The organism is Streptomyces fulvoviolaceus, from assembly GCF_000718165.1.
GTDB lineage: Bacteria > Actinomycetota > Actinomycetes > Streptomycetales > Streptomycetaceae > Streptomyces > Streptomyces fulvoviolaceus.
Genome location: NZ_JOEY01000044.1, coordinates 1 through 86,885 on the forward strand (window position 1 = coordinate 1; position 86,885 = coordinate 86,885).

General features: G+C 71.5%; 77 protein-coding genes and 3 pseudogenes. 37 read left to right on the forward strand and 43 right to left on the reverse strand.

What is annotated here, in order from left to right; genetic code table 11:
* The first annotated feature begins 596 nt into the window (after positions 1 to 596).
* Positions 597 to 1,982 (forward strand): MFS transporter, encoded by a 1,386-nt coding sequence (locus tag IG08_RS0138180; protein ID WP_030613934.1) that lies wholly within the window; start codon positions 597 to 599, stop codon positions 1,980 to 1,982.
* 59 nt (positions 1,983 to 2,041) lie between these two features.
* On the opposite strand, the gene IG08_RS0138185 is transcribed toward IG08_RS0138180, so the two are convergent.
* From IG08_RS0138185 to lnt, 4 genes are all read right to left on the reverse strand, one after another.
* On the reverse strand, positions 2,042 to 3,967 hold the full coding sequence (locus IG08_RS0138185) for a helix-turn-helix domain-containing protein (protein ID WP_030613940.1): 1,926 nt from the start codon (positions 3,965 to 3,967) through the stop codon (positions 2,042 to 2,044).
* 76 nt (positions 3,968 to 4,043) lie between these two features.
* Positions 4,044 to 4,844 carry a 3-hydroxybutyrate dehydrogenase gene (locus IG08_RS0138190; protein WP_030613943.1) on the reverse strand — a complete coding sequence of 267 codons (801 nt, stop codon included), beginning with the start codon at positions 4,842 to 4,844 and terminating at the stop codon, positions 4,044 to 4,046.
* Positions 4,845 to 4,898: 54 nt separating this feature from the next.
* Entirely contained in the window at positions 4,899 to 5,378 is a 480-nt protein-coding gene (locus tag IG08_RS0138195; RefSeq protein WP_030613946.1) for an NUDIX hydrolase, read from the reverse strand.
* Positions 5,379 to 5,446: 68 nt separating this feature from the next.
* On the reverse strand, positions 5,447 to 7,060 hold the full coding sequence (gene lnt / locus IG08_RS0138200; RefSeq protein WP_030613949.1) for an apolipoprotein N-acyltransferase: 1,614 nt from the start codon (positions 7,058 to 7,060) through the stop codon (positions 5,447 to 5,449).
* 252 nt (positions 7,061 to 7,312) lie between these two features.
* On the opposite strand from lnt, the gene IG08_RS0138205 reads away from it, so the two are divergent.
* A complete protein-coding gene (locus IG08_RS0138205) occupies positions 7,313 to 8,323 on the forward strand; it encodes an O-antigen ligase family protein (protein WP_043456267.1) in 1,011 nt (336 codons plus the stop codon).
* A 2-nt stretch (positions 8,324 to 8,325) separates the two neighbouring features.
* On the opposite strand, the gene IG08_RS0138210 is transcribed toward IG08_RS0138205, so the two are convergent.
* Together IG08_RS0138210 and IG08_RS0138215 are read right to left on the reverse strand one after the other, a co-directional pair.
* A complete protein-coding gene (locus IG08_RS0138210; RefSeq protein WP_030613953.1) occupies positions 8,326 to 8,871 on the reverse strand; it encodes a hypothetical protein in 546 nt (181 codons plus the stop codon).
* A gap of 121 nt (positions 8,872 to 8,992) precedes the next feature.
* Positions 8,993 to 9,778, reverse strand: coding sequence for a glutamate racemase (locus IG08_RS0138215; RefSeq protein WP_030613955.1), 786 nt, complete (start codon positions 9,776 to 9,778; stop codon positions 8,993 to 8,995).
* A 57-nt stretch (positions 9,779 to 9,835) separates the two neighbouring features.
* On the opposite strand from IG08_RS0138215, the gene IG08_RS0138220 reads away from it, so the two are divergent.
* Positions 9,836 to 11,014, forward strand: coding sequence for a glycosyltransferase (locus IG08_RS0138220; RefSeq protein ID WP_030613957.1), 1,179 nt, complete (start codon positions 9,836 to 9,838; stop codon positions 11,012 to 11,014).
* Between the two features lie 4 nt (positions 11,015 to 11,018).
* Here IG08_RS0138220 and IG08_RS0138225 read toward each other — a convergent pair whose 3' ends face one another.
* Positions 11,019 to 12,260 carry a TerD family protein gene (locus tag IG08_RS0138225; protein WP_030613960.1) on the reverse strand — a complete coding sequence of 414 codons (1,242 nt, stop codon included), beginning with the start codon at positions 12,258 to 12,260 and terminating at the stop codon, positions 11,019 to 11,021.
* 296 nt (positions 12,261 to 12,556) lie between these two features.
* On the opposite strand from IG08_RS0138225, the gene IG08_RS0138230 reads away from it, so the two are divergent.
* From IG08_RS0138230 to IG08_RS0138245, 4 genes are all read left to right on the forward strand, one after another.
* Positions 12,557 to 12,988 (forward strand): DUF6643 family protein, encoded by a 432-nt coding sequence (locus IG08_RS0138230; RefSeq protein WP_030613963.1) that lies wholly within the window; start codon positions 12,557 to 12,559, stop codon positions 12,986 to 12,988.
* A gap of 42 nt (positions 12,989 to 13,030) precedes the next feature.
* A complete protein-coding gene (locus IG08_RS0138235; protein WP_030613966.1) occupies positions 13,031 to 13,855 on the forward strand; it encodes an MOSC domain-containing protein in 825 nt (274 codons plus the stop codon).
* A gap of 181 nt (positions 13,856 to 14,036) precedes the next feature.
* Complete coding sequence (locus IG08_RS0138240) at positions 14,037 to 14,642, forward strand: Rv1733c family protein (protein WP_030613969.1); 606 nt, start codon at positions 14,037 to 14,039, stop codon at positions 14,640 to 14,642.
* A 111-nt stretch (positions 14,643 to 14,753) separates the two neighbouring features.
* Complete coding sequence (locus IG08_RS0138245; protein ID WP_030613971.1) at positions 14,754 to 17,192, forward strand: right-handed parallel beta-helix repeat-containing protein; 2,439 nt, start codon at positions 14,754 to 14,756, stop codon at positions 17,190 to 17,192.
* Here IG08_RS0138245 and IG08_RS0138250 read toward each other — a convergent pair.
* Positions 17,162 to 19,510, reverse strand: a complete 2,349-nt coding sequence (locus tag IG08_RS0138250) for a membrane protein (RefSeq protein WP_030613973.1) — start codon at positions 19,508 to 19,510, stop codon at positions 17,162 to 17,164. The genes IG08_RS0138245 and IG08_RS0138250 overlap by 31 nt on opposite strands.
* Before the next feature lie 290 nt (positions 19,511 to 19,800).
* On the opposite strand from IG08_RS0138250, the gene IG08_RS0138255 reads away from it, so the two are divergent.
* Together IG08_RS0138255 and IG08_RS0138260 are read left to right on the forward strand one after the other, a co-directional pair.
* Positions 19,801 to 20,631, forward strand: a complete 831-nt coding sequence (locus tag IG08_RS0138255) for a DeoR/GlpR family DNA-binding transcription regulator (protein ID WP_030613974.1) — start codon at positions 19,801 to 19,803, stop codon at positions 20,629 to 20,631.
* A gap of 52 nt (positions 20,632 to 20,683) precedes the next feature.
* Positions 20,684 to 21,154, forward strand: coding sequence for an SRPBCC family protein (locus tag IG08_RS0138260; RefSeq protein ID WP_030613976.1), 471 nt, complete (start codon positions 20,684 to 20,686; stop codon positions 21,152 to 21,154).
* 229 nt (positions 21,155 to 21,383) lie between these two features.
* On the opposite strand, the gene cds1 is transcribed toward IG08_RS0138260, so the two are convergent.
* Positions 21,384 to 22,508 carry an L-cysteine desulfhydrase Cds1 gene (gene cds1, locus IG08_RS0138265; protein WP_030613978.1) on the reverse strand — a complete coding sequence of 375 codons (1,125 nt, stop codon included), beginning with the start codon at positions 22,506 to 22,508 and terminating at the stop codon, positions 21,384 to 21,386.
* A 339-nt stretch (positions 22,509 to 22,847) separates the two neighbouring features.
* On the opposite strand from cds1, the gene IG08_RS0138270 reads away from it, so the two are divergent.
* Positions 22,848 to 23,171 (forward strand): hypothetical protein, encoded by a 324-nt coding sequence (locus IG08_RS0138270; RefSeq protein ID WP_030613980.1) that lies wholly within the window; start codon positions 22,848 to 22,850, stop codon positions 23,169 to 23,171.
* 212 nt (positions 23,172 to 23,383) lie between these two features.
* Positions 23,384 to 23,926, forward strand: a complete 543-nt coding sequence (locus IG08_RS0138275; protein ID WP_030613983.1) for an ATP-binding protein — start codon at positions 23,384 to 23,386, stop codon at positions 23,924 to 23,926.
* Positions 23,927 to 24,006: 80 nt separating this feature from the next.
* Here IG08_RS0138275 and IG08_RS0138280 read toward each other — a convergent pair whose 3' ends face one another.
* From IG08_RS0138280 to IG08_RS0138290, 3 genes are read right to left on the reverse strand one after another with little or no spacing between them, the layout of a single operon-like run.
* On the reverse strand, positions 24,007 to 26,568 hold the full coding sequence (locus tag IG08_RS0138280; RefSeq protein WP_030613986.1) for an ABC transporter permease: 2,562 nt from the start codon (positions 26,566 to 26,568) through the stop codon (positions 24,007 to 24,009).
* Positions 26,565 to 27,317 carry an ABC transporter ATP-binding protein gene (locus IG08_RS0138285; protein WP_030613988.1) on the reverse strand — a complete coding sequence of 251 codons (753 nt, stop codon included), beginning with the start codon at positions 27,315 to 27,317 and terminating at the stop codon, positions 26,565 to 26,567. The genes IG08_RS0138280 and IG08_RS0138285 overlap by 4 nt, the downstream gene beginning before the upstream one ends.
* On the reverse strand, positions 27,314 to 27,634 hold the full coding sequence (locus tag IG08_RS0138290; protein ID WP_030613991.1) for an SHOCT domain-containing protein: 321 nt from the start codon (positions 27,632 to 27,634) through the stop codon (positions 27,314 to 27,316). The genes IG08_RS0138285 and IG08_RS0138290 overlap by 4 nt, the downstream gene beginning before the upstream one ends.
* A gap of 177 nt (positions 27,635 to 27,811) precedes the next feature.
* Between IG08_RS0138290 and IG08_RS0138295 the strand changes: the two genes are divergently transcribed.
* The 6 genes and pseudogenes from IG08_RS0138295 to IG08_RS54775 all read left to right on the forward strand — a co-directional run bounded on the left by IG08_RS0138295 (position 27,812) and on the right by IG08_RS54775 (position 30,920).
* Positions 27,812 to 28,369, forward strand: coding sequence for a TetR/AcrR family transcriptional regulator (locus IG08_RS0138295; protein ID WP_234343054.1), 558 nt, complete (start codon positions 27,812 to 27,814; stop codon positions 28,367 to 28,369).
* Positions 28,370 to 28,381: 12 nt separating this feature from the next.
* The gene (locus tag IG08_RS0138300) at positions 28,382 to 28,777 is read left to right on the forward strand and encodes a (R)-mandelonitrile lyase (protein WP_030613997.1); all 396 of its coding nucleotides are present in this window, start codon (positions 28,382 to 28,384) and stop codon (positions 28,775 to 28,777) included.
* A 17-nt stretch (positions 28,778 to 28,794) separates the two neighbouring features.
* Entirely contained in the window at positions 28,795 to 29,379 is a 585-nt protein-coding gene (locus IG08_RS0138305; protein ID WP_030613999.1) for a DUF4865 family protein, read from the forward strand.
* Complete coding sequence (locus IG08_RS0138310; RefSeq protein WP_030614003.1) at positions 29,376 to 30,284, forward strand: phosphotriesterase family protein; 909 nt, start codon at positions 29,376 to 29,378, stop codon at positions 30,282 to 30,284. The genes IG08_RS0138305 and IG08_RS0138310 overlap by 4 nt, the downstream gene beginning before the upstream one ends.
* A 28-nt stretch (positions 30,285 to 30,312) precedes the next feature.
* Entirely contained in the window at positions 30,313 to 30,489 is a 177-nt protein-coding gene (locus tag IG08_RS0138315; protein WP_030614006.1) for a DUF1272 domain-containing protein, read from the forward strand.
* Positions 30,490 to 30,505: 16 nt separating this feature from the next.
* Positions 30,506 to 30,920, forward strand: a pseudogene (locus IG08_RS54775) (tautomerase family protein).
* Positions 30,921 to 30,926: 6 nt separating this feature from the next.
* Here IG08_RS54775 and IG08_RS0138325 read toward each other — a convergent pair.
* Both IG08_RS0138325 and IG08_RS0138330 read right to left on the reverse strand, forming a co-directional pair.
* Positions 30,927 to 31,454, reverse strand: coding sequence for a 3'-5' exonuclease family protein (locus tag IG08_RS0138325; RefSeq protein WP_030614007.1), 528 nt, complete (start codon positions 31,452 to 31,454; stop codon positions 30,927 to 30,929).
* A gap of 34 nt (positions 31,455 to 31,488) precedes the next feature.
* Positions 31,489 to 32,958, reverse strand: coding sequence for a ketol-acid reductoisomerase (locus IG08_RS0138330; protein ID WP_030614010.1), 1,470 nt, complete (start codon positions 32,956 to 32,958; stop codon positions 31,489 to 31,491).
* 88 nt (positions 32,959 to 33,046) lie between these two features.
* Here IG08_RS0138330 and ilvY point away from each other — a divergent pair, with 88 nt between their 5' ends.
* Complete coding sequence (gene ilvY, locus IG08_RS0138335; protein ID WP_030614012.1) at positions 33,047 to 33,895, forward strand: HTH-type transcriptional activator IlvY; 849 nt, start codon at positions 33,047 to 33,049, stop codon at positions 33,893 to 33,895.
* On the opposite strand, the gene IG08_RS0138340 is transcribed toward ilvY, so the two are convergent.
* Together IG08_RS0138340 and IG08_RS62860 are read right to left on the reverse strand one after the other, a co-directional pair.
* Entirely contained in the window at positions 33,889 to 34,341 is a 453-nt protein-coding gene (locus IG08_RS0138340; protein WP_030614014.1) for an RpiB/LacA/LacB family sugar-phosphate isomerase, read from the reverse strand. The two genes, ilvY and IG08_RS0138340, sit on opposite strands and share 7 nt — an antisense overlap.
* Before the next feature lie 23 nt (positions 34,342 to 34,364).
* Positions 34,365 to 34,595 carry a helix-turn-helix domain-containing protein gene (locus IG08_RS62860; protein ID WP_338060177.1) on the reverse strand — a complete coding sequence of 77 codons (231 nt, stop codon included), beginning with the start codon at positions 34,593 to 34,595 and terminating at the stop codon, positions 34,365 to 34,367.
* Here IG08_RS62860 and IG08_RS61740 point away from each other — a divergent pair.
* A complete protein-coding gene (locus tag IG08_RS61740; protein WP_234343055.1) occupies positions 34,485 to 34,802 on the forward strand; it encodes a hypothetical protein in 318 nt (105 codons plus the stop codon). The two genes, IG08_RS62860 and IG08_RS61740, sit on opposite strands and share 111 nt — an antisense overlap.
* On the opposite strand, the gene IG08_RS0138355 is transcribed toward IG08_RS61740, so the two are convergent.
* From IG08_RS0138355 to IG08_RS0138365, 3 genes are read right to left on the reverse strand one after another with little or no spacing between them, the layout of a single operon-like run.
* Positions 34,761 to 35,513, reverse strand: coding sequence for an NUDIX hydrolase (locus IG08_RS0138355; RefSeq protein ID WP_030614018.1), 753 nt, complete (start codon positions 35,511 to 35,513; stop codon positions 34,761 to 34,763). The two genes, IG08_RS61740 and IG08_RS0138355, sit on opposite strands and share 42 nt — an antisense overlap.
* A gap of 16 nt (positions 35,514 to 35,529) precedes the next feature.
* The gene (locus IG08_RS0138360) at positions 35,530 to 36,774 is read right to left on the reverse strand and encodes an ROK family protein (RefSeq protein ID WP_030614019.1); all 1,245 of its coding nucleotides are present in this window, start codon (positions 36,772 to 36,774) and stop codon (positions 35,530 to 35,532) included.
* 36 nt (positions 36,775 to 36,810) lie between these two features.
* Positions 36,811 to 37,452 (reverse strand): alpha-ketoglutarate-dependent dioxygenase AlkB family protein, encoded by a 642-nt coding sequence (locus IG08_RS0138365; protein WP_030614020.1) that lies wholly within the window; start codon positions 37,450 to 37,452, stop codon positions 36,811 to 36,813.
* Between the two features lie 76 nt (positions 37,453 to 37,528).
* Between IG08_RS0138365 and IG08_RS0138370 the strand changes: the two genes are divergently transcribed.
* Positions 37,529 to 38,671 (forward strand): methyltransferase, encoded by a 1,143-nt coding sequence (locus IG08_RS0138370; protein WP_030614021.1) that lies wholly within the window; start codon positions 37,529 to 37,531, stop codon positions 38,669 to 38,671.
* Here IG08_RS0138370 and IG08_RS0138375 read toward each other — a convergent pair.
* Entirely contained in the window at positions 38,661 to 39,524 is an 864-nt protein-coding gene (locus tag IG08_RS0138375; protein WP_030614022.1) for a class II fructose-bisphosphate aldolase, read from the reverse strand. The two genes, IG08_RS0138370 and IG08_RS0138375, sit on opposite strands and share 11 nt — an antisense overlap.
* Positions 39,525 to 39,532: 8 nt before the next feature.
* Complete coding sequence (locus tag IG08_RS0138380) at positions 39,533 to 40,417, reverse strand: SIS domain-containing protein (protein ID WP_030614025.1); 885 nt, start codon at positions 40,415 to 40,417, stop codon at positions 39,533 to 39,535.
* Between the two features lie 125 nt (positions 40,418 to 40,542).
* Between IG08_RS0138380 and IG08_RS0138385 the strand changes: the two genes are divergently transcribed.
* The gene (locus tag IG08_RS0138385) at positions 40,543 to 41,322 is read left to right on the forward strand and encodes a DeoR/GlpR family DNA-binding transcription regulator (RefSeq protein WP_030614027.1); all 780 of its coding nucleotides are present in this window, start codon (positions 40,543 to 40,545) and stop codon (positions 41,320 to 41,322) included.
* Positions 41,323 to 41,338: 16 nt separating this feature from the next.
* On the opposite strand, the gene IG08_RS0138390 is transcribed toward IG08_RS0138385, so the two are convergent.
* Together IG08_RS0138390 and IG08_RS0138395 are read right to left on the reverse strand one after the other, a co-directional pair.
* On the reverse strand, positions 41,339 to 41,944 hold the full coding sequence (locus IG08_RS0138390) for a DJ-1/PfpI family protein (RefSeq protein WP_030614029.1): 606 nt from the start codon (positions 41,942 to 41,944) through the stop codon (positions 41,339 to 41,341).
* 9 nt (positions 41,945 to 41,953) lie between these two features.
* The gene (locus IG08_RS0138395) at positions 41,954 to 42,925 is read right to left on the reverse strand and encodes a GlxA family transcriptional regulator (RefSeq protein WP_030614031.1); all 972 of its coding nucleotides are present in this window, start codon (positions 42,923 to 42,925) and stop codon (positions 41,954 to 41,956) included.
* Between the two features lie 159 nt (positions 42,926 to 43,084).
* Here IG08_RS0138395 and IG08_RS0138400 point away from each other — a divergent pair, with 159 nt between their 5' ends.
* Positions 43,085 to 44,905, forward strand: a complete 1,821-nt coding sequence (locus IG08_RS0138400; protein WP_030614034.1) for a glycoside hydrolase family 15 protein — start codon at positions 43,085 to 43,087, stop codon at positions 44,903 to 44,905.
* A 19-nt stretch (positions 44,906 to 44,924) separates the two neighbouring features.
* Here the strand turns inward: IG08_RS0138400 and IG08_RS0138405 are convergent, their stop codons facing one another.
* Together IG08_RS0138405 and IG08_RS0138410 are read right to left on the reverse strand one after the other, a co-directional pair.
* A complete protein-coding gene (locus IG08_RS0138405; RefSeq protein ID WP_030614037.1) occupies positions 44,925 to 46,586 on the reverse strand; it encodes a carboxylesterase/lipase family protein in 1,662 nt (553 codons plus the stop codon).
* Between the two features lie 52 nt (positions 46,587 to 46,638).
* Positions 46,639 to 48,207 (reverse strand): carboxylesterase/lipase family protein, encoded by a 1,569-nt coding sequence (locus IG08_RS0138410; protein WP_052425024.1) that lies wholly within the window; start codon positions 48,205 to 48,207, stop codon positions 46,639 to 46,641.
* 287 nt (positions 48,208 to 48,494) lie between these two features.
* Between IG08_RS0138410 and IG08_RS0138415 the strand changes: the two genes are divergently transcribed.
* The 3 genes from IG08_RS0138415 to IG08_RS0138425 all read left to right on the forward strand — a co-directional run bounded on the left by IG08_RS0138415 (position 48,495) and on the right by IG08_RS0138425 (position 51,821).
* Entirely contained in the window at positions 48,495 to 49,481 is a 987-nt protein-coding gene (locus IG08_RS0138415) for an iron-siderophore ABC transporter substrate-binding protein (protein ID WP_043456274.1), read from the forward strand.
* Between the two features lie 226 nt (positions 49,482 to 49,707).
* The gene (locus IG08_RS0138420; RefSeq protein WP_052425025.1) at positions 49,708 to 50,760 is read left to right on the forward strand and encodes a FecCD family ABC transporter permease; all 1,053 of its coding nucleotides are present in this window, start codon (positions 49,708 to 49,710) and stop codon (positions 50,758 to 50,760) included.
* Entirely contained in the window at positions 50,757 to 51,821 is a 1,065-nt protein-coding gene (locus IG08_RS0138425) for a FecCD family ABC transporter permease (RefSeq protein WP_234343057.1), read from the forward strand. Before IG08_RS0138420 ends, IG08_RS0138425 begins: the two co-directional genes overlap by 4 nt.
* Before the next feature lie 13 nt (positions 51,822 to 51,834).
* Here the strand turns inward: IG08_RS0138425 and IG08_RS0138430 are convergent, their stop codons facing one another.
* A complete protein-coding gene (locus IG08_RS0138430) occupies positions 51,835 to 52,776 on the reverse strand; it encodes a hypothetical protein (RefSeq protein ID WP_030614048.1) in 942 nt (313 codons plus the stop codon).
* Positions 52,777 to 52,954: 178 nt separating this feature from the next.
* Between IG08_RS0138430 and IG08_RS0138435 the strand changes: the two genes are divergently transcribed.
* Complete coding sequence (locus tag IG08_RS0138435) at positions 52,955 to 55,177, forward strand: heavy metal translocating P-type ATPase (protein WP_030614051.1); 2,223 nt, start codon at positions 52,955 to 52,957, stop codon at positions 55,175 to 55,177.
* Between the two features lie 45 nt (positions 55,178 to 55,222).
* On the opposite strand, the gene IG08_RS0138440 is transcribed toward IG08_RS0138435, so the two are convergent.
* The 6 genes and pseudogenes from IG08_RS0138440 to IG08_RS0138465 form a co-directional block, all read right to left on the reverse strand.
* On the reverse strand, positions 55,223 to 55,675 hold the full coding sequence (locus tag IG08_RS0138440) for a phospholipase (protein WP_030614056.1): 453 nt from the start codon (positions 55,673 to 55,675) through the stop codon (positions 55,223 to 55,225).
* A gap of 105 nt (positions 55,676 to 55,780) precedes the next feature.
* Complete coding sequence (locus IG08_RS54780) at positions 55,781 to 56,173, reverse strand: hypothetical protein (protein WP_338060176.1); 393 nt, start codon at positions 56,171 to 56,173, stop codon at positions 55,781 to 55,783.
* A 206-nt stretch (positions 56,174 to 56,379) separates the two neighbouring features.
* Positions 56,380 to 58,034 (reverse strand): annotated as a pseudogene (locus IG08_RS54785) (nuclease/transposase family protein).
* Positions 58,035 to 58,368: 334 nt separating this feature from the next.
* On the reverse strand, positions 58,369 to 59,121 hold the full coding sequence (locus IG08_RS0138455) for a cupin domain-containing protein (protein WP_030614060.1): 753 nt from the start codon (positions 59,119 to 59,121) through the stop codon (positions 58,369 to 58,371).
* Complete coding sequence (locus tag IG08_RS0138460; protein WP_030614064.1) at positions 59,115 to 60,041, reverse strand: DUF6807 domain-containing protein; 927 nt, start codon at positions 60,039 to 60,041, stop codon at positions 59,115 to 59,117. The genes IG08_RS0138455 and IG08_RS0138460 overlap by 7 nt, the downstream gene beginning before the upstream one ends.
* The gene (locus tag IG08_RS0138465; protein WP_030614067.1) at positions 60,038 to 61,147 is read right to left on the reverse strand and encodes a Gfo/Idh/MocA family protein; all 1,110 of its coding nucleotides are present in this window, start codon (positions 61,145 to 61,147) and stop codon (positions 60,038 to 60,040) included. The genes IG08_RS0138460 and IG08_RS0138465 overlap by 4 nt, the downstream gene beginning before the upstream one ends.
* Before the next feature lie 374 nt (positions 61,148 to 61,521).
* On the opposite strand from IG08_RS0138465, the gene IG08_RS0138475 reads away from it, so the two are divergent.
* Both IG08_RS0138475 and IG08_RS0138480 read left to right on the forward strand, forming a co-directional pair.
* Entirely contained in the window at positions 61,522 to 63,609 is a 2,088-nt protein-coding gene (locus IG08_RS0138475) for a PEP/pyruvate-binding domain-containing protein (protein WP_052425026.1), read from the forward strand.
* Positions 63,606 to 64,532 carry a hypothetical protein gene (locus tag IG08_RS0138480; protein ID WP_234343058.1) on the forward strand — a complete coding sequence of 309 codons (927 nt, stop codon included), beginning with the start codon at positions 63,606 to 63,608 and terminating at the stop codon, positions 64,530 to 64,532. Before IG08_RS0138475 ends, IG08_RS0138480 begins: the two co-directional genes overlap by 4 nt.
* A 231-nt stretch (positions 64,533 to 64,763) precedes the next feature.
* On the opposite strand, the gene IG08_RS0138485 is transcribed toward IG08_RS0138480, so the two are convergent.
* Both IG08_RS0138485 and IG08_RS0138490 read right to left on the reverse strand, forming a co-directional pair.
* Positions 64,764 to 65,420 (reverse strand): response regulator, encoded by a 657-nt coding sequence (locus tag IG08_RS0138485; RefSeq protein ID WP_030614080.1) that lies wholly within the window; start codon positions 65,418 to 65,420, stop codon positions 64,764 to 64,766.
* A 1-nt stretch (position 65,421) separates the two neighbouring features.
* Entirely contained in the window at positions 65,422 to 66,564 is a 1,143-nt protein-coding gene (locus tag IG08_RS0138490) for a sensor histidine kinase (protein ID WP_030614083.1), read from the reverse strand.
* Positions 66,565 to 66,764: 200 nt separating this feature from the next.
* Here IG08_RS0138490 and IG08_RS0138495 point away from each other — a divergent pair, with 200 nt between their 5' ends.
* Both IG08_RS0138495 and IG08_RS0138500 read left to right on the forward strand, forming a co-directional pair.
* A complete protein-coding gene (locus IG08_RS0138495) occupies positions 66,765 to 67,355 on the forward strand; it encodes a hypothetical protein (RefSeq protein ID WP_052425027.1) in 591 nt (196 codons plus the stop codon).
* A 297-nt stretch (positions 67,356 to 67,652) separates the two neighbouring features.
* Positions 67,653 to 68,714: a glycerophosphodiester phosphodiesterase family protein gene (locus tag IG08_RS0138500; protein ID WP_030614092.1), complete on the forward strand. Its 1,062-nt coding sequence runs from the start codon at positions 67,653 to 67,655 to the stop codon at positions 68,712 to 68,714.
* Between the two features lie 21 nt (positions 68,715 to 68,735).
* Here IG08_RS0138500 and IG08_RS0138505 read toward each other — a convergent pair whose 3' ends face one another.
* The 3 genes from IG08_RS0138505 to IG08_RS0138515 all read right to left on the reverse strand — a co-directional run bounded on the left by IG08_RS0138505 (position 68,736) and on the right by IG08_RS0138515 (position 73,092).
* Positions 68,736 to 69,827, reverse strand: coding sequence for an LCP family protein (locus tag IG08_RS0138505; protein WP_315903989.1), 1,092 nt, complete (start codon positions 69,825 to 69,827; stop codon positions 68,736 to 68,738).
* 165 nt (positions 69,828 to 69,992) lie between these two features.
* Complete coding sequence (locus tag IG08_RS0138510) at positions 69,993 to 72,074, reverse strand: bifunctional polysaccharide deacetylase/glycosyltransferase family 2 protein (RefSeq protein WP_030614097.1); 2,082 nt, start codon at positions 72,072 to 72,074, stop codon at positions 69,993 to 69,995.
* A gap of 235 nt (positions 72,075 to 72,309) precedes the next feature.
* The gene (locus IG08_RS0138515; RefSeq protein WP_030614100.1) at positions 72,310 to 73,092 is read right to left on the reverse strand and encodes a class I SAM-dependent methyltransferase; all 783 of its coding nucleotides are present in this window, start codon (positions 73,090 to 73,092) and stop codon (positions 72,310 to 72,312) included.
* 169 nt (positions 73,093 to 73,261) lie between these two features.
* Between IG08_RS0138515 and IG08_RS0138520 the strand changes: the two genes are divergently transcribed.
* The 5 genes from IG08_RS0138520 to IG08_RS0138540 all read left to right on the forward strand — a co-directional run bounded on the left by IG08_RS0138520 (position 73,262) and on the right by IG08_RS0138540 (position 79,205).
* A complete protein-coding gene (locus tag IG08_RS0138520) occupies positions 73,262 to 74,464 on the forward strand; it encodes a sensor histidine kinase (RefSeq protein ID WP_030614104.1) in 1,203 nt (400 codons plus the stop codon).
* Complete coding sequence (locus IG08_RS0138525; protein WP_030614107.1) at positions 74,461 to 75,093, forward strand: response regulator; 633 nt, start codon at positions 74,461 to 74,463, stop codon at positions 75,091 to 75,093. The genes IG08_RS0138520 and IG08_RS0138525 overlap by 4 nt, the downstream gene beginning before the upstream one ends.
* Before the next feature lie 158 nt (positions 75,094 to 75,251).
* Positions 75,252 to 76,376 carry a GNAT family N-acetyltransferase gene (locus tag IG08_RS0138530; protein ID WP_030614110.1) on the forward strand — a complete coding sequence of 375 codons (1,125 nt, stop codon included), beginning with the start codon at positions 75,252 to 75,254 and terminating at the stop codon, positions 76,374 to 76,376.
* Between the two features lie 105 nt (positions 76,377 to 76,481).
* On the forward strand, positions 76,482 to 77,690 hold the full coding sequence (locus IG08_RS0138535) for a DegT/DnrJ/EryC1/StrS family aminotransferase (protein WP_030614113.1): 1,209 nt from the start codon (positions 76,482 to 76,484) through the stop codon (positions 77,688 to 77,690).
* A gap of 54 nt (positions 77,691 to 77,744) precedes the next feature.
* On the forward strand, positions 77,745 to 79,205 hold the full coding sequence (locus IG08_RS0138540) for a glyceraldehyde-3-phosphate dehydrogenase (protein WP_030614116.1): 1,461 nt from the start codon (positions 77,745 to 77,747) through the stop codon (positions 79,203 to 79,205).
* 60 nt (positions 79,206 to 79,265) lie between these two features.
* Here the strand turns inward: IG08_RS0138540 and IG08_RS0138545 are convergent, their stop codons facing one another.
* From IG08_RS0138545 to IG08_RS0138555, 3 genes are all read right to left on the reverse strand, one after another.
* The gene (locus IG08_RS0138545; protein ID WP_106981104.1) at positions 79,266 to 79,814 is read right to left on the reverse strand and encodes a hypothetical protein; all 549 of its coding nucleotides are present in this window, start codon (positions 79,812 to 79,814) and stop codon (positions 79,266 to 79,268) included.
* Between the two features lie 16 nt (positions 79,815 to 79,830).
* Positions 79,831 to 80,484 (reverse strand): class F sortase, encoded by a 654-nt coding sequence (locus IG08_RS0138550; RefSeq protein ID WP_063757813.1) that lies wholly within the window; start codon positions 80,482 to 80,484, stop codon positions 79,831 to 79,833.
* A gap of 191 nt (positions 80,485 to 80,675) precedes the next feature.
* Entirely contained in the window at positions 80,676 to 81,035 is a 360-nt protein-coding gene (locus IG08_RS0138555; protein ID WP_030614125.1) for a hypothetical protein, read from the reverse strand.
* 244 nt (positions 81,036 to 81,279) lie between these two features.
* Here IG08_RS0138555 and IG08_RS0138560 point away from each other — a divergent pair, with 244 nt between their 5' ends.
* A complete protein-coding gene (locus IG08_RS0138560; protein ID WP_030614128.1) occupies positions 81,280 to 83,286 on the forward strand; it encodes a GDSL-type esterase/lipase family protein in 2,007 nt (668 codons plus the stop codon).
* Between the two features lie 318 nt (positions 83,287 to 83,604).
* Here the strand turns inward: IG08_RS0138560 and IG08_RS0138575 are convergent, their stop codons facing one another.
* Entirely contained in the window at positions 83,605 to 85,245 is a 1,641-nt protein-coding gene (locus IG08_RS0138575) for a thiamine pyrophosphate-binding protein (RefSeq protein ID WP_030614131.1), read from the reverse strand.
* Entirely contained in the window at positions 85,242 to 86,030 is a 789-nt protein-coding gene (locus tag IG08_RS0138580; protein WP_030614134.1) for a cyclase family protein, read from the reverse strand. The genes IG08_RS0138575 and IG08_RS0138580 overlap by 4 nt, the downstream gene beginning before the upstream one ends.
* Positions 86,031 to 86,099: 69 nt before the next feature.
* On the opposite strand from IG08_RS0138580, the gene IG08_RS0138585 reads away from it, so the two are divergent.
* Complete coding sequence (locus IG08_RS0138585; protein ID WP_199820982.1) at positions 86,100 to 86,687, forward strand: hypothetical protein; 588 nt, start codon at positions 86,100 to 86,102, stop codon at positions 86,685 to 86,687.
* A 59-nt stretch (positions 86,688 to 86,746) separates the two neighbouring features.
* On the opposite strand, the pseudogene IG08_RS59405 reads toward IG08_RS0138585, so the two are convergent.
* Positions 86,747 to 86,885: pseudogene (locus IG08_RS59405) on the reverse strand (intradiol ring-cleavage dioxygenase); the annotation flags it as partial.

Genomic DNA, 86,885 nt, shown 5'->3' on the forward strand with positions numbered 1-86,885 from the left:
GACGACAGCACCCAGCCGCCCGCCGGGACCCTCCACGCTCACCCACACATGCCAGAACACACTCCCACCCAGCCACACCCCAGCAGTTCTCCACCCCCTGGCCATGGCCATCGGCAATCGCCACACGGCCCGGCGGCACCATCATCCACTCCGACCACGGCATGCAGTTCGGCTCCTGGGCTGTCACCGAACGTGCCCGGTCCTCCGGTTTGCTGCCCTCGATGGGATCGGTCGAGGACTGTGCGGACAACGAGATGATGAAATCGTTCTGGGCCCGCGTTCAGATGGGACTGCTCGACCACGGACGGAGCGCACCGGCCTGGAGCTGTCCCCCCCCCTGTTTGAGTGCCTCGCCCGATCCCCAACGCCACACCTGTCCGCGCAAACTGCTCAGCTCTAGCAACTGACGCGTCCTGGACAGCAGTCATTCCGTCCCTCAACAAGCCCCTGAGCCGCCGCTCCGCGAGCGAGCATGGTGGTCTGACGCATAGCCGTGCCCCGAACTATGTTGTCCCACCACATGTGCGCCTGACCTGCGTGTTTCTACGGTGTGCCGACACGTACCCGTCCCCACCGCACACGAGGAAGTGGCGCACATGGCCTCCGCAGCAACCGCTCCACCGACGCCGAACAACCTGAAGCGCATCGTCGCCGCCAGTCTCATCGGCACCACCATCGAGTGGTACGACTTCTTCCTCTACGGCTCCGCAGCCGCCCTCGTCTTCAACAAGCTGTTCTTCCCGGACTCCGACCCGCTCGTCGGCACACTCCTGTCGTTCCTGACGTACGCCGTCGGATTCGCCGCCCGGCCGCTGGGCGCCCTCGTCTTCGGGCACTACGGCGACCGGCTCGGGCGCAAGAAGCTGCTGGTGCTGAGCCTGCTGCTGATGGGCGGGGCGACCTTCGCGATCGGGCTACTGCCGACGCACGCGACCGTAGGAGCCGCCGCTCCCGTACTGCTGACCGTGCTGCGTCTGGTGCAGGGCTTCGCGCTCGGCGGCGAGTGGGGTGGGGCGGTGCTGCTGGTGTCCGAGCACGGGGACGCGCGGCGGCGCGGCTTCTGGGCCTCGTGGCCGCAGACCGGGGCGCCGGCGGGGCAGTTGCTCGCGACGGGTGTGCTGTCCCTGCTGACGGCCGTCCTGTCGGACACAGCGTTCGTCAACTGGGGCTGGCGGATTCCCTTCCTGCTCTCCGGTGTGCTGGTGATCGTCGGTCTGTGGATACGCCTGTCCGTCGACGAATCGCCCGTGTTCAAGCAGGCGTTGGCGCAGGCGGAGGCCCGCAGGGCGGCCGGCACCTGCGAGGTCGAGAAACTGCCGCTGGTCTCCGTGCTGCGGCACCACTGGCGTGACGTGCTGATCGCGATGGGCGCGCGCATGGCGGAGAACATCAGCTACTACGTCATCACCGCGTTCATCCTCGTCTACGCCACCACGTCGGCCGGTGTCTCCAAGCAGACCGCGCTGAACGCCGTGCTGATCGCGTCGGCCGTGCATTTCGCGGTGATCCCTGGTTGGGGCGCGCTGTCGGACCGCGTCGGCCGCCGTCCCGTGTACCTGCTGGGCGCGGTCGGCATAGGTCTGTGGATGTTCCCGTTCTTCTGGCTCATCGACACCGGCGGCTTCGGCAACCTGATCCTCGCCGTGACCGTCGGGCTGGTGCTGCACGGCGCGATGTACGCACCCCAGGCCGCCTTCTTCTCCGAGATGTTCGCGACCCGGATGCGCTACTCCGGCGCCTCCATCGGCGCCCAGTTCGCCTCGGTCGCGGCGGGCGCGCCCGCACCGCTGATCGCCACCGCGCTGCTGTCCGACTACGGCAGCTCCACCCCGATCGCCCTGTACGTCATCGCCGCGGCCGTCCTCACGGTCGTCGCGGTGGGAGTCGCCAAGGAGACCCGCCACCGCGACCTGGCCGAGGTGGAGCCCGCCGCCGACGCCGAGCCCGCCGCAGCCCGGAAGGCCGACGCGCGTACCGCCTGAGCGACCGCCTGACCGGCCCCCGTACGCCCGCGCGTACGGGGGGTCAGTGCTGCGTCGGGTCAGTGCTGCGCCGGTGCCGACAACAGGTGCAGCCGTAGGGCGAGTTGGATCTCCAGGGCGCGGGCGGGGCTCTGCCAGTCGTCGCCGAGCAGGCGGCCCACGCGCTCCAGGCGCTGGGCGACCGTGTTCACATGGACGTGCAGTTCGTCCTTGGTGCGGGCCGGGCTCATTCCGCAGGCGAAGTACGCGTCGAGGGTGCGCAGCAGATCGGTGCCGCGCCGGTCGTCGTACGCGACGACCTGGCCGATGGTGCGCTCGACGAAGCCCGCGATGTCCCGCTCCCCGGCCAGGAGCAGTCCCAGGAACCCGAAGTCCTCGGCGGCGGCGCCGTTCCCGGAGCGGCCGAGGAGCCGCAGGGCGTCGAGGCAGCGGCGGCCCTCTTCGTAGGCGGCGGCCACCGTGTCGGGGTGGACGGCGAGGTCCTCGACCGGGGCGGAGGCACCGACGGTCACCGCCTCGTGGACGGCGGTGCCGAGCTCCCGTGCGGTTCGGCGGGCCAGGTCGGTGGCGGTGTCGCCGGCGGCGAGGGGCAGCAGCAGGACGGTGCCGCCGTCGCGGGCGGCGGCCAGTCCGTGCCGGGTGGCGGCGAGGTGCGAGGCGGCGGACCACAGGCGCCGACGGGCGGCGGCCTCCTGGTCGGCGTCGGCCGCCGTCCCGTCCAGGCGGGCGGCGAGCACGACATGGGTGGCGTCGAGGTCGGCGTGCAGCCGCGAGGCCCGCTCGCGCAGCAGGCGCGGGTCGCGGTCGCGGGCGTCGAGCAGGTCGTCCAACAGCTCGCCGCGCACGCGCTGTTCGGCCTCGGCGGCGGACCGTCTGGCGAGCAGCAGCAGCGAAGTGACCATCGCTGCGCGTTCCAGGGTGCGTTGGTCGACAGGGTCGAGCCCGGGGTGGCCGCGCAGCACGAGCGCGCCGAGCTGTTCGCCTCCGGCGGCGACCGCGGCGATCCAGTCGTCCTCGTGCCGTACCGCGTGCCCTTCGGTACGGGACACCTCCAGCGCCCCGGCCGGAGCGGCGGCCGCCTCGGCGAACTCGACGGTCCCGTCGAGGATTTCGGAGACAGCGGCCGCCACGTCGTGGACGCCGCCGCCACGCAGCACGAGTTCGGCGAGCCGGTCGTGGACGTCGGAGGCACGCTCGATGACACCGCTGTGGTCGCGGATGATCTCGTTGGCCCGCTCCAGTTCGGTGAGGGCCGAGCGGGTCTCGGCGAGCAGGTTCGCGGTGTCGATGGCGGCCGCGGCCAGCGCGGCGAAGGAGCCGAGCAGCGCGATCTGCTCCCGCTCGAAGACCCGGGCGCGCCGGTCCGCCGCGAAGAGGACCCCGATGACGTGGTGTCCCAGCATCAGGGGCACGCCGAGGATCGCGACCAGGCCCTCGTCCCGGACGCCGGCGTCGATGGCGCGGGTGTGCTGGAAGCGATCGTCCTCGAAGTAGTCGTCGGTGACGTACGGACGGGCCGTCTGGGCGACCAGGCCGCCGAGCCCCTCGCCCATTCCGAGCCGCAGTTGCTGGAAGCGGGCCGCGACCGAGCCCTCGGTGACCCGCATGTAGGTGTCACCGCGCACCGTGTCGTTCAGGCTGAGGTACGCCACGTCCGTGCCCAGCAGTGACCGGGCGCGCTGCACGATGGCCTGCAACACCGCGTCCAGGTCGCGCAGTCCGGCAAGGTCGTGGGCGGTCTCGAAGAGCGCCGACAGCTCGGCCTCCCGCCGGCGCCTGCCCTCCAGCTCCGTGCGTACACGCAGCGCGAGCAGTTTGGCCTGCTCCAGGGCGGCGATCCGCTCGGCCGGCAGTCCCTCGGCGCGGGCGAGCAGCACCGGCTGTTCGTACGTCTCGGCGGCGGCACCCCGGGCCAGCAGCTCGAGGAATGGCACCTCGGCGCTGCTGACGGGGCGCTCGGCGGACTGCACGTGATCGCGGGACATGCTCACAGGATTCCTCATCGCACCGTCACCTCGTCAGCCCTGTGGACAACTCCGCACGCGGCCGGTTCTCAGCCCTTCAGTGCGCCGTCCAGCCCCCGTCGAGCACCAGCGACGTACCGGTCACGAAGGAGGCGTGCGGACTGCACAGGTACGCCACGGCCTCGGCGACCTCCCCCGGCTCGATGAGCCGCTTGACCGCACTGTCCTGCAGCAGCACCTCGGACAGCACGCGCTCCTCGGGGATCCCGTGCGCCCTGGCCTGGTCGGCGATCTGCCGCTCGACCAGTGGGGTGCGCACATAGGCGGGGTTCACACAGTTCGAGGTGACGCCGTGTGGCGCGCCTTCGAGGGCGGCCGTCTTGGACAGTCCCTCCAGGCCGTGTTTGGCGGCCACATAGGCCGACTTGAAGGCGGAGGCGCGCAGACCGTGGACCGAGGACACGTTGACGATCCGCCCCCAGCCCTGCCCGTACATGTGCGGCAGGGCTCCGCGGATCAGCCGGAACGGCGCCTCCAGCATCACGGTGAGCACCGTGTGGAACACGTCGGGCGGGAACTCCTCGATGGGGCGCACCAGTTGGAGCCCGGCGTTGTTGACGAGGACGTCGGTGCCCGCGGCGGCGTGTTCGGCGGCGTCCAGGTCGGTGAGGTCGAGGACGTGCGGCTCGACGGTGCCCGTCAGGCCCCGGGACTCCTCGGCGAGCACCTCCAGCCCCGCGGCGTCGCGGTCGACCGCTCTCACCTTGGCCCCGGCGGCCGCGAGCCGCAGCGCGCAGGCACGGCCGATGCCGCCGGCGGCGCCGGTGACGAGGGCGGTACGGCCGCCGAGGTCGAGTGCGGGGGCGTGGGGTCCCGGAAGGGCGCTGCGAGCGGTCATGCCCCGACCCTAGGCAGCGCCTGTCCGCCACCCCATGTGGTCAGCGCCCATACTTCACTCGGGACTCGTGGGGTCGAACCATGTGGGTGCATCAGACATCGCCATCTTGATCCTCAGCAGACCGAACTCGTTCAGCTGCGGCAGGGCGTCCACCGCGAACCAGCCCACCTCCAGCGACTCGTCGTCGTTGACCCGGGCCTCGCCGCCGACCGCCCGGCACAGCAGCGAGATGTCCATGTACTGGCAGGTGTCGCCGTTGCCGTAGGTGACGGGCTTCAGTGCCTGGACGAGGACGACCCGCTCGACGACGGCCCGCACGCCCGTCTCCTCGTGGATCTCCCGCACGGCACAGGCAGCCGGCTGCTCCCCCGGCTCCGGGATGCCGCCGATCAGCGACCACTTGCCGGTGTCGGAACGGCGGTTGAGCAGCACCCGGCCCGCGTCGTCGAAGACGACCGCGCTGACGCCGGGCAGCCACAGCGGTTCGTGACCGATGGATTCCCGCAGGGTGCGGATGAAATCAGGAGTAGCCATGATCCCGACCCTAACGGGCCGGTTCCACGACTCTCCCGTGCTCCGAGGGACGTACGACCGGCGTACGGCTACGCGTCACCGGCGCGTCGCCCGCGCACTCCGGCGCCGATCGCCCAGCCGAGTGCGCCCGCGGCGACCAGCACCAGAGCGATCTCCGGCAGGATCCCGAGCTTCGTGGCCGGCGTCTCGGACGACCGCAGCGGCACCTTCTGGACCAGTGAGTCGGCCACGAACATGCCGGTCTTCTGCGTGATCTTCCCGTCGGGCATGATGATCGCGCTGACGCCGCTGGTCACCGGCACGGTGACGGTCCGGCTGTGCTCGACGGCGCGGACGCGGGACATGGCGAGCTGCTGGTAGGTCATCTCGCTGCGGTCGAAGGTCGCGTTGTTGCTCGGCACGGAGATCATCTGCGCGCCGTCGGTGACCTCGGAGCGCACGGCCCAGTCGAAGGCGGCCTCGTAGCAGGTGACCAGGCCGACCTTGGCGCCGTCCATGTCGAACACGCCGGGCTTGCTGCCGCGGCTGAAGTCCTGGCTGACCATGGAGGTCCACTGCTTGTTGATCGCGCCGATGAGCGAGCGCAGTGGCAGGTACTCGCCGAACGGCTGGATCTGCCGCTTGTCGTAGGTGTCCGTGGGCCCCTTGACCGGGTCCCACAGGATCTGCTCGTTGTAGAGCTTGCCGTCCCGCTCGACGACGCCGCCGACGGAGATGGGGGCGTCGATCGCCTTGGCCGCCTTGTCGATGACGGCATACGCATCCTCGTAGACGAAGGGGTCGATGTCCGAGGAGTTCTCCGGCCACAGCACGATGTCGGGCTTCGCGACCTTGCCCGCCGCGACCCGGGCGGCCAGCCGCTCGGTCTCGCGCGCGTGGTAGTCGAGCACGGCCCGGCGCTGGGCGTTGAACTCCAGTCCCGCCCGGGGCACGTTGCCCTGGATGACCGCGACCGTCACGGTGCCGTCCTCGGCCTTGTCGCTCACCAGCGTCCGGGCGGCCAGCGCTCCCACCACGGGGACGGCCACGCTCAGCAGGGCGACGGCCGCCGCCGAGCGCCGCACGGCACGGGTACGCCGCCCTTCCACGACCAGGCGCACGACCTCGTACAGACCGAAGCCGCACAGGGCGACCGCGAAGCCGAGGACCGGAGTGCCGCCCACCGCGGCGAGCGGCAGGAAGACGCCGTCGGCCTGTCCGAAGGCGATCTTGCCCCAGGGGAAGCCGCTGAACGGCACACGCGCGCGTGCCGCTTCTCCGGCGATCCACACCGCGGCCGCCCACACCGGCCAGCCGGGCAGCTTGGACACCGCGGCGACACCCACGCCGACCAGCGCGACGAAGATCGCCTCGATCGCGACCAGCGCGAGCCAGGGTCCGGGGCCGACCTCCACGCCGGTCCACACCAGCAGCGGCAGCAGGAAGCCCAGACCGAAGAGGTAGCCGAGACCGAGGCCCGCCTTCCAGCTGCGGCCGCGCAGCACCCAGCCGAAGACGGCGAAGGCCGGAAGGGCCAGCCACCACAGGGTGCGGGGCGGGAAACTGACGTAGAGCAGCACTCCGGAGAGCGCCGCGACGGCGGCCGGGACGAGACGCATGAGCCTGGCGGTCCAGCGCGATGCGGGCGCGGACTGCGGTTCCAGCTGGTCCGAATCGTCCACAGAAGTTGCGGTGACGGTCACTCCGGGAGTGTACGGCGGTTGACCTTGGGGCCGACAGCGCGGTCCAGTCGGTGGCGGTGGGCACGCTCCCGCGGATCCGCCGCGTCGCACTGCGCATCTCAACGCAACTCGTCCACAAATCGCCCATCAGCCGTTACGGTGAGCCAGAGTCTCTGTCGGGGGGACCGGGGTTCGGGGGGCGGGGTGGGTTCCACGGGGGTGACGTCTGCGGCCGGTTCGGAGGACGGCGACAGACGAAACGTTTCTGATGCGATGGGCATGGTGGTGCTCGGGGCCTGTGCCACCTGGTCCCTGATCACCGCGGCCGTGCACGACGGCCGCCCGGAGGGCGTGCTGCTCGCGCTGCTGGCCGTGGCCGCCGGTTATGCCGCCGGCCGGATCTGCGGAGCGCTGCTGCCGGTCGCCGCTCCCTGCGCCGGCGCGCTGACCGGGCTCGGGCTGACGGTGGGCGTCCCCCACCTCGCGCCCGGCCCCGAGTACGTCGCACCGCTGGGTCACGCGGGTGCCACGGCCGCGCTGCTGACGCTGTCCGCCGGTGCCGCGTGCTGCGCGGCCTGGGCCGCGAAGGCCCCGGCGCTGCGGCTCGCGCTGTGTGTACTGGCGGCCGGGATAACGGCGACCGCGGCCGTTCTCGGTTCGACCTCCGGTTTCGTCGCCTGTGTCGCGGTGCTGCTGTGCTCGCTCGCCGCCGGCCGGATGCACCGCCGCGGCGTGGGCATCGCGGGACTGGCCCTGACCGCGGCCTTGGCGACCGGGCTGACCTGGGCGGTGGCCGGCAACGCGGTGCCGGACGGGCTCGCCGCGTCCCTGGAGGGCCAGCTGACGGGGCACCGGATCGACCTGTGGCACGACGCCCTGCACCTGGCGCGCGCGGACGCGGCTCTGGGCGTGGGACCGGGCCGCTTCGGGGAGCTCAGCACAACGGCGTCCCAGTCGCTGCTCCCCGACGGCAAACCGCATTCGGCGCCCCTGCAGCTGGCCGCCGAACAGGGTGTCGTCGGCGTGGTCCTGCTGGCGGCGGCGTTCTGCTGGCTGCTGCACGCACTGTGGCGCTCGTCGCGGCCCACACCGGTCGTCCTCACAGCGGGCGCGGCCCTGACGGTACTGGCGGCGATCGCCGCGGTCGGGAACGCGCTGAGCTTCACCACGGTGTCGGTGGGTGCGGGACTGCTGGCGGGCCTGGCCACGGCACGCCCCCTCGCCGACGAGTCACCGCAGAGGGAGACGGACGTACGCCCGCGCAATGACCGCCTGACTCCGTGAACTCAGCGCACCGGACCTGCGGCGGTGGGCCGCAACCGGTCCCTGATGATGCGTACGGCGGCCTCCGCGTCGTCCACGGTGATCGTGAACGTGTGGCCGTCCCACAGCTGCAGCACCACGCCCTCGCCGCGTCGTACGACGACGGCGGTGCCCTTCTCGGGCCGCCAGCGGTAGCCCCAGCCGCCCCACTGGCGCGGATTGACATGCGCGTCGAACTCGGCGCCGGCGACATGCGACAGGGGGATGCGGCGGCGCGGCACGCCGACGTGGCCGCAGCGCACTTCCAGGGAGTCCGTATCGACCTTCAGGGCGACGTGCACGAACGCGAGGGTGAGGAAGAGGACCAGTAGCCCGGCCGCGATGCAGCCGACGACGGCCATGACGAGCGGGGCGATGCCGGACGTCCACGCCGAGTCGACGGCGAGCTCGATGCCGAGCGCCACGATGGCGGCGCCGCCGAGCGCCAGGAGCCACTGGAACCGGTTGGAGGCACGTCCGGTCCAGACCTCGGGGTGCGAGGCGTGCTCGCCGCGGGGGTGGTCCTTCATGCCTAAGAGATTACTCAGGTTTTGCCGCAGGGATAGCGCGATGCGGAGGGTGACTGGGCCGGGCGGGCGCGCGCCGGACGCGAAACGTCCGCTTTGCCCTCACCCGGCGTACACCGCGGGGTCACCGGGCGGGGGTGACCGCCTGGAGGAGCCGTCCTTCGTCGTAGGCCAGTGCGGGCGCGGGCAGTGCGCCCTCGCGTCCGCTCAGCAGCACCGTGATCGTGCCGTCGGCCGCCGCCCCGGGGGCGGGCTGCTCGCCGAGCCTGCGCAGCGCCTGGGCGGCGACCGCTCCGGCGGAGCCGTGCAGGACGAGCGGCGGACGGCCGGGGCGCTGCACGGCGGCGCGGATGCGCTCGGCGACCAGTTCGTAGTGGGTGCAGCCGAGGACGACGGTCGTCACGTCGTGGGGGGTCAGGGCCGCGGCCGCAGCGACGGCGGCGTCGATCGCGGCCTCGTCCGCGTGTTCCACCGCCTCGGCGAGCCCGTGGCAGGGCACCTCGGTGACCGGCACGCCGTCGGCGAACTCCTCGATGAGCCCGCGTTGGTATGGGCTGCCCGTGGTGGCGGGTGTCGCCCAGATGGCGAAGGGACCGCCGCCGGCCGCGGCGGGCTTGATCGCGGGGACCGTGCCGATGACCGGCAGACCGGGCTCGAGGCGGGCGCGCAGGGCGGTGAGGGAGTTAACGGTGGCGGTGTTGCAGCCGATGATCAGGGCGTCGGGGGCGAGCGCGGCGGCGGCCTCGGCGACGGCGAGGGCACGCTGCGTGACGTCCTCGGGAGTCCGCGGACCCCAGGGCATGCCGTCGGGGTCCAGGGAGAGCACGAGATCGGCGTCGGGCCGCAGGCGCCGTACCGCGGCAGTGGCCGCCAGCAGACCGATTCCGGAGTCCATGAGCGCGATCTTCACCCGGCCACGATAGACGATGAGCCGTTGCGGGCCGGTCCGGTGCGGCAGACTGCGCGCGTGAGCGTCATCGCGTGGACTGCCGCCGTATCACTCGCCGCCTGGCTGTGGCTGCTGCTCTGCCAGGGCTTCTTCTGGCGGACGGACATCAGGCTTCCCGAGCGGCGGGAACCGGACGACTGGCCGTCGGTGTGTGTCGTCGTGCCGGCCCGGGACGAGGCCGCGGTCCTGCCCGCGAGTCTGCCTTCGCTGCTCGCGCAGGACTATCCGGGGCGGGCGGAGGTCTTCCTCGTCGACGACGGCAGTGCGGACGGCACCGGGGAACTGGCGCACGAGCTGGCGCGGCGATACGGCGGGCTGCCGCTGACCGTGTCCTCGCCCGGCGAGCCGCCGGCGGGGTGGGCGGGCAAGCTCTGGGCGGTGCGCCACGGCATCGGCCTGGCACGCGCGCGTGACCCCGAGTACCTGCTGCTGACGGACGCCGACATCGCCCATGAGCCGGAGAGCCTGCGCGAGCTGGTCGCGGCGGCCCGCACCGGGGGCTTCGACGTCGTCTCGCAGATGGCCCGGCTGCGGGTGGAGAGCCTGTGGGAGCGGCTCGTCGTGCCGGCCTTCGTCTACTTCTTCGCGCAGTTGTATCCGTTCCGCCGCATCGGCAGGCGGGGAGCGCGGACGGCGGCCGCGGCGGGCGGCTGTGTGCTGCTGCGAACCGAGGCGGCCGAGCGGGCACGGATCCCGGACGCCATCCGGCACGCCGTCATCGACGACGTGGCCCTCGCGCGGGCCGTCAAGGGCGGTGGCGGCCACATCTGGCTGGGGCTCGCCGAGCGGGTGGACAGCGTGCGTCCGTATCCCCGACTGCACGACCTGTGGCGCATGGTGTCGCGCAGCGCGTACGCGCAGTTGCGGCACAGCCTCCTGCTGCTCCTCGGAACGGTGGCCGGGCTCGCGCTGATCTATCTGGTGCCGCCCGTGGCCATGGTCGCGGGCCTGGCCACGGGGCGTACGGCGGCCGCGGCCCTCGGTGGTCTCGCGTGGCTGGTGATGACGGGGACGTACATCCCGATGCTCCGTTACTACCGGCAGCCGTTGTGGCTCGCTCCCCTGTTGCCGTTCACCGCCTTCCTCTACCTCTTCATGACGGTCGATTCCGCGGTGCAGCACTACAGGGGGCGCGGCGCGGCCTGGAAGGGCCGCACCTACGCGCGCCCGGACGCCGTCGTCGGCGACGAGACCTGAGCGCTCACTTCCTGCCGGGCGTCCAGTTCATGCCCCACCCGTAGACGTGGTCGACGGTCCGCTGCGGGCTCACCCCGCGCTCGGGCACCAGGTACCGGGCCTCGCGCTGCACGACCAGATCGCTGCCGGTGTTGGTGATCAGGGCGAGGGCGCAGACCGTCGAGGGCACCGTGCACTCGTCGAGGGTGAAGTCGATCGGGGCGCCGTGCTGTGGCTGGAGCGTGACCGTGGCGTGCAGGTCGGCGAAAGAGCGTGCACCCTCATAGATGGTCACGAAGACGAGGACGCGCCGGAGCTCCTGCTTGTGGTCGAGGTTGACCGTGAGGTTCTCGCCACTGCTCACGGCACCGGTGCGGTCGTCGCCGTCGAGGTGGATGTACGGCGGCTGGTGCAGGGCCCCGAAGGCATTGCCGAGTGACTGTACGACTCCCTTGCGGCCGTCGGTGAGTTCGTACAGGGCGCACAGGTCGAGGTCGAGGTCGGCGTGCATGGCGACGGCACGGCCGAGTTTGGCGCCCCACCCCGAGAACTGCTTGTGGACCTGCCAGTTGAGGTTCACGCGCAGGGCTCCGGAGGTGCCGCCCTGCTTGGCCAGGGAGACCGAGGGCGCCGCCTTGGTGAGCGTGACCTTGGTCAGCCGGACCGGTGCCGCTGAAGGTCCGGGCGGTGGGGGCGACGGCATGGTCACCGGGGGCGCGACCGATGGCGCGGCGGGCGCCGCCTGCTGCGGTTCGTCCACCGTGATGCCGAAGTCCGTGGCCAGACCCTCCAGGCCGCTGCCGTAGCCCTGCCCGACGGCACGGAACTTCCAGGCGCCCTGACGGCGGTAGAACTCGCCGAGCACGAAAGCGGTTTCGACCGTGGCACCTTCGCTGTCGAACCGCGCGGCCACGGTGCCCGCCGCCGCGTCCCGGACCTCGATATAGAGGTCGGGGACCTGCGCGAACGTGCCACCGTCGACGGAGGCAGCCAGGACGACGGTCTCGATCGCGGGCTCCACGCGCGCGAGATCGACGAGGAGGGTGTCGGTGACCCGCCCGCCGTCGTTCCGTTTGCCTTCGTGACGGACCGCTCCGGAGGAGTGCGCGGGCTGGTTGTAAAAAACGAAGTCGGCGTCCGAGCGGACTTTTCCCCCGACCAGCAGCAACGCCGAGGCATCCGCGTCGGGCACACCGGGTCCGGAACGCCAGCCCAATTCGACTCGCAGTGCCGTCGTCGGAACCGGAGCGTTCGATCCTTTCGGCATTGGCATGTCCGCTCCCATCACGTGTCAGCAGGCCAGGACGCACCCCGGCGGTCGATCGACTTTTACCCGCTCAACCTATTCCCCAGGACAGCGAACTCCCATGAGCAGCACAGGATGACCGGTGGTCAACCCGCGGTAACCGGTCGGGAACTCGGCTTTTACACGATCCGACCATGGCCCGGCGCCCCATTTTGCCAAGTTCGCTCGCATTGGGGATCCCGCGTCACTGCCGACACGGAAAACAACCCTCTTATCGGTCTCCCCAACCAGCACATCGTGGGCTTAACTTATGTGCCATGACCTCCCCCCGCTCCACTTATGGCGGCGGCTACTACTCCGCCTCCTTCCCGGACACTCCGATCTACGACTCGCTCGTGGCCGAGCGGGGCACCCCGCAGATCGCTCCGATCCGGGTTCCTGCCGCGTACGACGTTCCAGCCAGCCACCTGCCCGCGCTGCCGTCCGCACTGCCCGCTCTTCCCGCGGGTCCCTCCCAGCCTTCCTACGGCTACCCGCAGGCGCAGCAGCCCTCCCCGCTGCAGCAGGCGCCCGCCGCGTACATCCCGCAGCAGGCCGCCGCGCCGCGCGGTTACCCCGGCCCGCAACAGCAGCAACCGCGCCAGGCCGGTCCCGGCACGGGCTACGAGGCAATGCGCCCCGCGGCTCCCCGGCCCGCCCCGGCTCCCTACCAGGACCCGTACAACAACCAGCAGTACCGCGGGTACTGATTCCCCACCCGGGCTGTCCGTGCCGCCTGGCACGATGACCTCATGGGGAACTCGCAACTGCTGTCGATCCACGTCCATCCGGTCAAGGCGCTCCGGGGCCCGGCTCCACGGGAGGTCGACGTGGAGCCCTGGGGGCTGGCCGGAGACCGGCGCTGGGTACTGATCGACGACGGGGGAAAGGTCGTCACACAACGCCAGCAGCCGCGCCTCGCGCTGGCCGCCGCCGAGCCTCTGGCCGGCGGCGGCGTGCGGCTGTCCGCGCCCGGCATGGATCCGCTGTCCGTGCCGGTGCCCGAGCCGGACCGCACCCTCACGCTGGAGATCTTCCGCGACAAGGTCGAAGGGGTGCCCGCCGACGAGAACGCGCACGCCTGGTGCAGCGAGTACCTCGGCGCCGAGGTGCGCCTCGTGCACATGGACGACCCCGCCACGCGCCGGGCCGTCGACCCGGAGTTCGCGCTGCCGGGTGAAACCGTCTCCTTCGCAGACGGCTACCCGCTGCTGCTCACCTCCGCAGCCTCCCTCGACGCTCTGAACTCCCTGATCTCCCAAGGCCCGCACGCGGCCGAAGGCCCCCTGCCCATGAACCGTTTCCGGCCGAACGTGGTCGTCGAGGGCACCGCCGCCTGGGCCGAGGACGACTGGTCGAGCATCGCGATCGGCGAGGTCGCCTTCCGGGTGGCCAAGATGTGCGGGCGGTGCGTCGTGACCACGACCGACCAGACCACCGCCGGCCGCGGCAAGGAGCCCCTGCACAGCCTGGGCCGGTTCCGCCGTTTCGGCAGCAAGCTGGTCTTCGGGCAGAACCTGGTGCCCCGGTCCCGCGGCACGATCCGGGTCGGCGATCCGGTCAGGATTCTCGAATAGGAAGAAGATCCGTTCTCGGGGCGGGAGGGCGGGAACCCGGCCCGGGGGCCCGTGCGTTGGGGTTTGGTGAGAAGTGCGTGAGAGGACCCGGTCACAGGTGATTTCGCTCTCTCTTTGACCGTCCTCGCGCGTGATCGGCTCCGGCCGGGGTTATCACGGAGCGGGAAGGGGGTGCGGGACCGTGCGAGCAATCAGTGGACTCTGGCGCTGGCGGCGCAACCCGCTGCGCCGCGGGACGGATCTGGCCGAGGCCTGGATGGCCCTCGGGGCCCTGCTGTTGATCCTGGTGGCCGGACCCGTGCTCGGCACCCTCGTCGGCGGCGTCGCCCAGGACGCGCTGCAGCGGTCCGTGAGAGAGCAGCGCGAGGCCCGCCAGCCGGTGACGGCCACCGTGATCCGCAAGCTGGACAGCTCCCCGTTGGACGCCGACCCCGAGACCTCCACCGGGCGGTCCCTGCGCAGCCGCGTGTTCGCCGACTGGACCGCGCCCGACGGCACCGCGCACCAGGGCCCGGTCATGGCCAACCTCCGGAGCCCACACCGCGGCGACCACTTCACGATCTGGACGGACCTGCACGGAGGCCTGTCGGCCCGACCCCTGGACTCCGCCACGGCGACGACCCATGCCGTCCTCGCCGGGTTCGGCGCGGCCCTGCTCACCACGGGCCTCGTCGAGGGCGGCAGACGGTTCGCGGTCTGGCGCATGGTCCGTCGCCGGTACGCCCGTTGGGACCAGGCCTGGGACCGGGCCGGCCCGGACTGGGGCAGGACCGGCACCGGCAGCTGACAGCCTTCCCGCTCTGGTCAACCCACCGCCCGCGCGCACGCTACGGTGGACCGGCCGAACCACTTCGGCAGCACAAACCCGCATACAACAAGGTGGGGGCACAGCAACGCCATGGCACAGGGCACGGTCCAGGTGACGCACACCGGAACTTCGCGGTGGCGGCGCCGCACGGGTGAGTACGCGTCGCTCGCCGCCGCCCTGGAGGCCGCGGCCGACGGCGACGTCCTCACCGTCGCTCCGGGCACCTACCGGGAGAACCTCGTCGTCCAGCGGGCGGTGACCCTGCGCGGCCCCGAAGGCTCGCCCGGCTCGGTGCGCATCGCACCCGTGGACGGCGTACCGCTGACCGTGTGCGCCTCGGCGGTGGTGCAGGACCTGCACGTGGAGGGCCAGGACGCGGCCGCGCCCGCCCTGCTCGTCGAGGAGGGCACTCCGGAGCTCACCGACATCCGCATCGTCACCCGGTCCGCGGCCGGGATCGAGGTGCGCGGCGGCGCGCGCCCGACCGTGCGGCGCTGCACCGTGGACAACCCGGCCGGCGTCGGCATCGCCGTACTCGACGGCGCGGGCGGCGTGTTCGAGGAGTGCGAGATCGTCGCCGCCGGCCAGTCCGGCGTCGCGGTGCGCGGTGGGGCCCACCCGCGTCTGGAGCGCTGCCGGATCCACCACGCCTCGGGCGCGGGCCTGACGGCCACCGGTGAGAACTCCGCGCTGGAGGCGGTGGGTTGCGAGATCTACGAGGTCCGGGGCAGCGGTGTCCAGATCACCGCCCGGGCGACCGCGCACCTCACCGACTGCGATGTGCACCGCACCACCGCCGACGGCGTCACGCTCGACACGGACGCGGTCCTGACGCTGGCCGACTGCCGTATCCACGACATTCCCGAGAACGCGGTCGACCTGCGCTCCCGCTCCGTCCTCACGCTGACCCGGACGACGGTGCGTCAGTTCGGGCGCAACGGACTGTCGGTCTGGGACCCGGGCACCCGCGTGGACGCCAACCAGTGCGAGATCTTCGACAGCACCGGCGACTATCCCGCGGTCTGGGTCAGCGACGGCGCCACCGTGGTCCTCGACTCCTGCCGGGTGCACGACGTGCCGGACGCCCTCTTCGTCCTCGACCGCGGCTCCCGCGCGGACGTCGTCGACAGCGACATCTCCCAGGTGCGCAACACCGCCGTGTCGGTGAGCGACGGCGCCACCGCGCAGCTCGACGACTGCCGGATCCGGGACGCGGCGACCGGCGCCTGGTTCCGCGACCACGGCAGCGGCGGCACCCTCAACAACTGCACCGTGGACGGCACGCAGACCGGCGTGATCGTCACCAAGGGCGCCGACCCCACCATCGAGCGGTGCACGGTCGACTCCCCCGCGGAGGCCGGCTTCTACGTGTCGGCCGGCGGCCGCGGCAGCTTTCTGAACTGCCGGGTCACGGGCAGTGGCGGCTACGGCTTCCATGTGATCGACGGCTGCCGTACGACGCTCAAGAAGTGCCGTACGGAGCGATGCGCGCGCGGCGGCTACGAGTTCGCGGACGCCGGCCCGGACGCGGCCTCCGGAGCGGGCCCCGTCGTCGAGGACTGCACGAGTGACGAGAGCGGGGGCCCGAAGCCGCCCGCGGCGCGGGAGACCGCCGTACAGACGACATCCCCGTCCGCCGGCCTGCTGGGCGCGATCCCCGGGCAGCGCAGCACCGAGCAGGAGCCGCTCGTCGCCGCAGCCGAGCCGGAGCAGCCTTCGCGCACCTCGAAGGCCGTGCTCGGTGAACTGGACGCGCTGGTGGGCCTGGACAGCGTCAAGCGCGAGGTGCGGGCGCTCACCGACATGATCGAGGTGGGCCGGCGCCGGCAGCAGGCGGGCCTCAAGGCGGCCTCCGTCAAACGCCACCTGGTCTTCACGGGCTCCCCCGGCACCGGCAAGACGACGGTCGCCCGGCTCTACGGCGAGATCCTCGCCTCGCTGGGTGTGCTGGAGAAGGGCCATCTCGTCGAGGTGTCCCGCGTCGACCTGGTCGGCGAGCACATCGGGTCCACGGCGATCCGTACCCAGGAGGCCTTCGACAAGGCGCGCGGCGGGGTGCTGTTCATCGACGAGGCGTACGCGCTGTCGCCGGAGGACTCGGGCCGGGACTTCGGCAAGGAGGCCATCGACACGCTGGTGAAGCTGATGGAGGACCACCGGGACGCGGTGGTGGTGATCGTCGCGGGCTACACGGCCGAGATGGAGCGCTTCCTTTCCGTCAACCCCGGTGTGGCGTCCCGCTTCTCACGGACCATCACCTTCAGCGACTACAGCCCCGAGGAACTCCTCAGGATCGTGGATCAGCAGGCCGAGGAGCACGAGTACCGGCTGGCGCCGGGCGCCTCGGAGGCCCTGCTGAAGTACTTCACGGTGCTCCCCAAGGGCCCCGCGTTCGGCAACGGCCGTACCGCCCGGCAGACCTTCGAGGCGATGGTGGAGCGGCACGCGAGCCGGGTCGCCCACGTCGACGACCCGACCACGGACGATCTGACGCTTCTCTACGCCGAGGACCTCCCCGACTCGCCTTGAGGCCGTGGCGCCGGTACGTCCGGCCGCAGCCGGGCCAGCAGACGTTCCCGTTCCTCGGCGAACGCCGGGTCGGCCTGGTAGTCGGAGTGTCCGAGGATGGGCGCGGGCAGCGGGTGCAGATCTGTACGGCCGTAGGCGAGCGGGTCCTTGAGCGGCTCCCGGTCCACCTCGGGGCCGCAGTCGCCGGGGAGGCGCACCGGGCCGCCGATGGGGTCGGTGAGCCGGTGCAGATTGCGCCAGCAGTCGACGTCGTGGTGCAGCGCGGTGAGCGCGGCCGGGCCGAAGTGGGCCGGGAACCAGCGGCCGTAGAGGCGCTCCAGTGGTGAGCCGTAGGTCAGCAGGGCGACGCGTTTGCGGACGGACGGCTTCAGCTGCCAGGCCGCGGCGGCCGCGAGCACGCTGCCCTGGGAGTGCCCGGAGATGACGAGCCGGCCGCCGGTGGCGCGGGTCCAGGTGGCCATCCGCCAGGTCAGGTCGGGTACCGCGCGCTCGGCGTAGCAGGGCGGCGCGAAGGGGTGGGCGGCGCGCGGCCAGAAGGTGCCCACATCCCAGAGGATGCCGATGGTACGCCGGGCGGAGGGGTCCTTGTAGGCGCGCCTGCCCCAGGTGACGAAGAGGATGAAGCCGAGGCCGATCAGCCAGGAGCCGAGCGCCTCCGCGGTCTCGGCGGCGCTCTCGACCACCGCGTAGGTGCGGTGTGCGGCCTCGCCGGGTGTCTTGTCGGTCGTCAGGGCGCCGACGAGTGCTCCGGCGCCGAGGAGCAGGGTGGCGGAGGAGGTGACGGCGACCAGGAGAGGGCCGCGGTCGGTCAGCGCGGCCATCGCGCGGGTCCGTGCGATGCGCCGGGTGCGTGCCGTGTCCTTGTGCTCTCCCGGGTACTCGCGTTCCACCACGCCCAGTTGGGCCCGGCTCAGCTGCCAGGTCCGCCGGCACAGCCAGCCGCAGATCACCAGCAGCACGACGAGCACCAGCGGAATCACGGACGCCTGCCAGGTCAGCAGGACCGGCGGACCGGCGAACGAAGTCCCGGTGCCGTCCAGCCAGTCGGCGACGCGCTGCGACACGCCGCCGGACATCACTCCGCCCAGCGCGCAGGCCAGCGTCGCCACGGCGGGCCCGCCCAGTCCGCGCATGGCGGCGCGGGGGTCGGGATGCGTGCGGTACAGGACGTGGGCCACCACGGCGAGGACGATCACCAGCAGGCCCTGGACGAAGGCGATGCCGCCGAAGGTGGCGTCCCCGGGCAACCGGCCGGCGGATTCCCAGCCCGGCCGCTCCCACCCGGCATACACCGCGGTGAGCACGAGCAGGACGAGTGCGGCGAGCGGCAGTCGTCGTACGAGATGCTCGTCGAGCTCCCGGTCGAGACGGTTCTCGCTGCGGCCCCGGCGGCAGACCACCCACACCACGGCCGCCGCAGCCGCGACGAGCCCTGCCTGCAGCAGCCGGCCGAGCGTGTCGAGCAGCTCGGGCCCGCCCGGCCCGCGGTCGAAGCGCGCCGCCGTGGCACAGACCGCCGCGGCGACGGTCAGCAGCCCCGCGGCGGTGTGCGCGGCCCGCAGCCGGGCGACCAGGCGGCGGCCGTACCAGAATCCGGGCCGGCCCAGGGCGGTGCGGCCGGTGTCCTCCTCGGGCTCGGCCCTGCGGGCCATCGGCTCCTGGGACTCGTATGCGCTCCAGGTGCGGTGGGACAGGTACCAGAGCAGGCCGGTGAGCGCGGCCGGGACCAGGGCCGCGAGCGCGAGACGGCGGCCGGGCCGGCTCCACCAGCCGCCCTCCGACACGTCGGGCGACAGGAAGCCCAGCCAGGAGTGCCGCTCGGCACACGCGCGCGTGCCCGCGCACTGCCAGGCCGCGAGGTCCAGCGCCACCTCGCAGGCGGCGGCGACCAGCAGCACGGTGAGGGTCAGCCCCGTCAGCCGTACGAGGAGTCCGTACAGCCGGACCGTGCGCTTGCGGCCTCTCGCCGTGGGCCGCATCCAATGGGCGAGGTTGACCACCATGAACGGCAGCAGCAACAGCCACAGGGCCCGGGTGCCGTTGCCGGAGGTGAGGTTGCACCAGACGTACGCCTCGGGCACCGGTCTGCCGCGGTGGTCGTCAGGCCTGCTCTCCGCGTCGACGTCGTCGGCGCGCCGGAAGACGGCCGCCGTGCCGTCGCCGGTGATCCGCACCGTGCGCGGATCGTCGAGCATCTTCTCGGGTGTCGTGCCGCCCACTCCGTGGACCAGGAGTTCCAGGGCGGTTCCGGATTCTTCGGGCCGTGCGGCGGAGTGGTCCGCTCCGCCGGTCGAGGCATGGTGTTGCGCACGCTCCACTGTTTCGCTTCCCCCGTGACGCGCTGCCGGTATGTGTCCGTGCGGGCACAAGGATCTCCGCTCGGTGCCTGGTGCACACCTCTCGTCACGGAATCTCCCCGATCCGTGTGACATCCGACGCCCGGAATGTCGCCCGGGCGGCATGTGCGCGTCGGGGCAGCCGGTGGCGCAGCTCACCCCGGCCCATGCGAGGATGGGACGTCCGCGCACCAGGGACGGGCAAAATGTCCTCGTCGAAGGGGGTGCGCAGGGCGTGTCGGACGGCTTGAGGCGAAAGGACCGGAGCGTACGTGAGTGAGAATCAGAACCTCCTCGCGGAGCAGCGGCGCGCACTGATCCTGGACGAGGTCCGGCGCCGTGGCGGCGTCCGTGTCAACGAGCTCACCCGCAAGCTCGGCGTCTCGGACATGACCGTACGGCGCGACCTCGACGCGCTGGCCCGGCAGGGCGTGCTGGAGAAGGTCCACGGCGGCGCGGTCCCGGTGGTCGAGGCGAGCACGCACGAGCCGGGCTTCGAAGCGAAGTCGGGCCTGGAGCTGACCGCCAAGGAGGACATCGCGCGAGCCGCGGCGGAGCTGGTCGCACCCGGCACCGCGATCGCGCTCTCGGGCGGTACGACGACCTACGCGCTGGCCCACCATCTGCTCGACGTGCCGGATCTGACCATCGTCACCAACTCGGTGCGGGTGGCCGACGTCTTCCACGCGGCGCAGCGCACCTCCGGGCCCCGGCAGGGCGCGGCCACGGTCGTGCTGACCGGCGGCGTGCGCACCCCGTCGGACTCGCTGGTGGGACCGGTGGCCGACCAGGCGATCGGGGCGCTCCACTTCGACGTGCTGTTCCTCGGTGTGCACGGGATATCGGTCGAGGCCGGCCTGTCGACACCGAACCTCGCGGAGGCCGAGACCAACCGCCGTCTGGTGCAGTCGGCGCGGCGGGTCGTGGTGGTCGCCGACCACACCAAGTGGGGCACGGTGGGCCTGAGTTCGTTCGCCTCACTGGAGCAGGTCGACACACTGGTGACGGACGGGGGCCTGCCGGCCTCCGCGCGCGCGGAGGTCTCCGAGCACCTGCGGCGCCTGGTGGTGGCGGGCGAGCCCGACGAGGACGAAGACAGCTGACTGCCCGCCAGCTAGGGTGACGCCGCCCGGTCCGCACAAGGGGGTTGTGTCCATGCCTCAGCAACTACGCCCGGTGGGGCTCGAGTTCGTCGAGACCGCTCCCGTACGTCTGGTCTTCGCCCGGGACGTCTCCGCCTCCCCCGAGGCGGTGTTCCGTGCGCTCGCCGAGGACGTGCCGGGCTGGAGCGAGTGGTTCCGGGCGGTGGCGGTGGCCCGGCCGACGGACGGCGGCGCCGGTCGCGAGGTCCGGCTCAAGGGCGGTACGCGCTTCCAGGAGACAGTCCTCGCCGCCAAGGAGGCCGAGGTGTACGCGTACCGCGTGGACGTGACCAACGCCCCGGGCCTGCGCGCCCTCGTAGAGGAGTGGCGGCTCACCCCGGCGGGCACCGGCACACGCGTGCAGTGGACCTTCGCCGCCGACGGGACGGCGCCCCTGCGTCTGGTGCTGAAGCTGGCGCGGGCGGGACTGGGACGGACCTTCCGGGACGCGGCCACGGCGCTGGACCGGCGGCTCTGCGCGTAAGCGGTCAGAGCCTGTGTCACATCCCCAGTCGGATCAGCGCACGTCGTCTGGTGCGTGCGATCGCAAGGCGCCGGAGCGCCCTCGACGGGGGTCCCCCCACGCGAGGTTGTTCGAGCGTGGGGGAGGAGCCACGTGGGCGTTTCGGCAACGCGGCTGGGGGTCCCCCCTCTGGGGGAGTGCGCGCCAGGCGGCGTGCGCCCGGCTGGGGATGTGACACAGGCTCTCAGGCTCAGTCGGGCCAGATCCCCGTCTCCAGCAGCGAGGCGATCGACGCCGTGTACGGCTCGATGTCCAGGCCCTGTTCGACGAGCCAGGCGTCCGAGTAGTACTTGTCGAGGTACCGGTCCCCCGGGTCGCACAGCAGCGTCACCACGCTCCCCCGGCGCCCCTCGGCCACCATCTCTGCGACGATCTTCAGCGCGCTCCACAGTCCGGTGCCCGTCGAGCCGCCCGCCTTGCGGCCGATGGCCTGCTCCAGGGCCCGCACGGCGGCGACGCTGGCCGCGTCCGGGACCTTCATCATCCGGTCGATCGCACCGGGCACGAAGCTCGGCTCCATACGCGGCCGCCCGATGCCCTCGATGCGTGAGCCGCAGTCGCACGTGACGTCCGGATCGCCGGTGGTCCAGCCCTCGAAGAAACACGAGTTCTCCGGATCGGCCACACAGATGCGGGTGTCGTGCTGCATGTAGTGGACATAGCGCGCGATGGTCGCCGAGGTGCCGCCGGTGCCGGCCGTCGCGACGATCCACGCGGGTTCCGGGAACCGCTCCAACTCCAGCTGGCGGAAGATGGATTCGGCGATGTTGTTGTTGCCGCGCCAGTCCGTGGCGCGTTCGGCGTAGGTGAACTGGTCCATGTAGTGGCCGCCGGTGTCGGCCGCCAGGCGGGCGGACTCCTCGTACATCTTCCGCGAGTCGTCCACGAAGTGGCACTGCCCGCCGTGGAACTCGATCAGGCGGATCTTCTCGGCGCTGGTCGTGCGCGGCATGACGGCGATGAAGGGCACGCCGATCAGCTTGGCGAAGTACGCCTCCGACACGGCCGTCGAGCCGCTGGACGCCTCGATCACCGGGTGGCCCGGCCGGATCCAGCCATTGCACAGGCCGTAGAGGAAGAGGGAGCGGGCCAGCCGGTGTTTGAGGCTGCCGGTCGGGTGGGTCGACTCGTCCTTGAGGTACAGGTCGATGCCCCACTTCTCCGGGAGCGGGAAACGCAGCAGGTGGGTGTCGGCCGAGCGGTTGGAGTCGGCCTGGACCTTGCGGACGGCCTCTTTCAGCCAGCCGCGGTAGGTGGCGTCGCTGTGGTCGACGTCGAGGGTTTCGCCGGTCCGGGTCTGCTGGGGGGTGGTCACGGCGGGGCTCCTTAGGGCTTTGCGCCGACGGCGCGTCGCGCGGCCGACGCTTCGATCATAGACACCTTCCGCACGCTTCTCACCTGCATAAACACACCTTTGAGAGCCCCAAAGGCCACCCTGGGGAAGGTGGCGCCCATACCTGTGGGGGCGCATTCGGCGAGTGCTCCGGACGCCCTCGGTGTGCGTACTGGTGCTCGACGCCGGTGGCGGGCAGACTGCACCGGACGGGACAGAGGTCCCGGACGGGGGCGCACACTGGATCACGAAACGAGCCGGCTCACGGCCCACACAGGAGCACGGGCCGGCACACCGACTGGCACAAGGGGGCGGGGCGGCATGGCGGAGCCGGAGTTCACGGCTACGGGCGTGCGGATCGGGAAACGGTTGCGCTCACTCACCCGGGCCGGGCAGGTCCGGATCAACGACGGCCGGCTGGAGCTGCTCACCAGTTACGGCAGCGAGATCGACAGCGCGCCGGTGCAGGCGGTGCGCGCCTCCAAGCCGTGGTTCGCGCCGGAGGACCGGGCCCTCGCGGATCTCAACGGCAAGCGGTACCTGCTGACCCTGGGCGATCACGACCCCGCTCCCGGCGAACCGGGACCGCCCGCGGCACGCAGGTTCATCGAGGCCGTGCGGAAGGCTGCGGGGCGCAGCCTCTGAATCGCCGTACCGTGCGGCTCCGCCTACCGCGAGTTGCGGACCCGCACCTCCTGAGTCACGCTGATCTCACGTCACTCTGGGTTTACCGGCGATAACGCTGCGAACCAGCCCCGCCGGCCACGACAGCAGGCGGCCGTTTCACGCAGGCACTCTGCTGGATCGATCCGAACTCCGTGTTCTTCCGGACCTCTTGCAGTCGGGGAGTCGCAGCCGTGATCAGTCACCCAAGCAGGCACTGCACGGTGGAGCTCCAAGCCCTGCCGTCGCGGATCGGCCAGGTCCGCAGAATCCTTTCGGCGCAGTTGCGCTACTGGCATATGGACCCCCTCATAGACCGGGCCGCGCTCGGTGTGACGGAGCTGTTGACCAACGTCCACCGGCATGCCCAGTCCGACAAGACGTGCACCGTGGAGATCGAGCTGCTGCTCGACCGGCTCATGGTCTCGGTGCACGACCACGACCCGCGCATGCCGGTCGTGGCGGACATGGAGGACACCGAGCAGCTCGCCACCTGCGGGCGCGGGCTCGCGATGGTCGCCGCCGTCAGCGAGAGCTGGGGTGTACGGCCGGACGGCGAGTCCGGCAAGGTCGTGTGGTTCACGCTGCCCACACCCCCGACCGCTCGGGCCGGTTCCGCGCGCCCACCACGGCACATGGTCGCGGACAAGCCCGCGCTCAGGTTCCCCGAGGTCGAACACGCGGTCGACGGCCGCAGGCCCGGACACGCTCCCGCCCGGTCGGCCGTTGCCGGCTGACCGGGCGGTGACAGGTTGTACGGCTCGTTCGCCCACGGGACGCCCTATGGCGATGGACGTTGGTGGGCACTTGCCCTTGCTCACTCCGTGGCGATCGCCCGCAGCACGTCCAAGCGCGCTGCTCGCCTGGCCGGGCGTAGGCCCGCCAGGGCTCCTGCGGCGAGGCCCACCAGCGCCACGATCGCGAGCTGCACGGGCGGCATCGCGAAGGCGAAGGCGCTGTCACTCGCGCCGTCGGAGGCCTTCACCAGCACCCAGCCGAGGAAGGCACCGAGGGCGAGCCCGCCGACCGTGCCGAAGGCGGCGACCAGGACCGACTCCCAGCGGACCATGGCCCGCAGTTGGGACCGCGTCTGGCCGACGGCCCGCAGCAGGCCCAGTTCCCGGGTGCGTTCGTGGATCGCCAGGGTCAGTGTGTTGGCGATGCCGAGGAGCGCGATGAGCACCGCGAGGGCCAGCAGCGCGTACACGAGCGTGAGCATCATGTCGATGCCGCCGGCCGAGGACTGCGCGTACTCGTCGCGGGTCTGCACCTCGGGGTTGCCGTACTGGTCGGCGACCTTTTCCACCGCTGCCTTGCCCGCGTCGGCGCTCACTCCGTCCCTGAAGGAGACGGCGACGAGGGTGTCGGAGTCCTGGGTACGGTGTGGGGCCCAGGCGGCGCGGGTGATGACGTAGTCGCCGGCGAGTTCGGACTGGCCGTAGACCGCGCGGACCGTGAAGCTCTCCTTCTTGCCGTCGGTGAAGGTCAGTTGGGCCTTGTCACCGGTCTTGAGGCCCTGCTTGTCGGCCTCCTTCTCCGTGATGGCGATGCCGTTCGCGCCGAGGGCGTTCAGGGAGCCCTGGACGTTGCCGAGGTCGAAGGTGCGCTCCAGCGCGACCGGGTCGGTGACGGTCAACGCCCGCCCCTTGCCGTCCACTTCGGCGACGCCGCGGCCGAGTCCGACGGCCGTGTCCACCTCGGGCAGCCCGTCGATGGCATCGGCCAGCTTCGGGCTCAGTCCGCTGCCGCCCGCACCGAACGACGGGGTGCTCACGGCGACGTCGCCGGCGAAGGACCGCGACACGGTCTGGTCCATGGTCGCCTTGAGCGAGGCGCCGAACACCGTGAACAGCGACACCACGGCCACGCCGATCATCAGCGCACTGGCGGTGGCAGCCGTCCTCTTGGGGCTGCGCAGGGCATTGCGTCGAGCGAGCGAGCCGGTGACACCGCGCAGTTTGCCGAGCGGACCACCGAGGACGCGTACGGCCGTCGTGGAGGCGACCGGGCCGAGGACCACGAAGGACACCAGAGCCAGGACGGCGCCGGTTCCCGGCAGCCAGAGCGACGGTGACACCAGGACACCGGTGAGCGTGACGGCCACCGCGAGCGCGGCCAGACCCGCCCCTGTGACGGCTCGGACGCGGGAGGCGCCCGACTGGTCCACGGCCGTCTCGCGCAGCGCCGCCATCGGGGCGGTGCGGCCGGCCCGTACGGCGGGCAGCAGCGCAGAGCCGAGGCAGACCACGATGCCGACCGCGAGCGGCAGGACCATGGACAGGACGCTGATCACCAAGTCGCCCTCGGGGAACGGGAATCCGATGGCCGGGAACAGTACCTGCAGCCCGGCGGCGATACCGATGCCGCCGGCCAGGCCCGCGGCCGACGCGGTCACGGCCACGGCGCTCGCCTCGACGAGGGTCGACGCGGTGACCTGACGGCGGGATGCGCCGAGGGCTCGCAACAGGGCGTTCTCGCGGGTGCGTTGGGCGACGACGATCGCGAAGGTGTTGTGGATGGAGAAGGTCGCGACCAGCAGGGCCACGCCCGAGAACACGAGGAGGAAGGTGGTGAAGATGGCCAGGAACTGACTGGAGATCATGTCGGTGTTCTCCTCGGTCGACTCCTGACCGGTGATGGCCTCAACCCCCTTGGGCAGCACGGGAGTCAGCCGGTCGACGAGTTCCTGCTGGCCGACACCGGGACCGGCGCGCACCTGGATGCTCGACGCCTCGCCGGGCCCGGCCGTGAGGTACTTCTCTGCGTCGGCCTGGGTCATACCGGTGAAGGTCACCTGGGCCATGCCGTCCTCGCCGCCGAAGGTCGCGAGACCGACGATCGTCACCTTGACCGGGTCGGGCGTCCGCAGGGTCGTCGTGTCGCCGATCTTCAGGTCGCCGCGCTCGGCCGTACCGCGGTCGATGACGACCTCGCCGGACTTCGCCGGGACCCGGCCTTCGGCGAGCTGATAGGCGTTGAGCTCGGGATCGGCGATCCAGTTGCCGGCGAGGGTGGGCGGGCCCTGGCCGCCGATGGGGTCGCCGTTCGCGCCGACGAGCTGGCCCGCGCCCTGGATGTTGGGGGCGGCGGCCGCGACGCCGGGGACCTTCTCGATGGCGGTCACCAGGTCCGCGTCGACCGGCTCCCGCACGCCCTCGCTCTCCCCGGGCGTGGTGATGGCCTCGGCGCTGCGGACGACGGCGTCGGTGCCGCTGGTCGCGTTGCCGAACATCGTGTCGAAGCTGGCGCGCAGGGTGTCGCCCATGACGAGGGTCCCGGCCAGGAACGCGACGCCGAGGAACACGGCGAGGAACGTACCGGCGAAGCGTCGCTTATGGGCGCGCAGGGAGGACACACTCAGGCGTACGGAGGCGTTCATGAGGGCACCTCGAAGGCTTTCAAGCGGTCCAGGACCTTGTCGGCGGTCGGGGATTCCATACGGTCGACCAGGCGCCCGTCGGCGAGGAAGACGACCTCGTCGGCGTGGGCGGCGGCGACCGGGTCGTGGGTGACCATGACGACCGTGCGGGCCGTCTGGCGCACGGCCCGGCCGAGGAGGCCGAGGACCTCCTCGCCGGAGCGGGAGTCGAGGTTGCCGGTCGGCTCGTCCGCGAAGACGACGTCCGGGCGACCCGCGAACGCCCGTGCCACGGCGACGCGTTGCTGCTGTCCGCCGGAGAGTTCGGAAGGCCGGTGGTGGAGTCGGTCGCGCAGGCCGACGACGTCGACGAGCGCGTCGATCCACTCCGGGTCGCCCTTGCCGCCCGCGAGGTCCAGCGGCAGCGTGATGTTCTCGGCGACGGTCAGGGTCGGTACCAGGTTGAACGCCTGGAACACGAAGCCGACGCGGTCGCGGCGCAGCAGGGTGAGGCGACGGTCGTCGAGGCCGCCGAGGTCGGTGTCGCCGATGTACGCGGCTCCCCCGGTGAGCGTGTCGAGGCCTGCCGCGCAGTGCATCAGGGTGGACTTGCCGGAGCCCGAGGGCCCCATGATCGCGGTGAAGCGGCCGACCGGGAAGTCGACGCTCACCCCGTCCAGGGCCCTCACGCTGGTGTCGCCGCTGCCGTACACCTTCACGGCGTCGACGACCCGGGCGGCCGTCCGCACGGTGGTCGTGGCGGTGGTCATGCCGCACCGCCCTTGCCCGTCGCACGGCCGAACTGCTCGTCCAGGACGGACAGCCGGCGCCAGTACTCGTCCTCGTCGATCTCGCCGGAGGCGAAGCGGCGGCCGAGCATGGCGATCGGCGAGTCGCCGGACGGGCCGGCGTCGGTCTGCGAGCGCCACGGTCCGTTGTCGCCCATCGCACGCCACGGGCCACGACGGCCGCGCCAGACGGTGCGACGCAGGACGGTGACGACGCCGATCACGACGGCCGCCCAGATCAGCGGGAAGAAGAGGATCCACGGGCCGGGGCCGCCGTCCCAGTGCGCGAGAGTCTGCATGTCGGTTCATCTCCCTGGTCGTCTCTTTTGTTGGTCCTTCGAGACTGGCTCCGGGAGGGGGTCCGGGTCGTCGTACGGCCAGCGGCAGTGCGCGTACGTCCCGGGGAGTACGTACGCGCGTTCCGGCTGCTCCTTAAGCCGTCGACTTCTGTAACTACTAGTATGTACAGTGAGGGCATGAGCACCTCGGACCGACTGATCGAGTCCACCCGCGAGCTGCTGTGGGAGCGCGGTTATGTGGGCACCAGCCCCAAGGCCATCCTGGAGCGCGCGGGCGCCGGACAGGGCAGCATGTACCACCACTTCAAGGGGAAGCCGGATCTCGCCCTGGCCGCGATCCGGCGCACCGCCGAGGAGTTGCGGGCTACCGCCGAGGGAGTACTCCGCGGGCCGGGGACGCCGTACGAGCGCATCGAGGCGTATCTGCTCCGCGAGCGCGACGTGCTGCGCGGCTGCCCGATCGGCCGACTCACGATGGACCCGGACGTCATCGCCAGTGCCGAACTGCGCGCACCCGTCGACGAGACGCTCGACGCGATCCGCGAGCTGATCGCCGGGATCGTCGAAGAGGGCAAGGAGCAGGGGCAGTTCGCGGACTCGCTGGACGGCGAGGAGATCGCGTCGACCGTCCTCGCGACCGTGCAGGGCGGTTACGTCCTGGCCCGCGCCTCCGGTTCACCCACCGCCTTCGACGCCGGCGTCCGAGGGCTGCTCTCCCTTCTCGCCCCCCGTTAGGAGTTCAGGTCTGTGCACATCACCAGGAAGCGTCCCGACACCCGGCAGGGCCCCGCGGAGAACTTCACCGGCACGGTGTGGCTCGACGAACTGGCCGCGCCCCCTGCTCCGTCCAGGCTGCGGATGTTCAACGTCCACTTCGCGCCCGGCGCCCACACTGCATGGCACCGCCATCCGCACGGCCAGGTGCTGCACGTCCTGGCGGGCGAGGGGCTGGTGCAGCGCAGGGGCGGTGACGTCGAGCCGATCCGCGCGGGCGACACCGTGTGGATCGAGCCGGACGAGTGGCACTGGCACGGGGCCGGGCCGCGCACCTTCATGACACACCTCGCCGTCGTCGAGGCGTCGCAGGACGGCACGACCACCCACTGGGACGCGCACGTCGACGCCGACGACTACCCGACCTGAGGCCTGAGGAGACACCGATGCACGCCATGCAGTACGAGCTCAGCCTGCCCGCCGACTACGACATGGGCGTCATCCGCAGCCGCGTCGCCCGGATCGGGCACCTGCTCGACGACTGGGAGGGGCTCGGCTTCAAGACGTACCTGCTGCGCGAGCGGGGCGTGAACGGCTCGCCGGTGAATCAGTACGCGCCGTTCTACCTGTGGAACACCGTGGAGGGCATGAACACCTTCCTCTGGGGAGGCGCCTTCCAGGGGCTCAGCAACGACTTCGGGCGACCGTCGGTCAGGCAGTGGACGGGCCTGGCGTACGAGGAGGGCGCCGCCGCCGGTTCGCCGGCTCGGGTGGCGGTGCGGCGACGGCAGTCGGTGCCGGACGGGGCGGAGTTGTCCGAGGTGATGGCAGGCGCGGTGGGCGAGACGGAGCGGCTGGCCGGGGAGGACGGCGCGGTGTTCGCGGCGGCGGCCGTGGACACGAGCCGCTGGGAGCTCGTCCACTTCTCGCTCTGGGCGCACGAGACACCCAAGGCCGACGGTGACGTGTTCGAGGTGCTGCACGTGTCGGCACCGGGTCGGGAGCGGCTGCCGCGGGGGCGCCAGTGGTGAGCGCTGTCCGTACGGTGCTCGGGGACGTCCCCGCCGACCAGTTGGGGGTCTGCGACGCGCACGACCACCTGTTCTTCGGCAGCCCCCGACTGCCCGGGCAGGAGCTGCAGAGCGAATCCGCGGCGCGGGCGGAGTTGCAGGCGTTCGTCGCCGGCGGCGGTCACAGTGTGGTGCAGTGGACGCCGTACGGACTGGGCCGCCGGGCCGCCGATCTGCCGCCGCTGTCCCGGGAGACCGGGGTGCACGTGGTCGCCGCGACCGGACTGCACCAGGCCGTCCACTACGACGACGAGACGCTCGCCGGGCTACGTGGCAGGCTCGCCGGGGTCTTCTTCTCGGAACTCACCGACGGCATCGGCACGTCGGGCGTCCGCGCGGGGCTGATCAAGGTCGCGGGCGGGTTCCACGCCCTCGACGCGCACGCGCGCTGGACCATGAGCGCGGCGGCCGAGGCCCACCACGCGACGGACGCGCCCATTGCCGTACATCTGGAGCTGGGTACCGGTGCGCTGGATGTACTGGATCTGCTGTGCGGCGAGTTGGGGGTGCCGCCGCACCGGGTGATCCTGGGCCACCTCAACCGCTGCCCCGACTTCACGGTGCACAGCCAGGCCGCGGCGGCGGGCTGCTGCCTCGCCTTCGACGGACCGTCACGCGCGCATCACGCCACGGACTGGCGCATGCCGGACGCCGTACGCGCGCTCGCCGACGCGGGCCACGGCGACCGTCTGCTCCTCGGCGGCGACACCACGACCGCGGCGGCCCGCTCGGTCAACGGCGGCCCGGGGATGCCGTATCTGCTGCGCCGGGTGCGGCCGCGGCTGACGGTCGAGCTGGGTGAGGAGCTGGTGGCGCGTATCCTCACGCGGAACCCGGGACGGGCCTTCGGCGTGCAGTGGCGCTGACCAGGGCCCCTTGCCGAAAGGTGAAGAGATGGCACTGGAGATGCGCGATCGGTGCGAGCGCTGCGAGACCGCGGCGCTGCCGCCCGACGCCCCGGCCCGCATCTGCACCTACGAGTGCACCTTTTGCGTGCCCTGTACGGAGGCCATGCAGGACATCTGCCCCAACTGCGGCGGCGAGCTGGTCCCGAGGCCGCGCCGCGCCTGAAGTGGAGAACCGCGAGATGCCCTTCGTCCGCATAGACGCCCTGAGTGCCGACGGCGCCCGGCTCGACGCGCTGGGCCGTGCCGTGCACGACGCCCTGAGGGAGACGATCGGCATCCCGCCCGACGACCTGTTCCAGGTCCTGGTCGGCCACGACGGCGTCGGCAGCACGCTCCGCTACGGCGACTACCTGGGAGTTACACCGAGACGACGGAATCGTGTACGTCGCGATCACGCTGCGCTCGGGACGTACACCCGACCAGAAGCGGGCGCTGTACCGGCGGATCGCCGAACTCGCCCACGCCTACGCGGGCACCGAACCGCGGAACGTGTTCGTCACCGTGACCGAGAACGGGCCTGCCGACTGGTCGCTCGGCCACGGGGTGGCGCAGTACCTCGACGACGGTGGCGGGTCCGGGGCTCGGCCGAAATGATGTCGCTCACCGGCAGAGTGCGTCGATGTCGTCCGAGAAGGTCGGGAACTCGGCTCGGGCGGCGGTGACGATGTCCCGGGTGGGGCGGCGCGGGGTGGTCGCGTGCCGCCCGGCAAGAGCGGTCAGTGCCGCGTTCGGGCGCCCCTCGTGCTGCTCGTGCTCGACGACCTCCATCGGCCCCAGGCCGTCGGCCAGCACCCACAGGAAGTCGGACAGGCTCGGTGCCACCACACCGCGCTCGCCCTCCGAGCCCAGGAACACCACGGGCTGCTCGGCGAGGGGGCGCCCCGGCCGCACGCACCACAGGGCTACGAGACCGCCGGTGCCGTCCTGCCCGAAGACCCGATAGGCGTCGCCGTCCAGTTCGTGGTTGCCGGTCCAGTGGCGGAGCCAGTCCGTGGTCTCCTCGGCGGAGTCGAAGGCGTCGTACGGTTCGTAGTCGACGCCCTCGCCGTCGTCGTAGTCGAACTCCACGCGGGCCACTTCGGTCAGGGCGGCGGGAAAGGCGCGGTCGCCCTCAGTCGTCTCGATCATGCGCGCAGGCTAACCGCCCCCACTGACAACAGCCTTACGCCACCGAGATGTCCACCGACGGCCGGAGCTTCGCCGCCGCGGCCAGCGCCTCGTGGACGGGGTGGGTGGTGAAAGCGCTCAACAGGGCCTCGTCCGCCGGGAGTTCGGCGGCCGGGTAGGCGATCTGTTCGTACGCGGCCTGGAAGCGCGGGCCCCAGCGGCGGGCGCCGAGGCGGGCCGTGCGGGAGCAGTTGTCGACCATGTGGGCCACGTCGCGGGCGTGCATGTACGGCAGCAGCGAGTCGACCGCCTCGATGACGGACTCGTTGACGATCTCCGACCACGGGTGCCCGCGCTCGGCGAACTCGTCGACCTGGGCCATCATCGTGGCGACGAAGACACCGGCGGTGAACGGGTCGACGGGCAGCTCGCGTTCGGCCCGCCGAGCCCGCACCCGGTCTCCGACGGACCACATGGCCGAACCGCCGATCCCGCTCATCGGGCGGGCTCCTAGCCGCCGTTCGGCGAGGATCACGCTGCGCAGCTCCGTGCCGTCGGCGACCTCGTCGTAGATCTCCGCGACGATTTCGCGGGCGGGTCCGTACGTCGCCGTGTACGCGCGGTCGAAGACCTCCCGGCCGACCGCGTCGAGGCCCTCGCGCACCGCGCCGATCCCGGCCTGCGAGATCGTGCGGGCGATCGGCCCGGTGACGTTCTCGCAGGACCTCTCGTACGCCGTGACCTCGTCGGCACCGGCCAGCCGGCAGCGGCCGTACCGGCTCTCGACGATGCCGTGCACGGCGCCGAGCAGGATGGCGCGCTCGCCGACGATGTCGGAGAGGTACTCGCTCTCCAGTGTGGTGCGGAAGGTGTACGGCGACCCGAGCGCGACCGACCAGCCGAGCGCGAGGTCGGCGGCCCGGCCGTCGGGGTCGGCGTGCACGGCGAAACTGCTGTTGATGCCGGCGCCGTTGATCTCGGCGCCCTGCTGGTAGAGGCGGCGCACGGAGTCGCCCATGCCCTTGGGGCAGACGGCGATCACCGGATGGCCGGGCGGGAAGTCGCCGCCGGTCTCGCGGAGGTGGCCGAGCAGGAAGCCGTGGGAGAGGCCGATGGCCGCGCCGGGCTTCAGGAGCGCGAAGATCTCCTGGTGGTGGGCGGCGAGCGCGGCGTCCGCGATCAGCAGCACGACCAGGTCGCTGTCGGCGGCGACGGCGAGCCAGTCGCCGAGCGTGCCGTCCTCCTCGGTGAAGCCGTGGGCGCGGGCGTCGGCGGCCGACCGGGACCCGGGGCGCAGCCCGACGGTCACCCTGATGTCCGTACCGGCGAGGGAGTCGCGCAGGTTGAGCGCCTGGGCGCGGCCCTGCGGACCCCAGCCGATCACACCGATGCGGCGCACTCCGGCGAAGGCCTGCGGCAGCAGCGGAAACAGGTGCCGGCCACCGCGCAGCACGGTCTCCGTGCCGCCGGGGACGTCCATCGTTTCGAGAGGGAAGACGCGGGAGGTGTACGTGGTCGAGGTCATGGTCGAGTTGTAGGCTCCCGGCGAGTGTTGCAGCAAGCGCAACTCCTGCACCGCACTGTTGCGTGAAGTGAAAGGGACAGGTCACGAGATGCGGGACGATCATCGAGAGCTCCGGCTTTTCCTGCATCTCGCGCAGTCGCTGAACTTCGGCCGGACGAGTCTGGACTGCCATGTCAGCGCGGCGACGCTGACCCGGACCGTGCAGCGGCTGGAGACGGACCTCGGGCATCGCCTGTTCGACCGGGGCCCGCGGGGCGTGTCACTGACGGCGGAGGGCCACCGCTTCCGTGAATACGCCGTCCAGGCACTGGAGTTGTGGCGTGCCTACCGCGAGGAGCATCCCGACCCGGCCGAACTGACGGGCCGGCTGGCCGTGTTCGCGACGGTGACGGCCTGCCAAGCCTTGCTGCCCGACCTGTTGGCCCCGTTCCGCGCGGCCCATCCCCAGGTGCGGCTCGACCTGCGCACCGGTGACGCGGCCGCGGCACTCGCCCGCCTCGACGAGGGCGAGGTCGACGTGGCCGTCGCGGGGATCCCGGCCCGGCTGCCGGAGCCGCTGGTGAGCCGGACGGTCGCGGTCACCGAGCTGGTCCTCGTCACCGCACGGGACCGCCCGGACCCCGGCCTCGACGGCCCCTTCGTCCTTCCCCACCGCGGGCTGGTCCGCGACGCCGCCGACCGCTGGTTCCGCACCCGCGGCACGGTCCCCGACGTGGCCTGTGAACCGGACGGCCACGAGGGGTTGTTGACGCTGGTCGCCCTTGGCTGCGGGACGGGCGTGGTCCCCCGTCTCGTACTGGAGCACAGCGCGGTGCGGGACCGGCTGTCCCTGGTGCCCGCCGATCCGCTGCCGGAGCCGTTCCCGATCGGGTTGTGCGTACGGCGGGCCGATCTGCGCCGACCGCTGGTGGCGGCGCTGTGGAGCCTGTGTCAGTGAGCCCTGTCGAGGTCCAGGCGCTCGACGCGTGCCACGTTCTCCCGGTCCTCGGCGTCCGCGCTGGCCTCGGCGGCGAACCAGGCGTCGAGGATCTCCTTCAGCAGTGGCTCGGAGGTCAGCCGCAGGCTGAGGGCCAGCACATTGGCGTCGTTCCAGCGGCGGGCGCCGTCGGCCGTGTAGGCGTCCGTGCACAGGGCCGCCCGTACGCCCGGCACCTTGTTGGCTGCGATCGAGGCACCCGTGCCGGTCCAGCAGCACACGACGGCCTGGTCCGCCGTCCCGGCGGCGACCTCGCGAGCCGCCGCCTCCGAGCAGGCGGCCCACTGCGGGTCGGCACCGGGGTGCAGCGCGCCGTGAGCGACCACCTCGTGACCGCGGCCGCGCAGCTCGGTGACGAGAGCGCGCGCCACGGGTTCGTCCATGTCGGAGGAAACGGAGATCCGCATGACATGAGCCTACTCGGGCCGGCTCAGGCGCCCAGCGTACGGCTGAGCAGGTCCCGGCGGTTGTGCGTGCCGGTCTTCGCGAACACCGACCTCAGGTGGTCCTGGACGGTGTGTTCGGTGACGTACATGCTGCGGGCCGCGGTGTGGCTGTCCGCGCCCTTGGCGAGCAGGCCGAGGAGTTCGCTCTCGCGCCGGCTGAGTGCGCAGGCGCGGGTGAAGACGGCCGGCCGCTCCGCCGGTGCCGTCTCCTCGATGGTGACGGCGATCGTCTGCTCCTCCGGGTCCAGCGGCCGGTCGACGATCCCGCCTGCGTCGTCGTCGACCTGGACTTCGACGACGTGGCCGGCGCCGAGCGGTTCCTGGGCTTCCTCAGGGAGACGGTGTGGGCCTCGTCCGAGAACGCGCCGGCGCTGGTCGGGTCACCTCGGACGCGGATCCTGGAGACCGTCGAGGAGGCGTGAGTCCATGTGGTAGCGGACGAGGGGTTCCAGATAGACCACGTGCGGGCCTGCGAGGTCCGCGAGCTCGGCCGGGGAGCCGATCAGGGCGATCCGGTCGAACTCCGGGTCATGTCCCTGTGCCGTCTCCTCGGCAACCAGGGCCGCGAATCGCTCATGCAGCTGGGACGCGGGCCTGCTCGGCGCGAGGTAGTGGACACCGATCTGCCCGTCCGACCTGTGGATGACGAGACGCCGGGTGAGATCTTCGGCCGGCGTGTCGATGCCTGTCTCCTCGGCGAGTTCCACGGCGGCGTGACGGCGCAGTGCGGCCTCGTCGAGGGGCGTGCGGCCGGTGGGAGGTTCGATCGATCCGCCGGGCAGTTGCCAATGGCCGGGGGCGGCGGTGGATGACGACATACGGCCCACCAGCACGCGTCCGTCGTCGGTCGGCTGCATCACGCTCACGAAGAGGGAACGCCGCGCTGTGGCGCCGGGGACCCGGCGCAGTGCGAGGTACCGGTAGGTCGTCCGGGACCAGGAGACGACCAGCTCGCCCGAGGGCTCCCGGTCGAGCCCAGCGCAGACCGCCAACGGTCCGTCGAAGAAGCTCGGGTTGGCCTCGACCGCTTCGTCCCAGGCGCGGTTCATGGCCGCGCGCTGCTCAGCCGACATCGGGGGCGCCGCCACCTCGACCAGACGCAGCCGTCCGGCCTCCAGCAGCTCAACACTCATGGGAACAGAGGTCTGTTCAGGCACGGGTCAGTGCCCCCAGCGGGTCGTCCAGCACCGGCTGCCAGGCCAACTCGGCCGCCCCCACCAGGCTGTTGTGGTCCAGGGTGCACGCGAGGATGGGGACGCCGCCGCTCTGCCCCCACAGGCTGCGGTCGGCGACGACCGCGCGCAGCCGGTCCGGGTCGGCGTCCAGGAGGGTGCGGTGGAGACCGCCGAGGATGATGCGGTCCGGGTTGAGGATGTTCACCAGGCCCGCGAGGCCCAGGCCCAGACGGTCGATGAGGGCCTCGGCGGCCGTACGCACGGACGGGTCGTCGTAGTGGTTGCGGATCAGGTCGATGGCCTGCTGGAGCAGGGACACCTCGGGGCCCGGGTCGCGGCCCGCGGCCGTGAGGAGGGCCAGCGGGTCGGCCTCGACGTCGAGGCAGCCGCGGCTCCCGCAGTGGCAGGGGCGGCCCTCCGGGTTGACGGTGAGGTGGCCGACCTCGAGCGCCAGGCCCGAACTGCCCGTGTGCAGACGGCCGTCGAGCACCAGCGCGCCGCCGACGCCCCGGTGTCCGGTGGCCACGCAGAGCAGGTCCCGGGCGCCGCGGCCCGCGCCGTGCCGGTGCTCGGCGAGCGCGGCGAGGTTGATGTCGTTGCCCGCGAACGCGGGTCCGGTGATGCCGGCCGCGTGCACGCACTCCGCGAAGATACGGCGGACCGGGGCACCAACGGGCCAGGCCAGGTGCAGCGGGTTCAGCGCGAGTCCGTCCGGTTCGGCGACCGCCGACGGTACGGCGAGCCCGGCGCCGACACAGCGCCGGCCGGTCGTGCGGAGCAGCTCGGCGCCCGCTTCCACGACCGATCCCAGGACCTTGGCAGGGTCGGCGTCGACGGTCTCGCAGCCGGGTGCGGTGGCGACGATACGGCCGCCCAGTCCGACCAGCGCCGCCCGGAACCCGTCGGCGTGCACCTGCGCGGCCAGGACGACGGGCCCGTCCTCGGCGACCGCGAGCCGGTGCGAGGGCCGCCCCTGCGAACCGGCCGCCGCGCCGGGCCGGGCGTCGACACGGATCAGCCCGAGCGCCTCCAGCTCGGCGGCGACCGCACCGGCCGTGGCCCGCGTCACCCCGAGCTCGGCGGTCAGCACGGCCCGGGTCGGCGCGCGCCCGGTGTGCACGAGCTCCAACGCGGGCCCGAGCGCACCGCGCCCCCGGTCCAGCCGCGCCCTCGAGGTGGTCCCTTCCCCCGCCGGCCGGGGGTCCGCCTTGCCGCTCATGAGGGCGAGTGTCCCATGATCCGCAGCTGCGGAGACCTAGAGGCCGCTGACCCGGAGCGTGATGTTCAGCCGCCCGGTCAGTCCCAACTCGGGCGGGGCGGTGCCCGGGTGCACCCGGGGCACCCCGTGGTACGCGAGTCGGGACCGGCCTCCGAAGACGAACAGGTCACCGCTGCGCAGCTCGACGTCCGTGTACGGGCGGGTCCGGGTCTCCGCGTTCCCGAACCGGAAGACACAGGTGTCGCCGAGGCTCAGGGACACCACGGGCGCGTCCGACTTCTCGTCGCTGTCGCGGTGCATGCCCATGCGGGCGTCGCCGTCGTAGAAGTTGATCAGGGCGATGTCGTACGACTGGGAAGGCACCCCGAGCGCGTCCCGCACCGCCCGTCGGCCCAGCTCGTCCAGCCAGTCCGGGAACGGTTTCACCGGTGCCCCGTCGCCGTCGACGACCGTGCGGGCGTAGGCGTACGGGTACCAGTGCCAGCCCAGACAGACCTGCCGCGCGGTCATCGTGCCGCCGCCGGGCGTGCGGACCGTGCGCAGTCCGGCCGGCGGGCGGGCCCACTGCCGGCAGGCCTCCAGGAGTTCACGCTGCCGGCCGGCGTCCAGCCAGTCCGGCACGTGCACCGCGCCGGGCGCGATCTCCGTACGGGCCCTGGGGAACAGCTCGGCATCCATGCTTCCCATCCTGCCCGAGAGCCCGACAGGGCCTGAGCTGCGGCTCCGATAGCCTGGGCGCACGATGAACGACCGTATGACGACTCCGTGGGGCGAGCTCGAGCTGGCCCGCTTCCCCGAGGACCCGCGCGACCGGCTGCGTGCCTGGGACGCCGCCGACGAGTACCTGCTCAGGCACCTCGCGCGCCTCGCCGACGAGGGGATCCCGCTGTCCGGCACGGTCGTGGTGGTCGGGGACCGCTGGGGTGCGCTGGTCACGGCGCTCGCGGAGCACCGGCCCGTGCAGATCACGGACTCGTTCCTCGCCCAGGAGGCGACCCGCGCGAACCTCGCCCGGGGTGGCGCCGAGACAGGTGCCGTCCAGCTGCTCACCACGCAGGACCCGCCGCCCGCCCGGATCGACGTCCTGCTGGTGCGCGTACCGAAGAGCCTGGCCCTGCTGGAGGACCAGCTGCTGCGACTGGCCCCGGCGGTGCACGACGGCACGGTCGTCGTCGGCACCGGCATGGTGAAGGAGATCCACACCTCGACGCTGCAGCTGTTCGAGCGGATCCTCGGGCCGACCCGCACGTCACTCGCCGAGAAGAAGGCCCGGCTCATCTTCTGCACGCCCGAGCCCTCGCTCGAACGGACCGCCAACCCCTGGCCGTACGGCTACACGCTCCCGGACGGCATCGGCCCCGTCTCGGGACGCACCGTCGTCAATCACGCCGGTGTCTTCTGCGCCGACCGGCTCGACATCGGCACCCGGTTCTTCCTTCAGCACCTGCCGGACAGCCGAGGCGCCCAGCGGGTCGTGGACCTGGGGTGCGGCAACGGCGTCGTCGGTACGGCGGCGGCGCTGGCCAATCCCGAGGCCGAGGTGCTGTTCGTGGACGAGTCGTTCCAGGCCGTGGCCTCGGCGGAGGCGACGTACAAGGCGAACGGCGTACCGGGGCACGCCGAGTTCCGGGTCGGGGACGGGCTGGCGGGACTCCCGGCCGGCAGCGTCGACATCGTGCTGACCAATCCGCCGTTCCATACGCACCAGGCGACGACCGACGCGACGGCGTGGCGGATGTTCACCGGGGCGAAGCGGGTGCTGCGCCCCGGCGGCGAGCTGTGGGTGATCGGCAACCGGCACCTCGGCTACCACCTGAAGTTGCGGCGGCTGTTCGGCAACAGTCAACTGGTCGCCAGTGACCCGAAGTTCGTGGTGTTGAAAGCCGTCAAGCGGTAGCCGCTCCGCCGAGCGTCCGGATGATCCCGGCCACCGCCCCGACCATCGCCTCCCGCCCCACACTCAGGTATTTGCGCGAGTCGACCGCCTCGGGGTGGGCGGCGAGGAATTCCCGGATCGCTCCCGTCATGGCGATGTTGAGGGCAGTGCCGACGTTCACCTTGGCGATACCGCCCGCGACCGCCGCGGCCAGTTCGTCGTCCGGCACTCCCGAGGAGCCGTGCAGGACGAGCGGCACGTCCAGCGCGGCGGACAGGCGTTTGAGGAGGTCGTGGTCGAGTCTGGCGGTGCGGGTGGTCATCGCGTGCGCGCTGCCGATGGCGACGGCGAGGGCGTCCACACCGGAGTCCGCGACGAACGCGCGGGCCTCGGCGGGGTCGGTCCGGGCGCCGGGCGCGTGGGCGTCCAGCGGCGGCTCGCCGTTCTTGCCGCCCACCTCCCCCAACTCCGCCTCGATCCAGAGCCCTTGGGAGTGCGCCCAGTCGGCCGCGGCCCTGGTGGCGGCGAGGTTCTCGTCGTAGGACAGACGGGAGGCGTCGTACATCACGGAGCCGAAGCCGGCGTCGGCCGTCTGGCGCAGCAGGTCGTCGCTCTGGACGTGGTCGAGGTGCAACGCGACGGGGACGGCGGCGCGTTCGGCGGCGGTGACGGCCGCGCGGGCGAGCGGGAGCAGTCGGCCATAGCGGAACCTGACCGCGTTCTCGCTGACTTGGAGGACGACGGGCGCGTTCACCGACTCGGCACCGGCGATGACGGCCTCGACGTGTTCCAGGGTGACGATGTTGAAGGCGGCGACGGCGGAGTGGGCAGCGGTGGCGCGGTGGACGAGCTCGCCGGTGGTTGCGAGGGGCATGTTTCCTCCTACGAGTCGGCGAGGATCACCGAGCGGGTGAGGTGGCGCGGCCTGTCCGGGTCGAGGCCGCGGGCCGCGGCGACGGCTACGGCGAGTCGCTGGGCGCGGACCAGTTCGGCGAGCGGGTCGAGACCGCCACCGATCCACAACCCGCCGGTGTCCCGGACCTGTTCGGCGAGCCCCTCGGGCGCCTCGCCGAGCATCCAGGTCGCGGTGCCGTGGGTGGTGATGCTGATCGGGCCGTGCCGGTACTCCATCGCCGGGTAGGTCTCGGTCCAGGCCAGTGCGGCCTCGCGCATCTTCAGCCCGGCCTCGTTGGCCAGCCCGACCGTCCAGCCGCGCCCGAGGAAGGTGAACTGCGTGCAGTCGACGAGCCCTTCGGGCAGCGGGGTCGCGAGGGCGGTGCGGGCGTCGGCGACCACGGCGTCGGTGTGCAGTCCCAGGTGGGCGCGGAGCAGGGTGAGGGCGGTGGTCGCGAACCTCGTCTGGACGACGGAGCGTTCGTCGGCGAAGTCGAGGACGACGACCTCGTCGGCGGCGGCCATCACGGGCGTATCGGGGTCCGCCGTGATCGCGGTCGTCCGGGGGCGCCCCCTCAACTGCCCGAGCAGTTCCAGCACTTCGGTGGTGGTGCCGGAGCGGGTGAGGGCGACGACCCGGTCGTACAAGCGGCCGTACGGGAACTCCGACGCGGCGAACGCGTCCGTCTCGCCCTGACCCGCGCCCTCGCGCAGCGCCGCGACCGCCTGCGCCATGAAGTAGGAGGTGCCGCACCCGACGATCGCGACCCGCTCCCCCGGCGCCGGCAGGGCCCCGCCGTGCTGTGCCGCTTCCACCGCGGCCCGTGTCCAGCACTCGGGTTGACTAGCCAGCTCTTCTTCGACATGGGTCATGCCGCACCCCTCCCCGGGCTGTGATTATTCATGCAAGATATAGCGATATTTCGAGCACGATCAAGCATTTGGACGCAGGAGGGGTGCGCTAAAGTCGCCGGGAGATCGAGGTATGGAGGGTGCGGATGTCGCGCGACGCCCGTTGGCAGGCGCTGCTGGAACTGCTCGTCGAGCGCGGTCGGCTGGACGTCGAGGAGGCGGCCGTCGAGCTCGAGGTCTCGGCCGCGACGATCCGCCGTGACTTCGACCAGCTGGCCGAGCAGCAGATGCTCGTGCGTACCAGGGGCGGCGCGGTCGTGCACGGCGTGTCGTACGAACTGCCGCTGCGCTACAAGACGGCCCGCCACGCCTCCGAGAAGCAGCGCATCGCGAAGGCGGTGGCGGAACTCATCGCGCCCGGCGAGGCGGTGGGCCTGACCGGCGGCACGACCACGACCGAGGTGGCGCGTGCCCTGGCCGTGCGCGGCGACCTCGCCACCGGCACGCCCGCGCTGACCATCGTCACAAACGCGCTCAACATCGCCAACGAGCTTGCCGTACGCCCCCAGTTCAAGATCGTGGTGACCGGCGGGGTCGCACGTGCGCAGACCTACGAGCTCATCGGGCCGCTCGCCGACGGTGTGCTCGGCCAGATCACCATCGACGTGGCGGTGCTCGGCGTCGTCGCCTTCGACGTCACGCACGGCGCCGCCGCCCACGACGAGGCCGAGGCCGCGATCAACCGGCTGCTGTGCGAACGGGCCGAGCGCGTGATCGTCGCCGCCGACTCCAGCAAGCTGGGCCAGCGGGCCTTCGCCCGGATCTGCGCGGCCGAGTCGGTGGACACGCTGGTCACGGACTCGGCGGCGGGGACGGAGATGGTGCGGCGGTTCGAGGAGGCGGGGATCAGGGTCCTCGCCGTGTGACCGACGCCGAGGCCCCTCAGGCCATCACCGGTTCGTCGGCGAGGTACGGCGGGGCGGGCTCGTACTGGATGTAGCGGCGGACCGCGCGGGCGTGCTCACGGCCGTGGAGGCGGCCGATGAGCCACAGGGCCATGTCGATTCCGGCCGAGACGCCCTGGCTGGTGACCAGGTCGCCGTCGACGACGTAGCGGGCGTCGCGGACCACGGTGATCTCGCCCCTGGCCTCCAGGGTGTCCTCGAACGCGTGATGGGTGGCGACCCGACGGCCGCGGGCCGGGCCCGCCTCGTGGAGCAGCAGCGCTCCGGTGCAGACACTGGTGGTCCACGCGGTGTCGGCGGCGGTCTTGCGGATCCAGTCGACGAGCACGGGGTTGTCCACTTCGCGGCGGGTGCCGAAGCCGCCCGGTACGAGGAGGACGTCCAGGGGCGGATGGTCGTCGAAGGTGTGGTCCGGCAGGACCCGCATGCCCTTGTTGCAGCGGACGGGGTCGGGGCGTTCGGCGATCAGCACCGCGGTGTCGGCGTGGTCGCGCAGCATGGAGGAGGCGGTGAACACCTCCCAGGGGCCGGTGAAGTCGAGTTCCTCGACGCCGTCGAAGATCAGCAGGCCGTAAGTCGTCATCCGTACTCCTCAGATGTGGTGCTTCGTGGACCGGAACCGGTCGCGGTAGTCGGAGGGCGCGACGCCGAGGTGCCGGTGGAAGGTCCGGCGCAGGGTCTCGGCGGTGCCGAAGCCGTAGCGGCGTGCGACGGTCTCGACGGGGTGGTCGCTCTCGGCGAGCGCCCGCTGGGCCGCCTCGACGCGCACGCGCTCGACGTACGTCGCCGGAGGGATGCCGAGTTCGGCCGTGAACCTGCGCTGGAGATGGCGGGTGCTCAGCCCGGCGCACAAGGCGAGGTCGTCGATCCCGTGCCGGGCTCCGGGGTCGGCGTGGACGGCCGTGACCACGGCGCGGATGGGATCGGTGGCGGGCTGCGCCGACCACAGCGGCACGCTGAACTGCGACTGGCTGCCGGGGCGGCGCAGGAACATCACCATCTCCTGGGCGACGGCGTGGGCGACCTCCCGGCCCAGGTCGTCCTCCACGAGCGCGAGGGCGAGATCCATCCCCGCGGTGACCCCGGCCGACGTCCACACCGGACCGTCCCTGAGGAAGATCGGGTCGCAGTCGACGACCAGCTCGGGATGCTCCCGGACGAGCTGCTGCTCGCGCGCCCAGTGGGTGGTCACCCGCCGCCCGCTCAGCAACCCGGCCGCGGCCAGCAGGAACACCCCGCTGCACACCGAGGTGACCCGCCGGGCGCCGGCCCCCGCCTCCGCGATCCAGCCCGTCAGCTCCGGATCGAGCCGGGCGCGGTCGACTCCACCGCCGCCCGCCACCACCAGGGTGTCGATCCCCACGGGGTCCACCTCGGCCACCCCGTGCTCGGCGTGCACCGGAAGACCGCTGACAGAACGCACGAGGCCGGCCCGCGGTGCGGCGATCCGGCAGGAGTAGGCACCGGAGAGCCGGTGGGCGTGCTGGAACACCTCGTGCGGGCCGACGAGGTCGAGGGGCTGGAACCCCTCGAAGATCACGAAGACGATTCGGCGCTGGTCCACTCCTCCACCCTGCGGTGTGCCCGCGGATGGCGTCAACGACAGGTATCCCACGTTTCACGCCATGGCCGAGGTGCGGGACCGGCTGCCCCGTTCCCGGCACTCCCCCGCCCGATCCCTCCTAAGCTGGGATCACGGCGAGTGTCGGCCAGGGAGGCTGCGATGAGCGGAACACCGGGGGACCACGCGGGCTATCTGCCCATCGCCGAGCACGGTCTGATCGGCGATCTCCGCAGCGTGGCCCTGGTCGGGACCGACGGCACGATCGACTGGTACTGCTGCCCCTCCTTCGACGCGCCGAGTGTCTTCGCGTCGATCCTCGACACGGAGCGGGGCGGCCGCTTCGAGCTGGCGGCGGCCGTGCCGGCGCGGACCAAGCAGTTCTACTTTCCCGACACGAACGTCCTGATCACCCGGTTCTTCACCGAGGACGGCGTGGGCGAGGTGCAGGACTTCATGCCCGTCGGCAGCGACTCGGTGGAGTCCGAGCGGCACCGGCTCATCCGGCGCGTGCTGTGCGTGCGCGGTTCCATCCCGTTCCGCACGCGCGTGGCGCCCCGGTTCGACTACGGCGCCCAGCCGCACACGGTCCGCATGGTCGGCGACGTCGCGGTCTTCGAGTCCGCGAAGCTGTCGCTGGGGCTGACCGCGACCGTACCGCTGGAGACCGACGGCCTGGACGCGCGCGCGGACTTCAAGCTCGCCGAGGGCGAGTCGGCGGTGTTCGCCCTCGACCAGGTCGGCGGCGAGGTGTCGCCGCGCCGGTGCGCCCGCACCGAGGCCGAGGAGCAGTTCACCACGACGGTCGCGTACTGGCGGCGCTGGCTGTCCGCCTCCAAGTACCGGGGCCGCTGGCGGGAGATGGTCCACCGCTCGGCCCTCACCCTGAAGCTGCTCACCTACGCGCCCACCGGGGCGATCGTGGCCGCCCCGACGACGAGCCTGCCCGAGGAACTCGGCGGCGAGCGCAACTGGGACTACCGGTATGTGTGGGTGCGTGACGCGGCCTTCTGCGTCTACGCCCTGCTGCGGCTGGGCTTCACCAGTGAGGCCGAGGCGTTCATGAACTTCGTGACCCGGCACGTCAGTCCGGGCGACGGAAAGCCGTCGGGCCCGCTGCAGATCATGTACGGCATCGACGGCCGCACCGATCTGACGGAGCGTGAACTCACCCATCTGGAAGGGCATCAGGGCTCCGCGCCCGTACGGATCGGCAACGCCGCCGCCGACCAGCTGCAACTCGACATCTACGGCGCGCTGATCGACTCGATCTACCTCTACGACAAGTGGGCCAAGCCGATCTCCAGCGGCCAGTGGGACGACGTGTGCGCGCTGGTGGACTGGGTGTGCGAGCACTGGGACCAGCCCGACGAGGGCATCTGGGAGACCCGCGGCGGCCGCAAGAACTTCCTGTACTCGCGGCTGATGTGCTGGGTGGCGATCGAGCGGGCCATCCGCATGGCCAACCGGCGCGGCCTGCCGGCCGAGCTGAACCGCTGGCGGGAATCCCGCGACACGATCTACCGGCGCATCATGAGCAAGGGCTGGTCGGAGACCCGCCAGGCCTTCGTGCAGCACGAGGAGGGCGACGTACTGGACGCGGCCGTCCTGATGATGCCGTTGACGAAGTTCATCGCGCCCACCGACCCCAAGTGGCTGTCCACGCTCGACGCGCTCACCCACGACCTGGTGTCCGACTCGCTCGTCTACCGCTACGACCCCGTGGCGAGCCCCGACGGACTGCACGGCGACGAGGGCACGTTCTCCATCTGCTCGTTCTGGTACGTCGAGGCCATGGTGCACGCCGGCCGGATCGACGAGGCACGGCTGGCCTTCGAGAAGATGCTCACCTACGCCAACCATCTGGGCCTGTACGCCGAGGAGATCAGCCACACCGGTGAGCAACAGGGCAACTTCCCGCAGGCGTTCACCCATCTCGCCCTGATCAGTGCGGCCTTCAACCTGGACCGGGCCCTCGGCTGAGGGCCCGGTCGTCGGGGTGTCAGGAGGGCAGGCTCGCCCAGAAGTCGAGGTTGTGTTCCTCGTCGAAGGTGTCGGTGGCCTTGGAGCAGGCCGCCGGCGCCCTGCCGCTCGCGGGTGAGGTGTCACAGGCGACCAGGGACATCAACTTCCCTGTCCTCACGCTGTACTTCGGCCAGGCCGGGGTGCGCGCGCCGTTGGGGTTGCCGTTCACGGCGAACCGGCCCCAGTAGGTGATCATCTGGTGGGACAGCTCCAGCTGGTCGTCGTCGTAGGGCAGGGTCTGGCCGAGGTAGTCCCAGAGGTAGCCGAGGTCGTCGACGTGGATCGCCCCGCCGAAGGGGAAGTCGCGGGCGGACTCGCTCTTCTGCTGGATCAGGAAGATGGACGTGAAGTGCGGGGTGTCGCTCTCCGCGAACTCGTAGGCGTATGTCGGGACCCACTTCGACAGTGCGCCCATCAGCTGCTGACGGGTGTAGGAGGTCGAGCCGTTCTGGGCCGCGGTGAAGGCCTCGCCCGGGGTGTCGTAGGCGCTGAGGGGGTATGCGGCGAGCACCTTGTCGGCGTTGGCCCCGTAGGCGGAGCGGACGGCGGTCTCGTACCCGGCGGCCGTCATCGGCGTACCGAGGTAGTCGTAGTTCTGGAAGGTGAACAGGCCGCGCTCGCTGTTGGTCTGACCGAGCATCACCGGAACCCGGTTGATGGCACCGGTCTGCACGGCGGTCGCGGGGTTGACCGGGAAGGCGGAGCCGCCGAGGGACAGGGAGACGCCCGCCTTCTTCTGGGCGGCGAGCAGGTCGGCGGCCGGCTTGGCGCGCAGACAGGCGACGACCTGGGAGGACGTGTCACAGCCGACGGCCTTGACGAAGGCCTCGCTCTGCGCCTGGCCGGAGGCCGCGGACTGCAGGTTGCAGCCGCCGCTCAGGATGCCCGCCCGGGCGAACAGACCCTTGGCGGTGGGTGAGGCGAGGTGGTCGCAGACCGAGCCGGCACCCGCGGACTGTCCGGCGATGGTCACGTTCTTCGGGTCGCCGCCGAAACGGGCGATGTTGGAGTGCACCCAGCGCAGGGCGGCCTGCTGGTCGAGGAGGCCGTAGTTGCCGGGGCCGTCCTTGCTCTCGGCCTGCAACTGGGGCAGGTTCAGGGTGCCGAGCACGCCCAGGCGGTAGTTGACGGTGACGACGACCGCGCCGGTCTGCTCGACGAACCTGCGCGGGTTGGTGTCCTGGCCCGCACCGCCGGTGAAGCCGCCGCCGTGGATCCACACCAGGACCGGGGTCTTCGCCCGGGCGCCGTCGGGGACGTAGACGTTGAGGGCGAGACAGTCCTCGGAGGTGACGGTGTTCTCGTAGCCGGGGTCCCAACCGCTGTTCTGCGCACACCGGTTGGAGAAGGCGGTGGCATCGCGCACACCTGACCACTTGGTGACCGGCTGGGGTGGCTTCCAACGGTTGGCGCCGGCGGGGTCGGCCGCGTACGGAATGCCGAGCCACTCGTCGTAGTCCGTCGTGTGGGCACCTCGGACCTTGCCGTCCGTGGTCTGTACGACGGTGGACGCGGACCGTGCGGGTGCGTCGCCCGACTGGGCGGACTGGGCGACGACGGGGGTGACTCCGAGGCCGAGGAGGCTGACGGTGGCCAGGGTCGCGCGGACTCTGCCGCGCAGGGCGGTGATCGCTCTCATTGCTCCCTGCTCTCTGCGTGCGGGTGTGCTGAGGAAGGGGGGTGACGGGGTGTCAGGCGAGCCAGAAGTCGCAGTGGTGCTCGGCGGCGAACGTGGTGACGACCTTGCTCGCTCCTGCGGTACGCAGCTGCATGACCCGCTGTCCGGGGTCGAACGCCGGCCAGGCCGGAGCGCCCTTGACGCTCGGATCACCGCTGTGGGCGAAGGCGCCCCAATAACGCATCATCTGGTCGGAGAGGCGTTCCTGCTGTGCGGTGAGAGGCTTCTCGCCGAGCGTGAAGTCGAAGAGGTAGGCGAGTTCGGCGCTGTGCGCGTTGGACATGTCCTCGCCGGGGATGCTGAATCCGTAGAGGGTCGGTGAGGTGGGGTCGTTGAACTCGTAGCGGTATACCGGCGTCTTGGCCGACATCGCCTGGGCGGTCTGCTGGACCGGGCAGGCCCGCTGTGCGTCCGTCTGGACCTGGGTGATGGCGTCGTAGGGGCTCTTGAACCCGCTCAGGGGGTACAGCTCCAGGACACGGTCCGCCCGGTCTCCGTACGTCTCGCGGACCAGGTCCTCGTAGCCCTGCGCGGTGATGCCGGCGAGGGCGGTGGAGGTGAGGCGGTTCTCGGAGCGGGTGGTGCCCGTCATGACCGGGACGGCGTTCCAACTCCCGTCCTCGAAGGCCTGCTTGAGCGACTTGGGCAGCAGGGCGCCGCCGACCTTGGAGCTCCCGCGGTAGTCGGCCTGGTGGGCGATCAGGGTGCCGGGCCAGGCCTTGCGCAGGCAGGTCACGACATTCGCCTCGTCGGTGCAGCCCACCGCGCGGGCGAAGCCGACCCCGCTCTCCTCTCCGGCGGACAGCGTGGTGCGGTCGGCCAGGCACACCGAGCTCTGCACGATCGCCTTGTCGAACAGGCCCCGGGCCGAGGGCATGGCGAGCAGGTCACAGACGGCGGAGCCGCCGGCCGACTGGCCGTAGATCGTCACGTTGTCCGGGTCGCCGCCGAAGCGGGTGATGTTGTCGCGGACCCAGTTCAGCGAGGCCAGCTGGTCCATCCGCCCGTAGTTGCCGGAGCCACCGGGCGTGGCCGCGCTGAGCGCCGGATGGGCGAGGAAACCGAGGGCGCCCAGGCGGTAGTTGACGGAGATGACGAGGGTGCCGGTCTTCGCGGCCATGGTGCCGCCGCCGTAGATGACGCCGGTGCCCTGGGTGTGGCCGCCGCCGTGGAACCACACCATGACGGGCAACTTGGCGCCGGGCGAAGTCCGGGACGGGCGGTACACGTCGAGGTAGAGACAGTCCTCGCTGGTGGCCTGTTCCTCACGGATACCCGTGGGCTCGAACTGCAGACAGGCGGGCGACTGGCGGTCGGCCTCCCGTACGCCCGTCCAGGACTTCGGTGCGGCGGGCGGGGCGAATCTCAACTCCCGTACGGGAGGCGCCCCGTAGGGCAGACCGAGGAAACGGTCGGCGCCCGCCCGAGTGACACCCCTGACCGGTCCGCTCTCGGTACGTACGACGGGCGCGCCCTGCGCCTTGGCCCCCTCCGTGACATGTGCGGCGCCCAGCGCCAGGGCGGGTACGACGGCCACCGTCAGCAGTGCGGCCGAAAACTTCTTGAACGCGCGTCGGATCACTCGTGCCTCCCTGAAGAGGGCCGTCGAATCGCGTGAAAGTCCTGGTCACGTCGTGACCAGAGCTGCGTCATGAGCGGCATGGGGCGGGCCCGGTGCTCTGCGAACGTAACCCCGTCGTAAAACTGTGAGCAAGATGTGCGACGAGATTGTTTACAACCCTTGGAGCGGCGGGCACGACCGGAACGCATTGCTAAGGCAAGCCTTACCTTGCTTTACTGGCGGCCTGCAACTCCCTTCCGCACCCGGCGAATTGGACTGCCCTGGCCATGTCGAGACCGTTCCGTACGATGCTTCTCGCCTTCGTCCTGGCCGCCGGGCCGGCGGCCTGCGGCTCCGTCGAGGACGAGGGCACCGACTCCGCGTCGCAGTCGGGGTCCGCCTCGTCCGCGTTCCCCGTGTCCATCCAGCACAAGTTCGGCACCACCGAGATCAAGGCCGAGCCGCAGCGGGTCGTGGCGCTCGGCAACGGCGGTACGGACGACATCGACGCTCTCTACGCCCTGGGCGTCACACCCGTAGCCATAGCCAAGGACTCCTTCAGCTCCGACGGCGTGTATCCGTGGCTCAAGGACAGGATCGACACCGAGAGGACCAAGCTCCTCGACACCCTGAGCGGCATCGACTACGAGGAGATCGCGGCCCTCCAGCCCGATCTGATCCTGGCCACCTCCGACTTCACCCTGGACAAGGACTACGAGAAGCTCTCCGCGGTGGCGCCGACCGTCGGTTTCGCCACGACGTGGGGCGCGCAGACCTGGCAGGAGCACGTGCAGGTGGTCGGCAAGGCCCTCGGCAAGGAGGACGAGGCCGAGAAGGTCATCGCCGACACCGAGGACGGCATCGCGAAAGTGAAGGCCGAGCACCCGGCTCTGGACGGCAAGAACTACACCCTGTCCATGGGCAACACCCCGGCCAAGATCTTCACCATCGCCTCCGAGGACGACTTCGCCGCGAAGCTGATGGGCGAACTCGGCATGAGCCTGGCCCCGACGGTGACCGACATCAAGACGGTCAGTGGCAGTCCCACCGGCGAGCTGTCCTTCGAGCAGCTCGACAGGCTCGACGCCGATCTGGTGATCATCGCGTTCACCACGCCGGACCTGAAGAAGGCGTTCGAGTCCAGCGCGCTGGTGAAGAACATGTCGGCGGTGAAGGACGGCAACTACCTGGTGACCGACGCGGAGACGGTGAGCCAGCTCAGGAGCCCCTCGGTGCTGGGCATTCCATGGGCGCTCGAGACCCTGGAGCCCGGTTTCGCCAAGCTGGACAAGTAGGCGTACCGGGCTGCGTCATTCGGCTGCGGTCGGTTCGGCGACAGGCCCGCGCAAGGTCGCCCTGCGCATCCCGGGCACGGCCACCGCCACCGTCGCCATCCCGACCAGGCACACGACTTCTCCCAGGTGCACGCCGGCCCCTCACTCCAGGCTCGACCCTGATCACACAGCAGGCAAGCTTTCCTAAGAAACAGGCGGGAGTTGAGGATGTCCGAGGAGCACGGCCTTGACGACTGAGGCCGGCGGTACGACCGCCACCACCGGCCGACCAGTGACCCGACGGCGCACGACGACCCGCTTCCTGGCCGTGGCCGCCGCCCTGCTCCTGCTCATCGCGGCAGCCTTGCTCAGCCTCGCCGTCGGCTCGCGTTCGCTGCCCCTGTCCGTGGTCGTCGACGCGCTGCTCCACGACGACGGGTCGACGGCGAGTGCCGTGATCTGGGACGTACGGGTGCCCCGCACCCTGGCCGGGATCGCGGCGGGCGCCGCGCTCGGCGTCGCGGGTGCGCTGATCCAGGCGCTGACGCGCAACCCGCTGGCCGATCCGGGACTGCTCGGCATCAACGCGGGCGCCGCCACCGGAGTGGTGCTGTCCCTCACGGTGCTGGGCATCACGAGCCTGTGGGCCTCGGTGTGGTTCGCCATGGCGGGCGCGGTGCTGGCGGGACTGCTCGCGTACTCGCTGGCCTCGGGCGGGCGCGGCGGGGCCACTCCGGAACGGCTCGCGCTCGGCGGGGCGGTGGTCGCCGCCGTGTTCACCGGTGTCGGCCAGACCCTGATGCTGCTCGACGCCCAGGCCCTCGACCAGCTCCGCTTCTGGAGCGTGGGCTCGCTGGCCCGGGCGGACGGCGCGACGCTGACGACCGTCACACCGTTCATCGGGGCGGGCCTGCTGCTCGCCCTGGCGCTGGTCCGGCCGCTGAACGCGCTGGCGCTGGGCGACGACTCCGCCCGCGCCCTGGGCTCCCATGTGCACCGGGCCCGTTTCCTCGGACTGCTGGCGGTCACCGTGCTGTGCGGGGCGGCGACTTCGGCCGTCGGCCCGCTGGTCTTCGTCGGCCTCGCCGTGCCGCACATGGCCCGCACGGTCGTCGGCGCCGACCAGCGCTGGACGCTGCCGCTGTCCATGCTGCTGGCACCGGCGCTGCTGCTCTTCGCGGACGTGCTCGGCCGGATCGCCGTACGGCCCGACGAGTTGGACGCGGGCGTGGTCACCGCGGTGGTCGGCGCTCCGCTGTTCATCGCCCTCGTCCGCCGTCGCAGAGTGGTGGCGGCGTGACCACCGCACAGCCGGAGACAGCGCGCCCCACACGGGTGGTACGAACCCGCTCACTCCGCATCTCCCTGCGCGTGCACGTCCGGGCGGTCAGCGTCTGCCTGCTCGTGCTGGCGGCCACCGCCGCGGTGGGCGTACTCGCCCTGGGCACCGGGGAGTACGCCATCTCCCCCGCCGACGTGGTCCGCACCCTGCTGGGCAACGGCAGTCGGCGGACCGACTTCGTCGTCAACGATCTACGGCTGCCCCGCCTGCTGACCGGCGTCCTGGCCGGAGCGGCGCTGGGACTGAGCGGCGCGCTCTTCCAGAGCCTGACCCGCAATCCGCTGGGCAGCCCGGACATCGTGGGCTTCACCTACGGCTCGGCCACCGGCGGCCTGCTGGTCGTCCTGGTCGTCGGCGGCACCGGCGGACAGGTGGCGGCCGGGGCGGTGGCCGGCGGTCTGGCGACAGCTGTGCTGGTCTATCTCCTCGCCTGGCGACGGGGAGTCCACGGCTACCGGCTGGTGCTGGTCGGCATCGGGGTGAGCGCCCTGCTCCAGGGCGTGAACGCCTACTTGCTCGCCAAGGCCCGCTTCACCCAGGCCGCACAGGCCATGGCCTGGCTCAACGGCAGCCTCAACGGCCGCAGTTGGGAGGACGTCCGGCCGGCCGCGCTCGGGCTGCTCGTGGTGCTGCCCCTGGCCGGGTTCGCCGCAAGCCGGCTGCGGATCCTGGAAATGGGGGACGATCTGGCGGGCGGGCTGGGGGTGCCGGTCCAGCGCACCCGGCTGCTGGTGCTCGTCCTCGCCACAGCGGCCTGCGCGGTGGCCGTCGCCGCGGCGGGCCCGATCCCGTTCGTCGCCCTCATCGCACCCCAACTGGCCCGCCGCCTCACCCGCGCCCCCGGCCCCAACCTCCCGGCGGCCACCTGCACCGGCGCACTGCTCGTGGTCACCGCGGACTACGCTGCCCAGCGCATCCACCAGTCGACCCAGCTGCCGGTGGGGGTGGTGACCGCCGTGGTCGGCGGCCTGTATCTGGGGCTTCTGCTACGGCGGCAACGGCGGGCGGGGCATATCTGAGCCGTCGGGCCGCTCAGTGTCCGTGGCCGTCGGCGGACTCCTCGGAGTGGCTTTCCGTGGCCGCAGGCGCAGGCGTCCCGGCCCGGACCGTGAACGCCGCGGTGTGGACCTTGCCCTCGTGCTTGAAGTCGAGGAAGAGACGGTATGTTCCGCTGCTCGGCGCGGTGGCCGTGAACGAGATCTCCGGGCCGGGCTCGGTCGTGCCGTCCCCGGGCTCGCCGTTGGGGTGGACGTGGAGGTAGGCGAGGTCGCCGGAGCGCAGGGCGACCAGGTGGCCGTAGGCACCGAGGTAGGGCTGCAGGTCGGTGACGGGCTTGCCGGCCCGGGAGACCGTCAGTTTCAGTTCGCCCGCGGTGCCCGGGCGCAGACCGCCGCCCAGCTTGACCTCGTAGCCGCTGATCTCGGCGGTGGCCTTGACTGCCGGCACAGCCTGCGGCTCATAGGCGCCGGAGACCGCCAGGTCCGCGCCCAGCGTGAGGTTCTCGGCGTTCTTCTTCTCCGGGGTGAAGTCGGCGAAGACGCGGTAGCCGCCCGCGCGGGGCAGCTCGACGGGAATGCTCCAGGTGCCGTCGGCAGCGCGGGTGGGGTGCAGGTGGCGGTAGGTGTTCAGATCGCGTGAGGCCACGATGAGGTGGAGTTCCTTGTCGTGTTCCCGCCGGTACGCGGTGACCGCACGGCCGCCCTCGTCCCGGATGGCGAAGCGCAGGTCGGCGGCCTTGCCGACCGCGACGCGCGGGGTCTGCAGGTCGAGGGTGTAGCCGCTCTCGGAGATCTGCAGTCCGCCCGCCGGAGGCGATTCGTGCGCCGCCTCGCCGCCGCCCTCGCTGTGGGCGTCATGACGTGCGGGTGCCTTGTCCTCGCCGACGGGGCCGATGCTCTGGCCCACGCCGTAGGCGGTACCGAATGTCGCGGCCAGCGCGGCGGCGAACGCGGTGATCTTCAGTCCTGCGTGCATGGTCAGCTCCTGGAGTACAGGGCCTCCGGCACTGCGGTGCGAGGCCTCGATGCATTTCAAAATACCCCTAGGGGGTATGAAGTCAATGACTTTCCGAGCTTGTTTCAAATACCTACCGGGGGTATACAGGAAGACGCGTCCAGGATACCCCCACCCCGTATCAGCCCGAGGAGCGGCAATGACCACCACCGCGACCGAACTCGTCATCGGCGGCATGACCTGTGCCTCGTGCGCGGCGCGCGTCGAGAAGAAGCTCAACCGGATGGACGGGGTCACGGCCACCGTCAACTACGCCACCGAGAAGGCCCGGGTCAGCTACGGCGGTGACGTCTCGCTCCAGGACCTGATAGCGACCGTCGAGAAGACCGGGTACACGGCGCACGAGCCTGCACCGGCCCCACCCGAGCAGGAGGAACCGGACGAACTACGGCCGCTGCGCGAGCGGTTGGTCACCGCGCTGACGCTGGCCGTCCCGGTCGTCGCGATGGCCATGATTCCCGCCCTGCAGTTCGAGTACTGGCAGTGGCTGTCGCTGACCCTGGCGGCGCCCGTCGTGACGTACGCCGGATGGCCCTTCCACAAGGCGGCGTTCACCAATGCCCGGCACGGCGCGGCCACCATGGACACGCTGATCTCGGTCGGGACGACGGCCGCCTTCGGCTGGTCGCTGTGGGCCCTGTTCTTCGGGACCGCGGGCACGCCCGGCATGAAGCACCCCTTCGAGCTGACGATCGCCCGCGGCGACGGCACCGGGAACCTCTACCTGGAGGCCGCCGCCGGCGTCACCGCCTTCATCCTGGCCGGGCGGTACTTCGAGGCCCGCTCCAAGCGCAAGGCGGGTGCGGCACTGAAGGCACTGCTGGAGCTGGGCGCGAAGGATGTCACGCTGCTGCGGTCGAGCGGTGAACAGACCGTCCCTGTGGAGCAGTTGAAGGTCGGTGACCGCTTCCTCGCACGCCCCGGAGAGAAGATCGCCACCGACGGCACGGTCGTCGAGGGAACCTCCGCCGTCGACGCCTCGATGCTCACCGGCGAGTCCGTGCCCGTGGAAGTCACCCCGGGCGATCCCGTCACCGGTGCCACGCTCAACGTCGGCGGCCGTCTCGTCGTCGAGGCCACCCGGATCGGCGCCGACACCCAACTCGCCCGGATGGCCGAGCTGGTGGAGGACGCGCAGAACGGGAAGGCCGCCGCCCAGCGGCTCGCGGACCGGATCTCCGGGGTCTTCGTGCCGATCGTGATCGCCCTCGCCCTGGGCACACTCGGCTTCTGGCTCGGCACCGGCGCCGAACTGACCACCGCGTTCACCGCGGCCGTCGCCGTCCTGATCATCGCCTGCCCGTGCGCCCTGGGCCTGGCCACCCCGACCGCGCTACTGGTCGGCACCGGACGCGGCGCCCAGCTCGGCATCCTCATCAAGGGCCCCGAGGTGCTGGAGTCCACGCGCCGCGTCGACACCGTCGTCCTCGACAAGACCGGCACCGTCACCACCGGCCGGATGACCCTGCTGGCCCTGCACACCGCCGAGGGCGCTGACGAGGCCGAAGTCCTGCGACTGGCAGGAGCGTTGGAGCACGCGTCCGAGCACCCGGTGGCCCGCGCCGTGGCCGACCACGCCCGGCGGAAGCTGGGTTCTCTGCCCACGCCCGAGGACTTCGCGAACGTGCCCGGTCTCGGCGTGCAGGGCATCGTCGACGGTCACGCGGTCCTCGTCGGCCGCGAACAGCTCCTCGAGGACTGGGCGTTGGAGCTGCCGGAGGAGCTGCGGCGGGCCGGGGCCGACGCCGAGGCGGCCGGACGTACGGCGATCGCGGTGGCCTGGGACGGCGAGGCGCGGGCGGTCCTCGAGATCGCCGACGCGGTGAAGGACACGAGCCGCGAGGCGATCACCCGGCTGCGCGCCCTCGGCCTCACCCCGATCCTTCTGACGGGCGACAACAAGGCCGTGGCCGAGTCCGTCGCCCGCGAGGTCGGCATCGCCCCCGATGCCGTGATCGCCGAAGTGCTGCCGCAGGACAAGGTCGACGTCGTCAAGCACCTTCAGGCGGAGGGCCGTTCGGTCGCGATGGTCGGGGACGGCGTGAACGACGCGGCCGCTCTGGCCCAGGCCGACCTGGGACTGGCCATGGGCACCGGCACGGACGCGGCGATCGAGGCCGGCGACCTGACGCTCGTACGAGGTGATCTGCGCGCGGCGGCGGACGCCATCCGCCTCGCCCGCCGGACCCTGGGCACCATCCGGTCCAACCTCTTCTGGGCCTTCGCCTACAACGTCGCCGCGCTCCCGCTCGCCGCGGCCGGGCTGCTCAACCCGATGCTCGCCGGAGCGGCCATGGCGTTCTCGTCGGTGTTCGTCGTCGGCAACTCGCTGCGGCTGCGCACCTTCCGGGCCGCGGACTGAACCGTGGGGCCGGGAGACACCCCCGGCCCCACGGCCCCACGATCCTCAGCCGAAGGCCTTCACGGCCTGGTAGTAGGTCCAAGCCGTGCTGTTGCAGGCAGTCTTGGTCGCGCTGGTGTAGTTCGCGCAGACTCGCTTGAGGTCCTCGTAGAAGGCGCTGTCGAGACGTGACTTGTTGGCGCTGAAGGTGCCCGCGGCCTTGTAGTTGCGGTAGCCGAAATCGTGGCGCGCGCAGGACACCGAGAAGGGGAAGCCGAACGGGTTGTCCGGCGAGGACGAGCAGTAGTCGGTGGACCAGTCGAAGGCGTACGCGCTCCAGGTGGCCTGGTTGGCGCGGGCGGCGGCCCACTGGCTGTAGCTGGACGCGCTGGTCTGGGTCCAGTTGGCGAGGACCTGGGGCTTGTCGGCGGGAGCGGCGTCGGCGGCCGCGGCGGTGCCGACGACCGTGATGAGGGCGAGAGTCGAGGCGCCAAGTGCGGTGGCGAGTCTGCGGTGCATTCCACACCTCCATGAGACTGCGGCCCGCCCGTCGGACCGCAGGTCCATGACAAGATGATTGACACCTCAACTCCCCCTTCACACCCCATGCGCCCTAATGGGCTATTAACTCTCGGATATGACAGTCAATCGGACATGAACGGCAGCGAGCGCCAACGGCCCCGGCGCCAGAAAGGCGAGCGGCAGCATCATCCAGGCGCACAGCGCGGCTGTCGCCACCGCGAGCAGCACCAGTCCGGAACCGCCCACATCCCGTACGGCGTCCCGGCCGGCCGCGCGTACCGCCGCCGGCCAGTCGGTGAGCGACTCGGGGCGTGCGCAGGCCCTGAGGCCCACGACCGGGGCGGCCGCGCCGATCGCCGCGGCCACCACGGCGAACAACGGAGCTCCCGGCAGCCCCGCCCCGGCCAGCGCCAGGTCCGCGGCGCACAGCAGCGCACCCGCCAGGGCGACGGCGCCCGCCGCCAGATCACCGGCCCGCAGCCGCCGCCGTAGCACCGCGAAGTACCGCCCTGCGGTGGCTGGTTGCCCCTCCTCCGCGCCCCGCAGGACCGCGCACGCGGTCGACAGCGCGGCCGGGGACCGTCACCACGGACAGGCACACTACGGCCGTGGCGAGGCCCACGCTCAGCATGTCGGCGAACAGAGGCATGGAAGGCGAGGAAGAACAGCACGAGTGCAGCGGCCGAAGCGCAGAACCGTTCCTAGAGACTGAGCGGGAGTGAGTCCTGTTGCCAGGGCTCGTGCTCAGCCGAACGCCCCGAACGGTGTTGGGCGTTCTGGTCCCCCGCATACGCTCCGCGTCCGGCTTGCACGGATCGTGTCAGTGGTCCGGGAATACGGGGGCGGGTTCCCTCACGCCCAGCACCATCTGGTCCGGCCTGGGCGGTCCGATGCCCGACACCATCGCTCTGGTGGTGCCGGGGCGGTGCCGTCCTCCCCCAGTGCCTAAAGGGCCTGGGAGGTGCCCCCATCCGGATCGGATGTCCCTGGGCGCGCCGTCCGATCGCCACGGCGGCAGCGTCGTGGCGAGTCGTCTTACGTGATGTGCTGGTGAGGGGCTTCTGCCAGTGCTGGGCGCCCCACCTCGAGGTGTAGGCCGGGTCGACCGCAATGATCGTGAGGCCGGTCTGGTTGGCCATGGAGGTCAGCCGCGCGCGGAGCTTGCCCGTGGGCATGCCGGAAATCAACTGCCGGAACCGCTTCTTGCGGCCGTGCTTCTCGCGGGTCTTCTCCGCGGCGAAGTCAAGGTCCTCGACCGCAATGGCCTTCACCCCGCAGGCACGGGACCAGTCCAGCAGACGGTGAGGGCGTGGCGGACCTGGGCATCGCGATGCTGCGCACTGCCCGTGAGGTCGAAGAAGAACCGGCGCGGGTTGCCGGTCGGGTTGCCGTGGGCGTCGAGGCGGCGAGGTGGTCGGCGTTGGTGTCCACCCCGATCACACCGTCGGCCAGAGCCGCCTTGAGCGGGATGCTCCACGTCGGCGGGATCTGCCAGGAGGCGGTCAGGTACCACCGTCCGCGCTGTACGTCGTAGTGGATGCGGTAGGCGACGGCCCGGTTGGCGGCGACGCGATCGGCCCACTCGGTGCCGCCGTGGGCGAACCGCACCAACCCGGCCAGCTCGTACCGGCCGTGCGGGGCGTTGGCGTACCCAGCGAGCGGGGCGGGCAATTTGATGCTCACCTCGCCGTCCTGGGTGACGCGGATGGTCTCGTTGCCGAACCGCTTGCCGGACTCGCCGTCCGCGGCCAGAAACCAGCGTTCCGCTTCCCACCGCTGACGCCACCCGACCTCGGTCAGCCCCGCGGCCTCCAGGTTGTTCCGGGTACGGGCCAGCCGCTTCCCACCCCGCGCCACGTGCACGCGGCCCGCCTCGCGATCAGCGCGGGCTGCGTCGAGGCGGGCCTCCAAGACGTGCAGGCGGCGGGACTTGGCATGCCACTCCTGCTTCGTGCGGTAGCCACCCGGCGCCCGTTTGCTGCCCTGCTCTCCGACCGACTGGGACAGTCGGTGTGTGATGGTGCGCACTCCGGCCTCGAGCGACTGGATGTGGGCGAGCTGGCCACGGCGGGCGAGTGCCCACTGGTTGTGCGTGGCCTTCGTGATGCTTCCGGCCCAGCGTGCCGAAGAGTCCGCGGTGAGAGCGCGCTTGCGGGCAGCCCACGTGTCGGCGGAGTGCTCCAGCCCGTCCCGGCAACGCACGGCCAGGTCACGGGAAGCCAGCGAGCCCAGGTGCGCGCCGACCAGGCGCAGCACCTTCTCATCGGCAGGTGTGAGGCCCTTGAGGCGGGCGGACGGCCACTCCCGACGGACCGAGCGCGACGAACGGCGCCGCCAGCTCCCGCACCCGGCCCACCCGTTCACCCCCGCCCAGCCGAAACCCCCATCACCCCACCCAACGACCATCACGCTCAACAGTCACGCATTCGACTAAGGAACTTCCGTTCCCTACCGCACCAAGCCCGGGGCCCGCACTATTGTCTGGCGGCCAGCCCGCCGACCGGGCCGCACCCATACCGGCTCGGACACTCCACGCTCGCCCCTGCGCGCTCAAACCCGTCACAACTCAGTGCTTGGCCAGCTGCCCTAACCCCTTTGTCCTGTGTCCGGGCATGCCGAGGTCACCTCATCCCTTCCTCGGACTTCCTGTTGGCCCCCCTCAGCCCCCCCGTCCCCTCCTGCCCGTCCCGCTACTCGCCGCCGTACGGCAGCGTCGTCCCCGGCAGGTTGTACTCGTCCCGTCTGCCGCACATCCCGAAGCCCCCCAGCCGGGTCGGCGCGGCCTCGTACGCGGTCGCCTCGCCGAGGTGGACCGGCTCGCCGTGCTCCAGCGCGTCCAACTGGGCGCCGGTGCGCTCGGCGGTGGCCAGCGCGCCGGCCCGCCACAGTTCGCGCCAGGCCGGCACCTTGGCGCGCACCAGCCGGGCGGCGGCGCGCTGGAACTCCAGATACGGGCCGTTGTCGCCGGCGACGAGGGCCTCGCGCAGGGCGAGGTAGCCCTCGACGGCGAGGTCCCTGCGGCGTTGCGCGGCCGTCGCCGTCTCCGGTCCGGTGCCGGGCGGGAGTGCCGCCGCGGCCGCGTACCTGTCGGGGTCGGCGAGCACCTCGGGCGGGAAGGTGAAGACGGCGTCCCCGGCCTCCGGCAGCCCGCTGTTCTGCATCAGCACGGTGATGCGCAGGTCGCCGCCCTGCACCATGCGGTGCACGGTGCCCGGCGTGAACCAGGCGACCGAGCCCGCCTCCAGGGGGATGTCCCGGTAGCCGTCGGGGCTCAGTGTCTGCACCGCGCCCCGGCCGCCGGTCACGACGTACGCCTCCGTGCACACCAGGTGCAGATGCGGGCTGCCGCCGCACACGCCGTCGGCGGCCTCCCAGTCGTACGCGCTCAGATGGGACAGGCCGACCGCACCGGGCAACGGATGCGGAAGGCTCGGCTTCACCACTGCAGGCCCTTCAGGTACGAGCCGACACGCTCCCGGTCCCAGACGCCGTCAGCGACGACCAGTCGGTAGCGGTAGGCGAAGGACTCTCCCGGCGGCAGCTCGAACTCCTCGAAGAACGCCCAGGAGAACGCGACGGTCGGGAACGGTTCGGAGCGCACGAACCAGTGCGACTCGTGGATCGCGCTCTGCCCGTCGAGGTTCTCGGGCGCGTGGGCGAAGACGAGCGTGGAGTGGCCGTCGACGTCGTCGTGCTCGGTGGTGAAGGCGAGCCACGGGCTCTGGCTGCCCATCAGCTTGTCGGCGTCCGCGTCGGCGTCCGGGGCGAAGACGGCGCCGCCGGTGAAGTCGCGCGGGCCGCGCCACTGCAGGCCGGTGTACCCGGCCATCTCACGGCCCGCGGTGGTCGGCGAGCCGAAGGCCAGGGGCTCGTCGCGGAGGTTGGTGAGACTGATCGACCAGTCGAGCGCCCAGGCGCCGGCCTCCTCGTCGACCGAGTGCACGGCCAGCCCGCGCACCTCGCGCGCCCACTCCGCGCCGCCGTTCTCCACCCAGGTGAGCTCCTCGGTCAGGGCCACCCGGTCGTCCTCGACCGTCAGCTCGGGGAAGCCGTCGTGCCGCATCGAGCCGACGCGCTCCGGGATCGACAGGTAACCCTGGCCGTGCACATAGCAGTTGCCGCCCCAGAAGTTCTGCCCGGACAGATGACTCGCCGTCATCTGCAGACCCTTGTGCCAGCGGTGGTCATTGGGCCGGTAGCCGGTGACCGTGCGTCCGGCGAGCGTGCGCACCGGGTGCGCGTACGGCTTACGGGACTCGAAGGCCTCGGGGTCGGGGCGGTAGACGTAGCGGAGGATCTCCGTGCCGTTCGCCGCCGCGACCGCGATGTGCTCGCCGTGGACGTGACTGACTCGGATGCTCATGCGCGCTCCTTGGGGGCCCAGTGGGGGTGGTCTCCGTGCATGGCCGGGTAGAAGGGGTCGCCGGGGGCGATCTCGCCCGCGTGCACCGGGTGACCGGTGAACGCCGCCTTGTAGAGGGCGGCGGCGAACTCGAGGGTGGCGCGGGCCTCGGAACCGCTGTTCGGCGGCCTGACACCGTTGTCGTACGCATCGAGCAGAGCACCGAGCTGCGCCGTGTGCGAGCTGGGCACGTCCGCCGCGGGGGTGCGCCAGGCGGCGGCACGTTCGGAGTCGACGTGCGGGGCGGGGGTGTAGACCCAGTCCTCGTTACGGTGCCCGTACAGGTGGGTGAGTTCGACCGTCGCGTCGGCGCAGTCGATGCGGATGCGGCTCACCTCGTCCGGGGACAGCACGCTGTTGACGACGGTGGCGAGGGCGCCGTTCTCGAACCGTACGAGGGCCGTGGAGACGTCCTCGCTCTCGGTGTCGTGCACGAGCCGCGCGGCCATGGCCCTGATCTCCGTCCAGGGGCCGAGCAGGTCCAGCAGCAGGTCGTACTGGTGGATCCCGTGCCCCATCGTCGGCCCGCCGCCCTCGGTGGACCACTTCCCACGCCACGGTACGGCGTAGTAGGCGGCGTCGCGGTGCCAGGTGGTCTGGCAGTGCGCGACCCGGGGGGCGCCCAGCTCGCCGCTCGCGATCAGCTCGCGGGCGTGCACCGCGCCGGAGCCGTAGCGGTGCTGGAAGACCACGGAGGCGTACGCCCCGGACGCCTCCTCCGCCGCCGCGATCTCGTCGTACTCGGCGAGCGACAGGGTCAGCGGCTTCTCGCACAGCACCCAGGCACCGGCCTTCAGCGCGGCGACCGTCTGCCCCCGGTGCAGGGACGGCGGCGTGCCGATGAGGACGAGGTCGGGCCGTACGGCGTCCAGCATCTCGTCCATCGACGTGAACCCGGCAACCCCATCGCCCGCGAGCTCCCGGAACGCGTCGAGCCGGCCCTCGTCCACATCGACGGCGGCGACCAGTTCCACCCGCTCCGAGTGGGCTCTGAGCGCGGGCAGGTGGCTGCCGCTGACGATGGCACCGGTGCCGACGACGGCGACGCGGCGGCGGGCTGGGGACATGCGGTCCTCCTCGGGCGTCCGACGAGGGACGCCGACGTGCAGAAAGCGCTTGCTTCTCACGGTCGACCCTAGATCCCCGTCGATCGCCCGAACAAGACCCCGCGCGGTGTTATTGACGAATACACGCAACTTGATTGCTTGACTCAAGTAACTCAAACATGATTGCCTAACTCAAGCAAAGGAACCTGTCGGGCGGCCTGGACCGCCCGCAACCGGACGCAGAGCGGAGTACGGCTGTGAGCGCCCTTGCGACCTGCTGCTTCATCGCCGCCGCCGCGGCCGGCCCCGCCGCCTTCACCGCCGCGTGGCGCGGATGGGGCCACCACCCGTCCTCGTCCGCATCGAGGCCGACGTCAGAGAAAGAGGAGTAGATCATGGGATTTCCGGTGGCGAACCTCGCCGTGGTGCCGCTCGACACCGAGCGCGCGAAGGACCCCGCCGTCACGGGTGCGAAGGCCGCCAATCTGGCCCGCTCGGCCGTGGCGGCCCTGCCGGTGCTGCCGGGGTTCGTGCTGGTGCCCGCCGACCGGGCGCCCGGCGCGCCCGTCGGGGAGGAGGCGGTGCGCACCGCCTGGCAGGCACTCGACGGTGCCGGGCAGGCGCTCGTCGTACGGTCCTCCTCCGCCCATGAGGACACCGAGGACTCCTCCATGGCGGGGCGGTTCGACTCGGTGCTGGACGTGCGCGGGTGGGAGGGGTTCACCACGGCCGTGCAGACCGTGCTGGACTCCGCCCGGCGCGTGCAGCCCCTGCGGCCGCCCGCGGACGCGCCGCCGGACGACGGGATGGCGGTGCTGGTGCAGCCGATGATGCGCGCGGCCGTCGGGGGTGTGATGTTCACCGCGGACCCGGTGGCGGGGCGTACCGACCGGCTCCTGGTCAGCGTGGTGGGCGGCGGCCCGGACCAGCTGGTAGACGGCAGCACGCAGGGGGTGCGCTACCAACTGACCCGGTTCGCCCGGCTGGTGCGGACCGAGCCCGCCGAGCCTCCGGGGCAGCGGCTGCTCACGCACCGGCGGATCACCCGGCTGGTGGCGCTGGCCAAGAAGACCGAGCGGGTGTTCGGCGGGCCGCAGGACATGGAGTTCGGGTTCGACGCCGCCGGGAAGCTGTGGCTGTTCCAGGCGCGGCCCATCACCGCGATGGCAGCCCGCCCCGCGCCCGGGGCCCGTCTGCTCGGGCCCGGCCCGGTCGCCGAGACCCTGCCCGGGGTGCTCCAGCCCCTGGAGGAGGATCTGTGGGTGACGCCCATGTCCCACGGGCTCACGCTCGCCCTGGACATCGCCGGGGCGGCTCCGCGCCGCACCCTGCGCAAGCGGCCGCTGGTCACCACCGTGGACGGACGGGTCGCCGCGGATCTGCGGCTGCTGGGCGCCGTACCGTCCGCGCATCCGGTCCTGGACTTCATCAACCCGGCGCCGAGCGCACGGCGTGCGGGGGCTGCCTGGCGGGTCGGCAGGCTGCGGTCCGCGCTGCCGCTCCTCGCGGCCGACCTGATGGCGGACGTCGACCGCGCCCTCGCCGACATCCCCGAGCCCGGGCAGTTGCTCGGCGGTCAGTTGCTGGACGCCGTCTCGTGGGGCCGGGAGGTGCTGTCCTCCCTGCATGCCCAGGAGTCCCTGGCCGGTGCGCTGCTCGGCCCCGGGTCCGGGGCCACGGGTGCCGGCGAGGCGCTGGCCGCGCTGGCCGAGGGCCGCTCGCGGGGCATGAGCGAGGAGGCGCTGCTCGCCCGTCACCCGGTTCTCATGGCCCTGTTGCCGCCCACCCTGGGCGACCTCGCTCCGCTGCCGGGGCACACGGGCTGGACCGCACTGCCACGTGGCGTCGGTGCTCTTCCCGTGCGCGAGGGGCTGCGGCTGCGGATCCGCTGGGTGCACGAGATGCAGGCGCGGATGGTGCGTGAACTGGCCGGGCGGCTCGGTGCCGGCGAGTGCGCCCCGGGGCTGACCCGGCTGGCGCTGCTGCGCTGGGAGGAGCTGGTGACGGCGTCGGAGGACGGGGGTCTGCCGGCCGATCTGACCGAGCGGGAGCCCCGGTCCCTGGACGTCGGTCCGCTGCCCGCCGCCTTCCGGCTGGCCGACGGTCTGCCGGTGGCCGAACTCCCGCCGGGCGCACGGCACTCGGGCGACGGCCAGGGCGCGGGCGGCGGCTTCGGCACCGGGACTGCCTGGGACGGGCGCGGCGAACGTCCCGAGCACGCGGTCCTGGTGGTCCGCTCCCTCGACCCGGCCCTGGCCCCGGTCCTGCCGGGCCTTGCCGGACTGGTCGCCGAGACGGGCAGTGCGCTGTCCCATCTGGCGGTGCTGGCCCGCGAGTTCCGCGTGCCGACCGCGGTGGGCGTCCCCGGCGCGGTGGACCGCTTCCCCGACGGGACGCTCCTCACCGTGGACGGCGGCAGCGGCGCCGTGACCGTGCAGGACGCAGACGAAACCATCACTCACGCAGAGGAGCCGGCGGCATGAAGAGTCTGAGGATCGTCGGTTACGCCTTCGGCGGGCTGTCCGCCGTCTACGCCGGCTACTACATGGTGCTCTATCTGACGCGCTGGGAGTGGCAGCGGGCCATGATGTCCGGGGTCCTGCTGCTGGTGGTCGAGATCTTCCTCGCCACCGTCGTGCTGCTGACCCGTTTCGCCCGCATCGAGGAACGGCTGGAGCAGTCCGACGCCCGGGTGGAGGAGGTGCGGCAACGGCTGCAGCAGACCCGCGCGCCCCATCCGAACCGGTTCCGCTGGATGGACTCGGCTCAGATGCAGGAACTGGACGGCACCCAGCACACGTTCGTGTTCGTGCCCGTCCTGATGGCGGCCGGGGCGGCCCTGTCCGGCATCGCGATGGTCATCCAGAAGCTGGCCGGCGCCACCGCCCGCCCGGGCGCGGAACGCCGGCTGGCCGGACGCCTGGCGGCCCTCACCGCCCCGCCGCTCGGCCCGCGGGTCGGCAGAACGCTGTTGGAGAGCCGCCCGGCCGTACCGCCCACCCGCGCCCGGCGCAAGCTGCTCGGCGTGGCCGCGGCGGCCGGTGGTCTGCTCCTGGTGCCGGTGCTGTGGACGGCGCTGGCCGACGCGACCCAGACCCGGGCCCAGGAGACGCCGGACGCGGCGAGCACGACCATGGTCTTCCGGGTCGAGACCAAGGGCGACGGCGGCGACACGGCCGTACAACTCGCCGCGCAGAACCTCTGGGAGACCTGCCGCCGCTCCACCGCCGCGCAGAACGACAACGCCTCGCTGAGCCGCCTGAACGACGGCGTCTACACCGGTGTGGTCCGGCCGGCCCTGCCCGAGCACGACGTGATGCGGCTGCGGGGCTGCATCGAGGACGCGAGCACCAATCGCACCAGCGCGATCGTACTGGGCGAGGGGCAGGCGGGTTCCGTGCACTGAGTCCTGGGGCCTGACCGGCGGATCAGGCCCCAGGCACAGAGCGCGGCACGCACTCCCCCACTGCCTCAAGGGCGTGGGGGAGACTCCATTGTGCCGCCGCCCTCCTCCGCCTTGCAGCCGCACGCACCACGCCCCGCTCACCGGCGATGACGGGGCGCCCTTGATTCCCCGCGGCCTGATCCGCCGGACAGGACCTGGGCGACGGCGCTTCGGTGCTCGCGGGCCCCCGCCTCACAGGAGGCCGAGGTCCCGGGCCCGGAGCGCCGCCTGGGTGCGGTCGCGCAGGGCGAGGCGTTGCAGGATGCGGGAGACGTGGTTCTTGACCGTGCCCTCGCTGAGATACAGCCGCGCGGCGATCTCCCGGTTGGTGTGCCCGCGTGCCACGAGGCGCAGGATGTCCGTCTCACGCGGGCTCAGGGCAGGAGCTTCCACGGCGGGGCGGGCAGGCCGCAGGGAAGCTGTGAGGTGCCGGGCCACGGACGAGTCGAGCTGGGTGACGCCCGCATGCGCCAGGCGGACCGCGTGCGCCAACTCCTCGGCAGGCAGGTCCTTCAGCAGGTAACCGTGCGCACCTGCCCTCAGCGCCTGGACGACGTACTCCTCGTCGTCGAAGGTCGTCAGCATCACCACCCGGCACTCCGGCGCCCGCTCGCGCAGGACGGCGACCGCCTCGACCCCGTCCGCCTGCGGCATCCGTACGTCCATGAGAACGACGTCCGGGCCCAGTTCCAGCGTCTTCGCCACGGCGTCCCGGCCGTCCACGGCCGTCCCCACGACCGTGATGCCCGGCCGGATCGAGAGCAGGGAGGCGATGCCGTCCCGGATGAGCCGCTGGTCGTCCACGACCAACACCCGTACGGCCGACGCTGGTTGGGAATCGTGGTCCATGTCAGGTCTCCCCCGTCTTCCCGCGCGGGACGGTCACCGTCAGTCGGGTGCCGGCGCCGGGGCTGCTGTCGATGTCCACGCTCCCCGCCACGAGTTGCACCCGCTCCCGCATCCCGAGCAGCCCGAAACCGGCGGTGGACACGTCGGGTGTGAAACCCCGTCCGTCGTCGGCCACCTCCAACCACGCGGCCTCGTCGGAGAGTTGGACCGTCACCTTCACCCACGACGCCTCCGCATGGCGGCGTGCGTTGGTCACCCCCTCCTGTGCGGCCCGGTACAGGGCGGTCAGTTCGGCCGTTCCGTAGCCGCTCCCGTCGCCGCTGACCTCGACGACGACCTGCGGCCGTGTGCCATCGGCCTGTGCCAGCGAGGCCAGCGACTCCGCCAGCGTGGGTCGCGCCGCCTCGTCCCGCAGCGTGCGGACCGACTGTCGTACGTCGCCCAGCGCGAGCCGCACCGACTGCCTCGCCTCGGCCAGGGCCCGCCGGGACGCGTCGGGGTCCAGGGTCCGGAAGTCCGAGGCCATCTCCAACTGCACGGACATCGCGGTGAGATGGTGCCCGAGGCTGTCGTGGATGTCCCGGGCCAGCCGGTTGCGCTCGGTGGCGGCGGACAGCTCGGCGACCCGCGCGGCGTACGCCTCCAGTTCGCGCCGGGCGCGCTGTTCGCCGACGGCCACCGCGGCCATGGAGACGGCCAGCACCAGGCCGACGCAGAGCATCAGGAGGTCGGACACGCGCTCCGGGTCGCGGTACCAACCGGGGGCGGTCAGCAGGTAGGCGGTCAGCAGCCCGGCCAGGCAGAGCCCGCCCATCATCAGTGCGGCCGTGCGCCCGAAGGCGAAGTAGGCGGTGAACGGCAGCAGTACGAACAGCACTTGGGACAGCCCGGAGGTGTCGAGGACCACCACGACGCCGATCAGTCCGCACCGCGCGAGCAACAGCGTCGTCCGGGGTTCGGGCCGACGGTGGGCGACCGCTTCCAGGGCGAAGAGCGCTCCGATCGCGGCGACGAAGCCCGAGGTCCGCCAGACCGTGGGCCCGGGACCGTCGCCCAGACCCGCCACCGCGTAGTACAGGCTGCCGGCGAGTACCGCGCCGTACAGCAGCGGTGCCACCCACCGGACGGGCCCATACGCCGCCATGCGCACCCCCTCACCCGCTGTCGTCAGCGTAGGCCGAACCTGCCGGGAGGGGAGCGGGCTCGGCCGGTTCAGGACGAACGGCACCTGCCGAACGGCCCGCAGGACGATGACTTACGGCTGCTGCCGCCGACGTGTTGCATCTGCCCCCGCCCCCGCACGGCTCCCTACGGTGACGGCCCCGACCCACATCTGGAGGAGCCATGACCACACTTCGTACCGGAGCCCTGTGCGGGCTGCTGGCCGGCCTCATGATCGCCCTGCCCGCGCTGGTCGAGGCGTTCACCGGGGAGACGTCCGCGACCGGCGTGCCGCTGGCCCTCTCCCCCGCGTTCGCCCTGCCGCTGCTCACCACCCTGCATCTACGGCAGGGGGCGGCCGGCGGGCGCCTCGGGGAGATCGGCCACACCGTGAACCTCATCGGGCTCGGGCTGTTCGGTGGTGCCGCGTTCGCCTCGAACCTGGTGCTCTTCTACTTCGACGACGATGTCATCGACGAGACCCTGACCGGCCCCACGATCCCCGCACTCCTCGGCTCCGCGGCCGTCTTCGCCGTGGGCTGTGCCCTGTTCGGGGCGGCGATGGTCCGCGCCCGGGTCCTGCCGAGGGTTCCGTCGTGGGGATACGCCACCGTCCTGCCGGTGTTCGCGTTCCTGACCGCGCTGCCCGAGTCCCTGCTGACCAGTGCGCTGCACGTCTTGGTCGGCGCCATCCTGATGTGGCTCTCGGCCGCGCTGTGGCGCACGCCCGGAGGTGTCGAGCACGCCTCGGTCTCCCACCAGGTCTCTGTCTGAGACACCGACCCGCGCATTCCGCACGGCCGTACTGGCGACGGCCCCAGCGACCGTGATCACCACCCAGGCCGTCGGCGGTGTCGTGCCGGATCCCACGACGGGGCGCGTGCGCCCGGCAGGAGGCACCGGTCCAGCAGTGGTCGGCCGCCGGCCATGTCGCGACGAAGGCCGCCCGCGTCGGCGCGAAAGCGACGGCGTTCGTCCAGCATTCACGACACCATCACGTTCAGGCCGTTGCGCACGCCCGGGCCCGAACTAGCGTCTCTGGTCGCCCGAACCAACACGAGTGAGGTTTCGATGTCCGCAAGACATGTCCTCGTCGGCCTGGCGCTGGTGCCGGTGCTCGCCTTCTCGACGACCGCCCCTGCGACCGCCCACGACGGCGTGCCGCCTCAGAAGACCCGCTTCGATCTGCAGGCCCACCGCGGCGGCATCGGCATGACCACCGAGGAGTCCCTCGAGGGATTCGGCAAGGCGATGCGGCTCGGGGTGTCCACCCTGGAGCTGGACACCCAGATCACCAAGGACGAGAAGGTCGTCGTCACCCACGACCGGCAGGTCAGCGCCCAGAAGTGCCGTGACACGGCGCCGGTCACGCCGGGCGACCCGATGTTCCCGTACGTCGGGAAGTACATCAAGGACCTGACGCTGGCTCAGGTCAAGACCATGGACTGCGGTTACCAACAGCTGCCCGGTTTCCCCGAGCAGGAGGTGGTCAAGGGTTTCCGGATGGCCGAGCTCAAGGACGTCCTGAACCTGGTCAAGAGCTACCGTGCCAAGCAGGTCACCCTCAACGTCGAGACGAAGGTCGAGGCGGGGGCGCCCGAACAGACCGCGCCGCGTGAACTGTTCGTGCGCCGCGTCTACGAGGAGATCCATGCCTCGGGCATCGAGCGCCAGGTCACCATCCAGTCCTTCGACTGGGGCGCGCTGCAGGCGATGCACAAGCTGGCCCCGAAGTGGCCGCTGGTCGCGCTCACCAACTACGACTTCCTCCAGGTCGGCCAGTCGGGCGCCTCCCCGTGGCTCGGCGGGATCGACGCCGACGACTACGGCGGCGACTTCGTCAAGGCGGCCGCCACGATCCCCGGGGTGAAGGCCCTTTCCCCCAACTACGGCTTCCCGCAGAGCGGCAAGGTCGGCGATCCGGGCTTCCGCTTCTACCCCGACCGGACGATGATCTCCGAGGCACACGCCAGGGGCCTGAAGGTCATCCCGTGGACCTGCGACGATCCGGCCACCGTCGAGGCGCTCATGGACCTGGGCGTGGACGGCATCATCACCAACTACCCCAACCGGGTAAGGCAGATCATGGCCGACCGCGGCATGCGCCTCCCCAAGGCGTACCAGCCTCGCTGAAAGCCTGAACCCGGGCAGTGGTCAGTTCTGCTGACGTACGGTCACGGGCCGGTCCTCCTTCAACTCGCTGAAGAGTTGCCGGGCCCGGCCCGCGTCCCATTTCACGGCGCTGCCCTTGGATGTGGCGAAACTCGGGTCGGAGACAGGCACGTTGAGCCGTCGGCCACCGCCGGCGGTGACACTGCGCATCGTCTGCATCAGTGACATGAGCTGCGGCAGATCCGTGTCCTTGTCCACGACGAGCGTGTCGAGTCCCGCGGTGAGGGACGGGAAGGACTTGGTCGGATCGAGGAGCGTGCCCGGGGTGGCCGCCTTCTTGGCGAGTGCGGCGAGGAACTTCTGCTGGTTCCGGGTACGGCCCAGGTCGCCCTGCGCCTCCTGGTGGCGCTGCCGTACGAACGCCAGGGCCTCGGTGCCGTCCAGGGTCTGGCAGCCCTTGCTCAGATTCGCGCCCGAATCCTCGTCCTTGACGGCCCGGTCGAGGCACATGTCCACGCCGCCGATCGCGTTCACCACCCCGACGAAGCCCGCGAAGCCGATCTCGGCGTAGTGGTCGACGTGCAGCCCGGTGTTGCGCTCCACGGTCCGTACCAGCAGGTCGGGTCCGCCCAGCGAGAACGCTGCGTTCAGCTTGTTCGGCGTGGCGCGGTAGTGCCTGCCGGTGCCGGGATCGACGTAGGACGGGATGGTCACCCACGAGTCGCGTGGCAGGCTCATCATCGTGGTGCCGCTCGCACCGGTGTGCAGCAGGATCATCGAGTCCGTGCGGCGGCCCGCTGCCGAACCGGTGCGCAGATCCTTCCTGTCCTGCTCGGACAGGCCCTCGCGGCTGTCCGAGCCCACGACGAGGTAGTTGGTCCCCTTGCCCTGCGGCGCCCGGCCTGTGATCGCGGCCAGGTCCACCTCCTGGTCGAGCCTGGTGTCGGCCCACACGTAGGTACCGGCGCAGGAGACGACCAGGGCGGAGAGCAGGAGGATCACCAGCCGTACGATCCGGCGGCGCCGGGAGGCGCGGGGCTTGCGAGATCTGCTGCCGGGGGCGGGAGCGCCTGCCGCGCCCGCGCGGGGCGGGCGCCCTTCACCCATACGGCCGGGAGGGGCGGAAGAAGCCATGCCGGGCAGCGGTGCCGTGCGCATCAGGGCCGGGGGCGCACTCCCGGGCATCCCCGGCCCTGATAAGCCAAGCGTCGGCTCTGCTCTGCCATCACGCCGGTCGTCGCCCGCCGGCCGGTCCGTCCAGTCGTCCATCGGTCTGCACAGTCCCTCAACGCATCGGGATCACCTCGTCGGCAGGCTCTTATACGGGTCCGGGCCGCCGATCTGTTCAGCGGCCGTACCGGAACGCCTCATGCGCTGCCACTTCAGCCGGGTGCCGAGCAGCAGAGCCACCACGGACTGGATGACGACCAGATACATCAGCTGCCGGTAGACGAAGATCTGGAGCGGCATCGACCACAGGGTCCGTCTCCGCTCACCGTCGAGCCTCAACGCGTAACCAGCACAGACCAGTTGGGTGCCGAGGAAGGCGAACCACACCGCGGCCGACTGCAGCGGATCGAGGAACAGCACGCCGTACAGGGCGTAGACGTCGATGACCGGCGCGAGCAGTGGAAGGACCACCTGGAAGAGCGCGAGGTAGGTCAGTCCGCGCCGGCCGAAGCGACCGGCCGTGCCCACGCCGAACACGGCGCCGCGGTGTTTCCACATGGCCTGGAGGGTTCCGTAGCACCAGCGGTAGCGCTGTCGCCACAACTGGCGCAGGGAGGTGGGTACTTCGGTCCACGCGACGGCGGACTCCTCGTAGAGCACCCGCCAGCCCGCCCGCCACAGGGCCATCGTGAGGTCGGTGTCCTCGGCGAGGGTGTCGTCGCTGATCCCGCCGAGGCCCAGCAGCGCGTCCCGGCGGAAGGCCCCGATGGCACCGGGGACGGTCGTCATGCACTCCAGGACCTCGAACATCCTGCGGTCGAGGTTGAATCCGAAGCAGTACTCCAGGTGCTGCCACTTGGCGAGCAGGCCGCGCCGGTTGCCGACCTTGGTGTTGCCGCTGACCGCGCCGACCGCCGGGTGCGCCAGCGGCTGGACGAGCCGGTGTACGGCGTCCGGTTCGAAGACGGTGTCGGCGTCGACCATGACCACGATGCCGTGCCGCGTGCGGGCCAGACCGGTGTTGAGGGCCGCGGCCTTGCCGGCGTTGGGCGTGCGGATCACCTCCACCCGCGGATCACCGATCCCCGCGGCGATCTCCGCCGTACGGTCCGTCGACCCGTCGTCGATCACGATGATCTGCAGCTCCGGGTGGGTGGAGTCGAGCAGCGAACGGAGGGTGGACTCGATGCCGGCCTCTTCGTTGTACGCCGGGACGAGCACCGTCACCGGTTCCGTGACCTCCCGCAGCCAGGGCGCGCCCGGGCGGAAGCGCTCCAGCCGGCGGACATGGGCGCGGGCGAACAGGACGAGCAGCGCCAGGCGCAGCACGCCGAGGCCGCCCGCGATCCCGAGCACCCACGTCATGGCGGTCGAGAAGCCTCGCCCGAGGACGCTGCCCCAGACCAGAGCGGTGCCCTCCCATCGCGCGACGGTCGACACCGGCGTGTACGGCGTGAGGTCGAGTCCGTCCGACACGGTGGTGAAGCGGTCGACGCCGGGGTTCCGGAGAAGCTTCTGCGTAGCCCGGTACGCGGTCGCCGTCTGGCTGAACTGGCGGATCAGCCCCTGCGCCGGTTTGCGGGAGGCCTTGTCGGCGGTGACCAGCACATAGCCGCGGGCGGTGGCCTGCTGCGCCGCCTGCCACTCCCGGCCGCACAGGGTGTCGGCGGAGGTCGTTCTCGGCATCCGCAGCAACGTGGTGTGCACGTCCGCGGCGCCCGCCAACGCGGTTTGCGTCAGGTCGAGTTCGGTCGAGAAGCGCAGCGACGAGGCTTCGCCGAGGACGGCGCCGGTGTAGGTGTTGGAGCCGATCTCGTGGCCCTCGGCGCGGATCCGCCGTACCAGCTCCGGGTAGCGGGCGGCCTGGGAGCCGATGAGGAAGAAGGTGGCGTGCGCCCGGTTGCGGCGCAGCAGGTCGAGCAGGCGGGGTGTCCACACCGGGTCGGGACCGCCGTCGAAGGTGAGCGCGACGGTGCGGGCGGGCATGGAGCCGGTCTGTATTCCGTTGCGGTTGATCCCGATCACGGGGCCGTTTCCGTCGGCCACCGCGTCCGGTGCGGGTGAGGTGCAGGGGGACCGCGTCTTCGCCTCGTCGACCTCGTGGTTGGTCCAGCCCTCGAAGAGCAGGGCTGCGAACATCGCGGGGAGGACGAGTATCAGTAACAGCCAGTGCCCCCGCGGGTCGCGGGACTGCTTGTGCCGGCCCTTCACGGATCTTCGGCCCTCCTCCCGGGGGAGGCACCGGGAAGGGCGCGAGTGACGTACGGGGTGTCTCTTCTCCCGTCGTGGACGACGGAACGCGGTGGGCGGTGAGACGGCGTCTGCCACTGCTTGACGGGGCTCGAGTTGCGCATGGGGCGCGAGTCTAGCCACGGCATCTGCCCTGCGTGGCGCCAACAGGGAACCCTCACAGGCTGCGACGGCGCCGCGGTTCCGAACGGGGAGTTCAGTCCCGATCGGGCCGGGTGACGCGGATCTTGGACTGGCCGTGCGGGAGTTCCTCCCAGTCGTCCATGAAGCGAGCCCGCAGGCCGTGCTTCTCTGCCAGGGCCACGAGGGTGTCGGTGCGGTAGTAGAAGTCCTCCCGCAGGACGTGGTGTTCCTCGCCCTCGGTGCGGTCGAAGGTGAAGTCGAACCAGCCGCCGGGGGCGAGCACCCGGCCGACGTTCGCCAGGCACTCCTCGATGACCGGGAGCGGCGAGTGCGAGAAGACGCTGTGCGCGTGGACGACGTCGAAGTGGGCGTCGGGGAGGAACCGCAGCGTGAGGTCGCGTACCGGGGTGAGGGTCGGGAGCCGGTTCTGCAGGCCCATGTCGACGATGGTGTCCTGCGCGGCGACGAGGATGTCGGGCGAGATGTCGATGCCGTAGTAGTGCCCGGGCTCCAGGTGCCGGATGAAGCGCCAGCCGCCTCGCAGGTTGCCGCAGCCGATCTCCAGCATGCGGTGCTCGGGGCGCAGACCGTGGCCGAGCAGGTAGTCGAACTGCATCGCCCCGAGCGCCAGCCAGCGCTCCCGGTTGCGGCTGCCGACGGCCGCGTCGGGGTCGGTCCGGGTGTCCGAGCGCATCACGGCGCGGTAGTAGGCGATGTGGTCCGGGTGGCGGTGGCTCAGCCACATGTCCCGGGCGGCGCGGGCCACATGGCGGGGTACCCGCTCGGGGTGGCGCAGGGCGTAGCCGATGCGGTGGCCGAGGGCGGCACGGTTGGCGGTGAGGTTCTTGGCGGGCACGGGGTCCTTGCCTTTCCGAGGTGGTGGCGCTGGGTGCTGATGCCAGCCTCGGTGCGCCGGCGGGGTGTTCGGCTCGGTCGACAGGCTCGGGTCCCAGGGTGGTTCAGGTGATGCCGATGTCAACCGATCGGTTGATGCGGTTCGATGTACGACGCGTTAGACACGGAGGATGAGACACACCGATCCGGACGGGCGCCGGCTGGCCGCGGTCGTGCACACCACGTTCTTCCTGCTGCTGTGCTCGTCGTTCGCGCGCTTCCTGACCCGCGACCAGGACGGGGCGCGCGCCGGATGGGTGGTGACGCTGTTCGCGGTCTTCGCGCTGCTCTACGTCCTCGGATACGTCCTGGCCCCCGCACCGACCCCCGGTACCGCGCCCACCACCCGGCACCTGGTCTGGCTGGGCGCCGTCTCGACGGTCTGGGCCGTCCTGCTCGCCCTCGCGCCGAGCGCCACGTGGTGCGCGATGCCGCTGCTGTTCGCCGGCCTGTACGCCCTGCCGCCCCGCATCGCGGTGCCGCTGGCCGCCGTGCTCACGGCGCTGGTCGTGATCTCCGAAGTGCGGGTGTCGGACGGCGCGTTGAACCCCAACATGGTGGTCGCCCCACCGGCCATCGCCGCGGTCGCCACCGCCGTCTTCGTCCAGCTGCAACGCCAGGCGGCCCGGCAGCGCGTACTGATCGACGACCTGGTCCGTACCCGGCGCGATCTCGCGGCCACCGAACGGCGGGCCGGCGTCCTGGCGGAACGGCAGCGGCTGTCGACGGAGATCCACGACACGCTCGCGCAGGGCCTGTCCAGCCAGCAGATGCTGCTCCAGGCCGCCGAGCGCGTGTGGGAGACGGACCCGGAAGCGGCCCGCGCGCACATCGGGAAGGCGGTCGGGATCACCTCCCGCGGCCTCGCCGAGGCCCGCCGCTTCGTGCACGACCTGGCACCGGCCGACCTGACCGGGCAGTCCCTCCCGGCAGCGCTCGGGGCACTCGCCGAGCGGGAGAGCGGCCCCGGCCTGACGATCGACTTCCGGCTCGACGGCGACCCCGGCCCGCTGCCGGAACGTATCGAGGCGGCCCTCCTGCGCATCGCCCAGGGCGCGCTGGCCAACGTACGCGAACACGCCGCCGCGACCCGGGCCGCGCTGACCCTGACCTGTCTGGACGACCAGGTCTCGCTGGACGTCGCCGACAACGGGCGGGGGTTCGACGCTGCCGCGCTCCCGTCGGAACCGGACCGGACGCGGGGCCACGGGCTGCCTGCCATGCGGATCCGGGCGCGGCAGTCGGGCGGCGCGCTCACCGTGGAATCGATGCCGGGCGAGGGCACGGTCGTATCGGTCGCAATCCCGTTCTCTCTGAAGGAGTCCGTCTCGTGAGTACCGCCGTCCGCCTGCTGCTGTGCGACGACCACGCCGTCGTCCGCGCCGGGCTGCGTGCCCTGCTGTCCAGCGCCGACGGCATCGAGGTGGTCGGTGAGGCGGGCAGCGGCGAGGAGGCGCTCGCCATGGCCGCGCATCTGCACCCCGACGTCGTACTGATGGACCTTCAGCTGGACGACGGCATGGACGGTGTGACGGCCACCCGGCTCCTGACCTCCGGGGCGGACGCGGGTCCCCGGGTCCTGGTGCTCACCATGTTCGACACCGACGCCGACATCACCCGTGCCATCGAGGCGGGCGCCACGGGCTACCTCCTCAAGGCCGAGCAGCCCGACGAGTTGTTCGCGGCGATCCACAACGCGGCAGCCGGCCGCACCGCGCTCTCGGCCCCCGTCGCCGACCGCCTCATGACCCGGCTGCGCAGCCCGCGCCCCACCCTGTCCGCGCGCGAGCACGAGATCCTCGGGCAACTCGCCCGTGGCCTGGGCAACCGGGAGATCGCCCGCGCCCTGTTCATCAGCGAGGCGACCGTCAAGACCCATCTCGGGCGGATCTACGGCAAGTTGGGCGTGGAGACGCGCGCCGGCGCGGTGGCGGTCGCGAAGGAGCGCCGGCTGCTGCCGTGAGCTCCCGTGGGAACCGGGGACGTCCGATCCGCACTCTTCCGTTACTGCAGGCACCCTTGACAGGGTGCGTACTGTTTCGCGACGTTTGATCCTTGCCGGCACTTCCATCGGCAGGACGCGGACATCGCGTCGTGGGGGGAATTGGGGGGCGGTCGCTCATGCGGTCCAGGAACAGTGAGATCACGATCCACAGACCCGAGGGGCTGAGCACCGAGCTCCGCCGGGCCTGGCACCGGGCGATGGACGATTCGCCGGACTACGCCAACCCCTTCCTGGCACCGGAGTTCGCGGCCGGGGTCGGCAGGTACCGCGCGGGGGCGCGGGTGGCCGTCCTGCACGAGCACGCGGAGCCGGTGGGCTTCCTCCCGTACGAACGCAACTCCTTCGGCGTCGGCCGGGCCATCGGACTCGGCCTCTCCGACGCCCAGGCCCTCGTGCACCGTCCGGGGGTCACCTGGGACACGCAGGAACTGCTGAAGGCCTGTGGGCTGTCCGTCTTCGAGTTCGACCACCTGGTCGAGGAGCAGAAGCCCTTCGGCCGCCATGTCACGGGGACCTTCGCCTCACCGGTCATCGACCTCAAGGACGGGGACGGCGACGACAGTTACGCGGAGTGGCTGCGCGGCGCGTACCCCGGGCTGGCCAAGACGACGCTGAAGAAGGAGCGCCGGCTGGCACGCGACCTGGGCGAGATGCGGTTCGTCTTCGACGAGCGCGACCCGCGGGCGCTGCCGACGCTCATGCGGTGGAAGTCCGCCCAGTACCGCCGGACGGGCCGGATGGACCGGTTCGCGCGGCCGTGGATCGTGGACCTGGTGAACCACCTGTACCAGGTCCGCGAGGAACACTTCACCGGCGTGCTGTCCGTGGTGTACGCGGGTGACCGGCCGGTCGCCGCGCACTTCGGGCCGAGATCACGCACGGTGTTCGCCCCCTGGTTCACCGCCTACGACCCCGAGCTCCGCTACTACTCCCCCGGCCTGATCATGCACCTGCGGATGGCGCAGGCCGCGGGCCGGGACGGTGTGCGGCTCATGGACCTGGGGCGCGGCGACAAGGAGTGGAAGGACTGGCTCAAGACCCGCGAGCTGCGGGTCGGCGAGGGTTTCGCGACCCGCCCCCACCCGGTCGCGGCGGCGCACCGGCTGTGGCGCAGGCCGGTGCGCGGTCTGCGGAACACGGTCCTGGCCCACCCCGGACTCAGGGAGCCGGCCGACCGGCTCCTCAAGACGGTCGGCACGCTGCGTACGTCGAGCGGTCGGGCGGACTCCCGGGCAGGCTGACCGGCCTTCTCACGCACGGCCGCTCCCGCCGTCTCCCCCACCGACGCGAGCGCGCCGTGCGCCCTCCCAACACGCCTCGCCCACCCTTCGGGGGAAGGGACGACCATGCCGTACGGCTCGCGGCTCGCCGCGACGATGACACGGCGACTCGGACGTCCGTGCGTCTACACACCCTCGGCCCGGCTGGCGCTCTACCTGGCGCTGCGGCGCTGGTGCCGGCCGGGCGCACGGGTGCTGATGTCGCCGGTGAACGACGACGTGATCCTCTTCGTGGTCCTCGCGGCCGGGCTGCGCCCGGTGCAGGCCCCCGTGTCCGTCCAGGACGGCAACATCGACGTGTCCGCCGTACCGGAGTCGACCTGGCGGAACGTGGACGCCGTCCTGACCACCAACCTGTACGGCATCCCGGACCGGGTCGTCGAACTGCGGCGGCGCTGCGAGGAGTTGGGGATCCCCCTGTTCGAGGACGCGGCGCACGCGATCGGCACCCACGTGGCGGGACAGCCGATCGGGACCTTCGGTATGGCGGCGGTTTTCAGCCTCTCCAAGCACGTGGCCGGGATGGCCGGCGGTTTCCTGGCCGTAGAGGACGAGCGCACGCGACGGGAGCTGGAGCTGCTGCGCGACGACCTCCTGGTGCCGGGCCGTCTGCGCGAGGACCTGGCCACGACACTGCGGCCGCTGGCGCGTTCCGCCGCACGCGGTCTCCACCTGGTGCATCCGGTGTGGCGGACGATGCAGCGCCTCGGGCTGCTGGAGCGCGACGCCTTCCGCATGGACCTGCACGCCCTGCGGCTCGCCGCCTCCGCCCGCGAGGCGCCGAGCCTGGAAGCGTACGAGCCCTGGGTGCGCGTCGACCTGCACAGCTTCCGGGCCCGCCACGGAACCCTCGTCCGCGGCCAGCTGGCGCTGCGGATGGCCCGGCTCGACGAGGACCTCGCCCGGCGCCGGGCCGGGGTCTCGCTGCTGTCGGACACGGCCTGGGCCACCCCTGCCCTGCGGGACCGGGCGGCGCACGACGGCCCGCACGCCCTCTTCCGGGTGCCGCTCCTGGTCCACGACCGCGACGCCCTCGTGGAACGCCTGGTGAACCACGACGTGGTCACGGGGTACATCTACGACCCCCCGCTCGACGACTACGCGGGCGCGGAGTTCGTCGAACCGTCCCCCGACCCGAAGGCCGCCCGCTGGTTCGCCGCGCACGTGCTCCCCGCCGATCCGCTCCTCGCCCGCAGGATCATCAAGGCCTTCGCGAGAGAACAGGTGGCCGGCGCGCACCCCTGGGCCGCTGCGGTCGGCCGACCCGGTGAATGACCGAAAATCGATCGGGTTAGCATATGAGCGCCGTCTAGCTCGAAAGAGATTCCTGTGACTGTCAAGGACGACTCGTTCACCGACTGGAAGAACCGCGAGGAGATCGCGGAATCGATGATCCCGATGATCGGGAGGCTGCACCGGGAGCGGGACGTCACCGTCCTGCTGCACAGCCGTTCCCTGGTGAACAAGTCGGTGGTCAGCATCCTCAAGACCCACCGGTTCGCCCGGCAGATCGCGGGCGAGGAGCTCTCGGTCACGGACACGCTGCCCTTCCTCCAGGCGCTCACCACGCTCGACCTCGGCCCGTCCCAGATCGACATCGGCATGCTCGCCGCGACGTACCGGACCGACGACCGCGGCCTGACGGTTCAGGAGTTCACCGCCGACGCCGTCGCCGGTGCCACGGGCGCCAACAAGATCGAGATCGAGGGGGGCGAGGGACGTGACGTCGTCCTCTACGGCTTCGGCCGCATCGGCCGCCTCGTCGCCCGCCTGCTGATCGAGAAGGCCGGCTCCGGCAACGGTCTGCGGCTGCGCGCGATCGTGGTGCGTGGGGGCGGCGGCCGGGCCTCCGAGGATCTCGTGAAGCGCGCCTCGCTGCTGCGCCGCGACTCCATCCACGGCCAGTTCCAGGGCACGATCACGGTGGACGAGGCGAGCAGCACGATCTTCGCCAACGGCAACGCGATCAAGGTGATCTACGCGAACGACCCGTCCGAGGTCGACTACACGGCGTACGGCATCAACAACGCCATCCTCATCGACAACACCGGCAAGTGGCGCGACCGCGAAGGCCTCTCCCAGCACCTGCGCCCGGGCATCGACAAGGTCGTCCTGACCGCGCCGGGCAAGGGCGACGTCCCCAATATCGTGCACGGCGTCAACCACGACACGATCAAGCCGGACGAGCAGATCCTGTCCTGCGCCTCCTGCACCACCAACGCGATCGTCCCGCCGCTGAAGGCGATGGCGGACGAGTACGGCGTGCTGCGCGGCCACGTGGAGACGGTCCACTCGTTCACCAACGACCAGAACCTGCTGGACAACTACCACAAGGCCGACCGCCGCGGCCGCTCGGCGCCGCTCAACATGGTCATCACCGAGACGGGTGCCGCCTCCGCCGTGGCGAAGGCACTGCCCGACCTCAAGGCGCCGATCACCGGCAGCTCGATCCGGGTCCCGGTGCCCGACGTCTCGATCGCGATCCTCAGCCTGCGGCTCGGGCGCGAGACCGACCGCGAGGAGGTCCTCGACTACCTCCGCAACGTGTCGCTGACCTCGCCGCTCAAGCGCCAGATCGACTTCACGACGGCCCCCGACGCGGTCTCCAGCGACTTCATCGGCTCGCGCCACGCCTCGATCATCGATGCGGGTCCCACCAGGGTCGACGGCGACAATGCGATCCTCTACCTCTGGTACGACAACGAGTTCGGCTACTCCTGCCAGGTGATCCGGGTCGTCCAGCACGTCTCCGGCGTGGAGTACCCGACGTTCCCGTCCCCGGCGGTCTGACCTCGGCGCACCACCTCGACCGACGCCCCGCTTCCCGGCGGGGCGTCGGTCGCGTCGGCATCAACGGCGGATGTTCTCCACCTCGCCGAAGCCCTCTCCCTCGTACCACCGAAGCCGCGTCAGCCACTCGGTGGAGGAGTTGGTGAAGGTCAGGCGCCGCGCGTCGCCGTCGGCGGTGGCCTTCTCCCAGCCGTCGAAGTCCTTGGTGACCTTCGTGTCCCAGTGCGTGAGGCCGGCGGTGCCGACCGCGGCGATCGACTCGTCCGGCGGGTCTCCGTCCGCGCAGTAGTAGCCCCAGTTTGCGATGACCGCGACCGTGTCGCCGAACGCCTTGAGGCCGAGGCTCTGGCAGGCGTTCGACTGGGTCGCGTACACGATGCGCGGCTTGCTCCACGCCCCGCCCTCGGCATCCTGGTGCTGCTCGAGCACCCCGCGCCCGGCTGCGTACGACACACCCACACGGCGGCCGTCCGCCAGCTTGATCTCCTCGTCGAACCGGGCGTGCGTGGGCGAGGCACCCGTGGCGCTGTCGTCTCCCCCGGCTCCCGGCCGCCCGCAGGCCACCACTATCACCGCACCGGCCAGAGCCAGCCACCGAGCACCGCGCATGCGTATGTCCCTCCCGTCAGACCAGGTGGGCGAAGACCACCAGGTTCGCGGTGTAGTCCTTGACCTTGCGGTCGTAGTCTCCCGCGCAGGTAATCAACCGGACCTGGGCCCGCGGGGTGTCTGCGTACACCCGTTCGCTGGGGAAGTGATCCTTGTCGAAGGTCTCCACGCTGTCGACCACGAAGTGCGCTCTGCGCCCGTCGGCCCGCTTCACGGAGAAACGGTCCCCCTTCTCCAGTCCGTCGAGGTCCGCGAACACGGCCGCGGACGTCTTCGTGTCCACGTGCCCGGCGATCACCGCGGTGCCCGCCTCACCGGGGGACACCCCCTTGGCGTACCAGCCGACGAGGTTGGTGTCGGCGGCGGGCGGGGCTTCGAGCCGGCCCGAGCGGGCGATGGCGAGGTCGGTGAAGGGGGCGTCGACCGAGATGGTGGGGATGAGCAGACGGGTCGGCCTGGAGCGCGGGAGGTGCTTCCCGGGTGGGGCTGACCCGGCGGCGGGCGCGGCGTGCGGCGCGCGGCTGGTGTCGGACGACTCGTCAAGTCCCCCGACCAGGCTCACTGCCAGCACCAGGGCGGCCACACCCCAGAACACGGTCGCGCCTTTGCGGAGTCTCCGTTCGGGGGGCGCTGAATCGGCATCGACGGAGGAAGGTCGGCCGGCTGCCATCGGACATCACCTCACTCGAGCGCCCCACAGGGGCGCGGGGCTGTATCGGCATGCGGCTGCGCCGCGTGGGCGCGACCAGCCACGACGCACCCGCAGCAGACGCACAACCAGTCCAGCGAAGCGCTACCGCGGGGCCGCCGCCGCGCAAGGCACGCGTACGGCGACCCCGCGGTCGCTATGGCCGGCATCGGTCAGGCCACGCCTTCGGCGACCTTGTTGCGCCGCAGGACGTACACACCGGTGCCGATCACCGCCAGCACGGCCAGACCGCCCGCGGTGACACCGGTGGTGGCGAGGGCGCCCCCTCCGGTGTGCATCCCGCCGCGCGGCTTGTCGTGGTCGGTGCTCCAGGGATCCCCGCCGCCCCGGTAGGTCTCCGGGTCGTGTTTCGGATCCTTGGCGACGCCCCAGTCGTCCTGGCTCACCGCGGACGGGGCTTTCGTGCCGTAGGACGAGTCGTCACCCGTCACATCGGCGTGGGCGATGGGTGCCGCGATCGCGAGAGCGGCCGTGGCGGTTGCGGTGGCGAGCAGTATGCGGACAGAGCGCATCGTGGAGTCCTTCCGTCGCAGCCGGGCAGCTGACCTCTCGTCACCTGTGCGGAACCCGGCCCTGACGTGATCCACCGTCAGCGAGCCCGCGCCATCGCACCATCCGGGGGCGTTCACTCGGGTTACCACGGCTGCCCCGGGGTCTCCTGAGCGCCCGCGATCCCTTGACGCTCAACCGTTTCGTTGCTTCCCTCGAAAGGCTGATTATGGGAGCGCTCCCACCCCACCCGTGAAAGGGATCCCCATGCCGACCACCCCCCACGACGTCCCCTTACGCCACGTCAGACGCACACTGCCCGCCGTCCTCACGGCCGTTCTGCTCGCCTGTCTGCTCTCCTGGGCGGGCGGCTCGCCGGCGCAGGCCGCACCCGCTGACGGCTCGGTGTCCGACCCCAACATCGTCTACGTCGGACGCTGGGACACCACGTCGAGCACCGCGGCCGTGCCCGGCTGGACCGGCGCGTATCTGCAGACCGCGTTCACCGGCACCACGGTGAAGGTGAAGGCCAGGGACGCGGTCAACTTCTACGTCAGCATCGACGGCGGACCCGACGTCTTCCACGCGGGCGTGCGCGGCACGGTGAACCTCACTCCGCAGCCGCTCTCCGCCGGTACCCACACCCTGCGGATCTCCTACCGCTCCGGCGACACCGTCTTCCAGGGCCTGGTGCTGGACTCCGGGGCGAGCACGGTCAACCCGAACACGCCGTCCGGGCTGGTCGAGTTCGTCGGCGACTCGATCACCGCCGGGGCTCTGACCGACCGGCTGGCGCTCGACTCGTACGCCTGGAAGACCGGCGAGCAGCTGGGGATGCGCCACACCCAGATCGCCCGCTCCGGCTACTGCCTCGTCGCCCAGTCCGGATGCACCGGTCTGAGCACCCAGTTCTTCAGGACGGCCAGCACGGGCAGTCAGAGCTGGGACTTCTCCCGCTACCAGGCGAACGCGGTCGTCATCAACCTCGGCACCAACGACATCGGCCACGGAGTGTCGGGCGCCGCCTTCCAGTCGGCCTACACCTCGTTCCTGAGCGACCTGCGCGCCACGTACCCGAACGCGCACCTCTTCGCGGTGCAGACGCTCAAGAAGCGCTACGTCGCCGAGACCAAGGCCGCCGTCGGTACCCGCAACAGTGCCGGTGACGCCAAGGTGCACTACGTCGACACCACGGGCTGGCTCACCGACGGCACCGACTACGAGGACGGCAACGGGCACCCCAACGAGGCCGGCCACACCAAGTTCGCGAACCGGCTCGCCCCGGTCATCGGCGCCCAACTCGGCGGCACCGCCCGCAAGTCCGCCGCGGCGGCCGCTCCCGGTCAGCCCGGCGACCCCAACCTCAAATTCGTCGGCCGCTGGGACACGCAGAGCTCCAGCGCCGCCTACACGCCTTACTGGGCGGGCGCGTACTACCGCATCGGCTTCACCGGCAGGACCGTCAAGCTCAAGCAGCGGAACACGATCGATCTCTGGGCGCGGATCGACGACGGGCCCGCGACCTTCCACAACGACGTCAAGGGAACGGTGGACCTGACCCCGTCGCCACTGGCCTCCGGCAACCACACCCTCCAGGTCAACTACCAGGTGGTCGCGGGCTCTTACCACGGTGACGCCGTCTTCCAGGGAGTGACCCTCGACAGCGGGGCGACGACGTTCGCACCGACGTCCCCGGGCAAACTCGTCGAGTTCGTCGGCGACTCGATCACCGTGGGGACGACGACCTCGCAGAACGCCCGTACCGCGTACGGCTGGTTGATCGGCGAGCGGCTGGGCACCGAGCACACCCAGATCGCGCAGGGCGGTGCGTGTCTGGTCGCCACGGCGGACGGATGCGTGGGCCTGGAGCAGCAGTTCGGCAGGCTCAACCCGAACGCGGCCACGCCCGACTGGAGTTTCTCCCGCTATCAGGCGAACGCGGTCGTCATCAACCTCGGCACCAACGACGTGGGGCACGGGGTGAGCACGACGCAGTTCCAGTCGGCGTACACGAGTCTTCTGCGCAAGGTTCGTGCCGCCTATCCGCAGGCCTGGATCTTCGCACTGGAGACGTTCCGGGGGCGGTACGTCCCGCAGACCGAAGCGGCCGTGCAGACGGTCGTCTCCGGCGGTGACTCCCGTGTCTCCTTCGTCGACACCACCGGCTGGCTGGGCTCCGGCGACCTCACCGACTCGGTGCACCCCAACGACCAGGGCCACCGCGCGATCGCCGACCGTCTCGCACCGGTCATCGCGGCGCGCATCGGGTCCTGACAGGTTCGGGTCCTGACAGGTGAAGTGCGCGACTGCCATGCCGAGTTCGGGAGGTACTCATGCGACGACTCACCAAGCAGTTGAGGGCATGGCTGGTCGTGCTGGTCCTGCTCACCGGGGGTTTCGCGGCCCTCGCGCCGTACAGCGGAGGCGGGTGACGTCATGGGCGAGTTCATGCGGAGGTCCGCGAGGAGGGCGCGGGTGAGGCTCGTCCTCACCGTGCTCGTCCTGCTCGCGGGAGGGTTCGCGGCCCTCGCACCGGTGAGCAACGGACCGTGACGTCGTACGGGGCCCACGCGGGGCCCCGTACCCGACCGCTCAGTGTCCGCGGAACGCCTCCTCCAGCCACCAGGCCCCTTCGTCCTTGACCACCTTGGCGTCGATGAGCAGCGGCGCGGAGCGTGGCCCGGCGACCCAGTCCTCGACCGGCTTCAGGTCGGTGCGCGTGCGCACGGTGACCGCCTCGAAGCCGTATCCCCGCGCCACGGCCGCGATGTCCGTCGGCGGGAACTCGACCGTCGTGAGCGGATGTCCGTCGGGGCCGAAGTGGTGGACCTCCGCTCCGTAGGCGTCGTCGTTGTAGACGACGACCACCATCGGCAGCCCGAGCCGGCGTACGGTGTCGAGGTCCGCGGCGCCCATCAGTGCGCCGCCGTCCCCGAGGGCGGCCACCGGGAGCCGGTCCGGCTGGGCGAGTGCCGCGCCGATCGTGGTCGAGAGTCCCAGGCCGATCGACTGGAACGCCTGGGTGAAGCAGAAGCCGTTCTCGTCCGGCACCGACAGGTAGGCGCTCGGGTAGCCCATGAAGTTGCCGGAGTCCACTCCGATCACCCGCTCCGCGGGGAGGATGTCGTCGAGGGCGATGCTCAGGGTGCGCGGGTCGATCCGCTCGCGGGTGCTCGTGTCCTCGTACGGGACGTCCCGTAGGTGCACACGGGCGGCGATGGCCTCGGCGATGTCGGGGGTTCGGTAACCCTGGCGTTGCCCGCCGCCCGTCTCCAGCACGGCTCGCGCCGTGAGTTCGACGTCGCCGGTGACTCCGAGACGCACCTCCCGGTGCGCGCCGAGTGCCGACGCGTCGTCGTCGACCTGTACGACGGTCGCGTCCGGCCCGATCAGGTTGCCGTGCCGCATGGTCCACATGTTCAGCGCGCAGCCCCAGCCCACGATGAGGTCCGCGCCCTGGATCAGCTCGGTCGTCAGGGGCGACGCGAAGCCTCCGGACACGTCGAGCGACCACGGACTGCCGTGGAACAGGCCGCGCGCCACGGCCGACGTCGCCAGGAGCGCGCCGTAGCGCTCGGCGAGGGACGTGAGGGCGTCCCGGGCGCCGGGCGGGCGTGATCCGCGGCCGGCCACGAAGACCGGCCGCCGGGCTTGGCCGAGCGCCCGTGCCAACGCCGTCACGTCGGCCGCCGCCGGCGCGACCGCCGGCCGCCGCGGTGGTGGCCCGGCCTCTGTCAGGACGCCGTCGGGCACGTCCAACGCCTGTACTCCCAAAGGGACGTTGAGAAGTACGGTGCGCCGTTCGTGCACAGCGCGTCGGACCGCGGCGAGGGCCTGGCCCACCGCGTCCTCGGCCGATGCGACCCGTAGCGGGACCGCGCCCACCGCCTGCGCCAACGCCTCCTGGTCGACGTAGAAGTTGGACCTCGGCTCGGTCACCTCGGCCGCCAGTACGAGCAGCGGCGTACGGCTCTTGGCGGCCTCGGCGATGCCCGTCAGGGCGTTCGTCAGACCGGGACCCTGATGGACGCTCAGGGCAGGCACCGTGCCGCTCATGCGGGCGTACGCGTCGGCCATCGTCGCCGCGGCGCCTTCATGGCGTGCGGCGACGTAGCGCGAACCTGCCGCGACCATCGCGTTGGTCAGATGGAAGTTGCCCGATCCGACCACGCCGAAGACCTGGCCGACGCCGGCCGCGGTCAGGGCCCGTCCGACGGCCTCGGCGACCTTCATGAGCGCTCCACCAGCGCGAGCACCCGCGCGGGAGAGCCGGACCCCGCGACGATGGGCAGCGGCCCCGCGATGACGACGGAGCCGGTGGCCGGCAGCGCCGCCAGGTTCTGCAGCTGGGTCAGCCCGTATTTGTCGCTGCCCATGAGGTAGGAGTGGCAGGGGAAGGCCGGGTCGAAGGAGTGGCCGCGTCCGGCGTCGGTGCCCACCGTCTCGACTCCGAGGCCGATCACCGGCGACTCCTGGGCCACCCAACGCGCGCATTCCGGGGACAGGCCGGGGGTGTGCGGGCCGTTCTCGTCCGCGTTGAGGAACGCCTCCTGCGCATGCGAGCGGGCGTCCCAGCCGGTGCGCAGCAACAGCCAGCCGCCGTCGGGCAGCGGACCGTGCTTGGCCTCCCAGGCCTGCACGTGCTCCACCTCCACGAGGAAGTCCGGGTCCTTCTCCGCCTCGGCGGTGAAGTCCAGTACGGCGGCCGGTGCGATCAGCCGATGCGCCGGCACGGACGCCACGTCGGCGAGGTCCTTGCCGGTCACCCAGTGGTTCGGGGCGTCGAAGTGGGTGCCGGTGTGCTCACCGCTGCGGAAGTTGTTCCAGTACCAGGCCGGGCCCCGGTCGTCGTACCGGCTGATCTCCTCCAGCTCGAACACCGCGGTCTGGCCGAACTGCGGCGGCAGCTGGATGACCGGTGTCGTCGACGACAACGGCGAGGTGAGGTCGACGACTTCGATCGATCCACCCCGCAACGCGGACACCAGCGAAGCGAGGACCGACGGCTGCTCGGGCATGGGGGCCTCCTGGGACGATACGGAACTCCCAGCATGGCAGGGGTATGTGACGGCTGCTCAGGTGTATCCATGGACGGTTCCGTCGACAATCCGGATGAGGCAGGTGGGGGCACGGTGCTCGACAGGGGTGTGGCCGCGGGGGCGGCGATGGTGTGCGCGATCGGTGTGCTGGGCGGCTGTACGTTTTCTTCCGGCGGCGGTTCGGTGGAGTCGGCCGATACCGCGGTCAGCACGGTGACCGCTTCCTCCGACTCCCCGTCGCCTTCGCCCTCCACCGCGGTCTCGGCTTCCAGGAGTCCGTCGCCGGTGCCCGTCACGGGGCCCGATCAGAAGCTGGTCACGATGGCCGTCACCGGTGGCTACGCCGGCGTCCACCAGGAACTGATCCTCCGGGGTGACGGCACCGTCCACACCAGTGACAAGGGGCAGCCCGTGGTGCGGCGCACCAGCGCGGCCCAGTTCAAGGAGCTGCGGACGCTGCTCGGGGATCCGGCTCTCGCCGAGGTCCCCTCGTTCACGATGAACATGGGTGCGGCCGACATGTTCCAGTACACGCTGCACCTCAACGGCCGTACGGTCATCACGGACCGCTCCTCCGACGACCACCCCGCGCTCGACCGCCTCATCCAGGCCCTCAGCGACCTGCTTCCCGAGTGAACCGGCTCCCGCCGCGAAGCCGGCCGCAGGAAGGTGACCCGCGGCCGGCCGTCGGGCGGTCAGGCCGAGTTCACCCCCACCGTCAGCGTCGCCGCGTACCCGTCGGAGACGCTGGAGCCCAGCGCGGTCAGGGTCAGCAGGCCGGAGGAGGCGCCACCGTCGTCGTAGATCGAGTCGTCCTCCAGCAGGGTCTCCTGG

Excerpts from the sequence above, each read along its gene's own strand:
- IG08_RS0138505 (WP_315903989.1), bottom strand. The coding sequence starts at position 69,827 with ATGGCTTCTTCCGCCCCTCCCGGCCGTATGGGTGAAGGGCGCCCGCCC.
- IG08_RS0138385 (WP_030614027.1), top strand. The coding sequence starts at position 40,543 with ATGTCGCGCGACGCCCGTTGGCAGGCGCTGCTGGAACTGCTCGTCGAG.
- ilvY (WP_030614012.1), top strand. The coding sequence starts at position 33,047 with ATGCGGGACGATCATCGAGAGCTCCGGCTTTTCCTGCATCTCGCGCAG.
- IG08_RS0138490 (WP_030614083.1), bottom strand. The coding sequence starts at position 66,564 with ATGGCGGCGTATGGGCCCGTCCGGTGGGTGGCACCGCTGCTGTACGGC.
- IG08_RS0138495 (WP_052425027.1), top strand. The coding sequence starts at position 66,765 with ATGACCACACTTCGTACCGGAGCCCTGTGCGGGCTGCTGGCCGGCCTC.
- IG08_RS0138375 (WP_030614022.1), bottom strand. The coding sequence starts at position 39,524 with ATGCCCCTCGCAACCACCGGCGAGCTCGTCCACCGCGCCACCGCTGCC.
- IG08_RS0138475 (WP_052425026.1), top strand. The coding sequence starts at position 61,522 with ATGGGATTTCCGGTGGCGAACCTCGCCGTGGTGCCGCTCGACACCGAG.
- IG08_RS0138440 (WP_030614056.1), bottom strand. The coding sequence starts at position 55,675 with ATGCACCGCAGACTCGCCACCGCACTTGGCGCCTCGACTCTCGCCCTC.
- IG08_RS0138180 (WP_030613934.1), top strand. The coding sequence starts at position 597 with ATGGCCTCCGCAGCAACCGCTCCACCGACGCCGAACAACCTGAAGCGC.
- IG08_RS0138245 (WP_030613971.1), top strand. The coding sequence starts at position 14,754 with ATGGCACAGGGCACGGTCCAGGTGACGCACACCGGAACTTCGCGGTGG.
- IG08_RS0138205 (WP_043456267.1), top strand. The coding sequence starts at position 7,313 with ATGGGCATGGTGGTGCTCGGGGCCTGTGCCACCTGGTCCCTGATCACC.
- IG08_RS0138360 (WP_030614019.1), bottom strand. The coding sequence starts at position 36,774 with ATGAGCGGCAAGGCGGACCCCCGGCCGGCGGGGGAAGGGACCACCTCG.
- IG08_RS0138545 (WP_106981104.1), bottom strand. The coding sequence starts at position 79,814 with ATGCGCGGTGCTCGGTGGCTGGCTCTGGCCGGTGCGGTGATAGTGGTG.
- IG08_RS0138330 (WP_030614010.1), bottom strand. The coding sequence starts at position 32,958 with ATGACCTCGACCACGTACACCTCCCGCGTCTTCCCTCTCGAAACGATG.
- IG08_RS0138280 (WP_030613986.1), bottom strand. The coding sequence starts at position 26,568 with ATGAACGCCTCCGTACGCCTGAGTGTGTCCTCCCTGCGCGCCCATAAG.
- IG08_RS0138285 (WP_030613988.1), bottom strand. The coding sequence starts at position 27,317 with ATGACCACCGCCACGACCACCGTGCGGACGGCCGCCCGGGTCGTCGAC.
- IG08_RS0138230 (WP_030613963.1), top strand. The coding sequence starts at position 12,557 with ATGACCTCCCCCCGCTCCACTTATGGCGGCGGCTACTACTCCGCCTCC.
- IG08_RS0138225 (WP_030613960.1), bottom strand. The coding sequence starts at position 12,260 with ATGCCGAAAGGATCGAACGCTCCGGTTCCGACGACGGCACTGCGAGTC.
- IG08_RS0138485 (WP_030614080.1), bottom strand. The coding sequence starts at position 65,420 with ATGGACCACGATTCCCAACCAGCGTCGGCCGTACGGGTGTTGGTCGTG.
- IG08_RS0138520 (WP_030614104.1), top strand. The coding sequence starts at position 73,262 with ATGAGACACACCGATCCGGACGGGCGCCGGCTGGCCGCGGTCGTGCAC.
- IG08_RS0138295 (WP_234343054.1), top strand. The coding sequence starts at position 27,812 with ATGAGCACCTCGGACCGACTGATCGAGTCCACCCGCGAGCTGCTGTGG.
- IG08_RS0138195 (WP_030613946.1), bottom strand. The coding sequence starts at position 5,378 with ATGGCTACTCCTGATTTCATCCGCACCCTGCGGGAATCCATCGGTCAC.
- IG08_RS0138500 (WP_030614092.1), top strand. The coding sequence starts at position 67,653 with ATGTCCGCAAGACATGTCCTCGTCGGCCTGGCGCTGGTGCCGGTGCTC.
- IG08_RS0138535 (WP_030614113.1), top strand. The coding sequence starts at position 76,482 with ATGCCGTACGGCTCGCGGCTCGCCGCGACGATGACACGGCGACTCGGA.
- IG08_RS0138270 (WP_030613980.1), top strand. The coding sequence starts at position 22,848 with ATGGCGGAGCCGGAGTTCACGGCTACGGGCGTGCGGATCGGGAAACGG.
- IG08_RS0138315 (WP_030614006.1), top strand. The coding sequence starts at position 30,313 with ATGGCACTGGAGATGCGCGATCGGTGCGAGCGCTGCGAGACCGCGGCG.
- IG08_RS0138460 (WP_030614064.1), bottom strand. The coding sequence starts at position 60,041 with ATGAGCATCCGAGTCAGTCACGTCCACGGCGAGCACATCGCGGTCGCG.
- IG08_RS0138355 (WP_030614018.1), bottom strand. The coding sequence starts at position 35,513 with ATGAGTGTTGAGCTGCTGGAGGCCGGACGGCTGCGTCTGGTCGAGGTG.
- IG08_RS0138370 (WP_030614021.1), top strand. The coding sequence starts at position 37,529 with ATGACGACTCCGTGGGGCGAGCTCGAGCTGGCCCGCTTCCCCGAGGAC.
- IG08_RS0138290 (WP_030613991.1), bottom strand. The coding sequence starts at position 27,634 with ATGCAGACTCTCGCGCACTGGGACGGCGGCCCCGGCCCGTGGATCCTC.
- IG08_RS0138465 (WP_030614067.1), bottom strand. The coding sequence starts at position 61,147 with ATGTCCCCAGCCCGCCGCCGCGTCGCCGTCGTCGGCACCGGTGCCATC.
- IG08_RS0138210 (WP_030613953.1), bottom strand. The coding sequence starts at position 8,871 with ATGAAGGACCACCCCCGCGGCGAGCACGCCTCGCACCCCGAGGTCTGG.
- IG08_RS0138405 (WP_030614037.1), bottom strand. The coding sequence starts at position 46,586 with ATGAGAGCGATCACCGCCCTGCGCGGCAGAGTCCGCGCGACCCTGGCC.
- IG08_RS0138430 (WP_030614048.1), bottom strand. The coding sequence starts at position 52,776 with ATGCACGCAGGACTGAAGATCACCGCGTTCGCCGCCGCGCTGGCCGCG.
- IG08_RS0138325 (WP_030614007.1), bottom strand. The coding sequence starts at position 31,454 with ATGATCGAGACGACTGAGGGCGACCGCGCCTTTCCCGCCGCCCTGACC.
- IG08_RS0138260 (WP_030613976.1), top strand. The coding sequence starts at position 20,684 with ATGCCTCAGCAACTACGCCCGGTGGGGCTCGAGTTCGTCGAGACCGCT.
- IG08_RS0138235 (WP_030613966.1), top strand. The coding sequence starts at position 13,031 with ATGGGGAACTCGCAACTGCTGTCGATCCACGTCCATCCGGTCAAGGCG.
- IG08_RS0138190 (WP_030613943.1), bottom strand. The coding sequence starts at position 4,844 with ATGACCGCTCGCAGCGCCCTTCCGGGACCCCACGCCCCCGCACTCGAC.
- IG08_RS0138480 (WP_234343058.1), top strand. The coding sequence starts at position 63,606 with ATGAAGAGTCTGAGGATCGTCGGTTACGCCTTCGGCGGGCTGTCCGCC.
- IG08_RS0138380 (WP_030614025.1), bottom strand. The coding sequence starts at position 40,417 with ATGACCCATGTCGAAGAAGAGCTGGCTAGTCAACCCGAGTGCTGGACA.
- IG08_RS0138575 (WP_030614131.1), bottom strand. The coding sequence starts at position 85,245 with ATGAAGGTCGCCGAGGCCGTCGGACGGGCCCTGACCGCGGCCGGCGTC.
- IG08_RS0138340 (WP_030614014.1), bottom strand. The coding sequence starts at position 34,341 with ATGCGGATCTCCGTTTCCTCCGACATGGACGAACCCGTGGCGCGCGCT.
- IG08_RS0138580 (WP_030614134.1), bottom strand. The coding sequence starts at position 86,030 with ATGCCCGAGCAGCCGTCGGTCCTCGCTTCGCTGGTGTCCGCGTTGCGG.
- IG08_RS0138550 (WP_063757813.1), bottom strand. The coding sequence starts at position 80,484 with ATGGCAGCCGGCCGACCTTCCTCCGTCGATGCCGATTCAGCGCCCCCC.
- IG08_RS0138390 (WP_030614029.1), bottom strand. The coding sequence starts at position 41,944 with ATGACGACTTACGGCCTGCTGATCTTCGACGGCGTCGAGGAACTCGAC.
- IG08_RS0138305 (WP_030613999.1), top strand. The coding sequence starts at position 28,795 with ATGCACGCCATGCAGTACGAGCTCAGCCTGCCCGCCGACTACGACATG.
- IG08_RS0138435 (WP_030614051.1), top strand. The coding sequence starts at position 52,955 with ATGACCACCACCGCGACCGAACTCGTCATCGGCGGCATGACCTGTGCC.
- IG08_RS0138560 (WP_030614128.1), top strand. The coding sequence starts at position 81,280 with ATGCCGACCACCCCCCACGACGTCCCCTTACGCCACGTCAGACGCACA.
- IG08_RS0138415 (WP_043456274.1), top strand. The coding sequence starts at position 48,495 with ATGCTTCTCGCCTTCGTCCTGGCCGCCGGGCCGGCGGCCTGCGGCTCC.
- IG08_RS0138555 (WP_030614125.1), bottom strand. The coding sequence starts at position 81,035 with ATGCGCTCTGTCCGCATACTGCTCGCCACCGCAACCGCCACGGCCGCT.
- IG08_RS0138185 (WP_030613940.1), bottom strand. The coding sequence starts at position 3,967 with ATGTCCCGCGATCACGTGCAGTCCGCCGAGCGCCCCGTCAGCAGCGCC.
- IG08_RS0138530 (WP_030614110.1), top strand. The coding sequence starts at position 75,252 with ATGCGGTCCAGGAACAGTGAGATCACGATCCACAGACCCGAGGGGCTG.
- IG08_RS0138400 (WP_030614034.1), top strand. The coding sequence starts at position 43,085 with ATGAGCGGAACACCGGGGGACCACGCGGGCTATCTGCCCATCGCCGAG.
- IG08_RS0138365 (WP_030614020.1), bottom strand. The coding sequence starts at position 37,452 with ATGGATGCCGAGCTGTTCCCCAGGGCCCGTACGGAGATCGCGCCCGGC.
- IG08_RS0138585 (WP_199820982.1), top strand. The coding sequence starts at position 86,100 with ATGGACGGTTCCGTCGACAATCCGGATGAGGCAGGTGGGGGCACGGTG.